The organism is Paenibacillus baimaensis (assembly GCF_025567575.1).
The window spans coordinates 57,672-173,014 of the sequence record NZ_JAOQIO010000077.1 but is presented as its reverse complement, the minus strand read 5'-3'; the positions used below and the strand labels follow the sequence as shown (position 1 = coordinate 173,014).

106 protein-coding genes and 1 riboswitch (2 of these 107 cut by a window edge) are annotated in these 115,343 nt (G+C 46.8%); of the genes, 10 read left to right on the top strand and 96 right to left on the bottom strand.

Annotated features, from left to right (window positions below):
* From OB236_RS18630 to OB236_RS18565, 14 genes are all read right to left on the bottom strand, one after another.
* On the bottom strand, positions 1 to 37 hold the start of the coding sequence (locus OB236_RS18630; protein ID WP_262685353.1) for a hypothetical protein. Its footprint begins 605 nt before the window's first position; the window shows 37 of its 642 coding nt (coding positions 1–37); its start codon is at positions 35 to 37; the stop codon falls past the left edge of the window.
* Positions 30 to 1,205: a baseplate J/gp47 family protein gene (locus OB236_RS18625; protein ID WP_262685352.1), complete on the bottom strand. Its 1,176-nt coding sequence runs from the start codon at positions 1,203 to 1,205 to the stop codon at positions 30 to 32. The genes OB236_RS18630 and OB236_RS18625 overlap by 8 nt, the downstream gene beginning before the upstream one ends.
* Positions 1,195 to 1,554 carry a contractile injection system sheath initiator gene (locus OB236_RS18620; protein WP_262685351.1) on the bottom strand — a complete coding sequence of 120 codons (360 nt, stop codon included), beginning with the start codon at positions 1,552 to 1,554 and terminating at the stop codon, positions 1,195 to 1,197. The genes OB236_RS18625 and OB236_RS18620 overlap by 11 nt, the downstream gene beginning before the upstream one ends.
* Positions 1,536 to 1,985 (bottom strand): Gp138 family membrane-puncturing spike protein, encoded by a 450-nt coding sequence (locus tag OB236_RS18615; RefSeq protein ID WP_262685350.1) that lies wholly within the window; start codon positions 1,983 to 1,985, stop codon positions 1,536 to 1,538. Before OB236_RS18615 ends, OB236_RS18620 begins: the two co-directional genes overlap by 19 nt.
* Positions 1,982 to 2,779: a phage protein gene (locus OB236_RS18610; protein ID WP_262685349.1), complete on the bottom strand. Its 798-nt coding sequence runs from the start codon at positions 2,777 to 2,779 to the stop codon at positions 1,982 to 1,984. The genes OB236_RS18615 and OB236_RS18610 overlap by 4 nt, the downstream gene beginning before the upstream one ends.
* A complete protein-coding gene (locus OB236_RS18605) occupies positions 2,772 to 3,149 on the bottom strand; it encodes a phage baseplate plug family protein (protein ID WP_262685348.1) in 378 nt (125 codons plus the stop codon). The genes OB236_RS18610 and OB236_RS18605 overlap by 8 nt, the downstream gene beginning before the upstream one ends.
* Complete coding sequence (locus OB236_RS18600) at positions 3,139 to 3,564, bottom strand: phage baseplate protein (protein WP_262685347.1); 426 nt, start codon at positions 3,562 to 3,564, stop codon at positions 3,139 to 3,141. The genes OB236_RS18605 and OB236_RS18600 overlap by 11 nt, the downstream gene beginning before the upstream one ends.
* 2 nt (positions 3,565 to 3,566) lie before the next feature.
* Positions 3,567 to 5,126, bottom strand: a complete 1,560-nt coding sequence (locus OB236_RS18595; RefSeq protein WP_262685346.1) for a phage tail tape measure protein — start codon at positions 5,124 to 5,126, stop codon at positions 3,567 to 3,569.
* A 43-nt stretch (positions 5,127 to 5,169) separates the two neighbouring features.
* Positions 5,170 to 5,370: a hypothetical protein gene (locus tag OB236_RS18590; RefSeq protein ID WP_076233247.1), complete on the bottom strand. Its 201-nt coding sequence runs from the start codon at positions 5,368 to 5,370 to the stop codon at positions 5,170 to 5,172.
* The gene (locus OB236_RS18585; RefSeq protein ID WP_076233246.1) at positions 5,351 to 5,644 is read right to left on the bottom strand and encodes a hypothetical protein; all 294 of its coding nucleotides are present in this window, start codon (positions 5,642 to 5,644) and stop codon (positions 5,351 to 5,353) included. Before OB236_RS18585 ends, OB236_RS18590 begins: the two co-directional genes overlap by 20 nt.
* Before the next feature lie 49 nt (positions 5,645 to 5,693).
* A complete protein-coding gene (locus tag OB236_RS18580; protein ID WP_262685345.1) occupies positions 5,694 to 6,089 on the bottom strand; it encodes a DUF3277 family protein in 396 nt (131 codons plus the stop codon).
* Between the two features lie 30 nt (positions 6,090 to 6,119).
* Positions 6,120 to 7,139: a DUF3383 domain-containing protein gene (locus OB236_RS18575; protein WP_262685344.1), complete on the bottom strand. Its 1,020-nt coding sequence runs from the start codon at positions 7,137 to 7,139 to the stop codon at positions 6,120 to 6,122.
* A gap of 12 nt (positions 7,140 to 7,151) precedes the next feature.
* Positions 7,152 to 7,637, bottom strand: a complete 486-nt coding sequence (locus OB236_RS18570; RefSeq protein ID WP_262685343.1) for a phage neck terminator protein — start codon at positions 7,635 to 7,637, stop codon at positions 7,152 to 7,154.
* A gap of 283 nt (positions 7,638 to 7,920) precedes the next feature.
* Positions 7,921 to 8,442: a sigma-70 family RNA polymerase sigma factor gene (locus OB236_RS18565; protein ID WP_262685342.1), complete on the bottom strand. Its 522-nt coding sequence runs from the start codon at positions 8,440 to 8,442 to the stop codon at positions 7,921 to 7,923.
* A 341-nt stretch (positions 8,443 to 8,783) separates the two neighbouring features.
* Here OB236_RS18565 and OB236_RS18560 point away from each other — a divergent pair, with 341 nt between their 5' ends.
* Positions 8,784 to 9,224, top strand: coding sequence for a helix-turn-helix domain-containing protein (locus OB236_RS18560; protein WP_076233951.1), 441 nt, complete (start codon positions 8,784 to 8,786; stop codon positions 9,222 to 9,224).
* Between the two features lie 50 nt (positions 9,225 to 9,274).
* Entirely contained in the window at positions 9,275 to 9,682 is a 408-nt protein-coding gene (locus tag OB236_RS18555) for an ImmA/IrrE family metallo-endopeptidase (protein WP_262685341.1), read from the top strand.
* On the opposite strand, the gene OB236_RS18550 is transcribed toward OB236_RS18555, so the two are convergent.
* The 28 genes from OB236_RS18550 to OB236_RS18415 all read right to left on the bottom strand — a co-directional run bounded on the left by OB236_RS18550 (position 9,679) and on the right by OB236_RS18415 (position 43,464).
* On the bottom strand, positions 9,679 to 10,251 hold the full coding sequence (locus OB236_RS18550; protein WP_262685340.1) for a hypothetical protein: 573 nt from the start codon (positions 10,249 to 10,251) through the stop codon (positions 9,679 to 9,681). The genes OB236_RS18555 and OB236_RS18550 overlap by 4 nt on opposite strands.
* Positions 10,252 to 10,705: 454 nt before the next feature.
* Positions 10,706 to 11,815 carry a toxic anion resistance protein gene (locus tag OB236_RS18545; RefSeq protein WP_262685339.1) on the bottom strand — a complete coding sequence of 370 codons (1,110 nt, stop codon included), beginning with the start codon at positions 11,813 to 11,815 and terminating at the stop codon, positions 10,706 to 10,708.
* Positions 11,816 to 11,836: 21 nt separating this feature from the next.
* Positions 11,837 to 12,475 (bottom strand): hypothetical protein, encoded by a 639-nt coding sequence (locus tag OB236_RS18540; protein WP_262685338.1) that lies wholly within the window; start codon positions 12,473 to 12,475, stop codon positions 11,837 to 11,839.
* A gap of 285 nt (positions 12,476 to 12,760) precedes the next feature.
* Positions 12,761 to 13,813 carry an ATP-grasp domain-containing protein gene (locus OB236_RS18535; RefSeq protein ID WP_262685337.1) on the bottom strand — a complete coding sequence of 351 codons (1,053 nt, stop codon included), beginning with the start codon at positions 13,811 to 13,813 and terminating at the stop codon, positions 12,761 to 12,763.
* The gene (locus OB236_RS18530; protein WP_262685336.1) at positions 13,810 to 14,646 is read right to left on the bottom strand and encodes an HAD family hydrolase; all 837 of its coding nucleotides are present in this window, start codon (positions 14,644 to 14,646) and stop codon (positions 13,810 to 13,812) included. The genes OB236_RS18535 and OB236_RS18530 overlap by 4 nt, the downstream gene beginning before the upstream one ends.
* Positions 14,643 to 15,791 carry a cysteine protease StiP family protein gene (locus OB236_RS18525; protein ID WP_262685335.1) on the bottom strand — a complete coding sequence of 383 codons (1,149 nt, stop codon included), beginning with the start codon at positions 15,789 to 15,791 and terminating at the stop codon, positions 14,643 to 14,645. Before OB236_RS18525 ends, OB236_RS18530 begins: the two co-directional genes overlap by 4 nt.
* On the bottom strand, positions 15,788 to 17,215 hold the full coding sequence (locus tag OB236_RS18520; RefSeq protein WP_262685334.1) for a phosphoribosyltransferase family protein: 1,428 nt from the start codon (positions 17,213 to 17,215) through the stop codon (positions 15,788 to 15,790). The genes OB236_RS18525 and OB236_RS18520 overlap by 4 nt, the downstream gene beginning before the upstream one ends.
* On the bottom strand, positions 17,148 to 18,362 hold the full coding sequence (locus tag OB236_RS18515) for an HpcH/HpaI aldolase/citrate lyase family protein (RefSeq protein WP_262685333.1): 1,215 nt from the start codon (positions 18,360 to 18,362) through the stop codon (positions 17,148 to 17,150). Before OB236_RS18515 ends, OB236_RS18520 begins: the two co-directional genes overlap by 68 nt.
* 94 nt (positions 18,363 to 18,456) lie before the next feature.
* Positions 18,457 to 19,239, bottom strand: a complete 783-nt coding sequence (locus OB236_RS18510; protein ID WP_076233960.1) for a TerC family protein — start codon at positions 19,237 to 19,239, stop codon at positions 18,457 to 18,459.
* A gap of 25 nt (positions 19,240 to 19,264) precedes the next feature.
* Positions 19,265 to 20,647 carry a TerD family protein gene (locus OB236_RS18505; protein ID WP_262685332.1) on the bottom strand — a complete coding sequence of 461 codons (1,383 nt, stop codon included), beginning with the start codon at positions 20,645 to 20,647 and terminating at the stop codon, positions 19,265 to 19,267.
* 36 nt (positions 20,648 to 20,683) lie between these two features.
* Positions 20,684 to 21,265: a TerD family protein gene (locus OB236_RS18500; RefSeq protein WP_262685331.1), complete on the bottom strand. Its 582-nt coding sequence runs from the start codon at positions 21,263 to 21,265 to the stop codon at positions 20,684 to 20,686.
* Between the two features lie 105 nt (positions 21,266 to 21,370).
* Positions 21,371 to 21,946 carry a TerD family protein gene (locus tag OB236_RS18495; protein ID WP_262685330.1) on the bottom strand — a complete coding sequence of 192 codons (576 nt, stop codon included), beginning with the start codon at positions 21,944 to 21,946 and terminating at the stop codon, positions 21,371 to 21,373.
* Between the two features lie 56 nt (positions 21,947 to 22,002).
* The gene (locus OB236_RS18490; RefSeq protein WP_262685329.1) at positions 22,003 to 22,593 is read right to left on the bottom strand and encodes a TerD family protein; all 591 of its coding nucleotides are present in this window, start codon (positions 22,591 to 22,593) and stop codon (positions 22,003 to 22,005) included.
* A gap of 76 nt (positions 22,594 to 22,669) precedes the next feature.
* Positions 22,670 to 23,116, bottom strand: coding sequence for a tellurite resistance TerB family protein (locus tag OB236_RS18485; protein WP_076234052.1), 447 nt, complete (start codon positions 23,114 to 23,116; stop codon positions 22,670 to 22,672).
* Between the two features lie 227 nt (positions 23,117 to 23,343).
* Positions 23,344 to 24,237 carry a nucleoside hydrolase gene (locus OB236_RS18480; RefSeq protein ID WP_262685328.1) on the bottom strand — a complete coding sequence of 298 codons (894 nt, stop codon included), beginning with the start codon at positions 24,235 to 24,237 and terminating at the stop codon, positions 23,344 to 23,346.
* A 59-nt stretch (positions 24,238 to 24,296) separates the two neighbouring features.
* On the bottom strand, positions 24,297 to 26,660 hold the full coding sequence (locus OB236_RS18475) for a helix-turn-helix domain-containing protein (RefSeq protein ID WP_262685327.1): 2,364 nt from the start codon (positions 26,658 to 26,660) through the stop codon (positions 24,297 to 24,299).
* Positions 26,661 to 26,778: 118 nt separating this feature from the next.
* Positions 26,779 to 29,901, bottom strand: coding sequence for a glycosyl hydrolase (locus tag OB236_RS18470; protein WP_262685326.1), 3,123 nt, complete (start codon positions 29,899 to 29,901; stop codon positions 26,779 to 26,781).
* A gap of 32 nt (positions 29,902 to 29,933) precedes the next feature.
* Positions 29,934 to 30,965: a sialidase family protein gene (locus OB236_RS18465; RefSeq protein ID WP_262685325.1), complete on the bottom strand. Its 1,032-nt coding sequence runs from the start codon at positions 30,963 to 30,965 to the stop codon at positions 29,934 to 29,936.
* Positions 30,966 to 30,989: 24 nt separating this feature from the next.
* Complete coding sequence (locus OB236_RS18460) at positions 30,990 to 32,639, bottom strand: extracellular solute-binding protein (RefSeq protein WP_262685324.1); 1,650 nt, start codon at positions 32,637 to 32,639, stop codon at positions 30,990 to 30,992.
* 135 nt (positions 32,640 to 32,774) lie between these two features.
* Complete coding sequence (locus tag OB236_RS18455) at positions 32,775 to 33,659, bottom strand: carbohydrate ABC transporter permease (RefSeq protein ID WP_076233970.1); 885 nt, start codon at positions 33,657 to 33,659, stop codon at positions 32,775 to 32,777.
* A gap of 16 nt (positions 33,660 to 33,675) precedes the next feature.
* Positions 33,676 to 34,557 (bottom strand): ABC transporter permease, encoded by an 882-nt coding sequence (locus OB236_RS18450; protein WP_144026542.1) that lies wholly within the window; start codon positions 34,555 to 34,557, stop codon positions 33,676 to 33,678.
* Between the two features lie 476 nt (positions 34,558 to 35,033).
* Positions 35,034 to 36,314, bottom strand: coding sequence for an MFS transporter (locus OB236_RS18445; RefSeq protein ID WP_262685323.1), 1,281 nt, complete (start codon positions 36,312 to 36,314; stop codon positions 35,034 to 35,036).
* A complete protein-coding gene (locus OB236_RS18440) occupies positions 36,301 to 38,319 on the bottom strand; it encodes an ABC transporter ATP-binding protein (protein ID WP_262685322.1) in 2,019 nt (672 codons plus the stop codon). The genes OB236_RS18445 and OB236_RS18440 overlap by 14 nt, the downstream gene beginning before the upstream one ends.
* A 23-nt stretch (positions 38,320 to 38,342) precedes the next feature.
* Positions 38,343 to 39,239: an ABC transporter permease gene (locus OB236_RS18435; protein ID WP_083689514.1), complete on the bottom strand. Its 897-nt coding sequence runs from the start codon at positions 39,237 to 39,239 to the stop codon at positions 38,343 to 38,345.
* Between the two features lie 100 nt (positions 39,240 to 39,339).
* Positions 39,340 to 40,287: an ABC transporter permease gene (locus OB236_RS18430; protein ID WP_083689515.1), complete on the bottom strand. Its 948-nt coding sequence runs from the start codon at positions 40,285 to 40,287 to the stop codon at positions 39,340 to 39,342.
* Positions 40,288 to 40,342: 55 nt separating this feature from the next.
* Complete coding sequence (locus tag OB236_RS18425; RefSeq protein ID WP_262685321.1) at positions 40,343 to 41,920, bottom strand: ABC transporter substrate-binding protein; 1,578 nt, start codon at positions 41,918 to 41,920, stop codon at positions 40,343 to 40,345.
* A gap of 105 nt (positions 41,921 to 42,025) precedes the next feature.
* Entirely contained in the window at positions 42,026 to 42,733 is a 708-nt protein-coding gene (locus OB236_RS18420) for an isochorismatase family protein (RefSeq protein ID WP_262685320.1), read from the bottom strand.
* Positions 42,734 to 42,738: 5 nt separating this feature from the next.
* Positions 42,739 to 43,464, bottom strand: a complete 726-nt coding sequence (locus OB236_RS18415) for an isochorismatase family protein (RefSeq protein WP_076233975.1) — start codon at positions 43,462 to 43,464, stop codon at positions 42,739 to 42,741.
* Between the two features lie 251 nt (positions 43,465 to 43,715).
* Between OB236_RS18415 and OB236_RS18410 the strand changes: the two genes are divergently transcribed.
* Entirely contained in the window at positions 43,716 to 44,645 is a 930-nt protein-coding gene (locus OB236_RS18410) for a LysR family transcriptional regulator (protein ID WP_076233976.1), read from the top strand.
* 286 nt (positions 44,646 to 44,931) lie between these two features.
* On the opposite strand, the gene OB236_RS18405 is transcribed toward OB236_RS18410, so the two are convergent.
* The 13 genes from OB236_RS18405 to OB236_RS18345 form a co-directional block, all read right to left on the bottom strand.
* Complete coding sequence (locus OB236_RS18405) at positions 44,932 to 45,636, bottom strand: isochorismatase family protein (protein ID WP_262685319.1); 705 nt, start codon at positions 45,634 to 45,636, stop codon at positions 44,932 to 44,934.
* A 32-nt stretch (positions 45,637 to 45,668) separates the two neighbouring features.
* Positions 45,669 to 46,391: an isochorismatase family protein gene (locus OB236_RS18400; protein ID WP_076233978.1), complete on the bottom strand. Its 723-nt coding sequence runs from the start codon at positions 46,389 to 46,391 to the stop codon at positions 45,669 to 45,671.
* A gap of 277 nt (positions 46,392 to 46,668) precedes the next feature.
* Positions 46,669 to 47,880: a glucuronate isomerase gene (locus tag OB236_RS18395; RefSeq protein ID WP_262685318.1), complete on the bottom strand. Its 1,212-nt coding sequence runs from the start codon at positions 47,878 to 47,880 to the stop codon at positions 46,669 to 46,671.
* A 32-nt stretch (positions 47,881 to 47,912) separates the two neighbouring features.
* The gene (locus OB236_RS18390) at positions 47,913 to 49,478 is read right to left on the bottom strand and encodes a type 2 periplasmic-binding domain-containing protein (RefSeq protein WP_076234055.1); all 1,566 of its coding nucleotides are present in this window, start codon (positions 49,476 to 49,478) and stop codon (positions 47,913 to 47,915) included.
* 60 nt (positions 49,479 to 49,538) lie between these two features.
* Positions 49,539 to 50,375: a carbohydrate ABC transporter permease gene (locus tag OB236_RS18385; protein WP_076234056.1), complete on the bottom strand. Its 837-nt coding sequence runs from the start codon at positions 50,373 to 50,375 to the stop codon at positions 49,539 to 49,541.
* 77 nt (positions 50,376 to 50,452) lie between these two features.
* The gene (locus OB236_RS18380; RefSeq protein ID WP_262685317.1) at positions 50,453 to 51,409 is read right to left on the bottom strand and encodes an ABC transporter permease; all 957 of its coding nucleotides are present in this window, start codon (positions 51,407 to 51,409) and stop codon (positions 50,453 to 50,455) included.
* Between the two features lie 185 nt (positions 51,410 to 51,594).
* On the bottom strand, positions 51,595 to 53,400 hold the full coding sequence (locus OB236_RS18375) for an alpha-L-fucosidase (protein ID WP_262685316.1): 1,806 nt from the start codon (positions 53,398 to 53,400) through the stop codon (positions 51,595 to 51,597).
* Between the two features lie 22 nt (positions 53,401 to 53,422).
* Positions 53,423 to 55,237, bottom strand: a complete 1,815-nt coding sequence (locus tag OB236_RS18370) for a cache domain-containing sensor histidine kinase (protein WP_262685315.1) — start codon at positions 55,235 to 55,237, stop codon at positions 53,423 to 53,425.
* The gene (locus OB236_RS18365) at positions 55,234 to 56,250 is read right to left on the bottom strand and encodes a response regulator (RefSeq protein WP_262685314.1); all 1,017 of its coding nucleotides are present in this window, start codon (positions 56,248 to 56,250) and stop codon (positions 55,234 to 55,236) included. The genes OB236_RS18370 and OB236_RS18365 overlap by 4 nt, the downstream gene beginning before the upstream one ends.
* A gap of 302 nt (positions 56,251 to 56,552) precedes the next feature.
* Positions 56,553 to 58,877, bottom strand: a complete 2,325-nt coding sequence (locus OB236_RS18360; RefSeq protein ID WP_262685313.1) for a glycoside hydrolase family 95 protein — start codon at positions 58,875 to 58,877, stop codon at positions 56,553 to 56,555.
* Positions 58,878 to 58,939: 62 nt separating this feature from the next.
* Complete coding sequence (locus tag OB236_RS18355; protein WP_262685312.1) at positions 58,940 to 60,502, bottom strand: type 2 periplasmic-binding domain-containing protein; 1,563 nt, start codon at positions 60,500 to 60,502, stop codon at positions 58,940 to 58,942.
* Between the two features lie 212 nt (positions 60,503 to 60,714).
* Complete coding sequence (locus OB236_RS18350; RefSeq protein ID WP_262685311.1) at positions 60,715 to 62,382, bottom strand: PAS domain S-box protein; 1,668 nt, start codon at positions 62,380 to 62,382, stop codon at positions 60,715 to 60,717.
* Positions 62,383 to 62,501: 119 nt separating this feature from the next.
* On the bottom strand, positions 62,502 to 64,070 hold the full coding sequence (locus OB236_RS18345; RefSeq protein ID WP_262685310.1) for a glycoside hydrolase family 43 protein: 1,569 nt from the start codon (positions 64,068 to 64,070) through the stop codon (positions 62,502 to 62,504).
* Between the two features lie 221 nt (positions 64,071 to 64,291).
* Positions 64,292 to 64,383: riboswitch (cyclic di-GMP riboswitch) on the top strand.
* A 76-nt stretch (positions 64,384 to 64,459) separates the two neighbouring features.
* Between OB236_RS18345 and OB236_RS18340 the strand changes: the two genes are divergently transcribed.
* From OB236_RS18340 to OB236_RS18330, 3 genes are all read left to right on the top strand, one after another.
* Positions 64,460 to 64,654 carry a hypothetical protein gene (locus tag OB236_RS18340; protein WP_076233986.1) on the top strand — a complete coding sequence of 65 codons (195 nt, stop codon included), beginning with the start codon at positions 64,460 to 64,462 and terminating at the stop codon, positions 64,652 to 64,654.
* A 173-nt stretch (positions 64,655 to 64,827) separates the two neighbouring features.
* Positions 64,828 to 65,442, top strand: a complete 615-nt coding sequence (locus OB236_RS18335) for a nitroreductase family protein (protein WP_076233991.1) — start codon at positions 64,828 to 64,830, stop codon at positions 65,440 to 65,442.
* Positions 65,443 to 65,560: 118 nt separating this feature from the next.
* Positions 65,561 to 65,899, top strand: a complete 339-nt coding sequence (locus OB236_RS18330; RefSeq protein WP_262685309.1) for a 2Fe-2S iron-sulfur cluster-binding protein — start codon at positions 65,561 to 65,563, stop codon at positions 65,897 to 65,899.
* A 69-nt stretch (positions 65,900 to 65,968) separates the two neighbouring features.
* Here the strand turns inward: OB236_RS18330 and OB236_RS18325 are convergent, their stop codons facing one another.
* The 9 genes from OB236_RS18325 to OB236_RS18285 form a co-directional block, all read right to left on the bottom strand.
* A complete protein-coding gene (locus OB236_RS18325; RefSeq protein WP_076233993.1) occupies positions 65,969 to 66,646 on the bottom strand; it encodes a GntR family transcriptional regulator in 678 nt (225 codons plus the stop codon).
* Positions 66,647 to 66,793: 147 nt separating this feature from the next.
* Positions 66,794 to 67,090: a hypothetical protein gene (locus OB236_RS18320; RefSeq protein WP_240418280.1), complete on the bottom strand. Its 297-nt coding sequence runs from the start codon at positions 67,088 to 67,090 to the stop codon at positions 66,794 to 66,796.
* Positions 67,091 to 67,111: 21 nt separating this feature from the next.
* A complete protein-coding gene (locus tag OB236_RS18315) occupies positions 67,112 to 67,585 on the bottom strand; it encodes a RidA family protein (protein WP_262685308.1) in 474 nt (157 codons plus the stop codon).
* 58 nt (positions 67,586 to 67,643) lie between these two features.
* The gene (locus OB236_RS18310; RefSeq protein ID WP_262685307.1) at positions 67,644 to 67,928 is read right to left on the bottom strand and encodes a 2Fe-2S iron-sulfur cluster-binding protein; all 285 of its coding nucleotides are present in this window, start codon (positions 67,926 to 67,928) and stop codon (positions 67,644 to 67,646) included.
* Positions 67,929 to 68,014: 86 nt separating this feature from the next.
* Positions 68,015 to 68,488 carry a GlcG/HbpS family heme-binding protein gene (locus tag OB236_RS18305; protein ID WP_262685306.1) on the bottom strand — a complete coding sequence of 158 codons (474 nt, stop codon included), beginning with the start codon at positions 68,486 to 68,488 and terminating at the stop codon, positions 68,015 to 68,017.
* Positions 68,489 to 68,531: 43 nt separating this feature from the next.
* Positions 68,532 to 70,010 carry an aldehyde dehydrogenase family protein gene (locus OB236_RS18300; RefSeq protein ID WP_262685305.1) on the bottom strand — a complete coding sequence of 493 codons (1,479 nt, stop codon included), beginning with the start codon at positions 70,008 to 70,010 and terminating at the stop codon, positions 68,532 to 68,534.
* Positions 70,011 to 70,040: 30 nt separating this feature from the next.
* Positions 70,041 to 70,751, bottom strand: a complete 711-nt coding sequence (locus tag OB236_RS18295; protein WP_076233998.1) for a TenA family transcriptional regulator — start codon at positions 70,749 to 70,751, stop codon at positions 70,041 to 70,043.
* A gap of 103 nt (positions 70,752 to 70,854) precedes the next feature.
* On the bottom strand, positions 70,855 to 72,258 hold the full coding sequence (locus OB236_RS18290) for a hypothetical protein (RefSeq protein WP_262685304.1): 1,404 nt from the start codon (positions 72,256 to 72,258) through the stop codon (positions 70,855 to 70,857).
* A 2-nt stretch (positions 72,259 to 72,260) separates the two neighbouring features.
* The gene (locus OB236_RS18285; RefSeq protein WP_262685303.1) at positions 72,261 to 73,007 is read right to left on the bottom strand and encodes a creatininase family protein; all 747 of its coding nucleotides are present in this window, start codon (positions 73,005 to 73,007) and stop codon (positions 72,261 to 72,263) included.
* Positions 73,008 to 73,146: 139 nt separating this feature from the next.
* Between OB236_RS18285 and yyaC the strand changes: the two genes are divergently transcribed.
* The gene (gene yyaC / locus OB236_RS18280; protein ID WP_262685302.1) at positions 73,147 to 73,734 is read left to right on the top strand and encodes a spore protease YyaC; all 588 of its coding nucleotides are present in this window, start codon (positions 73,147 to 73,149) and stop codon (positions 73,732 to 73,734) included.
* A gap of 31 nt (positions 73,735 to 73,765) precedes the next feature.
* Here yyaC and OB236_RS18275 read toward each other — a convergent pair whose 3' ends face one another.
* From OB236_RS18275 to OB236_RS18150, 26 genes are all read right to left on the bottom strand, one after another.
* Positions 73,766 to 75,160: a hypothetical protein gene (locus tag OB236_RS18275; protein WP_408638492.1), complete on the bottom strand. Its 1,395-nt coding sequence runs from the start codon at positions 75,158 to 75,160 to the stop codon at positions 73,766 to 73,768.
* 559 nt (positions 75,161 to 75,719) lie between these two features.
* Complete coding sequence (locus OB236_RS18270) at positions 75,720 to 76,709, bottom strand: aldo/keto reductase (protein WP_262685300.1); 990 nt, start codon at positions 76,707 to 76,709, stop codon at positions 75,720 to 75,722.
* A gap of 92 nt (positions 76,710 to 76,801) precedes the next feature.
* Positions 76,802 to 77,635, bottom strand: a complete 834-nt coding sequence (locus OB236_RS18265) for an AraC family transcriptional regulator (RefSeq protein ID WP_262685299.1) — start codon at positions 77,633 to 77,635, stop codon at positions 76,802 to 76,804.
* Positions 77,636 to 78,104: 469 nt separating this feature from the next.
* The gene (locus OB236_RS18260) at positions 78,105 to 78,992 is read right to left on the bottom strand and encodes an ABC transporter permease (RefSeq protein WP_262685298.1); all 888 of its coding nucleotides are present in this window, start codon (positions 78,990 to 78,992) and stop codon (positions 78,105 to 78,107) included.
* Complete coding sequence (locus OB236_RS18255; protein WP_262685297.1) at positions 78,973 to 79,752, bottom strand: ABC transporter ATP-binding protein; 780 nt, start codon at positions 79,750 to 79,752, stop codon at positions 78,973 to 78,975. Before OB236_RS18255 ends, OB236_RS18260 begins: the two co-directional genes overlap by 20 nt.
* Before the next feature lie 4 nt (positions 79,753 to 79,756).
* Positions 79,757 to 80,830: an ABC transporter substrate-binding protein gene (locus tag OB236_RS18250; protein ID WP_256711418.1), complete on the bottom strand. Its 1,074-nt coding sequence runs from the start codon at positions 80,828 to 80,830 to the stop codon at positions 79,757 to 79,759.
* 28 nt (positions 80,831 to 80,858) lie between these two features.
* The gene (locus tag OB236_RS18245; protein WP_262685296.1) at positions 80,859 to 81,905 is read right to left on the bottom strand and encodes a Nif3-like dinuclear metal center hexameric protein; all 1,047 of its coding nucleotides are present in this window, start codon (positions 81,903 to 81,905) and stop codon (positions 80,859 to 80,861) included.
* A 483-nt stretch (positions 81,906 to 82,388) separates the two neighbouring features.
* Positions 82,389 to 82,742 carry a Na-translocating system protein MpsC family protein gene (locus tag OB236_RS18240; protein WP_076234005.1) on the bottom strand — a complete coding sequence of 118 codons (354 nt, stop codon included), beginning with the start codon at positions 82,740 to 82,742 and terminating at the stop codon, positions 82,389 to 82,391.
* A gap of 91 nt (positions 82,743 to 82,833) precedes the next feature.
* Positions 82,834 to 83,859 carry a hypothetical protein gene (locus tag OB236_RS18235; RefSeq protein WP_262685295.1) on the bottom strand — a complete coding sequence of 342 codons (1,026 nt, stop codon included), beginning with the start codon at positions 83,857 to 83,859 and terminating at the stop codon, positions 82,834 to 82,836.
* Between the two features lie 467 nt (positions 83,860 to 84,326).
* Entirely contained in the window at positions 84,327 to 84,971 is a 645-nt protein-coding gene (locus tag OB236_RS18230; protein ID WP_262685436.1) for a formylglycine-generating enzyme family protein, read from the bottom strand.
* Positions 84,972 to 85,030: 59 nt separating this feature from the next.
* The gene (locus OB236_RS18225) at positions 85,031 to 85,399 is read right to left on the bottom strand and encodes a DUF4180 domain-containing protein (RefSeq protein WP_262685294.1); all 369 of its coding nucleotides are present in this window, start codon (positions 85,397 to 85,399) and stop codon (positions 85,031 to 85,033) included.
* Between the two features lie 130 nt (positions 85,400 to 85,529).
* Positions 85,530 to 86,411, bottom strand: a complete 882-nt coding sequence (locus OB236_RS18220; RefSeq protein WP_262685293.1) for an ADP-ribosylglycohydrolase family protein — start codon at positions 86,409 to 86,411, stop codon at positions 85,530 to 85,532.
* A gap of 149 nt (positions 86,412 to 86,560) precedes the next feature.
* Complete coding sequence (locus OB236_RS18215) at positions 86,561 to 89,293, bottom strand: glycoside hydrolase family 38 C-terminal domain-containing protein (RefSeq protein ID WP_262685292.1); 2,733 nt, start codon at positions 89,291 to 89,293, stop codon at positions 86,561 to 86,563.
* Positions 89,294 to 89,347: 54 nt separating this feature from the next.
* On the bottom strand, positions 89,348 to 90,172 hold the full coding sequence (locus OB236_RS18210; RefSeq protein ID WP_262685291.1) for an endonuclease/exonuclease/phosphatase family protein: 825 nt from the start codon (positions 90,170 to 90,172) through the stop codon (positions 89,348 to 89,350).
* 27 nt (positions 90,173 to 90,199) lie between these two features.
* The gene (locus OB236_RS18205) at positions 90,200 to 91,480 is read right to left on the bottom strand and encodes a CehA/McbA family metallohydrolase (RefSeq protein WP_262685290.1); all 1,281 of its coding nucleotides are present in this window, start codon (positions 91,478 to 91,480) and stop codon (positions 90,200 to 90,202) included.
* A 57-nt stretch (positions 91,481 to 91,537) separates the two neighbouring features.
* A complete protein-coding gene (locus tag OB236_RS18200) occupies positions 91,538 to 92,401 on the bottom strand; it encodes a carbohydrate ABC transporter permease (RefSeq protein ID WP_076234011.1) in 864 nt (287 codons plus the stop codon).
* A 1-nt stretch (position 92,402) separates the two neighbouring features.
* The gene (locus OB236_RS18195; protein ID WP_262685289.1) at positions 92,403 to 93,287 is read right to left on the bottom strand and encodes an ABC transporter permease subunit; all 885 of its coding nucleotides are present in this window, start codon (positions 93,285 to 93,287) and stop codon (positions 92,403 to 92,405) included.
* Positions 93,288 to 93,385: 98 nt separating this feature from the next.
* The gene (locus OB236_RS18190; protein WP_262685288.1) at positions 93,386 to 94,819 is read right to left on the bottom strand and encodes an extracellular solute-binding protein; all 1,434 of its coding nucleotides are present in this window, start codon (positions 94,817 to 94,819) and stop codon (positions 93,386 to 93,388) included.
* 78 nt (positions 94,820 to 94,897) lie between these two features.
* Positions 94,898 to 95,911: a LacI family DNA-binding transcriptional regulator gene (locus OB236_RS18185; protein WP_262685287.1), complete on the bottom strand. Its 1,014-nt coding sequence runs from the start codon at positions 95,909 to 95,911 to the stop codon at positions 94,898 to 94,900.
* Positions 95,912 to 96,154: 243 nt separating this feature from the next.
* The gene (locus OB236_RS18180; RefSeq protein WP_262685286.1) at positions 96,155 to 97,369 is read right to left on the bottom strand and encodes a VWA domain-containing protein; all 1,215 of its coding nucleotides are present in this window, start codon (positions 97,367 to 97,369) and stop codon (positions 96,155 to 96,157) included.
* Positions 97,370 to 97,372: 3 nt separating this feature from the next.
* On the bottom strand, positions 97,373 to 99,850 hold the full coding sequence (locus tag OB236_RS18175; RefSeq protein WP_262685285.1) for a DUF5682 family protein: 2,478 nt from the start codon (positions 99,848 to 99,850) through the stop codon (positions 97,373 to 97,375).
* Positions 99,808 to 100,899: an ATP-binding protein gene (locus OB236_RS18170; RefSeq protein WP_076234067.1), complete on the bottom strand. Its 1,092-nt coding sequence runs from the start codon at positions 100,897 to 100,899 to the stop codon at positions 99,808 to 99,810. Before OB236_RS18170 ends, OB236_RS18175 begins: the two co-directional genes overlap by 43 nt.
* Positions 100,875 to 102,770 carry a HEAT repeat domain-containing protein gene (locus OB236_RS18165; protein WP_262685284.1) on the bottom strand — a complete coding sequence of 632 codons (1,896 nt, stop codon included), beginning with the start codon at positions 102,768 to 102,770 and terminating at the stop codon, positions 100,875 to 100,877. Before OB236_RS18165 ends, OB236_RS18170 begins: the two co-directional genes overlap by 25 nt.
* Positions 102,771 to 102,820: 50 nt before the next feature.
* Positions 102,821 to 104,275 carry an SWIM zinc finger family protein gene (locus tag OB236_RS18160; protein ID WP_262685283.1) on the bottom strand — a complete coding sequence of 485 codons (1,455 nt, stop codon included), beginning with the start codon at positions 104,273 to 104,275 and terminating at the stop codon, positions 102,821 to 102,823.
* Between the two features lie 150 nt (positions 104,276 to 104,425).
* Positions 104,426 to 104,692, bottom strand: coding sequence for a hypothetical protein (locus tag OB236_RS18155; protein ID WP_076234018.1), 267 nt, complete (start codon positions 104,690 to 104,692; stop codon positions 104,426 to 104,428).
* A 95-nt stretch (positions 104,693 to 104,787) separates the two neighbouring features.
* A complete protein-coding gene (locus OB236_RS18150; RefSeq protein WP_262685282.1) occupies positions 104,788 to 106,128 on the bottom strand; it encodes a hypothetical protein in 1,341 nt (446 codons plus the stop codon).
* 83 nt (positions 106,129 to 106,211) lie between these two features.
* Here OB236_RS18150 and OB236_RS18145 point away from each other — a divergent pair, with 83 nt between their 5' ends.
* Both OB236_RS18145 and OB236_RS18140 read left to right on the top strand, forming a co-directional pair.
* Positions 106,212 to 106,448 carry a DUF6953 family protein gene (locus tag OB236_RS18145; RefSeq protein WP_262685281.1) on the top strand — a complete coding sequence of 79 codons (237 nt, stop codon included), beginning with the start codon at positions 106,212 to 106,214 and terminating at the stop codon, positions 106,446 to 106,448.
* Positions 106,449 to 106,570: 122 nt separating this feature from the next.
* Complete coding sequence (locus OB236_RS18140; protein WP_262685280.1) at positions 106,571 to 107,182, top strand: TVP38/TMEM64 family protein; 612 nt, start codon at positions 106,571 to 106,573, stop codon at positions 107,180 to 107,182.
* A gap of 9 nt (positions 107,183 to 107,191) precedes the next feature.
* Here OB236_RS18140 and OB236_RS18135 read toward each other — a convergent pair whose 3' ends face one another.
* The 4 genes from OB236_RS18135 to OB236_RS18120 form a co-directional block, all read right to left on the bottom strand.
* Positions 107,192 to 108,625, bottom strand: coding sequence for a tetratricopeptide repeat-containing glycosyltransferase family 2 protein (locus tag OB236_RS18135; protein ID WP_262685279.1), 1,434 nt, complete (start codon positions 108,623 to 108,625; stop codon positions 107,192 to 107,194).
* A gap of 43 nt (positions 108,626 to 108,668) precedes the next feature.
* Positions 108,669 to 110,924, bottom strand: a complete 2,256-nt coding sequence (locus OB236_RS18130; RefSeq protein WP_262685278.1) for an Ig-like domain-containing protein — start codon at positions 110,922 to 110,924, stop codon at positions 108,669 to 108,671.
* 152 nt (positions 110,925 to 111,076) lie between these two features.
* Entirely contained in the window at positions 111,077 to 111,286 is a 210-nt protein-coding gene (locus tag OB236_RS18125) for a hypothetical protein (RefSeq protein ID WP_262685277.1), read from the bottom strand.
* A gap of 125 nt (positions 111,287 to 111,411) precedes the next feature.
* Positions 111,412 to 112,455, bottom strand: coding sequence for an AI-2E family transporter (locus tag OB236_RS18120; protein WP_262685276.1), 1,044 nt, complete (start codon positions 112,453 to 112,455; stop codon positions 111,412 to 111,414).
* 454 nt (positions 112,456 to 112,909) lie between these two features.
* Here OB236_RS18120 and OB236_RS18115 point away from each other — a divergent pair, with 454 nt between their 5' ends.
* On the top strand, positions 112,910 to 113,641 hold the full coding sequence (locus OB236_RS18115) for a hypothetical protein (protein WP_262685275.1): 732 nt from the start codon (positions 112,910 to 112,912) through the stop codon (positions 113,639 to 113,641).
* 8 nt (positions 113,642 to 113,649) lie between these two features.
* Here OB236_RS18115 and OB236_RS18110 read toward each other — a convergent pair whose 3' ends face one another.
* Both OB236_RS18110 and OB236_RS18105 read right to left on the bottom strand, forming a co-directional pair.
* On the bottom strand, positions 113,650 to 114,576 hold the full coding sequence (locus tag OB236_RS18110; protein ID WP_262685274.1) for a hypothetical protein: 927 nt from the start codon (positions 114,574 to 114,576) through the stop codon (positions 113,650 to 113,652).
* Positions 114,577 to 114,600: 24 nt separating this feature from the next.
* Positions 114,601 to 115,343, bottom strand: partial view of an ATP-binding protein gene (locus tag OB236_RS18105; RefSeq protein ID WP_262685273.1) — the 3' end only. It continues 1,075 nt past the right edge of the window; 743 of the gene's 1,818 nt are visible here — the last part of the coding sequence; its start codon lies off the right edge, out of view — the gene reads right to left on this strand; it ends in the stop codon at positions 114,601 to 114,603.

Here is a 115,343-nt window from a genome sequence, read left to right as displayed (position 1 = left end):
CCGTTAATAGCCTCAGCATATCGCGGACATTAAGCATGACTGACCACCTCAATATCGCTGTGTATCACCTGAGCTACCTGATTGCTGGAAATCGCAATATTGTCCGATGTATAGCCACCAGCTGCTGCCATTTGCAGACTCACGTCTTCAACACCCTCAACTTTGTAGATCGCGCTAATCAGCTTCGTATAAATGACGTCATTTCCCATTGCCAAGCCGCTGTACACCGATCCATCGCTGTCCTCTCCACCGATGTACCGAATGACAGCCGAGCGTATTTGTGCGTTTCCATCTGCAGGAAATTGCGCATTGGTTCTGATGTTCGCACGCACATGAATGGCAACCTCCTCGGCATAGCTGAATTTGATCGTATGAGGAGCTCCAGACAAATCGGTCACAGTCCGTGACACGCCACCGTAGGACTCAATGCCAACAGCCTTCGTATCCAAAATACTTTGTGCAATCGCATCCGCATCGCCTCCCAGCACATAAGCCTCAAAGCTTTTGCCTGGTCGCCCGTCCGCATCTGTGAGCAGCGAAGTATTTTCGATGATCGTCGCAGCACGAACACCAGGCACACGCAGCAATGCACCTCTAATCGAATCTAGTGTACCTGCCCCGCCTCCAGATACAGAAAGTGTGAACCGTTCGCGGAATTCGGGATCGGTCTCTTTTTCCCTGCCGCCAGCAGCAGCCACAGCATTCGTTACGGAGGTCACATTCGGATTCGGATTCACAATTTCAATGATCGTTCCTGCTGCTACATTACCACGAGCCCCAGCGACAGAAGCACGAATAGCTCCAGTTCCCAAGCCCGTCCCATCGAGAGTCACACTGTTTACTGTTGTGAAATAAATCCCAGTTTGGGTACGGACAGAAAACCCGGCGGGAATCGTATACCCTGCTGTCCCGACAAAATTCACGGTGCCCGAAGCATGTTGCTCAGCAATTCTTGTGATCCCGACATGAGGTCCGAGACGATCCTGCTGGACACCCTGTGCCGTGTTAATATATGCGGAAAAATACACATCCTCCGCCTTCTCCCAAGGTTTACTCAGAAACCAGGCAAAGATGCACAGCAAAATGCCCAAAGGTGATCTCTCCGAGGTATTGACGGTTTCCCCATAGGCTACCCGCGCTTTTGCTTCCATTTCTACGATCAGATCGGCATACCTTTTTCGTTTAAAGCCCTGACTATCCAACATCCCGAATCACCTCGCCCTCTACTTTTTGACCATCAACAGCTGTTGCGCTAAACCGCACATCCATCGTCCGGTTTTTGGTATCATAATCAAAAGCGATTTTATCGACCGTCTTAATACGAGGCTCCTGAAACAAGCCCTGCCGGATTTGCTCACGCATTTCCTCTTCATTCAAATTCTTCTCCAGAAAGGCATTGAACTTGATCCCCATATTCAGATTCAAAAACCATTCGGCTTTGTTCGTACCAAGCACATTTTTTATACATTGGGCAATCTCTTCCTGTCCATTAACAACCACAAGCTCTCCCAGCTCCATAACCAGGTCTCCATTGATTAGTTTAAAAGACTCCATGGCAGCACCCCCACAATAACAGCATCATTTTTACTATGCCTGCGCTTGCTGTCCGGCGAAGCGATCTGGCCTGACAGCGTATTTTTGATTTCCACATCAGCACAAACTACAACAACCGTATCGCCTGCACTCACATTAGGAATACAAATCACATCATGCTCCTTCATCGTGATTGTGCGTTCGACGCCTTCTTCAATTATGGTCTGTTCGTATTCCTTGATCTTGAATTTTTGTCCAAGCACTGATACATTCTGAATGACCGCTGGGCTTGAGCTGCCCGCTTTTACTAAAGGTTGTACTACGGCTTTACAGTCACCAGGGTGAAAGGAAATGACTGTGCATGGAAAACAGACATACAAATCATCAAATGCTTTTTCCAACATCCCCACCACGAACGCATTCACAGCACTTCCCGGGTCAACGATACTCATGGATAGATTCCCTCCATTTCAGTAACAAAATCTGATCCCGTGCATCTGTGCACCCCTTTTCGGATATGCAACGTTGCATCTTGGTGGCGTTTTGAATTTAGCTTAATGACCGTAGCCGTTGTAATTCGGTGCTGCAGCTGCGATTTAAGCCTTAATCCTGTAAATCCATATTCTCCCTCATCAAAAGACTCCGGCTGCCCAATCAAGCCCGTTTCGGCTGACAGCGCTATGGCTGCATCGTTACCGATACGCAAATTTCGAATGTACATCTGTCCTTTGTTCACATATGCACTGGTGCCACAGTCAGCTGCAATTTTTTTGATAATGTCCGTTATCTTGCCTGTCGCCGTGTAACCTTCCTCATAAACGAAATCCTCGTTCAAAAAGAATTGGGCTACCTGAATACCAAGCTCTGACGTCATTTGATCAAGAATTTTGCTTGCGGGCGTACCCTTGGCAAAGGCAATATCTTTTACTTCACTCTTGTCTCTATTTTCAGCGTCCAATACATGAATCGTGGTTGTTTTGTCTACTCCACTGTACTGTGTGACCTTATTGGAAATAATACCCTGCAAAATCATACCCACGTTATCCGTATAACCTGCGTTTATAACCAGCTTATTCCCAACATCGAAAGCTTTTATTGTATCATCGGTAAGATTATATATTTTAATCTCGCTTTCGTTAGGGAGAAGATCATTATCGAAGGGAACAGTAAACTCTATTGTAAAATCCTTATTAGATAAGGATTTGGAACCAGATTGAATTTCCACTATCCTGCCGAAATTAACCATTGGCTACCTCCCATTCAACGACAGTAAGAAATACCGTTTCCCCTAAAGTCTGAGCATTGACTTCAAATGCCTGGCCAGATGTATCAAGCGGAATCAAGCCTACAGCAGGAAGTCTCGAATCGACAATATCATGGAATAATGGCAGCCCATACACAAGCTTTTCACCATATACGAGAAGCTCTTTATTTTTAAAAAGATCAACTGTAAAATAATTGAATCCAGGGTTATAATGAAACTCCATTTCATAAAGCGAGCCTGCAAGCAATATTTCAAAGCGATAAGGAATCTTTTTCTTGTCAATATCAATAATGAGTGCCAGTTCAAACACCTCCCTGGACTTTAAGCCCACAATAATGTCCTTATTTATCAACCGAATCCTGTCTTCCCAGATCACTTACCGGATTGATTTCTGAACCATCTTCTAGCGACTTTTCACGAATTACTGATGCCGTAGCTGTACGCACTTCCTTCAAACTTGCTGAAAACGACATGCCATTTCCAATCTGATGCGTATGCGAACTGCGAAAGCTGGTCAAAATGCCCACAAATGTATTCCGTCCTTGATAATTTACGATAGAACCATACTTCATCAGGCTCAAAAGACCTTCTCTGGTTTGGGCTGCTTCCTCACCAAGGATGAAACCGCTGATGTTCATCGTTCTTGCCTTCGTACGCACATGATCCATCAGATCCAGTCCATCCTCAATAGGCTGCTCGGTGACCTCAATGTCATAAGAAGGATCTTCGGATTCGACCATTATTTTATAATCGTTTATAGTAGCCATGGTTATACCCCCGCAATTCCTTGCCTGCGTGATGCACTCTCGAATACTTCCTGAATGACTTCTTTGATCCGTTCGGCAATATCTTTAGCCGTTGATTCATAGCTGTCTCCATTGACCGTAACGTTGATTACGGGATTGACTTCTATATTTGCGGGATTACTTATTGCGCCAGGATAGTTATTGTAACCCGCTGGAGGCATAGGATAACCTGGTGGACCGTACGCTGGATTTTCCATTGGAGCTTGCATGTAGTTCAAGGTATTATTGGTAAACAGTGTAACTTCCTCTGTTCCGTCCTTTTGATCTGGTAGCCCTCTAATTTCTTGGTCGCGATTCCATCTATCAGTATTATAACTAAATATAGACGACAATCTTTCTTGTTGAGCTTTAATATCAGCTTCTATTTTCAACTTTTTCGATAAAGAAGCCTTAGTAAATTCTTCACTGCTAAATACGTCAGAAAGTATTCCAGTTAGCTGATTAGCTACCGGACTAACGCTGTTTAAAATTTCGTTTCCAAAGATACCGCTTTTATCGCCAAATGTCATAGTTTCCTTAAAGTTCTTACCCACAAGTCCTCGGGAGCTTTGCAGATAAGCGCTCTTGCTTACATCTTTTCCGTCCACCTTCTGTTTGGTATCAAACAAGCCATCACGAATAGCTAAAACCCAATCCGTTACAACTTGGTCTTTAGTAATATTGTGAACGTTTCCGATTTGTGTGCTAAGGCCTTTCCTAGCCAACTGAGAGGCCTCTTCCATTGTAGGGGCTTCTTTAACTTTTTTTATAAAATCTTGAAACGCTACACCATAATTTGTGACGTGAGCATTGTCCATGTTTGCAAGAAGTATACTAATACCTGATTCTAATGTTTCAAAATTCTTCCCATTATTATGCCATGTACCCACTAAATCTGCTGATTCATCGAAACTCATGTTTAGTAATTGTAATTTGGGCCCTACCTGTTTCATCTGGTCGCCCACTAATTCTACATCCAAGTTTGCGTTTTGAGATACAGCCATTACTTTATCTACTACACCTATGCCTTCACTTTTGTAAATTTTATTACTTGCCATCATACTAGTCAGGGAAGATGACACTCTAAGATCGTCTTTATTATTGAGCCTAGAGGTAAGTAAGAGCTGTTTTGTTAATTCTTTCATTGTTTTGCCTTCGGCATGCGTATACGACATTACATCGATCATAACTTTAGCAATATCTTTACTCTCATTGGGAAGCTCATCCATTAAGGAGCTATGAATTTGTATAAGTTCATCTAGTTCATTTCCAGTTTTACCAGATCCCGCTGCAAGAATTCGATAAGATTGCTCATACTTATCATTTGCATTTAATAATAATTCAGTTAGTGTAGAAATTAGCTTCCCACCTACGTTAGCCAATGGTTGAAGATCATTAAACAATCCAACACTTTTACTTGCTGCTGATGATGAATGAGTCGTCGCTCTTGATAATCCCGCTGATGATCCATCTATTACTGCTCCTGCAAAGCGAGCCGTTGCTCCCGTTACTGCTCCCGTTACTGCTCCCACTGCTTGCGTCATTCCCTCCACCACCCTTCCCTTCAAAAGAACAAAGAAGCGTCCATCAGGAACGCTTCTTCGACTTCTCCATATTTTTCTCCATCATCTCGATGTACATATCGAGCGCTGCATTGGCCTCGGCCAGATCGTCCTGGTCCATCTGGTTCAGCTCGCTGTAAGTGATATTCATATCACTCAACAGCAAACGCCACATGCCCCAGTTGCGTTCCGCCCGCTGACGTGCTTCACTCCTGGTTATGGTCATCCGAGGCTTCCTCGTCTTCGCCTTCAAGGAAACGGAAGGAGGCCGCAATCACATCGTTGAATTCCTTTTTATCGCTGCCAAAATAATCCCACGAGATTTTCGGCTCGACGATGACGTTCTTCATCATCTCCTCAGCCAGCTTCTCTTCCTGCGGAACTCCAAATTTATTTTTTACACGGTCGCTGATTTGTGCCGCCGCACGTACGCCCGGGAATTGGAACGTATAGGCTTTACCGCTGCGGGATGTATAGTTTTTTTGCTTAAAGTTGCTCATGTATCCATCACTCCTGCTCGTATTGTTATTGATATGCGATTGGCCAATCTTAAGCTAAATTAAGATCCATGGCCTGAAATTCGTATTCGCGGTCCTCGGAATCCTTGCCGTACTTGCGGTCAGCCTGCTTTTTTAGAAAAGCCTGCGTTACCGTGGTCGTCTGCTTCGGCTCGTTGTACGAAATGATGCTGATTGGAACCAATTTACCGGTATTGGCCAAGCTGTCAAGAAAAGTAGTCTGCGGACTTGTTTGCTGCAGCGTGATTTTGATTGTGCCCAAGCTGTTATTAATCTTGGTGCGCACCGCATCACCCATAGCACCAACCTTGGTATCGTAATTATTTTCATCCTTGGAGATTTCCACCATGCTTTCGCCAAGTCCAGTCATAAACACACCGTCTACGGTAATTGATACATACTTCGGATCATAAGTTGTTGTAGCCATTTTTATTCCTCCTCATAATGATATTGCATCTTAAAATTGGATAACTCCATGGATCGTTGCATCATGTACAGCACCAGCAAGCTCGAAGTAAAAAGAGCCATCATTATAGCTGCGGGCCGCACGGTCGGCAGGATCTACTTCATCACGGGATTTGAATGTCGTTCCATACAGGCCCAAACCATCCTCGTCACTGGCAATAATGCCCTGATTGTGCGCACGCTGAAGCACGGTTTTGACTACACCTTCGATTTGGGCAATACCCGCTGTGGTGTATGGAACCTTTGGTGTGCTGTTCAATAGCTTTTGAACTCCATATTCGATCGAAAACTTTACATAATCTCTGGCGTGGATAATATCGATATATTCGGCATCGACCACCCGGCCTTCTGTCGTTACCGCATCACCGGCTTTGGAAATATAAGCGTTCGCGCCCAAATTATGAATCGCCAACAACTCACTGCTGGACAGCTCCAACGGCTGGATACCGTTCAACTTTTTGAATTTCCAGGTGATGCTGCCTACAGGTGCAGAGCCAGCTGCTCCAACCCATGCCGCTTCCGGATAATTGTTGATCGTTGTATGATAGAGAACGGTCGTACGGGTATAATTTTTGGCCTTGATTGCCGCCAAATCCGTCAAGCTTGACGAGCGAGTGAAGAACTGATGAGTTCCATCGGCTTCAATCTCATCGGCAACAGCCAGCACATCCACCTTGGCAGCTGAGGTGCTGATCAGGAAATACCAATCTTTATCCAGAACAGCCTGCAAGCGTTGAACCAGTGTTTCCTCGGACTCGCCTGTTGTCGAATTGTGGCAAGTAATAGCAATCACGGAAGGTGCTTGATCACCTTGGGCAAAAATCGCCTGTGCCGCTTTATATTCCTCTGTGGTTTCGATAAAATCCGCTTTGACACCCGCCAAATCGGTGTATTCTTTATATTCGGAACCACCTGCTTTTGCTCCGAGAATAAGTACCTTACCAAATCCTAAACGCCCTACGGGCTTTTGAATATCAATGACAACCGTTACGTCTTTTTTTGAGTTGACCATGTTAATTCCTCCCTATTTCCAATTTACTGTTTGAATAGTTCCTTGATTCATATCCACTACACTTGCGGTGCGGAAGGTCACATACAATTGACTTTTTCGCTCCCAGACCCCTTCAATAACCGTATCGCGGTTTTTAATCTTTCCAGCCTGCACCACGACCAGATCGGCCCCCTGCTTTAAAGCATCGTGACCGAGGATACGGAACCAGTCGTGCATCCGAATCGCATTCGTCCAGCTCTCCAGCTGTTGGTTCGAGCAGGAATTCAAGCTGATGCGACAAGTAGGCTGCTCCGTGTACCGCTCCATCACTTCTTCAGTGCCAGCTTCAACAAGCGTCATGACCGGTGTACCACTTGGATATTTGATGGGCCCGGAATAGCTGTACGTGATATACGGATATTGTGTCGGTCTTACTGCATCAATCTGCACAACCGGAATACCAAGATGAGCACTCAAGCCATCGGCGATTACCGTTTGAATCAGCTCCAGGTTAATCATGGACACACCTGCCTTCAACTTGATGAAGACGACTTGTGAGCCATCTGTTGTTGAAAGCGGGTGAACGCGACTGCTGTCGGCAACTCTTCTTCTTACTCGTCAACTTGGGTTGCTCCTTTCTTGCTTCGGCTCTTGCTGCGTCCTGCATGATCATGCTTTTGGTCTAAAACAAGAACACTTGTTCGTATTTTGTTCTCATTATTAGGTGGCAGTCGTAAGGGGCAGCTTACTAAAACTCTCGTGCTAGCCGATGATGATTGCTTTTTACATGACATCAAACATGCTAGTCGCTCGTACTTACGCATTGCTTCGCCCGCACGACCTTTTTATTCGCTGTCTGCACATAGCCCTGCACAGTGCCTTTCTTCACGCCCAGCAATTCTGCGATCTCACTCAAGGAATAGCTCATCCCATGATGAAGCTCATAGCATTCCCGCTCGCGGACGCTCAAACTGGCTAATACTTGTTCGATTTGCAATCTTTGTGACTCTGTAACCGCGGCAGGCTCGTCCATTACCGGATTGTGCTGCTGCATGTAGATTTGCATTTGGAACGGATCTACAAGCTTTTCCCGCTGGTAAGCGGCTCTGCGTTCAATCCCTCTGCGGTTACCCGGGCATTTGCCGGTATGCATCCATTCAATGGCATAATTGACATCTGCGATCATTTCCGCAATTAACTGCTGCTCCTCGGGCGGATGGGCGACTTTTTTAGCCTTAAGCAAAATATGATGAGTGCTGCGGTAAGCTTGTTTCAGCTCGTCTATATCTGTAAGCCATGGTTGATCAGAACTTCCTCGGTTCATTTGCATAACCTCCTGTTTTTTGTTTTATCAAATAAATACCTTTTGGTAACACTTGCTCAGCAAAAATTTATTCTTTTCTTCTTCCTTACGCTTTTACGATGATAACCCCTTGTTATCGTTTACTCAAAATGTAATTATTCACCTCTTCTCGAACACTTGTGCTATAATACTATTAAAATTACTCACTTTGGTAAAGCTGGAAAAACAGGCAAATAACCCCTATAACAATCAATTATCTGTCTTTTCAACCTTTTGGTAACAGTTTTTCGTTATTTCTCTTTACCTTTTGGAATATTTTCGGTATATTATTACCAAGAGGTAATGAAGGGTAGGTTCTTACTATGAGCGAAACGCAGTTTGGCAGCTATCTGAAATCCGTCCGTGAACGCAAAAAAATCAGCATTAATCAGCTGGCACTGGATTCTGGAATTAGTAATGCTCAGATCTCGCGCATTGAAAATGGTCTGAGAGGCATCCCCAAACCGGAAACGATTCGCAAGCTCGCCGATGCCTTAAAAGTACCTTATGAGGAAATGATGAGTCAGGCCGGTCATATGCCGGAGGAACGGTTGAACGAAATCCCTGAATGGGCTACATCGAGAGACAAGCGGGATTTCAAAAAAATGCTGGAGGAAGATGGCGAGGTCATGTTTGACGGTATGCCGATCAATGATGCGGACAGGCAGCGGATTATGGACGTTTTGACCGGCTTTTTCTGGGAAGCCAAGCAGATGAACAAACGCACCAAACCAAAGAACTCCGATACCACACCCAAGCCGTGAACATCACAGGTCGTAACTGCCTTACTAATTGAATTAGCCGGGTGATGATAATGGAAAATACCGTATCCAAGCTTATACAACGACATAAAACGAACTGCCCCTTTACGATTGCCCGTGCGATGGGGATCCAAGTGAGATTCCATGACCTAGGGACGAATACAAGAGGCATCTATTATCGCAAGCTCAAACGACGGTTTATCGTCATTCATAATCAGCTTTCTTCAGAATGGCAGCGATTCGTCTGTGCCCACGAGCTTGGACATGATCGACTTCATCAGGGGATCAGCCGTTTTTTTCTGGAGGAACATTCATTTTTTAATCCGGGTAAATTTGAAATGCAGGCTAACCGCTTCGCCGTTAAATTACTTGTATTCAACAGCGAAATTCATCAGGAAGAAACGATTGAACAGTTTTGTACGCGCCATGGCATTCCCGAGGAGATGCACAGATTTTTCTAAAACCGTTTGTGATTGAACAGATCATCCTGGTTCCCCAATTTCTGTGCAGCCTCCTCATACACTTTCACAATTCCGCGAACTTTATCAAACTCCTCATCATTGGGACCAAGGCCGTCCATGAACATACGTTTTAGGATTTCACGAAAATAAGTGACGCGACTTACTACGAGTTTCTTCTCCTGGTCAATAACCTCTTCAATCGAATTCCCTTGAATAAAAGCATCCATGTCGTCCATATTGTCCTTATGATCTGCAGGCTCGGGTTGATCCTCGATTCTGCCGCGGAGCGGAATTTGCTGTTCAGACTGCTGCCCCAGATCCATCGAGGCATGAATATTCGACAACAAAATTCTTTCCTTGGCCAGCATAACCAAAAAGGTTTTATTCGTGAACATATCGGCTATGACCAGTCGGCTCATTTCCTTGTTACCGAGCAGTATCCCTTCAAAAGGATGTAGAATCCAGACCTCATCACTTAAGTAAAGATTAAAAGTGAACCATTCGCCACCAAATAAATACCGTAGATTAATGGAAGATTCGTTAATAATTTCGAATTCAAACTCTAGCATATACAGCCTCCGATCTTTAGATACTATTTACATAGTACCAGATTCATAGGCATTGGCAAACATCACCTTCACTGACAATAATCGTCCGTAATCCTCATATCTCATCGTTCAATGACGCTATATACCGTGCCCTCTCCATGCTGGCTAACACAATCAGCGTAATAATCGTCCCAAGTGCCGTCAACATATCAAGCATAGGAACACCCCAATTTCCTTTTAATGTGATTCCTGATCATACCTAACCTTATGCTCAACCGACTTGCCCATATTCCATTCATTGTATGCGGCTGCAGCCCGTTTGTTACACATGCAGGTCGAACGAACCATGCAAACGGCTCGCTGCCATAACGGTAAGAATAGCTTTGGCTTTCAAGCTACGCGCAACGACAAAAACCGGGAGCTGAGCGCTCCCGGTTACTATATGAATTCTATGCTTTTATAGCCCTGCCTCTGCCTATTCCAAAAAACTCGACAAAGACTGGTTCTGCTGCTGATTTTGGATCGAAGCTTGTCCACCAGGGGTAATACCGAGACGTTGATTCAATGTTTTGTTGATCTCCGTCATTTTGGTCGTATGCTCGGTCGCGGTTTGAATGATGCTGCGGTTGGATTGCTCATACAAATCCATTGCGGTGAACAAATCGCCAATCGCCTGATTAATCACATCGATTTGCAGCGCTGGTTTGCCCAGTAGATCATTCGTTTTCTGCGTCGTTTCCTTCAGCTGCCTTGAATTTTCGGCGAACATCGTCTCCAGCGTCCGGTTCGCGGAATTGACCGCATCGATCGTATCAAGCTGATCCTGAAGTGCCATGGAGATCATCGCAGATACGGTAATCAAATGCTGGGTCTTGTGAATCGTACTGTCTACCGCATCAATCAGCTTATCATTATTGTCATTAATAATATCCGTGCCTGCAATGGCCTGCTGGTACAGCAAAATCATTTCGGTAAACGATTGAATACGGGTTACGACCTTGCGCAGACCACGTTCCAGATGGGTTTTTCGATTCGCATTTTCCGACTTGCTAATCTCCTGCTCAAACAATTCCTTCAGTTTATTGCCCATAGCAATTCGCGCCTGAACATTGTAAACCTCTTGAATCGCGGTACGCTTCAAATTTTTCATATACACAATGTTTTCCTGCAAAGTATCCTTGCCATTGCGCAGTGATTGGACAATCGCCGCTACATTCGTATTCACGGATTGATATTTATAGACAAAATTTTTCATTGGTGTTTTTTTCAGCAGCTTATCAAAAAATCCTACCTGCTTACTTTTATTCAGCGCATCGATCTCACCGCGGAGCTTAAGTATGTTATTGGAAACCTCAGCCCGCTTGCCGGACATCAGCTCATTCACCGGACGTTCAAGCATCGCGAGCGACTGTCCTGCCTTTTCCATCGTTCTTTGACCCATATTACCGATTTCATCCATCAGGCTGTCCAAATCTAACGTATCGGTAGTGGATACTTTTTGAATCAGCTGCTTTGCTTCCTGCTCTACCTTGTTCACATCCTCCTGTTTAAGAAGAACAAGCTCCGTCAATGGTTGTGTTGACAAACATCTCAGCTCCTTTAAAGGTTAGTTTTGTACGTTGTAGCGTTCATGAATGAGATCAATTTTGGTCTGCAGATCAATTAAATCCCTATGTTCAATAGATTCCACATAAAAGGAAATTTTAGAATTAATATCTTTGAGTCCTGTCAGCAGCAGCCGACGGTTTTGTCGTTTGGCTTCCCCACTCAGCTTCAAAAAGGGATTAACCGCACCATTCAAATCCTTGAACACCAGCCGATGAATATTATGATTGATGTTCCCATCATTCAGCTCCTGAAGCTGCGGAATGACCCGCTGAAGCCGTGTTAAGAGAGAAAGTGTTTTCTCCACAATTTCATTATCGAGATTATCCTTCTGCCCTTCGGATATCAGCATATCTTCAAGCACACCAATATACTCAAGAACGGGCCCCCATACCGGATCCTTAGCTACTGTATCCTTAAGATCGGACGGCAAAGGTGTTGAAGCTTGTGATGGTGCTATAGGCTCGGCAAAAGGCTTTGCACCCTGCATCGGATGCTTCGGTTTGTAGAAAATAAGTGCCAATGACGATAAACCTGCCGGAATCAGAAGCGCGACATAAACGGGGACAAATAAGGTAGCCAGCAAACCAATCAAGTAACCTGCAACAATGACCACAGTAAACAGCTTGAGACGTGACATACGCTTCTTTCACCTCCTGAGAGTTTTGCTTAAGCAAAACTGACTTCGTAAGCATTCGCTGCGTTTTGCTTTAGCAAAACTGACTTCGTAAGCATTTGCTTTTCTATATAACCATCATATCACAAAATCGCCGCAGGCTAAATTAGTGAACCGTGATATCCTCTTTTTACAAGCAGTCCAAATATCTCCACACAACAAAAAGCTTCTTGTCGAAGCCTGTTCGATAAAGTTAGACTTTCCTTACATTGTAAAAACAGCCCCCTTCACAGGGAGCTGTTCCAATAATTATATAGACTTTTCCAGCTCCGGCTGTGCAGCTTCGCTTGTCATTAGCACGATCGGCTGCTCAACATAACTCGCTGTAATTCCCAGCTGCGGGACTGGAATGGCAACAGCCTCGCCCAGCACCGCTTTAACGGCCAAATAAGGAATATTGACTCCAGACAAGCACGTAATGTAAAGTCCGCCGGACATTCTTGGGTTAATCTCGAGCAATTTGGGAATACCATTATTGTATTTCACCTGAATGTTATATACATAAGGTATCCGATATTCCGCGGCGAATCGTCTTGAGATTTCAAGCAGCTCCGGCACATCCTCCAATAAGTAGAGACGCCCAGCCTCCTTGCGGCGTGGTATGGCAGCTTGCAGTTCACCGTCTGCTGAAGCCAGACAATCAATGCTGTATTCGTTGCCCTCCAGCAGCTCCATCACCATAATATCCTCAAAGGTCTCCTGGGAGGAAAAGGCTTCATAAGCCTGCTCGAAGGTGATATTTAAATTCACCCATCCATACAGCTCCTCCAGCCGATTCTGCTCCTCTACGATGATCCGAAAGCCCATACCGCCTTCTGCATTTGTTGGTTTGAAGCATACCTTCAGCCCTTTGGAAGTTAAGCTTTCATAAGCTTCTTTAAAGGCCACAGCCGTATTAACGACATAATACTCGGGAATCTCCACGATCTGTTTACCACGTACGGATTCATAAAATAAATCCTTTTCCATCAGATTCTCCATTAACTCGGTATCGCGGCAAAGCATGACCTTGGTGCCAATTTGATCAAACAGATCCACATACTTGGCGATTTCCAGCATCTTCAACCGAGGTATGAATACATCGATTCGATGGCGCTTGCAGAAGGACAGGCAAAACTCCACATATTCAAACCCTTCCAGTACTGGCTCCGTTTCTGCATGATCGCAAGCCTGTAAGGACATATGCTGAATATTGGGATGCGTCCCATACAATTCGAATCGTTCACCATAAGGGTTGTTACGGATCATATTCATATAATGATAAGCTACTGAAAACCAGCGATTAAACCAAATCCGCTTCATACTACGCCTTCTTTCTTCTCATAGATGGTTCCGTTCCTGTATGAGTGCCGTTCCAATACTTGCTCTAAAAGCTCTTCAGAGGCATAGATTCCTGGAAGCTGAGTGTACGTGATATGCGGATGCTTCGGATAATGCTTGAATAATTCTCCATGTCTAGGTGCTATGGCTTCATCTGCCGCTAGCAGCAGACTTTCATCCAATAAAGAATCGCCCGCGGCTATAACATGTGAGGCTCCCAGCCTCTCCTTGAGATGAAGCATCGCAGCGCCTTTGCTTAATGCAGCGGGCACCAGATATATTTTTCTGCCCTGGATCGACAGATTCCAGCCCAGCTCTGCAATGACCGCCCGAAAATCATCAAGCTCTGGCTGCGGAATCTTGTCCCGCACGATGACTAGCGAATAAAACAGATCATCGGCGTATTTTTCTGTCAGCACCCACTCCGGGGTTGCGATCCGATCCCAATGTTGTTTAATATCTGCAGCCGGTGCACTGGAACGGGCAACTGCCGCGGTTACCGTTTGCTTCCAATGCTCATCAGCTTGCCCATTGACCAGAATCGTTCCACCATTGCTCGTAATTGCATAGTTCGGCCTTACCGTGTCCTTGAATACAAAAATACGTTCATACTGCACCACAGTCCGTGTCGTAACCGGAATAAACTGCATGCTCGCTGTTACTTGGGTTAGCAATTGTATGGCACGCTTTGTCATGAAGGAAATATATCTTTCCTCATACAGCTCAATAGGAACGGTCTGCTCCTGCGGCTTCAACGGCCCCATCGAGGCTTCCGAATAAATCAGGGTTTGATCCAAATCACTGGCAAATATCACGCTTCAACCTCCCCTTTGCGTAATGGCTTAATAATCCCGCAGCACGAATAAGTAAGATTCGGATACACTTCAACTGACACATCTCGATCCTCAGCCAACAGCAAAATGTGCCGGAGATTCGGATTGTCCAATCGGTCTACGAGAATTTTCCAAGGCACTCTACGCAGTAAGACACGGGTCGTCTCGCCTACTCCAGGTTTAACCAGATTCACATCATCAATGCCATAATCCTGTTGAATTCGCTTAATATCCTGGATTCCTTTCCACGTCGCTTCCGTTTGCTCTGGATGAAGCTCGAAGAACGAGGCTGTTTCCTTGGCAGTGGCTTCAATACGATTGAAGTAGCTGGATACCTTATCAATGAACAGATTGGATAAATCCTTGGACAGCCACTCCTTATAAAATTTCGCTCCGTGGAAATCATTCGGACCAATCAGATCATCCCGTAGTACCGTTCTGCTCATTAATCCGGATACGGTCGAGTTCAGACAAGCACTCGGTATCAAGAAATCCTCACGGGTACCAAAGGTTTCCGAGCAATAACCCGGGTCCGCGAGCACAGCGAGATCATCATTCAAGCTGACACCATACTTATCCTTCATATGTGCGCAGGCATCGACCAGTACCTTGCGAATTGCGCCCTTCCCTGTCCACCCATCAACAAACTGGATCTCATGGTCAGGATGCTTGTACAGCATATATCGAATCGCATTTTCATCAATACCTTTACCACGAATAATCGAAATACTGTAATGAGGCATATCGATATGATGCACCTCTTGTATATACCGCTTGATTAAGATTCCGATTGGAGTGCCAGCACGCGCCAAAGAAGCCAACACCGTATGCTTGCCGCGCTTTCTAAGGATCAATTCAGCCACGACACCTGCCGCGGTCGCTACCTTCTCAGCAGACTCTTCAAGCGTATCGTGGAACAGCTGGATGTAATCATCTGTAGGCTGGTACTCCACTGGAAGCATTTCAGAGTAATGCACACCAGACTGAATCGCCTCTTCACGATCCTCGGTCCCTCTTTCAAGCGTAATGTCGCTTAAATCCTTTAACAGAAACTGCACATCTGTTGGGCTGTAGCTGCCAACTGCCGACGGAGCTTGAATCTCCTTGGCAAATAACTCTGTTTTCATGAGGTTAGCTCCTTATCTACTTCGTTCACAGGTGGGCTAAAATAAACAAGATGAATATGCGGTGTATGCGTACGTCGTAAAGCCTCAACAAAAGGTCTCTCTGCTTCAGAGGAAGCTTCCCTTTCCATAAAAACAAATAGCTCATCATAATGACCAGGAGGAATATTATACAGGAAATTCATCACAGCCGGATCTTCAGGAGAGGTATAGGCATCCCGATATCGAATCGCATAACCGACTTCTTGGCTGGGGTGGATTGGACTGCGTGTGGTAGATTGATAGAGGATTCCATCGCCCATAGCAGCAGCAATTCGCATCGGCACATACATAAATTCGCCAGTGCCGATACATAAGGTATTTGCACCTGTTCTAAGTGATCCCAGGAAGGCTGCGGACTGTTGAACCTGCTTATCCAGCAATGAATTGTCCCCATATTGAAGCCCAAATCTGCCTGTCAGGCTCACATAAGGATTCAAGTTCACATCACCTAACGAATTACCCGAGCTTACCTCCATATGGTCAAAGTCATTGTACACATAGTGCTTCGTAATTGTTGAAGGCTCGGCTGCTGCATTCATAGAAGGTGCGGCCTCATCCATGTATTCAATAGAGCTGCCATGAACCTCGATCTGCCCCTCAATTAACGACAGGCACACAATTTCAATATCCAGCTCGGCCTCGAGCATCGTAAATTGTTCCCGATCTGCATCCGATCTCCAATCGAGAAGACTGGCCACGATGTATTTGGAACGCGGAAATTTCATATGTAAATCGCGAATCATATTCAGTGCGGTTTTACCCGTCGTGATCTCATCGTCTACCAGGACGACCGGCTGCGTTCCTTGAAAAAAGCGTTCATCACGCGCATAGCAGCGGTGAGCTGTTGCGTGTGAATGCTCCTCTTCAAAGCTAAGAATGGAATCCAGCTCTCTGATTGATTCTCGTGTTGTGTGCAAATATCGGGTAGGTCCACTAAATACTTCATACATGCTATGGCCCAAAGCTGTAGCCGTCTCCGCAAAGCCTATGAAGAGGTGCGGCTGGTCAATAAGCAATGGACTTCTTTTTAAGCTGGCATACACATCTGCTGCATAGACCGCAGGATTGCGAATCGCTTGAACAATTTCCGGTAGATCCACGGACACCGGACCTCCACTTTCTTGCTGCAGCAGTACGGCCAGGGCAGCTCCCCCAAGTAAAGATACGTGCGGATTAACAGGAATGTGCTTGCCCAATACTTTGCTGACGAACAAAAAGCTTCTTTTTTTATTAATTCTGGCTGCCATCAAAAATAGCTCGTCCATCGGTAGATTCAGAGGATTGCTCGTGACATGAACAATAACCTCTAATTGATCTTTAATTTTGTACGTATGCTTGCTCTTGACCGATTCGGACGAGCAAGGAATTGAAGTTTTGATTTTCATGAAACACCCCATATACTTTTGATCTGTTCATAATCCGCTGCGCCCAATTCAGATGGGGTTTCATTTCGTTCATTTTATTTGCGTACTGGCTCTTCATTACACCGAGATAACCATTATTATTGGCGATGATGGAGGTGGCGTCCATATATTCTTCGTGACTGACGACAAGAAGTGCTTGAACAAGTGTAATATGCGTGGGGTGAATGATTGTTTTACCTATAAGTCCATTTTCTTTATCCAATGCGATTTCACGAAGCAAACCATCAGTCTGGCGATTGACGACTTGTACTTTGACCCTGCGACCCTTCCGCCCCATTGCATCCTCAAACAGGTTTTGCTGGACACTCTGCTTCAGAGATCGATCACTTTTGAAATACTCCCACACAGGGCCGGAAATCACATATCCATCCTCAATGCGTCCAAAAACATTAATAATATCCATAATGCAATCCCTGATGACTCCCAAATCGTAGATCGTCATATCCGAGCTTCTCCGAATGCCGAACAAACTTGAGAAATCCGTCGCGCCAATCCGGATATTGAGAATGTATGCCTTGAATGGCTCCAGCAGCTTTTTGATCGTCAGTAACGTCTCCAGCCTGCTCTCCCGATAAATCACAGCAGCTGTTTCAAGTATAGGCATTCCGTATAACACGGCTGCAGACGGTGCTTTGTACCGATTGTAATCCATAAGAAGTTGGAGATAATGATGAGCATTATCAACCGTAAACTTAGGAAATACAAACCCGGTAAGCAAAGCGGCATCTTCCTGGAGCATTGTCAATATTTTGCTCATTTGCTCTGGAGAGCGTACACGTATGAACAGCAGCGGCAGGCTGTGTGTCAGCAGAGTGCCAAGTCGAATCCAGGCAGATAACCGATGTAATTGCTGGATCAGGCATTCCTCGGCAAGCTCTACCTGATGATCTCCTACGGCATCCTCCAGGTCTAACACAAGAGAGGTCAATCCTTCATGTTTACCGGAAACAATATCATCCGCAATCGTAAGCCTTGTGGCTGGTGTATATAGAGCGGCTCCGACAGCAATAGATAACAATTCTTTATCTGATGTATTGTCAAAAGAGACCGGTGGTTCATAGAAGAGGAGCTGTTCCTCTTCTTCAGAGAGGTAATTAAAATAACGCATGCAATCGCTCCTCCATTTCTATTACACCTAATTTAAAACCTAATCTAAAATATCCTCCCGAAATTGGAAGGATATTCGCTTACTATAGCATCCATTAACTGGATTTAACCTCTTTGTTTCTTTTGTTCTTAATGGAGCTATAAATCATCGTTCCGCCAAAAATTGCGATGATCAACGAGAAGAAGTACACATGGGATACTTCGAATCCGAATGCGGCTGCAATCATCTTGGCTCCAATCACGATAATCAAGACAAACGCTGCTTTTTCAAGCTCTGGATACTTTTCAATGAGCTTGAGGAATAATTGTGCGACACCACGCATCATGAGCACTCCAAGAATACCGCCAAGGAACAATACCCATACCTGTTCACTAACTCCAAATGCAGCCAGAACGCTGTCAACACTAAAGGCAATATCCATCAATTCAACAGCAAAAACCGTTTTCCAGAAGCCTTGACCCTTGTTCTCCACTTCGCCTTCTTCCTGCTCGGCTTTTTTACCGATATAAGGAAGAATCCCATACATTTTAAATTCAAGATGAAATAAATTACTAAACGCGATCCAGAGCAGATAAATACCGCCTGCAACCTTAACCCAAGTAATTTTGACCAGGAACGTACCAATTCCAATAGCGAGAAAACGAAATATATAGGCTCCAATGATCCCATAGAACAAAGCTTTCTTTTGCTGTTCTTTCGGTAAATGTTTTACCATTACAGCAAGTACTAATGCATTATCGGCAGACAGTAATCCTTCTAAAATGATCAGTGTCCCAATAATTCCCCAGTTAACCGGATCTGAAAGTGTTGCAACAATACCAGCCCAACTAAAAAAGGAACTGAAATTCGCAATAAAGCTACTTATAAAATCTGACAAACTCTACCCCCCCTTTAACTAACAACTATTTGGAACCAGCAACCCATCTCAAGCCCCATTTATAAGCTTCATCCATCTTAGCATGACCCGCATAATAGGAGACCAGTTTTTCAATGCTCAAGGTTTGGTCATTCACATTTTGAATCAATGCAATGGCACACATACCTTTATTTTTCTCATGCTCATCCATCCGGACCTCGATATCGGGACCGCCGCTTTGCTTGATCGTGACGACGCCGTTGGCTTCCGCCCAGTTGGCTGCTCCTTCATAGATAAAGGCAAATACGAGAATCCGTTTGAATTCCTTCAGCATATTTCCATTAATCCGCAAATTTTCGCCGGATTTCACCGTACCCGTCCGATCATCTCCATCGAGGGAAATATAGGGCGCACGCGTAAGCGAACCAAAGGAATTACCCAATGCCTGTACAACACCCTTGCTTCCATTCTTTAATTCATACAAGCAGGCCAAATCCAGATCCAGATTGCTGCTGCCACCGAACCAACCGGATTTTTTCTTCTGGTCCCAGTTCAGATTGACGAGAATCTCACCAAGTGAGCCGGAATTTTTTTGAAGATTAATCGTATCTCCGCGTTTTTTCAGCTCGATTTTGTTCAAGTTGATCGGATTGGCTGCTGGTGGTACGGTTGGTGCTGGCGGTATCTGTGCAGGCTCCCTAGAAGGCCGATTCAAATTAAGCGGCTGCTGCTGTGGCGGGTTATTGGGCTGCTGGCTGGGCCTGTTCAGATTCAGCGGCGGGTTATTAGCGGGCGGCTTATCTGCTTGAACAATTGGCGGCGGTTGAGGTGTCGGCGGTGTTGGTGCTTTGATCTCTTCTTCCTTCACCTCAATACCAAAGCTATTGCACAACGCTCCCAGGCCACCAGAATAACCGGAACCGATCGCATTGAACTTCCAATCGCTGTTGTATCTATATAATTCTCCTACGACAACGGCCGTTTCGACGGAGAAATCTTTCCCCAGGTTGTAGCGAAGCAACTCGCTGCCAGACGCAGGATCCATGATACGAATGTAAGCATCGTCTACTTGAGCGAAATTTTGTTTTCTTTTCTCTCCCTCATAGACAGTCAAGGTAAAAGCAATCTTGGAATATTGTGCAGGTACATTTCCCAATTGAATCGTGACCTGCTCCCGGTCAGTTAGTCCCGCCATATTCCGCTTATCACCTGTTGTCAGGGAAACCGCATGATTAGCTCCTACAGGATTTCCATAGAAAATAAGGTCTTCATCACGTGAAACCTTCCCATTAGCCCCCAGCACAAATGCGGAAAAATCAAGATCCACACCATTCGCATTACGCCAACCCATACCAATTATAACTTGAGTTAACGAAGGGTTGTTTTTAGTCAGATCGGCTTTCTGACCCTTAACTACTGAGATCGCCATGACTACACACCTTTCTTACGTTTTAAGTTACGAAGCTTAGTTGGCGTCAAGGCCGTAGTTTTTGCAAAGGGCAGCTAGGCCACCAGAGAAACCGGAACCGATTGCCTGGAACTTCCAATCCGATCCCTGGCGATATAATTCACAGATGACTACTGCGGTTTCAACGGAGAAATCTTCTCCCAGATCATAACGCAGCACTTCTCTGCCATTGGATTCATCTACGATGCGAACAAACGCATTGGAAACCTGTCCAAAGTTTTGTGAGCGGGCTTGTGCATCATGAATCGTTACGGTAATCCCGACTCTTTCAACATTAGCAGGCACTAATGAGAAATCCATAATGATTTGCTCATCATCGCCGTCACCTTCACCTGTACGGTTATCGCCTGTATGCACAACAGAGCCATTAGGTGTTTTCGGATTGTTATAGAATACGAAGTCATCTACGCCTTTGGCTTTACCATCCTGATAGAGCATAAATGCTGAAGCATCAAGGTCAAAGTCACTACCGCCGTTATATTTATTCGTATCCCAGCCTAAACCAACAATAACTTTGGTCAGTCCTGGATTCGTTTTGGTAAGATCAATTCGTTGTCCTTTGGATAAGCTGATTGTCATGTGGATATCTCCCTCCGAATTTAGGTATCACCGTTATTTACAATAAGCCGCCTTTACAAGGCGGCTTATTGTCCATGTCATGGCATACATGAGCAGGATTATTGTTTATGCAAGCCCAAAGTCACGTACCAAGCCGTTTAAGCCGTCTTTGTAGCCACTGCCGATAGCACTGAATTTCCATTCACCGTTATTACGGTACAATTCAGCAACGACGATTGCCGTTTCGACGGAGAAATCTTCTCCCAGATCGTAACGAATCAATTCTTCATTGCTTTCTTCGTTCACAATACGCGCATAAGCGTTGGAGACTTGTCCAAAGTTTTGGTTGCGCTCTTGAGCTTCATGAATCGTAATGCAAATTGAAATTTTCTCGACGTTTGCAGGAACTGAAGCCAAATCAACTTTGATTTGCTCATCGTCTCCGTCGCCTTCGCCAGTTTTATTATCTCCTGTATGTACAACGGAACCATTCTCGTTTTTCGGGTTGTTGTAGAAAATAAAATCTTTCTCGGACCCGGCTTTACCGGAAGCATTCAAAGTAAACACGGAAGCGTCCAAGTCAAAAGCGGTACCGCCATCGTATTTGTTCGTATCCCATCCTAAACCGATAAGCACCTTAGTCATGCCTGGATTGGTTTTTGTCAGATCAATCTTTTGTCCCTTAGTTAAGCTGATTGCCATAATAAAATTCGCCTCACTTTTCTATAATTTTAGGTTTGGTGTTGCTTGTACAAAGATTATGTGTAGCGTCTGGCCAACAAGTCGATATGTGCGGCTAGCTCGCCTTCGCCAATTGCATTAAATTTCCATTCGCCGTTATTACGGTAAATTTCACCAACAATCAATGCTGTTTTGCCAGCATAGCTCTCGGTCAAATTAAAACGTACCAGCTCCTGATCATTCGTATGGTTAAATACACGAATATAGGCGGACTTAATCATGCCAAAGTCCTGTTTACGGGCTTCGCAGTCATAAATATTAACGACCATCAAAATTTTCTGTACGTGAGCAGGTACTCTGGCCAGATCAACAACGATTTGCTCATCGTCGCCATCACCTTCACCTGTCGTATTATCTCCGGAGTGAACAACAGAACCGCATGCACTTGTTTTGTTATAAAAGCACACCAAATCCTCTTTCTTCTCCAGCTTGTTGTTTGCATTCAACAGTAGGGCTGAAGCATCACAATCAATAGCAGGCTTTTTGCCGCCAAAGAAGCTTTTCTTCTGTTCGATCGCATCCCATCCAAGCCCAACAACAACTTTGGATAAGCCTGCATGTCCTTTTGTTAAATCAATTTTCTGACCTTTAACTAATGAAATGGACATTCATCAGTACCTCCATTCGCTTGATCTCAATCTTTCACCAGTAATACGGCATTCGCCTATAGTTGGTTTCAAGATTTTACAAACCAAATTCTCCGGAGCTCAGTCCCAGTACCTTACAAATGTCGCGAACTGCATTTTTTTCTGTTTCGTCAAAATCACCATCGGCTGCACCGATCGCGCAGCATACCCCTACAATAACACGGCCGATCTCCGGCTTGGAATTGAACGGAGCAATCGCTCTCAGAGCTTCCTGCTTACCAATGGTTACATCAAAATCCATATTGCCGGCATAATGATTAAACCGATTGATAACATCCGTCATGTTGTATACTTTCAACTCTTCACTATGACTTAAGTAACCGGCCATCTTTTGCTTCTCGGCTGCAGAGATGTTTCCATCAGCTGAAGCTACTACAGCGCATCCGGCAACTATGGCTTCGAGAAGATCCTTGTTTTTATACTTCTTGACAGAATCCTGTAAACTGGTTTTACCCTTGGATAACCAATTTTGAAACGAGTTCATTGCACTCATGTTTGTTTCCTCCATTTTTAATAAGGTTATGTTACCCATTTTCCAATATCTAATAACAAACAGATGGTGCGATCATAGCTTTCCACCTTTTCCCTACTATTAACTTTATACATATCCCTAAAATTTTGCAAGTTTCGATAGGATTCCTTAATCACACAAAAAAGATGACACCAAAAGCATTGTCATCTTTCATTATCGTACGATAATATGAAATTTAATCAATCTTCATTTGAGCTGCGGGCAAAACGGGCAATTTTAGCGAAAAAATCCTCCAAAATAAACCGCGGATCTACCGTCTCGTATACTTTAATCGCCCGATGCCGGCCATTATGGATGTAATGCATCTGCGGATCAATCTCCGGTGCCGGCCGCCATTCCGATCTGCCGCCCTCAGGATACATGATCAGCCCGATCACAGGCGAATCTCCCAATGAGCGGTATTCGATAGCTTCTTTTTTCCTGCTGTTGTATTCCAGCAGCTGTTCGACCAGATAGGCACCGATCCTGCCGTGTGGATATACCTTTTCAATCAGCTCCGAATGACTGACAGGCATCATCCGATACGCATTATAGGGAACCTGCCATACCTCAAGCCTTGATTTAAAAACAACACTGGCCGCATGGATATCATTGGCCAGATTATACTCTCTGCCACCTGCGGGCCACGTATAACCACCAATCCAGATGACGCGAATATTACGACCCTCGATAGCCGGCTCCAGCAGTAAAGCTGACGCCATATCGGTCAAGGGTCCGCAGAAAGCGATGTTCAGCGTCCGGTCGTCGTCCTTGAGCGCTTCTTCTATAATAAGGCGTGCTCCCGCTGAATCGACCGGCGTAAGCTCGTCCGGCATCGGATGCGGTGCTCCGTTCTCGGCTCTTATGCTGCCTTCCAGTCCCATCAGCCGCAGCAGCAAATCGATTTCTCCCCTGCTGTCCAGCATGCTTGTTTGCGAAATTTTGTCCCCAAAATGGGCTGCTATAATTCCATGAAGCTCAAAGGATGGAGTCAAAATGCCATGAACGATGGCGTACTGATCATCTGCCTCTGCCTTTGTGTCCGTGTTGATAATCACGCGCAGCTTTTTATGTTGTGGGTAATCAAATTCCATCAGAATACCTCCATGTCGGACAGGCCGCCCGTCACACTCGACTGAACACTGCAGCCAGCCTAATCGGTTTTTTTATACAAAGTGCGATATTCGTTCGGTGAGATGCCTTCTACTTTTTTGAACACTCGCAAAAACGTGGTCCGGCTGTGAATACCAATACTTTCAGCAATATCATTGACCTTCATCTCGGTCCGGGTCAGCAGCTCTTTGGCTTTTTCAATACGCACCTGATTGATATAATCGGTCAAATATACGCCGGTTTTATCTTTAAATACTCGAGACACGTATTTCACGGAAACGCCCATTTCATCGGCTATTTGCTCCAAGCCCAGATCCTGTGTGTAATGCTCCTGAATATATTTTTCGATAAGCGAGACGAGGTTGCCCGATCTTTGACCTTTTTGCGCTTTGGTCACTTCAATAATTCGGGCGTAAAATGCCTGAATGATCTGCTGCAGCTCCTCCTTCGTTCCGGTCAGCGTATCCCCAATTGCGGGACTTGTGAACTGCTGAAGCTGTTGATCCATCTCCAGAAACGTAACATTACGGCCTTTTTCCGCTAAAAAGCGGACACCAGTTACATACATTTCTTTAAACAGTTGCCCCATATGCTCATAGGACATGCTGCGTCGCATATTATTTTCGACAATTTCCTCAAGCACAGTACTTACGGCTGATTCGTCGCCCAGCTTCAAATAATTTAATAGCTTCTGCTCGTCGTACAACGAATATTGGTAGCTGTTGCGGATTGACATGTGGCTGGAATCGACAATCTGAAACCTTTTTTCTTTATTACGTTTGCCAAGCGCCGTCATCGCCTCATTGTAAGAAGTGCCGATATCATTGACGTTTGTGTAAAAGGTACCGATTCCTATCGTGATATCGTAATACATCCGTATGTCATATTCGAAAATTCCGAGCATCCGGTTAAAAGCCTCGTACAGCAATTCCGTTTCCTGTGCTTCATCCACATTCACAAGCCCGACGAACAGATGCATCCGGTGCTCCAGTACGTAAGCAGGCAGGTCACGACCGAGCAGGGACCAGATGATTTTTTTAATTCCATTGATTACATAGATCCGTTCGGTATCCTGAATATCCTCGTAAAAGGCCTCTTTAAAATCAAAATGGACCGAGCAGCATATAAATCCCGCACGCGTGAAGCCGAAGTCTGCCTTCAAGGTTTCTCGTAATATTTCCTCCTGATTCAAGGTGTGACCTTTAAGCAGAAACAGCAGCGAATACTCGACATACTCGCTTGTATGCTTGTCGTATTTAACCTTGTACTGCTGGTTGCTGTCGGAAAGACGGTCAATCCCTTGGCGGATCAGATCGAACTCATTGGAATGGATATTATCTGCATGATCTCCGCTTCCCAAATCGCTTTTCAAGGCAATCACATCACGAATGTTGCGAATCGGATTGTATATGCGAATGCTGAATACGAACGAAAAGATAATGCCCATCACAATCAACACGATAGATAACAGCACCGTCATTTGCAAAATATTAACCGTATGATGGTTGAATTCACTGAGTGGGGTGAACGAATAATATTCCCAACCATATAAATTGGACTTGATATGGGCAATCATATAGCGCTTTCCCTGTATCTCGATATCCTGCGCTCCGCCTTGTTCATGATAAGCAGGCAGCCAGGCCGATCTTTCCGGTGAGCCATCCATCAGTCCCTGCTCATCGTAAATAATCTGCTGATTCCCATCCAGCACCACAAAGTTAGTGGAATCAAAAACGGCATTACCCTTCAATGCATTGACGATCGCATTAACGGAAATATTGACGACCATCACTGCATTCTGATTCTGAATCCGGTTGGTCATGACGATAGGTACAACCTGTTTGATCGCCATCTGCTCCTGAATCACACTGGAAACCGGCAGCAGCTCTATGCTTTTGGTCGAGCTCCGTTTATTTATCCAAAATGCCGTGTCGTACTTCTCATACTTATAAATGTTATTGAAGTAGGAGTTAAACGTGTTAACGCCCGCACCGACGTAAACCTCCTGATTATCAATGTAAACAAAGGTTGAATCCGTAAAATTGCTAATAATGTTCTCGCTTCTTTGCAGAATACGCGGCAAGCGCCACAGCTCTGATTTGATGGTCAGGCTTTGTTGGTCCTTGGGAATAAGCAGATTCATGACGGTATAATCAAATAAAAAATTGATCCCCGTCTCCTGCGTCGTATTAATATACAAATCTATCGTATTCGCGGCAGATTCCAGATTGGTGGTAATCCGCTCGTTAAACTGATTTTTCATAATGCTGATCGAGTACGCATATTCGGACACGCCAATAATAATAATCGGAATCAAAAGAGACAGGAAATACGATAAAATTTTGAGAAATAATCGGTTCTGCTTGCTCTGGAATTGTTTGAATCGCATGATCCCGTTGTTCATCGTTGTTTCCTCTCTTTTGCTTCCGATGGCTGAATTGAAGTTGAAGTTCTCGGTGAACAAGCTGCCCTGCGCGGCCGAAACGTACCTCCAGGCTTGTGCTTACGAGGCCAGCTTGCAATTAATGGATTTGAACAATCTTGATTTGTTCAAACAAACCATAAGGCTGCACAATATAGCCGGGCGTGAATTCATTGCCCTCCCTGCGAAAGGAATCCCAGCCGATCATAGCTTGCCGTGATCCCCTCGCTTCATGAAAAGGTCCGAACATATTGCGCGGGCTGCCCATGACCTCGATCTCCAGCGCATTACTGCCAGCGTTCAGATAAGGGGTCAAATCGACTCCATCGGCGGCTTTCCAAGGCACGTGTCCGGCAGTAACTCCGTTCACTCGGATTTCCACAGTGACCGCAGAATGGTCACCCAGCAGCAGGACGGCTTTTCCCGTTTCATCGTCCGGTTGAATATAATCGACATGGTAAATCATGCTTCCATTATAATGATAATAGCCCTGCAAGCACCAATCTCCTGTACGGAGCGTGTCCAGTTCTTCTACGATGCTCCGCGACAAATTGACCGCAAAATCGCCGATCAGGTAGCAGTCCTCGATTTCCATCGCTTGCGTGTAGTCAGCATACAACTCCAGCTCGTTGCTGCCCTGCCTGATGCCAGGAAGTGTTATACAATCCATCGATCTATCAACGAACCAGCCCACAGCCTTATTGGAGATCTCGTGACCATTGAGCAGGATACGGAACTGCTGCGAGCCTTCCAGCACAAGCCGAATTTCTTGGGCAGGTAGATCCGTCACATCGAACCGCAGCCTGAACCCGACAGGTGTACCATTATGGGGGTGCTCTTCATGAATCCACTTGTATCTCTGCGTGATGCCATTATAATACACCTGTCGCATGCTTAATGTATCGCGGATTTCCCTTTGAGCAGACCACACCTGCATTTCCTCCGACCAATCACCGTCACCCATGCGGTACTCACATGTATCCAGAGTGAGCACATTAGGCATCGTCCTCGAAAAACGGAATTCAGGACCTGCCGCCGCGTAGAGAATTGGTTCAGACTGAGATTGTGATAACGCCTTTGGAGATGAAGCTGATGCATTCAAGGTGCTTGCGTCGACTGGGTGGATCATGTACAGCCTGGAAGCAGCAGCACCGAATTGGGCGTTAAAGCACATACGATCTTGTTCGATCCATGAATCGATCTCCGTAATCTGCCCGGTCAATGCGTCCCATTCTTCAACACGGCCTATCAGCTGAATATCGATACGCACCTCATAACCTTGATCACGATCATTATTGACGACGAACAGCGTATGTCCATCCTCAACCTCCTTGAACAAAATGAACAGCTCGGAAGCTTCAGCCGCATACCGATTATGAATTCGTACAGGCCGTGGTTGGATATCCTCCAGCTTCGCAATAACCTCCTCCGGTCTCGAAGCGATTGTGATGCCCGGATGGGCGTATAGGCCGATCAGCTCCTCGGATGGCTTGCCTTCGATCATAGTGGCGAATGGCGTCATCGCAACCACTTTGCCCCCCTGCTCCAGAAACTGGAGAAGCAGCTCATACGTGCTGTGCAGCATCGTGTGTACCGGCGGAATGACGGCAATCTCATAACCTGCCAGATTCACAAAAAGCTTGTTATCGCGAACCGCTCCTGTCTCAGCCATAATCGTCTCATCACCAAGATCAAAATCATAATGAGCTCCCAGCAAAATACGTAAAAAATCATTAAATTCAAACCCATACTGGTCAATAGCCGGAATGTCACGGTCCAGGCCGCGTTTTTTGCTTCCATAAGGATTGGTACCGAGCATCGACCAGGCGGTTGAAGCCGGATGCAGCACCAGAATATCCCTGACCGGCCGCCCTTCGCTCATAACCGAACCGATCCGGGCAAAATAATCTTCCATGATATAATTATATTTCCACCAGCTGTTCTGGTAATTAAAGACGGGAGGGTAATCTCTTTTGCGGCAGCCCTTTAATGAATACAAGGAAAGATGCTGGGATCTCAGGTTGATGCCCAGTACGTACTGCCAATCCCCAACCCATTTCTGGCCTTCGAAGGTGAATTCCCAGCCCGTGCAACCATACGTTTCAGAAATCGTAAACTTACGGCCGTATTGATTGGCAACGCTAGTACACTGCTTGACGGTTAAGTGCTCGTTGGTCTGCTCACAGAGCAGGTCGATTCCCGGAACATGCTGGTACCGATAATGCGGCATAATAGCTCCGCCGACCCGTGTCGCCACTCCGAGAGAGCCCTCCCACAAAAAGTGACCGGTAAAGGCAAGTCCGTTATCCTCGCACCAATCGCCTAACTGTTTGGAATACGACTCGCAAAATTTATCCGATACGGTCCGCCAGTAATCATGCCGTGCATGCGGGGACTGCTCTCCGTTAAAGAAAATGTAAGGCAGCAGCTCAAGAATATCATACCCGCGCTTGTCTGCGAAGTAGGCAGGAAACGTGGATGTCCATGGAATCCAGCCGCGCCCCGCCGTATAAGTGCTGTGCCGGTCATGCACACTGGGCTCGTCGGTAAAAATACCGGCAATCGTGCGGCCGAACTGCTCGCCAATTTCAGCTTTATAAACCTCATAGGTCGAATCAATAAAAGCACGGACCGTGTCAGGATTCATGCTGTCCGGCGGCGCCTGATCATTAAACCATTCACTTGGAGCTGATACCTCGACCCTGAATACGAGCAGCACTTCATCCTCGGCCAGTACTGCGGCTGTTTGGGGGGCTGGACCGGCTATCTCCGGCAGTTGAAGCTGCTCGCAGCGGAGCAGCTTCATATCATCGATTGCCGCCTTGAATACGGCGACAATGGCACCGTCAGGCTGGAAGGAGCCCCGTGCTACTTCGATTGTCAACCCTTTGGAACGGTGCTCATCCCCTATAGCCGGAACCTGTCCTCCCGCAGAGCCTGAAGGCCAGCGATCCTCATCATACAGCCACGCCTTCATCCCCTGTTGTTCCGCTTGAGCCACCGACTCACGAATGGCTTCCATCCATTCGGGTCCCATATAAGGCGTTTCCAGCCCGTCACGCGAATGCATGAAAAAGCCACCCATGCCCTGAGCCTTCATATCCTTAATTTGCCGCGTCAGCTCTTCCTGCTGCAATTCATCATTCCAGGCCCAAAAAGGCAATGAACGGTATTCCGCAGGCGGCTGATTAAACCGTTCTCTCAATTCAGGCAAAGTTGCCATATGGGTAGACCTCCTAAATGTTCAGGGATTTCTTACGACTCCAGCTCCAGGCTCCAGCACACAACCCGCTCCCGTTTCCATGTGTAGGTCACGTATATACGTCTGCCTTCGGCAATCACAGCCGGGTACGAGTACTCCCCCGGTTCGATTGGCTTCGTATAGGTACGGTAGTCGCCTTCCAGCACAATCAGCTGCTCCCAGTTCTCGCCATTGTCTGTGGATACGCTCAGCAGGAGCGGCATCCGCGGGCCATTGTACATACCGACCGGATTGTAAGCGAGTACAAGCGTTCCGTCATCCATGCGCGCCAAATCGATGCCACTGTTGTTATTCGGCAAATACGTTCGATAAGCAGGCGACCAGGTGCGGCCCGAGTCCGAAGAATCACTGCGGTAAATAAAACCGGCGGTACTGCGGTGCAGCATGTGTACGTGACCAGGCTCCGATTCCCAAATGGTCGGCTGAATGAGACCTTTGCCGCGGACAAAATACTTTCCTTCCTGCCCCTCGCCGCCCTCGGCAGAAGGACGAAGCACAGGCACCATCGCGCTTTGCGTCCAGGTCTGCCCCTGGTCTAGTGAGATGTCGGCGAATGCATCCCAGGTTTCTCCTTCAATAGAGGCGGGAGCTAGCCAGGTTCCATCCTGCAGTTCGATCAGCTTGTTCTTAACCGGACCTCTCCCGCCTGAATCTCCCTGCACCAATTCAACCGGCTCGCTCCAGGTTTCACCGTTATCATCGGACACGATCATTCTTGTATACCACTGCGGAATCGGGCTGCCCACCTTGTAATGCAGCACGATTTGTCCATCAGTCTTTCGGAATAATACCGGATTCCAATGTACGACGCCTTCTTCGTCCGCCACCATTCGCGGCTTGGACCATACACCGTCTGTTCTCGTCGAGCACCAGATCGCCACATCCGGCGCACCCTCCTTGCTCCCGGCAAAATAGGCAACCAGCAGATCGCCGTTCGGCAGCGTGACGATCGTCGAGGCGTGGCAGGCGGCGAACGGGCGATCCTCCTCAAATACAAATTGTCGGCTCTGTTCCTTCAGCTTCATGGTTTCACTCCACTCTCTCTTGTCTTATTTCTTCTGGTTCAATCTGGCTAACGCGCCGTTATAAATTTTTTCCAGCTCGGCGCCTCCGGAATCACGGGCTTTTTTCATGACAGCATCATATTCATCCAGCTTTTTGACACCCATAATAAATTTGTCATATTCCTGCTCCAGCATCGTGTTCAGGTTGACCAGTATTTCCTTGACACGAGCAGCCTCTTCCTTTGTAAGCGGCGGTTCCAGATAAGGATCATGGTAAGCCTTGTCATTGGCAATCGTTTTCCAGAACTGCTCATGCATGTCGCTCCAGTTGCCCGTCAGCTTCTCTACCTGCACCTGCGGCTCGGAGTTGGAGAACCATGGCGTAAAGCTCAGCTTGCCGGAGCCCAGATCGGAATACATCGCATAGAAAGCGGTAGGCTGGCCGTCTTTAAATTTCATGACATAATCGCTGTTCAGCTTGGGCTGGCCCTTCTCGTCCAATGTATGGTGGACACCCTCAACACCGTAGTTCATCAGGTTGGATGCTTTCTCGGTGTACATCCAGTCGATCAGCTTGACAAGTGTTTCCGGGTCCTTGGCCTTGGAGCTGATCGCAAAAATTCTGTCGTTCGTTATCGTTGTTGCGTAAAATTCGGCTCTGGCTTTGCCAGGCTTATATTCCGGGATCGGAATGAGCTCAAGCTTGCCGTCCGGAACTGCCTTTTGCAGCTGCTTCGTATAATCAAGCGCAAAGCCGCTGTTGTCCATAAAAAAGAACGATTTACCGCTGGTCAGCTTCTCGGTCCACTGCTGCTGTGTCGCGACTGCATAATCCTTGTCGAGCACCCCCATCGTGAAGGCTTTGTTCAGGTAAGCCAGTACGTTTTTGAATTCGGACGTGCCTTGTCCGTACACATATTGGCCGCCGTTCACATCTTTATCAAAATAAATCCCGTTGCCGCTGCCCACTCCCGAGCCCAGCATATAAGACATCGTTTTGAACAATTGGTGGATAGGTCCGCTTCCCTTACGTGCGGAGAACGGCGTCGAATCGGGATAAATCTTCTTGAGCTCAGCTAGCACAGTCAGCAGCTCGTCAAAGTTTTTAGGTGTCGGCAGGTTATGTTTTTTCAGCAAATCGGTACGGATGACCGGCCCGAAGCCATTCTTCAACTCATTGCGGCCTATCGCCGGGAAGCCATACAAGTCTCCGTCCGCGGTCAGCTTCGCCATGTCCGGGTATTGATCCCATACTTTTTTGAAATTGGGCATCAGTCCCTTATTCATATATTGCATCAGCGGCACGAACACGCCCGTCGATGCAAAGCTGTTAATATCGGCCATATCTACCTGGATAATGTCCGGCAAGTTATTGGTGGCGATCAGTATTTTTTTCTTATCGTTATAATTGCTGTTTGGCACCGTTTCGAATTTCAGCTTGATGTTCGTCTGCTTGAGAATTTCCTGCTGGATCGGAGCCATATTTTTGACCGGCTGGTTCGGATGCTCCGGGAAAGCTATCGTGATCTCCCGTTCCTTGGCAGAAATTTTACCTGCATCTGCTCCAGCTGCGTTACTTCCCGGTGCAGCGGGTGCTGCCTCTTTACCGCCAGTCCCCGTGCATCCGGCAATAGCCGTGGCCACAATGATTGTGGACAGTGATACGGAAACCCCTTTTACCCATGCTTTAGTCATCTTGGATAAACCTCCCTTTGTGTAGATCAAGCGTTAATTTTGAAGCATGCTGAGCACGCAACAGTCAATGAAGCCGGGTGCCCGGTGATCCCGGAGCATTCCCCCTCTCATTAAGGATGTGAAATGTAAAGGTGCTTAACCCTTTAAAGCGCCAATCATCGCGCCTTTGACAAAATACTTTTGCAAATACGGGTACGCTACGAGGATCGGCAGCACGGTAATAATAATGACCGCAAACTTGTAGTTGGTCGCAACAACACGGAAATTGGATGATGCACTGCCCACATCCGCGGTTTGATCAGCGAATTCGCCCGCTATGACGATGTTCCTCAGCAGCACCTGCACGGGAAACTTGTCGCTGTCGTTCAAATAAATCAAAGCCGGGAAAAAGCTGTTCCAATGATGTACGGCGTAGAACAGCACCATCGTAGCCATAACGGGAAGCGAGAGTGGCAAAATAATTTTCCACAGCACCTGTAGCTCGTTGGCTCCGTCCAGATAAGCCGATTCCTGCAGAGCGACCGGAATCCCTTCGAAATAGGTTTTCATAATGATCATATTGAAGGTGCTGATTGCCGTAGGCAGCATTAATGCCCACATCGTATCGATAAGCCCGAGCTTCTGGACGACCAGATACACCGGAATCAAACCACCGCTGATGAACATCGTGACCGCAACCATAAAGATGAAGATGTTGCGCCCGTAAAAATCCTTTCGGGAGAGCGGATACGCACATAGCGCTGTCAGGATCACGTTGATTGTCGTCCCGACAGTCGTATACAGCAGCGTATTGCCGTAAGCCTGCCAAATCTTCGGATTTTTAAATACGACCAGATACGCATCAAACGTAATGTCCATCGGAAGCAGCTTGATCAGACCGCGCGTAACCAGATTGCCGTCACTGATCGACACGATAAAGATGTAATAAATCGGGTATACCGTTATGAAGATCAGGAGCAGCAGCACCGCGATGTTGCACACGTCGAAAATTTTGGACCCTAATGAAGTATGTTTGTTCATGACAACCTCCTGTTATCTACCACAATCCGGTTTGACTGATTCTTTTGGAAATACGATTCGCCGAGACGAGCAGTACAAGCCCGATCACCGCCTGGAACAGCTCTACCGCAGTCGCATAGCTGAAATCGCTGCCAAGCAGCCCTCTCCGGTACACATAGGTCGAGATCACATCTGCCGTTTCATAGGTCGAACCGTTATAAAGCAAAATAATTTTGTCATAGCCGATCGACATTAGCCTGCCGATATTGAGGATGAGCATAATCGATATCGTTGGCGAAATTTCGGGAAGTGTGATGTGAATCAACTGCTTCCAGCGGTTGGCTCCATCGATTTTGGCGGCATCATACAGCTCCTCATCTACAGCAGTCAGCGCGGCCAGATAAATAATCGAGCCCCAGCCGATGCTTTGCCAAATCCCCGAGGAAATGAAAATCGTCCGGAACCATTCCGGCTTCATCAGAAATTGAATCGGTGCCAAGCCAAACCACGTAATGAGTTGATTGACCAGACCGTCCAGTGTAAGAAAATTGACGATCATCCCGCAGACGACAACGGTAGAGATGAAATGCGGCAGGTAGCTGACGCTTTGGGCGAATTTTTTCAAAGCCTTGCTTTTTAATTCATTGAGAAGCAGAGCCAAAATAATCGGCGCCGGAAACGCCCAGAACAGCTCGTAAATATTGATGAGCAGCGTGTTTCGAACCAGCTTCCAAAAATATTCCTCATTCAGAAACTTTTTGAAATGTGACAGTCCGACCCAAGGACTTTCCGTGATGCCCTTGACGATATTGTAATCCTTGAAAGCAATGATAATGCCATACATCGGCCAATAATGAAAGCATACATAATAGCAAAAAGGCAGGAAAAAAATCAAATATAAATACCGGCTTCGTTTCATATTTCGCAGGATCGGATGGCTTTTACTTCTGGGCGCGCCGACTGCTGGCTGTACGTGTGATGTTTGAATAGAAATCCCTCCTGGCTGACGATCTTGTAAGGTTCACGCCGATCAAGCTGATGCCTAACCGGCGGCCGCTTCCGTAATCCCTATTATGAGAGCGGCTGAACGCCTTGAAAAGCACCGATAACGGCATTCCACGAACCACTTTTCGCACAAATACGCTCATGATTCAAATTTCTAAGGGTGTCCAAATATCGCACACCTTGGCTGCGAGCCCAGTCTGGGCAAGGGTCTAGGACATTCTCATGCAGAAACCAAGATTTTCTTCTCGCATCCAGCCGGCTGGGTGAGACAGCAAAAAAACCATTGTCGCTCCATAATGAGCATACAATGGTTTTGAGCTGCCCGGCGGTACCGCAAGGCGTTTTTCGGTTTTTGTCCTCGGGGCACTGCTGACGGAGACTGCTGCTGGGCTATGAGGCCTGGTTGCCTGGCGCCGCCTCCGGCTTACTGCCGCCTGCCTCGCGACCTGTTGTTTTTAAATTCCATTTGGCGCTCGTGTACACCGAGAATCCGAACATCATCGCAACCAGGAAAATCCCGCCAGTCAGAAACGCGAATGACAAACCGAGCGTTTGACCGAGAATACCAAACATCGCCGGGCTGATGATTTGCGAGAAACGGTTCGTCAGCAGCCTTAACCCCATAAGCTTCCCGCGGTCGGCATCTCTTGTGTCATTGACGACAATCATAATGCTTACAGGCAGGTTAATCCCCACGGCAGCGCCCATGATCAGCATCAGAGCCACAATGCCGGCAATATGAAGACCGGCGAGCGGCGTCAATAACACACATACAGACGCAATCATACCGGCGATTAACAAAATCCGCTCCAGATGGGTCCGCTTCATGATCCAGTTCAGTGCATAGCGGGAAAGCATGCCGGCCAAGCCACGAATCGCCAGCACTATCGAGATCAGGAAGGTCGAGTAACCGAGTTCTTTTAAATACAAAGGCATAAAGCTCATATACAGAGCTTGGATATACATAATCAGAAAGGTGCCGATTAACCCGAACTGCACCGCACGAATTTTGGTCAAATGCCAGCCGCTCGTATAGCTGTCCACAATTCCTTGAACTCTGATAATATCCCTCGGCTTAATCTCTGCCAGATTCGGATCGGGATGCGGATAACCCCGCGAAATGATCAGGATAAACGCAAGAAACAGAATGGATGCAAAGCCCGCTATCAGAAAGGATATCTTGTAGCCAATCAATTCCGTGGCAAACAGTGAAACTATACCCCCGCCTATAAGCGGACCGAGCATCCCGCCTCCTGACATCCACATCGAATATTTATTAATATTTTCGTTGCGCTGGTTTTTGTCTCCATCCGATACAAGCACCTGTAGAGCCGAAGCCATAATAACAATACAGGCCCCCATAAAAAATTGCGAAATCGACAGCATCCAGAGTCCATTGCCATAATACGTCGTAAACAAGGAAAGAATCAGCAGTATGCTTCCCCACTTCAGCATTTTCATTGAGCCGATCGAATCGATTAATTGCCCGACCGGCATGGCGATAAAAATCGGCAGCAGGGAACGCAGCGTAACCATGAAGCCAATGGCAGAGGTAGAAGCACCGACCTCTTGGGCATACAGGGTAAAGAATGGCTGCGCCATTCCCGTGATTGCAAAAAACAACCCCCCGCCATATATGCCAACCTTGCGGTACAGGTCAAGAGACGGCATGACAAGCTACCTGTCGAGTCGTCTGATAATCCTCTAGTACCGGCTTGTGGCTGACGCAGTGCTCTGTGACCAGCGGACAACGGGAATGAAAGGCACAGCCGAGGGGCGGATTGGCTGGGCTGGGCAGCTCTCCGGACACCAGCTGGATATCTCGCTGGGATTCAATCACGGGATCAGGGACGGGAACGGCTGCAAGCAGAGCTTTCGTATAGGGATGCATCGGATTGGTAAATACCCTCTCGGCAGGTCCATACTCAACGATTTCACCTAGATACATCACAGCAATCTTATCCGAAATGTAGCGTACGGTGGATAGATCATGGGAGATGAACACAAAGCTCAGACCCATCTCCTCCTTTAAATCGCAGAGCAGATTAATAATCTGCGCTCTTACGGATACATCCAGTGCAGAGGTGGGCTCGTCAGCAACAACGACGCTCGGATTCAACGCCAAGGCCCGCGCCACACCGATCCGCTGCCGCTGACCGCCGCTTAGCTGGCTTGGATAACGGTCCAGATAAGAAGCCTCCAGGCCGACCTTCGCGATAAGCTCACGGACTTTGAAGCGCCTTTCTTCCTTCGTGCCTATTCCTTGCACATTTAGCGGCTCGGCGATAATATCGCCTATTTTCATTTTGGGATTAAATGAGGAATATGGGTCCTGAAACACAATCTGAATATTGCCGCTCACCTCAATGCTTCCCGATGTCGGTTCATCAAGACCGAGCAGCATGCGAGCCGTCGTGCTTTTGCCGCAGCCGCTTTCACCAACAATACCTATGGTTTCACCGCGCTGAAGCGTAATATTAATGCCATTAACAGCTTTGATCTCGGGAGCCTTGCGCCAGGGTAGCAGCGAATCACGCTTGAAATGCTTATGAAGATCTTTAATAACAAGCACATGGCCATCCGCTTCACCTGCAGCTGTCTTTGTATAATTCATTGAAACAGCAGCCGTTTGCGGTTTATTGTGTTTATCCAATGATACGATCTTATCCAGACCCTCGGTTTGCAGTCCATGCTCCAGCCAGCAGGCAGAGGCTTGTGTGCCCCCGCGCTCCTGTAGCGGAGGAGCCTCCATATGGCACCGGCTCGCAGCCGCCGAACAGCGCTCCTTGTACGAGCAGCCGATGATCTGATTTTTCATATCATGCGGGAACCCGCCAATATGAAGCAGACGACCGCTTTTTTCACCGCTTATCTTGGGAATGGTCATCAGCAGGCTTTGCGTATAGGGATGCTTCGGATGCGCGAACAGCTCATGAACCGTACCGTATTCAACGATTTTCCCGGCGTACATGACTGCAACCTTTTGGGCAAAGCGGGCGACCAGCCCCAGATCATGGGTGATGAACATCATGGCTGTTCCTGTCGTTTCCGTCAGCTCCTTCAGCAGTTGTACGATCTGCGCCTGTATCGTTACATCAAGGGCAGTCGTCGGCTCGTCGGCAACAATCAGCTTCGCGTTGCACGATAACGCCATGGCAATCATAATCCGCTGCCTCATCCCGCCGCTCATTTCAAACGGATAGGCATCGATTCGTTTCTCGGCATCGGGAATACCAACGCGGCTCAGCCAATCAATGGCCAAGAGGCGTGCTTCCTTGGGACCCAGCTTCAAGTGCATACGAATCGGCGTGATCATCTGGTCAGATATGCGCATCACGGGGTCAAGCGAGGACATCGGGTCCTGAAAAACCGTTCCCACCTCTTTGCCGCGAAGCCGGTTGAGCTCCTTTTCTGGCATACCCACCAATTCCTTATTTTCAAGCTGTACGCTTCCTGACACGATACGACCGGGATAAGCAATCAATTGAATCAGTGACATCGCCATCGCGCTTTTCCCTGACCCGCTCTCGCCTACTATAGCCAGACGTTCACCACGCTGAATATCAAAGGATACGCCATTGACCGCCCGGACAGTGGCACTCTCCGTCTCAAAATGGGTGTGTAAATCCCGAACCCGCAGCAGCGGATCGGAATCTAAAAGATAGTCGGTTTCCATATGAATTTCCTCCTGTCTGCAGCTTATTTTCTCGAACGAGGGTCAAGCACTTCACGAATACCGTCCGACATAAAATGCAGGCTGATCGCAATCAGCAAAATAACGACGCCTGGCAGGGTTGAAATCCACCAGCCGATTTGCAGATAGGTTTGCCCCTCTTTAATAATATTGCCCAGTGACGGCTCCGGCGGCATAATCCCCAGGCCAAGAAAGCTGAGACTGGCCTCAACGAGAATGGCATTGGCAGCAGCTATACTGGCAGCAACAAGCAGCGAGGAAATCGTATTAGGAATAATATGCTTGGTCATCAGCCACAGTTGGGAGGCTTTCACGGTTCGGGCCGCATCGATATACGTTCTCGATTTCAGCGTCAGCACCAGAGAGCGCTGCAGTCTGATAAAACGCGGCACATCAGCAAGTGAAATGGCAATGACAACCGGGATGAAGCCCGCTCCCATAATGGAGACAAGACCAATCGCCAGCAGCAATGAAGGAAAGGCAAGAAAAATATCAACGATGGACATCATCGTACGATCGACCATTTTTCCGTAAAACCCGGCAATCGTGCCCAACACAACTCCAAATACAAGTGCAATTACAGCTACACTGAGTCCAACCGACAGGGAAACCTTAATGCCCGACAGCGTCCGGCTGAATACATCACGGCCTAATTTGTCCGTTCCGAATGGATGATCCCAGGAAGGCGACTGCATACTCGACTTCACATCGGTAACCAATGGATTGGGGAAGGGCAGTACAGGTGCCAGCAGGGTCAGCAGTAAAATAGGAATCAAAATCAGCAGCGCCCAACGGGCCTTCTGGTTGGCTATCAAAAAATGCAACCCAGGAATCCGAATAGTCCCCCAAGAAAACGGGCCTAGCTTCCCTCTGCCGGTACCAAGTGCTTCTTGATTGTTCATATTCTTCACCTCTTCAAAGTTTTGTGGAACAAAACTAACTTCGTAAGCATCAGCTCGGTTTTGTGGAACAAAACTGACTTCGTAAGTGTCAGCTGAGTTTTTAGAATTGAACGCGCGGATCGATCTTTTTGTAAACCAGATCCGTCAGGAAATTGATCGCCACAAACAGGAATGCATAGAACAGAATCAAGGTCTGCACCAGCGGATAGTCCCGGCTGTTGATTCCGTTAACCAGCAGTGTGCCGATACCCGGAATTGTAAAAATAAATTCGACGATGACTGTGCCGTTCAGCAAATTACCGAAGCTGAGTCCAATGACCGTGACAATGGGCAGCGCTGCATTGCGGAGTGCATGACGGAATACAACGACAATCTCGGATATGCCTAATGAGCGGGCTGTACGCACATAATCTTCATTCAAGACTTCAAGCACGGCAGTTCGCGTAATACGCGCAAGCGTAGCGACCTGTGTAATCGATAGCACAATAATCGGAATCGCAATGCGCTTCATCAGCATCTCCGGATTATCCAGCGTCACTCTGCCGCTTGCCGGGAATAAGCCCAAGCCCAGGGACAGAATCAACAGCAGCAGCAGTGCCGTCCAGAACGCCGGCATCAGATCGACAATCATCGCTGCCCATGTAATCATGTTATCCAGCGCCTTCTTTCCCTTGTGGGCCATATAGGCAGCAAGCGTACCGAGCGGGATGGAAATACACACCGCCATCAAAATCGTAATCGACGCTATCAGCATCGTAATCGGCAGCGCCGTCATGATCATGCCCGTAATCGGCAGATTGGTCGTCACCGTATTTCCAAAATCGAGCATCAGCAGGTTTTTCATGTAACTGAAATACTGCAGCCAGAGGGGCTGATTCAGCCCCATCTCTTCTCTTAGTCGCTCCAGAGCGGCTGCCGACACATTTTCTCCTGCCATTGCCGATGCCGCATCACCCGGTATAAGCCGTAAAGCGAAGAATACCAGTGTCACCACTCCGAGCATCGTAACGATCAGTTGCACGACTCGTTTAAAGGAATATACCAGCACTGGCGGTCACCTCCCGGATTCACTTTTTCACTGACCTTACTACAGCCTTGTGTACCTATTTGATATCGACACCATAGAAGTCAACCTGTGCCAGCTTATTGATGACAACACCATCCACATTCGTCTTGCTTGGCCAAAATACATTGCTTCCGAAGGTCGGCATATAAGGCAGATCCGTCATCGCAATAACCTGCACCTCTTCATACAGCTTCTTCCGTTTGTCCTTATCAACCTCGGCACGCGCCGCTTCCAGCTTCTCGGTCAGCACCGGATTATCATAACGTGCGCCATTCAAGCCGCCGGGCGATTTATTGTTCGGATGCAGGTAGCTGAACAGGATCATATCCGGATTGACGGCGGGCAGCAAACGTCCTGCAGTCATAAAGTCTCCATCATTTCTCACTTTGTTATAAGTCGGCGTATCCACCAGGACGAATTCCAGGGTAACACCCACTTTTTTCAAATATTCCTGCTCTAGCTGCAGCGTATCTGTAATCCCGGTTGCCGACGTATTCGTCTGTGTCATCTTGAAGCCGTTCGGATAACCCGCTTCCACCAGCAGCTTTTTCGCTTTCTCCGGATTGTATTCATACTTCGGCGCTTTGTCCGTGTAGCCATCCATCCAGTCCATCAAAATACTGCTCGTTCCTGCTTGCAGTTGGGGATTGACCGCTTTGGCAATCGCATTGAAATCAACAGCATAGGCAAGCGCCTGTCGGACTCTTACATCGGCCAGAATCGGATTGGTCATATTAAAAATCCGCAGACTGTTGGCATAGTTTTTGACATTGTTCATTTTGAAGCCGGCTTTGCTCAGCGTATCGAGATTTTCTTCCTTATTGGCTCGCATAATAAGGTCGATTTCACCATTTTGCAGTGCTATCGTTGAGGTCGCCTCATCTTTAATAATCGAAAAGATGAGCTTCTCAATCGGGGCAGGGCCCTTATAGTATTGCGGATGCCGCACAAGCACGATCTCAGAGTTGACATCCACACTTTCCAACGCATACGGTCCTGTGCCTACAGGCTTGAATTTCACCTGAGCTCCTGCAGCCTCAATCGCTTCCTTCTTCACGATTTGGCCTTGATGGTAGTTTGCAACGACATGCAGAAAGTTGCCATCCGGCTGCTTGAGTACGACCTTCACTGAATAATCATCAGGCGCTTCCATCGATTCGATGTTGGCCAAATCGGTAGCGTATGGAGAAGCGGTTTTTTTATCGATATTGCGGTTATAGGTGTACAGCACATCCTTGGAGGTGAATTCACCGTAACCACCCTGCCATTGAACGCCTTTGCGCAATTTAAATGTCCATGTTTTGTTATCCGACGTTTGCCAGGACTCCGCCAAATCGGGAATGATCGCACCAGTTGCCGAATCATAGGTTGTCAGACCGCTAAAGATATTAAAGACGATATTCTCATTTTCGATTCGAAATACGGTAGCGGGATCAAAGCCCGCGGGATCATCATAGAATCTGATCTTCAGCGTCTTATGGTCATTCTTTGCAGCTGCAGCCCCGGTTGCATTCCCTGTTGAAGGGGCCGTCGAGCTCTCATTAGTAGAACAGGCAGCACTCACAAGCAAGAACAACATGACGATTATAAGCAGATGCCATTTTTTACTGTGCATTCCCCTCGTCCCCCTCATCGCTATTTGACGATCTCCGGAAGTGCAGCGCACCCGCAACCTGCTACGGATTCACCACACCTCCAGCCGTACCTGCGCTCTGCTGTTTTAAGCCCTGACGCCTATTTTGCTGATCGCTCCAATTTCCTGAAAATATTGTTTGGCAGCTGCCAAATCGACGACATCCGCATATTTTTGATGCAGATCATACAGGTTCATATAATGAGAGGCTTCCGTGCGGTCAAACACACAATCCGCTACAACTCCCATATGAAAACGATGGGTAGCCCCATCCACAGTAGTCGCCCGTACACAGCCGCTTGTCGTTTCACCGCAGCATATCAAAGTATCGATACCCAGACTGTTCAGATGGAACAAGAGCGGCGTTCCAGGGAAAGCGCTCGGTGAGGCTTTTTCAATAACCAGCTCGCCATAAACCGGCTTGACCTCATCCACGATTTCCGAGCCCTTTTGGCGCAGTTCATCACTAAGCGGAACCCGCATGCGGGTATTCCGACTCCAGCTGTTGATTCCGGATTGCAGTCCCTTTACATGGATAACGGGAATTTGGTTGCTTCTTGCTACCTCCAGCAGCTCAGCAGTTTTGTCGACGGCGGCCCAGCCCTCAAGTCCGGTACTCGACGACCATGTCTCCATGGATTCAAAAATCGGCTCGCGCTTCAAGCCAAGCACGCTGTAGTAAATGTCGATCAACAGCAGTGCGGGCCTTTTGCCAAAGCCGTACAGCTCCTTTTTGCCCCATAACAGATCATGCTGCTTGTCGCGCTCACTCATAAATTTCTCCCAACCGTACATGTTCATTACCTCCCTGAAATTGTTATAGATAGGACAGGCTTCGCTGCGCCGATCTTTTGGAAGTATTGCTTGGCATATTCCACACCAACCACATCGGCATATTTCTGATGCATATCGTACAGGTTCATCCAGTGAGAAGCTTCCGTACGGTCAAATACGCCTTCTTCGACGACCCCCATCTTGAATCTTTGTGTAGCTCCATCCACAACCGAAGCACGAATGCAGCCGCTCGTTGTTTCACCGCAGACGATAACCGTATCAATACCCAGACTGACTAATTGAAAGCTCAGGGGTGTTCCCTGAAAACAGCTTGGCGCTGATTTCTCTATAACAACCTCTCCAGGAATGGGCTTGACTTCATCCACGATTTCCATGCCTTTCTTTTTCATTTCAGAGGACATGGCCGACGGCTGGCGCTTGCGATGAATCCACGGCTTGATCAGATTATCCATGCCTTTTACATGAAAGACGGGAATTTGATTGTCCCGGGCAACGGCTAACAGCTCGGCAGTACGATCAACGGCTTCCCAGCCTTCCAGCCCGGTACTGCCAGGCCAGGTTTTCATGGATTCGAAGATTTCCTGGCGTTCCAGACCAAGCACACTATAATACATATCAATTAATACCAAAGCCGGTTTCTCGCCAAATCCTGCAAGCTCCTGTTTACCACGCCGTTGATCATGCTCTTTGTCCCGTTCTGATAAAAACCGTTCCCAGCCTCTCGAAGTCATCTTCCATTCCTCCTTGAAATTTTAAATTAATTTATGTTAGATTTACTAACATTTATTTAACATGTAAATCTTCATTTATTACATACACTTATCATAAAACCAATTAATACAATCGTAAATTAGCATTGTTGAATGAAAATATTAGTTAAATGAATGCAAACGAATTCATTTATTGCATTTATGTTAGTAAATCTTATATAATAAGTTATGAAACCTTACATTTTATTAATTTGATGGATGGGGGATTTTATATGAATCTGGAGCAAATCACAACGTTTTTACAGGTTTACCAGATCGGCAGCTTTCAGGAGACTGCTAATCAGATGTATTTGCCGCAGCCCACCATATCTCATCGCATCACCCAATTAGAGAAAGAGCTGGGTAAATCTTTACTCATTCGCGGTAAAGGCAGGGTTCGATTGACCGAGGAGGGCAAAGCCTTTCTGCCTTATGCCAGGCACATTCTGGGCTCCTTGCAGGAAGGCCGGAATGCAGTAGCCAGTGTAGAGCAAGGCTCGGCAGGCAAATTGACCATAGGCTGCAACAATTCGTTCGCCAGCTGCGTGATGCCTGAAGTACTCGACACGTTCATGGCGGAGTATCCGAAGGTTGCCCTGAAGGTGCAGTGCTACGCCTCACCTACGTTGGTTCGATTTCTGAAGCAGCGTGAAATTCAATTAGCTATTACCCGTTACACCAGCAATGACCGCGGGATTGTATATCGATCCGTGTACAGCGAACCCACGGATTTAATCGTTTCTCCAGCGCACCCTTTCGCCAAACGGAAGAAAGTGGATATCGAGGAGATATTAAGGGAAACCTTCATCACCTATCAAAAGGATACGCAATACAGAGATCTGCTCGATACGACACTCAACCAGATCCAGCTGAATTACATTACCAAGATTGAGACGAATAATCTGGGGCTGATCAAACACTTTATTAAACAAAATGCAGGCGTCCACTTGTCCGGCAGCTTGTACATGCGAAATGAGCTCGCAAAAAAAGAGCTGGTTCAAGTAAAAATTGAACGCAACCCTTTTTCACCAAGTCAAGTATTCATTGCTCATCTGAAGGATGAAACCCATAGTTTGGATCAGCTGTTTACCCGCCACTTCGAGTCACAAATCAATTCCCATTTAAACAAGGAACAACCCATCTTGAATGGCATGTCGATGTAAGAACAACACGGAATAACCTGACCCACTCGGCGATGTGTAATCCTGTATATCCACCGACTACCCGCTCCCTGCCGTATTCACTCTCAATCACTCCCCGACCTCACATGCATGTTTAGAATTATGCTGCAGCTAACATCGCCGAGGCACTATCCGTACGCACAGTCAGCCATGCCGCTGTAACCCACATCTGTCCCTGCCTAACCAGACTCCATACCCATACAAAACTTGTATTATTTTACTGATCTTTAACTTGAATCCCAGTTCTTAACCGTATCTTCAACTCGGCTTATATCGTCTGGGCTATCAGCCGCTTGGCCAAATGTTCCAGCACTTCATCGATATGCATGACATCGGCATATTTGTGATGGAGATCAAACAGGCTGATTTTATGTGACAGAGGGCTGCGGTCATACACACACTCTTCAACCACCACCGTATGGTAGCCATGCGAATACGCATCGACCACACTGGCCCGGACACAACCGCTTGTTGACTCACCCACGACAATCAGGCTGTCCACACCCATCATCGTCAGATACGAGGTCAAGGGCGTACCCTGAAATGCGCTGGCACGGGTTTTGTAAATCAGCAGATCTTCCGGCTGCGGGGCAAATTCATGGAAAATCTCGAACGCATCCGAGGTTTTGGCGCCCCCCTTGCGGTTGGTAGCAGCTACCTTCACACCTCTGCGCCGCGTCAATTCATCCGAGGTTAAATAGATCACCGGCATACCCATGGCACGAACCGCCGTAAACAAACTTACAGTAGGCTCGATCGCTTCCCAGGCATAGATACCGCAGGAGCTCGGAAACTCAGCCTGCAGCTCAATTGGTGGCTTGGCGCCTCCTTGATAGGCGCTGTTGTATAGATCAATGGCGAGCAGCGCCGGTTTGCGACCAACAAAGGTTTCACGCTCGTATGCCTTATAAATCTCGAGTATGTCCGGATCAACAGCATCCTTCCAGCAATGATCCTCAAAAGCGTAAGCCATATGCGATTCCCCTTTCGTGTAACCGTGCAGGTTTAAGCTTCTACCTTGACTTTTTTGGCGGCACCAATGGCATCGAAATACTCGATGGCATAGTTCATTTCCACCACGTCGGCGTATTTTTGATGCATATCATACAGATTCATGTAATGCGAGGACTGCGTGCGGTCATAGACGCATTCTTCAACAACACCCATCTGGAAGCGATAGGTCGCTCCATCCACAACCGATGCCCGCACACAGCCGCTTGTCGTTTCCCCTGCGCATATAACCGTATCTGCGTTCAGGCTGATCAATTGGAACAACAGCGGGGTTCCGTGAAATGCGCTGGCAGCGGCTTTTTCAATCACGATCTCACCTGCGATCGGCTTGACCTCCTCCACAATTTGCCGGCCCTTCTCCATCATTTCCTCCGACATGGTCACCTGAAGCTTGCGTTTTTTACTGCTTTTGGTCCAATGATTGATGCCGCTGTTCATCCCTTTAATATGAATGACAGGAATTCCATTCTTACGGGCAGCCGCCAGCAGAATCGCCGTCTTGTCAATCGCAGCCCAGCCTTCAAGGCCTGTACTCATCGGCCATGTTTTCATCGATTCAAAGATTTCCTCGCGCTCCAGACCAACGACACTATAGTACATGTCAATCAATAGTAAAACCGGCTTTTCCCCGAAACCGTTCAACGTCTGCTTGCCCCAAAGCTCATCATGCCGTTTGTCTTGCTCTGTAAAAAAATGACTCCACTTCATTTCTCCCATTGCAATCCCTCCATTTCGTATTTGCTACTTCAGTGTAAGTTAGCTTATCTAACATGTAAATATTGGTTTATGCATGTAAACTCTCATTATTTGAATGTATGCGGATACAGCCTTTCAATCATCGTCCTGACAAAAGTGAAATTACTCTTCACTTACACAAAACAAAAATCCCTGTTTCGCTGCAATCAAGCAGCAAAACAAGGACTTTGGCAAAGCCTTCCTTTACAGGAACGCGCTTATTCGATTGGGTCGTACCCATAAGGTCACACAAGGAGTTTTAACCTTTACTATTCAGCGATTGCACACGGTATCTGCGCGCTGCACTCTCATACAGCCAGTCGCGGGCGACTTCAATCGCCTGAGCATGGTCCAGCCAACCAGAGGCCACACGTTCAGCCAAAAATTCACTGAGTACACGCTTGACCAGCCAAATTTTCCCGTACGTCCATTCAATGCACCTTGAATCAGATGCGATCAGTGAAGATTTCAGTGCCGGCAGTGCCTCCAGCCTGTACTGCATGGACTGCTTGTAGGTGGATGCCCGGAAGTTATACCACCAATGTCCGCCGACATGAACATTAGGGAAATTCCATGCCGCCTGCACCACATCGAGATTGTTGATTTCCGAGGCGACCACTAACTCGAACGGACAGCTGTACCGCTCAAACAAACCACTAAGCTTCAAGATGCGCTCCGGGTCGTTCGCAGGCAGCGGTTCCCCGCACCAGGAGCGTTCGACACCGAGAAAGAACTGTACGAACAGCTCATGACGCTGTGCAGCCTCGCAGATCAGATGAAGCACATTCATCAAAACCTGATCACGCACCAATCCCGATGCAGATAAGTCATACAACTGGTTAGCCGCAGCCTCATATCGCGGAAGTGTGGTCATAATGCCCGGACAGCCCTGCTTGCTGTAGCCGCCCAACAAGGCGTCAACGGTTTCACGCAGCTTCTCGAACGCCTGAAGCGGATTTGAGCTTTCTATGATCTCAGTAACCCATCCGAAAATCTTCCCATCGATTCGCGGAATCAGAATTGCATTCCGCCTCATCCCCTCAAAAGGAGCATGCTCAGGTACATTGACTACATACTCACGAACGCTCAGGCGGTCCGCTACCTTCTGTGCCCAGTCTGCCTGTACTGCAGATTGCTTGACAGCTTCATCTGCTGCCAGAACGGACGCTTCATCCTTCAGCTCGATTCCATATAAATCCTGGAAAATCCGCGACAGCGCCACGTTCATCATCGTATGTCTGGAAGCATGGTGAGCGCTAAGAAATGCCTGGATTCGCTCACGAACCGGCAGCTGCTCGGCATGCGCCGGATAACCGGCTGCCTGCAGCTCACGGAATAACCAGAAGTAATGGGCGATCTGCCAGAAATCCACAGCATTCAGCCGATCTCCAACCAGATGGGTATGAGTGTCCACAACGTCAACCGTCTCAAGCTCTTGCATGATTCGCTCCCGGATCGTTTCCTGCTGCATCCTGTTATCCTCCTGTGGCGTGCTACACCCGTTTACTTTTTAATATCCAGCACACCGATCTTTTTCGTATAACGTTCGTTGGCTTCTTTAAGAATGTCATTGCCACCCTTGGTTTTGTACTCTTCTATAACTTTAGGCCAGTCACTAATCGGTTCTTTGCCATAGATCATTTTGATCATATGGTCGATGATCAGCTTCGGTCCAACATCAGGCTGTGGCGAAGCAAGATCCGGATATTTGCTGAAAGTTGCTAGATCCGGATAAAATCCGATACCGGGCAAGCCTTCCTTATCCAGTACATTATCGAAGACAGCTAGCTGATCCTTACCGTTTTGATCCAATTCCAGACGCTTACGCGGCGGGTTCAATGTCGCATCCTGCCCCATCCACAACGTACCTGCACGGAAGCTCTCTTCTTCCTGCTCCTCTTTGCTGGTTGGAATTTTATAGTTGATTTTACCGTTATCGACTGTGTAATTTTGTCCCTCTATACCGAAAGTGAAAAACTTCTCAGCTTCAGCTGATGCCATCCAGTCATAAAATTTAATAATTTTCGCTGCTTTATCTTTATCCACCTTGGCATTCACATAGAAGGAACGGACAACCGGGGTATAGTAGAAATAGCCGGATTTACCTTCTGGTCCTTTTGGAGAGGAGATAATATCCACTTTGGCAGCCGGATTGGCCTGGGCAATAGCGGTTCGGAACGAGATCAAGCCTGCTCCATTGGAGGACCAAGAGCCGGATTTACCGCTGTTAATATTTTTGGAATAATCAGAGGACGAAATGGTTGCAAAATCCTTCGGGATCAAGCCCTCATCAAACATCGTTTTGTAGGTTTGCAGCGCTTTCTGCATATTCTCGACGTCAAAGAACTTCGGCTGTACCTGTCCATTTACAACTTCAAATTGATCCTTGTATGGTAGTACATCAAACGCGCCCAGGAACGTATCGGCGTATTTGAAATTTTCACGCATTTGATAAGGATTTTCTACACCTGCCTTTTTAAAGGCACGCAGAACATCCAGAAATTCATCAACAGTTTGTGGAGCTTTCATACCTGTTTTCTCTAAAAGATCCGTACGGATATAAGTCCCACGTCTGGACGGATTGCTCAAATAATCGGGGATCGCATAAATCTTGCCATCGTAGGAAACTGCATCCCATGCCGCCTTGGGCACCTTTTTCATCAAGTTGGGAGCATACTGCTTCAATAAATCGTCAAGCGGCATAAAGACGCCGGCTTCCACCGAGCCTGACATGGATTTACCGGTTGGTGTGCCGATACTGCCTACCACGTCGGGAATATCATTACCAGCGAACATAATACCCATTTTGGAATCTTCGAGAATACGCACGGAGAGGTCTGTGTTAGTCAGTTCCTCCAGCTTTTTCACCAGCTTGTTATTTTCCCAGTCTGTCACTGTTCCTTGATATCCAGCATTGGTTGTAACCGGCAGTGATAGCGAAAATTTGACCGGCTTCGTATCAGCACTGGCTTGTCCGCCTTGCTTATTGTCTTTAGACGCATCCCCACAGCCAGCCAAAGAACCTGCAGCAAGCGCGGAAACCAGAATAACACCCCATGTTTTTTTCATATCGCATCAACCCTCTCTTTTTTTAAAGCCTTGAACTTGCCTTGGTCTTTCCTCAGGCATTTACGACTTAATCGATCCTACCATCATTCCTTTAATAAAATGCTTTTGCAGGAACGGATACACCAGCATAATCGGGATTGTCGCAATGACGATAACCGCCATTTTCAATCCTTCTGGTGACACAAATTGCATCATTTCCGAAGTAACATCCGACGCACCCATGTTGTCTGTGATCACGATCTCCCGCAGCCGTACTTGCAGAAGGATTAGTGAACGTTTGTCGATATAGTAAATTGCCTGCGAGTACATATTCCAGTTGGCGACCGCGTACATAATCCCCATCGTTGCCATAACCGGCTTGGACAAAGGAAGCACGATGCTCCAGATCATTCGGAATTCCCCACAGCCGTCCATCTTTGCCGATTCCAGCAGCTCTGTCGGTAAATTAACGAAAAAGGATCGCATAACGAACAGATTGTATGCACTAATCGCCCCAGGGATCATTAATACCCACAGCGTATTCAGCATGTTCAAATTTTTGAGCAGCAAGTAATTAGGAATTAGTGGTGCATGAAAAATCATCGTGATGAGCACGATAACAAGTGCCATTTTTCTATAAATGTACTCTGGACGAGACAACGGGTAAGCCAGGCTTGCTGTTGCTGCCAGATTGATTAATGTACCGAATACGGTAACAATGACGCTGTTGCGGAAAGCTAACCAGATTGAAGGATCCTTTACAATCATATGGTAGTTCTCCAATGTGAAGCCTATTGGCCATAGTCCAACGTCCCCGCTGTTGATCGCTACGGCATTACTGAACGACTGCGCAATCACATGTAGAATCGGTAGTACCATGGCGAGCCCGATCACAAACAGCATGATGTTGTTGAACATCTGGAACGCACGCTGCCCTTTTGTCAGAATCACGCCTCTCACCCCTTTGACCGAAGATATGTTAGTTAAATAATTAGTTAGTACAGGCCGTCTCCGGTCGCTTTTTTACTTAGTGTGTTACCCAGTACGATGAGCACGAGACCAATTACGGATTTGAATAAACCAATCGCCGTTGTGTAGCTGTACTGACGATCTATCAAGCCTGCTCGATACACATACGTGTCCAGAATCTCTCCATTCTCGCTGTTAAGCGAGTTAATAAAGACGAACACACGCTCAAAGCCAAAATCCATAAATCTGCCCATATGCAGCAGGAACAAAATCATGATCGTAGGCAGAATGGATGGAATTGTTATTGACATCACCTGGCGGAACCTGCCTGCGCCGTCGAGCTCAGCCGCTTCATACAAGTCAGGATTAATACCGGCAATCGCTGCCAAATAAATAATCGTTCCCCAGCCGCTATCCTTCCAAACACCCGATCCTATCAAAATACTGCGAATGTAGCTATTTTCACCCAGGAAGTAAATCGGTTCAATGTTGAATATCCCCAGAATATGATTCACGATTCCTGTTGTCGGGGATAGAAGACCAATCAGAATGCCTCCAACGATAACCCAGGAAAGAAAATGCGGCATGTAAATAACCGTTTGCAGCACCCGCTTATAACCATTAATGCGAATTTCGTTCAGCAGGACGGCCAGTATAATCGGGATCGGAAACGCAAAGACAAGATCGTACAAGCCAATTAACAGCGTGTTTTTTAAGATGATCAGAAATTCGTCATAAGCAAACATCCGCTCAAAATGGGCCAGTCCGACCCATGGACTGTTGGTGATTCCTTTGAAAATGTTGTAGTCTTGAAAAGCGATCGTCGAGCCCAACAGCGGTACATACTTAAAGAGGATAAAATACACAAGTCCTGGTATCGAAATTACATACAAGGGCCAATGCTTAACAACAAACGCGCGCTTCGCCTTTTTCGAAGCGAACGTGTATAGGGTTTGTCCGGAAGTATCCGTTTTTGAAGCCATATGATCTCTCCTTTCTCTTGAAGCGGGGGTAATGTTGTTTGATGCATTTATCATACTATGGCTATGAATACCCAACCATGGAGTAACTTAAAGCGCACATGTGTTTTTTTACGATCGACTTCAGTAGATACACGAAAAAAGCCAGATTATCCCAACTTGCGGATGCTCTGACTTATCCTGTTTGTTTATCCACGTTCCAAAACGATCTTTTTCAAGCATATGAATGCTCCGTTTGGCAAACTCAAGGCCTTAAGCCTTAGCACATAATCACCCGCCTCGGGAAGGCTTAGATGGCCTACAGGGAAGGCTGCGAATTCGTACCCGTCTCCGGTAGCCTTCACCGTCTGAGTTATTCGTGATACCGTTTCACCTGAACGCTTCGAGATCACTGAAAGCTCATAGGAACCCCCGTCCACGTCTGCTGCTGCCCCGTATTCCAGAACAGCTTGCAGGCGATCAGGTCCGTTAGCACGGAAGGTCCAGGATGCCTCGTCCTCCAGACTGGTCCAGTTGATCAGATTATCGTGGTCCTTCTTCCCTGTATCATAGCGTACTGTGGGTCCCTCAATATCGGCATCAAACGCGCCGAAGTTGTTCGGATAATCGGCCGTATACAGCAAACGTACCGGATTGGTATCACACTCGCCCGTGAATTCTATTGCCAATACCGGAATCGTCGATGCTGTCGCGCTGATCGGCACCTCGATCACGATATCCTCTTCACTTATGCGAGTGACAGGCAGAGCTGAACGGTCTTTGTCAGCGAGCGCGTAAGCTTTGAGCACTGGATTACGCAGACCCGGAACCAGCAGCTTCCCATTGGTTGGCCATTCGAAGATATGAAGGTAGAGAATGCCATCCTTTATCGTGCATCTGCCCCAAGGCGGCTTACCGATCGGGCTTTGACGAGTGCCATGCACAGCTTCGCCGTTCGTTTGCATCCAATGACCGATCTGCTCCAGCAGCTCGACAGACTTGGGATCAAACGCTCCATTCCCCATCGGTCCAACATTGATCACAAAATTGCCGTTTAAGCTGAGCACATCTATCATTTGCCGCAATACGACATCTGCCGTTTTCCAATTATGATCGGCAACTTTATACCCCCAGGAATCGTTCAGCGTAGCAATCGATTCCCAATCCTTGCGTGGAACTCTCACATGCGGTTGGTTATCCGACGTATTGCCGTAGTCTCCATAGGGGTCCATCCAAACCCGCCGATTGATAAGGCAATCCGGTTGTACCTCGCGCACCTGCTTGACGAAAGCGGCTCCCTGCTCAGCCGTTAGCTTATGGCCACAATCGAACCAGAGCAGTCCGACAGGACCATACTTCTCCAGCAGTTCCTTAACCTGAGGCAGCGCCGAAGTGTGCAAATAATGCTCGTAGCGAGTTCGCTTATCCTCATCGTTGATCCAGGAGGCTACATCATCATAAGCGCCAATATTATGAGGGTAATCCCATGTATTCCCCTGTGAATCCGGATGATGCCAATCCATGGAGTGTGAATAGTAGATGCACAGCTTAATCCCCTCTTCGCGGCAGGCATCCGCCAGCTCACGGAGCGGGTCACGGGCAAAAGGCGTTTTCTTCACAATATTGTAATCCGATACGTCCGAGTCATACATCGCAAAGCCTTCATGATGCTTGGCTGTAAAAATCAAATACTCCAACCCGGCCAGCTTGGCTGCTCGGACCCATTCCTTCGCATCAAAGTGTTCGGCGTGAAACTCCGTCGCGATTTGCTCATATTCACTTACCGGAATACGTGCCCTGAGCATCAAATGCTCGGCATAAGAAGCGGGAACTTCCTTACCTTTCCAGACTCCTGCCGGAAGTGAGTACAAGCCCCAATGAATAAACAGCCCGACTCTTGCCTCCCGCCACCAGGCCATTCTGGCGTCATGGTCTGCATCTATGGCTTCCAATTGCTCGATATTCAGTTGCTCAGACCCTTCGGCATTATCCATTAAATCCTCTTGTTTCGCCATTGCATGTTCTCCTCTTTTCCACTTATTTACCAGGTTTGCTTGCAGGCATAATCATGAGCAGCTTCGTCCCCTGATCAACCTCACTCTCGATTTTCAAGCCATATTGTTCACCGAACACCATTTGAATTCGGCGATGAACATTCACTATGCCAATCCCGCCAATACCTTGGGATGAGCCCTCTTCATTATCAGCAAGCCGATTGGCACCCAGCTTCTCCCGCACCTCGGCAAGGCGCTCTTCCTTAATACCAGCCCCATTGTCCTCCACACTGAGCCAGAATATATCATCATCTTCTCCGGCATCGATCCGAATATAATGATAATCCTCCACACCATCGGGGAACGCGTGCTGAAACGCATTTTCCACAAGAGGCTGCAGTGTGAGCCGCACCATACTGCGTAGTAAATAGTCCGGATGAATCGCCACATCCACCTCAAATTCACGACCGATTCGATGCCTGAGCACCATTAGAAAATACAGCACATGCTTTAATTCATTAGCAACCGTAATTTCCTCCAGATTGGTTTGCACCGAATAACGCAGCATATAGGCGAGCGCCTTAACAATTTCGGATATTTCCTTGGAGTCTCTGATCACCGCATAACAAACAATCGTTTCCAGCGTATTGTACAAAAAGTGCGGATTGATCTGCAGCTGCAAAGACTGCAGCTCGGCTTTCTGCCGCTCCATCCGACTCTCCCGGTCGCTAAGCTCGGCTTGATATACCTTGTCCACCAGCTCCGAGAGCCGGTTGACCATCAAATTGTAGCGACTCATCAGCTCCACAATTTCGTCACGGTGCTCAGGGAGCGGGATGGTCACCCAGTTCCCTTTCTCCGTCTGGCGCATGGCTGCCTTCAGAGTGCGTATAGGCCCCGTGATCGATTTTCCGAAGCGAAAAGCCAACCACAAAGCAATCCCCAGCGTAAAGCAGCCAACGACTATAGTTGTGGTGCGAATCGTATCTGTCGGCTTACGCAGCTCTTCTACGGACATGGAAACGACCAGCCGCCAATTCCCATAATTGGAACGGCGGCTCATGAACATTTGTGCTTGATTATCAATAACAGCCGTAAATGCCTTATCACCCGCATGGAAAACCTCGTCCCTTATTTCAACGGGCAGCTCCGTACCAATTCGGTTTTTATCGGGGTGGTAGACGTACTTCCCTTTATCATCGGCAATGAAAAAATACCCATGGCTTCCCAGATCAATCCCCTTCCACAGCTCGGAAAGCTCAGCCGCGCGCAATTCGATCGCAAGAATACCTTTGGGCTCCGTAGCGGTAAGGCCGCGTATACGCCGAACAAGCGTGAGCATCAGATTTTTCTGATCCGACAAAATACTGTGATTCAGCACACTCAAGCTGCCTTCCTCGGTATTTTGTTTAAAAAACTCAAGCTGCTGCTTGACTTGCTCACTGTCAAACGATTCACCACTCGAATCGTTATAAAAATACATCGCATTATCATGAAAGCTGATCATAAAAATATTGGCAATTTCCGGGTTGCGAATAAACACCGGCTCGATCAACAGCTCTTTGATCAGCTTGCGAATTTCATAGTAAGGAAAGCCCTTTTCTCCTGTAGGAAGATCGATAAAGCGCTTCACGTCATTGCTGTTGAGCAGCGACACCATCGAACGCTCGTAAGTGCGAATATACAAATCGGTATGATGTACCGCATTGCCGACCACCTGGGATAATTGATTCTCCACCAGTTGATCCAGCTCATTGGAGGAGGTCCGGTAAGTAAAGACCCCTACACTGGTTAAGGAGATGAGAATGACGATCAGGTACGATAGAAACAGCTTCTGGTACAAGTTGAAATTTTTCATTTGATTCCCAACAGACTGCGGTATTCCGAAGGCGAAACACCGGAAATTTTCTTGAACGTTTTCGTAAAATGAGGATAATCCTCATATCCGACCTCCGCGGCGACATCGACCGTACGCATATGGGGGATCGATAGCAGCTCGCGTGCCTTTTCCATTCTTTTATGAATCCGGTAGCTGACGAACGTTTCACCGCTTACTTTTTTGAACAGCGAGCTAAAATAGGTTGGCGTAATGCCCACCATGTCGGCCACTTCTTTTAAGGAGATTTCCACAGACAAATGATTATCGATATAAGCCTTCGCTTCCTCCATCGGATCCTTGTAATTGCCGCGACGCGCAGTCAGCAGATCGTTCATAACCACTTGCAGGCGTCCTTCGAATTCAAGAAATAAATCTGCTTTGGACGTTGCCGCATAATCAGACAATAAATTGGAGCCCAACGGGCGGTTTTTCTCTTGAAAATATTTGTGCAGCAACACAGCCACATCATGCAGTTGTTCCTTCAGCTGTTGCGCAGACAAATGCGAGCAGTGCTCTCTCCACTCTACCATCAGTCTTGCGATTTCATCCTCCTGCAGAGACCAGATGCTTTGCTCGACCCGTTCGATCCAATCCACATAGCGGGAAACGACCATATAGCCCTGTGTGCGGCTTTTCATAATCACATCGAATACTTCATGTAAATCAGGAGGTGTAACCGGTTTTAACAAATAATGCTTAACACCGTAGGACAAACATTTTTGTGCATAATCAAAATCACTGTACCCCGATACGACTACTTTCAGGATATGCGGGTATGCTTCGTTCACCTGCCGGCACAGCTCCAAGCCGTCCATTTTGGGCATGCGGATATCGGTAAGCAGCAGATCTGGCTCTGAGCAAGCGATGCGTTGCAGCGCATGTTGACCATTGTCCGCTGTTTCTATTTGGGCGAACTTGTGTGTGTAAATCTGAGCCATTTTCACCAGTCCGCTGCGAATGATAGGTTCATCGTCCACAATTAGCAATCTCATCCTGTAAGCCTCCACCTTTCATGCTTATGAATTCGTAAAAACTCCATTCGAGTTTACTACGTATAGACGACAGGTACAATAGAGCCCCAGCTGACATGACCTCAGCATACTGCAACCCAAAGACACAAGCTATGGAGAAACTTGCATCTGTTTTGTGTTTTTTTACGATGCCAATCCGACTAACCTACAATAACTTCCATTATTTACTTCCCTTAAAAGCTTGCTTCGCAAAACTAGCGTGGTAAGCATCTGCTACGTTTTGCGAAGCAAAACTGACTTTCATCCGACAGCTGTCAGCTGCCTTACATCGGCAGCACGCAATATACAGCCCCAGCTTCACAAGCAAATTCGGCAATCCCATCTTCCAGCACGTAAGGGACATCCGTGCCGTCCTCACGACAGATCAAGCTGGGCTGTTTCATTCGAATGCGACATGAGCCGGATCGACCCGCTCGGATGACCGCATGCTGGACTCGTCCTTCCTGCCAGCGAATATCGATGCCGAAGACTCCTCTTGCCCGCAGGCCTGTTATTTCGCCCTCCGGCCAAGCCGCAGGTAGTGCAGGCAGCAACTCAAGAACATTGCCATGCGATTGAAGCAGCAGCTCCGCAATCCCGGCAGTTCCGCCAAAATTTCCGTCGATTTGAAATGGCGGGTGACAATCAAACAAGTTCGGGTACGTAGAAGTCGCCAGCAGCTTGGAAATGTGATCATAAGCACTGTCACCGTCACCTAACCGCGCCCAGAAGTTGATGATCCAGGCACGGCTCCAGCCTGTATGCCCACCACCGCTTGCCAAGCGTCTTTCAAGCGTCCTTCTAGCTCCCTCAGCAAGCTGCGGTGTTCGATGCTTGTCGATCATTTCACCCGGATGCAAAGCAAACAGTTGTGAAATATGCCGATGCCCGGGTTCGGCCTCGTCGTAATCCTCAAGCCATTCCATAATTTGGCCGTGTTTGCCGATTTGCGGACGGGGCAGCCTGGCGATTGCCTCTTCCAGTTGAAGACGGAACACTGCGTCACTATCGCTAGTTACCTTCCCTGCTTCCATACATGCGGTAAACAAGGTATACACCAGTTGCATGTCCATCGCTGGACCCATACATAGATTCCCCTGCACACCGCTCGGTAAAATAAATTTATTTTCCGGCGAAATGGACGGTCCTGTAATCAACCGCCCCTGTGCATCCTCAACCATATAGTCAAGCAGGAATTCTGCCGCTTCCTTCATGACAGGATAAGCCTGTTCAGCAAGGAATACCTCATCCAGCCCATAACGGTAATGTTCCCACAGGTGCAGCGAAAGCCAGGCGGCTCCAAGCGGCCATATAGAGGAAGAGACGAGAATACCCTCAAGCCGTGTTTCCCCCCACAGGTTGGTGTTATGATGAGCGACGAATCCGCGGCAGCCATAAAGCTCCTTGGCAGTCTTTCTCCCGTTTGGTCGCATTCGCTCGATCAGATCGAAGAGCGGCTGATGACATTCAGGCAAACCACAAACCTCAGCAGGCCAATAATTCATTTCCGTATTAATATTAATCGTGTATTTCGATTCCCACGGCGGGCTGTAGCTGTCGTTCCAAATTCCTTGCAAATTGGCAGCCAGACTGTCCGGGCGCGAGCAGGATATGAGCAAATAACGGCCATATTGGAAAAAGATCTCGATAAGTCCTTGATCGGCACCACCTTGCTTGACTCGTTCAAGCCTGCTATCCGTTGGCAGCAGCAGCGTCTGCTCTTGCTCCGCATCCAGCTCTTCGCCAGTCAATCGGATCGATACACGGTTAAACTTGTCAGCGTATTCGGTAATATGCCCGCGTTTTAATTCTTCATAACCTTTGGCAGCCGCGGCATCCAGCCGCTGCAAACAAATATCCTCCGGATTCGCTGATCGAAAGGTTGATTCGACCGCAATGAGCAGCGTCACAGCGTCAGCCTGCTCAATCGATACGAAATCACCGATGGTTTTTACGCTTCCTCCCTCCGGTATCGCCTTAACCACACAAGAGAAAGCAATACCATCCTTCCCGCATTCGCCCTGCATCACAACTGTATCATCACCAAACGCATGGCTCCCTGCATCATAAGGACGCCTCATCAGATTAGCGCTGAAAGTGAGCCCCCGCGGGAGCTCACTTTCCAGTCGCACAACGATAACCTGATCAACTGCACTGCTGAAATATTCCCGCCTGTAATGAGCACCGTCCATGCTGTAGCTCACCTGTACAATAGCTGTTTCCAAATCCAGCTCACGGATATATCCTTCTGTAGGCCGATTATGATCCAGAAACCACAGACACAAATCTCCAGCAGGTACATACGGATGATAATACTTGGGCCCCGACATTAGCGCCATTCGGCTCAAATGCTCCGCATCCTGCTGCCTGCCATCCATGAGCATCTCGCGAATTTCCGGAAGGTAGGCTTGGGCATCGGAATTATCCGCATCCTTCGGTCCGCCGTACCAGATCGTATCCTCATTAAGCTGGATTTTTTCGTTAGCCGTTGTCCCGAAAATCATGCCACCCAATCGTCCATTACCGATTGGCAGCGCCTCTGTCCAGGTTTTTGCCGCTTTATCGTACCATAGCTTTAACTGGCTTCCTGTATGGCCGCTTACTTCCATTGCTTATCCCTCCTTCGTTTCTCCGAATCGTCTCCATGACCAAAGCCATCCCCTTGCCTGTATTAGCCTCTATTCTCCGCAGTGATCACACCATTTTTCTTTTTATAGCGCTCTGTAGCTTCTTTCAAAATCTCATTGCCGCCCTTGCTCTTATATTCTTCAACAACTTTTGGCCAATCCGAGATCGGCTCCTTGCCATAAATCATCTTAACCATATGATCAATAATTAATTTCGGACCTGTATCGTCACCCAGAGGAGCGACATCCGGATAACGCGAGTACGTTTCAAGCGATGGAACAAACCGCAGGGAACCTAAACCTTCCTTGGAAATCACGGTATCCATGTACTTCATCATGTCACGACCGTCCTGCGTCAGCTCTTCTCTGGCTTTATTATAGATCGTATCATGCACGAACCAGAACATGCTGCGGAATCCATCCTCATCAATGGCCTCAGGTGTGGTCGGCTGCTTGAAATTAATTTTGCCGTTATCCATCGTATACGTTTCGCCTTCGATCCCAAATGAAAAATACTTTTCTGCTTCAGGCGTCGTCATCCATTCAAAGAATTTAACGATTTCAATCGCCTTCTCCTTGGAAACCTTATTGTTGATATAGTAGGAGGTATTGATGCTCGAATAGAGCACATGCCCACCACGATTTTCCGGTCCACGAGGTGAAGGGATAATTTCGATCTTCGCTTCCGGCACTGCAGATGCTGCCTTGTTGCGATAGTTGGTTAAACCTTGGGCATTGGCCGACCACATACCAACTTTGCCTGCTTCGATATTTTTACCGTATTCAGTCGAGCTGATTGAAGCAAAGTCTTTAGGAATGAGACCTTCATCAAACATCGTTTTGTAAGCTTGCAGCGCTTTCGTCATATTCTCCACATCAAAAAACTTGGGTACTACCTGCTCGCCCTGCACTTCGAATTGTGACGGAAGCACGTCATAGGCTCCTAGAATAGTATCTGCATACTTGAAGTTTTCCCGCAATTGATAAGGGTTTTCCACGCCTGCCTTTTTCATCGCCCTCATGACATTCAAAAAGTCATCGACCGTTTTCGGTGCTGGCAGCCCGGTTTTGGCTAGCAGATCAGCCCGTATGAACAGCCCTCTTCGCGAAGGATTGGATAACCAGGATGGAATACCATAAATTTTTCCATTGAAGCTTGTTTCCTGCCACGCTTCCTTTGGTACCGCTTTCATTATAGTTGGAGCATACTGCTTTAACAAATCGTCAAGAGGCATGAAAATACCAGCTTCAATCGAACCGGACATTCCCTTTGTTGTAGCGCCCCCAACATTTTGCACCACATCAGGAATATCGTTGGAAGCAAACATCAGCGACATCTTTTGATCAAAATCCTTCAGGGGAATCATTCGAATATCGATATCGACTTTGGCAAGCTCTTCAAGCTTGTTGACCCATTTTTCCTTATTAATATCACCTGATTTTTCAGCATATTTATTACCGCTTGTCGCCATCGACATCGAAAATTTCGGCTTCTCATTAGTTTTTGCAGCATTTCCAGACTTCGGATTTGCCTGATCTGTACTACAGCCTGCAACTGCACTGACTGCCATGATGCCAACCAATGTTGTACCAAGCATTTTTTTCATTCTATCCATCCCATTCCTTATGTTATTAACCAATGTGTTTGGCTTCCCCATCTTACCCTTCCTGCACGGGTTACGATATGTGTTTTTTTACAGTCGTGTTGTGTTTTGTTTTTAAAGTTTGCCCTTACCCACAGTTGAATAACCTAAAAAAAATAAAAGAGGCATCCGCTTTTAGGCGAATACCTGCACAATCACATTCTTACATACTCGGCTTATTCATAGGCTACCACTCTGTTTCTTCCACCCTGCTTGGCCATATAGAGCGATTTATCGGTGTACTCAATCAACATGCTGCTCGAGAGCTGTGCCGAAGGAATCAAGGTTGCTGTGCCAATACTGATCGTAACCAAATCACTTACCTTGGATGTAAGATGAGGAATCTGTAATTCCTCAACCCATTGCTTGATTCTCTCCGCTACCTTGTGAGCCCCGAACTTATCTGTATTTGTTAAAATCACAGAAAACTCCTCGCCGCCATAACGCGCCGCGAAATCATTAGGCCGTTTCAACGCTCTTTTTATGGTATGAGCAACCTGCTGCAGACAAGCGTCGCCTCCTTGATGCCCATACGTATCGTTGTACGATTTAAAAAAATCAATATCACACAGCAGCAGCGATATCGGCTGACCATACCGGGCCGCGACTCCCCATTCTCGCTCCAGCGTCTCATCAAAGCAGCGTCGGTTGGCGATACCGGTTAATCCGTCTGTCATCGAGAGCCTCATCAGTAATTCGTTCACCTCTTGCATCTTGAGCTCAGATGACTTGCGTTCCGTAATATCTCTGGAAACGGCTATAATTTCACTGACCTTTCCTCTTTTATCGAGGATCGTTTGGCAGGTGGATTCAAACCAAATATAGGCCCCGTCTTTTCTGCGGATGCGAAAGCTAAAGGTATTGATCTGCTGGGTGTTCATAATAGCATTATAGATGGAGATGATTTGCGGATAGTCGTCCGGATGAAGCAGCGAGTCCCCCCAGGCTCCAATCAGCTCTTCAGGCTGGAAACCTAGCAGGGTGCTGCAAACGGGAGAGACGTACGTGCATTTGCCTTTCGGAGTATGGCGGGTGATCATGTCTGTCGAGTAATCCGCAAGCATTCGGAACCATTCTTCACTGCCCTTTAATTTCTCCTCGGTTAATTTGCGCTTCGTCACATCCTGAAAATAAATGGACAACCCTTCCTTAGTCGGATAAATATGAGTTTCGAGCCACTTTTCATCCGTTTCCTCAGTGGCTGGTATATATTCCTCAAACTGAACCTTGATTTTCTGTTCGAAGGATTTCCGATAATAGCTGCCGTATTCCGTCATCTCCAGCTTCGGAACTTCATCCCACAGAACTTTCCCCTTCAACTCTTCGTTTTTTTTGCCCAGATGCTTCTCGGCCTCTTGATTCATATAAACAAAACGCCAATCCGCATCCAACGAATAAAAAGCGTCCGAGATATGGTCCAGAATACTTCTATTCGTATCGTTCAAATCACTGATTTCTTTTTCGGCGAGCTTCATCTTGGAAATATCAACAATTTGCGAAATAAAATATTTGGGTGTCCCATCCTGATTATGAACAAGCGATACGCTCAGCAGTGCCCACACCGTATGACCTTGTTTATGAATATATCTTTTTTCAATCTGGTAGCTAGTAATCTTGCCATCCAGCGTCGCTTGAAGGTAATTCAGATCAATTTGCAAATCGTCAGGGTACGTAATATTCTGAAAGCTGGTAGCTTCAAATTCTTGTTCCGTATAGCCAAGCAGCTTGCATAGTGAAGGATTCACGTTAAGCCATTTTCCATCCAGATCAACCAACGCAATACCTATAGGGGCATACTTGAAAGCATTAAGGAACAAATCATTCTCATGATGTATATTCTGCAATGGGTATCGCCCCGCGATTCGTTGGATTTAAGAAAAAAGGTTATCAATCGAACTAAAACTATTAACTATAACATAACAGATTTTCGCCAAATAATCTAAGTAAAATCCTATACATTTTCTTAAAGTGATTCCATCACAAACGAGTTGAAATCGGCATAACCCCGACTGGATGCAGTTTTCTTATTGATTGCAAATATTCCCACCTTTGCACCTACCCAACGTCCCTCTGTTGCTTGGAAGGATGATCCTATTGGTTGAAAATGTTGAAAATGATGTCCGTCTCCACTATAGCTAAAACGGCATTCTGCATCATGAATAACATCAACTTTCATATAAATCACTTCACCAGGAAACTCTATGACCGCTTGCTCCTGTTCTGTGCCTGTATCTCCTCTACCCTCGCCCTGGATAAGGACAAGCTGATTGGTTCCATTCATGGATCGGGTCAGAGACAAATAACAATAGCTGAAGCCGAATACGATCAAACCTGCCATATCGCCTGCTTGCTGTGGGTGAAAGCTCAATGTCGTAGTTGCACTGAAGGTTGGAGCCGGAAGCTTTTGCATCAGTAGCTGTGGTGCATCGTACAAGGTCTCCATAGTGTCAGGAAGTGGCATACACTTCAATCGAAGGCTTCCCGGTGCATCGGTTAAGGAATACCAGGCTGTTATCGGGTTGGCCTGCCATTGCCATTGCAATCCCAGCTGGCCCTCCTTGAAATCATCCGAGGTTTGTGGCACAGCTATCGGGTATTCACCACCAACATCAGGCTTCCGGTAGCGCAGCACAGGTTCGCCAATGCCATCACCATTGGTATCGACCCCCATCTGCGGCCAGTCCTCAACCCACTTCATCGGTTGTAGATGAACGATCCGTCCATATGCGGCACGGTCCTGAAAATGGAAGAACCAGGATTCTCCCGACTCCAACTCTACCCACGCCCCCTGATGCGGACCGTTAACCGTTGAGTCTCCTTGGTGCAGCACTATTTGATCCTCATAAGGTCCCCAAATGTGCTTCGATCTGAGCACCGTTTGCCAGCCAGTCGATACGCCCCCTGCAGGAGCAAATATATAATAGTAGCCATTGCGCTTGTGCATCTTGGGGCCTTCCATCACAGGGTGATGCTCGGTTCCGTCAAACACGATCACGCCGTCATCCAGCAGCTGTTTACCGTCCGTGGACATGCGGCATATATTAAGCTTGCTTTTGATGCCACAGCGGCTGTGTGCAAAAGCATGCACCAGATAGGCCTGGCCGTCCTCATCCCAGAATGGGCATGGATCAATCCAGCCCTTAACCTCTTTAATCATATGTAAAGGCGACCAGCTGCCAAATGGATCCTCTGCTGTACTCATAAATATACCTTCATCCGGGGTACTGACGAATACCCAAAACTTATTGTCGTGGAAGCGGATGCTGGGTGCCCAAATACCTTTGCCATGCTGCGGAATCTCGTATCCCGGAAGATCGACCTTCGCAATTACATGATTGACTATCGTCCAATTCACCATATCCTTGGAATGCAATATAGGAAGTCCCGGTGTGTGAGCAAAGCTGGAAGCGACCATAAAAAAATCATCTTGAACCCGAATCACATCCAGGTCGGAATAATCCGCGTACAGCACCGGGTTTTGATATGTGCCATCGCCCATGTCAGCTGCCCAAACATCACTTTGCCTTAACATATTTATTAATCCCCCTAATTAATTTGTAGCTTACAGTATAGTATAATTCCGTCCTAATTTCTAATTTTTGTTTGTTCTTATTTGTCATTATTACCATTAAAATCATCTTTGCTGTTCATAGTTATATATACCTAATCGAATCGATAATAGGTCTATAATACTATGTGTTGACTGTTCCACGATTACCTGATATTCTGAATATAACATCATAATTCGACAAGCACTGATAATGGCAAACTTATTGAAAAATAAGGACGCAAAGTTATGGGTCTAAGGCTCCACATGAAGGAGCTATGATTGCCAGACCGCCAAAGGGTCAACCAAACCCTCATTATATGGCTATATGGTTGGGTTTTTTTGTTGTCCTACAAACTACAAGAGGTGATCCTATGTTCGTGTTAAAAAACGACAGCAATTCCTTCCAAGAGATGACAATGGATTTAAGAGAATATGTCGGCTACGCAACCTCCAAAGATATCATCAATGAGATGAAACAGATGGAATTTGATAAAATCCTCCTTTTTAAGCAGTCCTTAGAGGAAATTCTGAATATAATCGGTTCGCAGCAAGAGATTGTTCATTAGTCAGCCCTAACAGCCAAATCCCCCTCTGAGCAAGAGAGGATTTGGCTGTTTTTGTGCATATCGCTAACGGACAATGAACCTTTTTCTTGTCATACATTTGTTTGCATTGCGGACTTTTTGTAAGTATGATATATTTAATAAGCTAATTCCGACGAAAAAGGTGGTAATTATTCATGAGTGATCAGCGTACTGTATTCGAACAAGCAACAGAGGAAGTTCAAGCACACCGCAAGCCCGAATATCCCGTCACACCTTTATTTTTAAACCGCTGGTCTCCACGTGCATACTCAGATCAACCCGTTTCTGAACAAGATTTAAATACCGTATTGGAAGCAGCTCATTGGGCACCTTCTTCTTTCAATGACCAGCCTTGGCGTTTCTTTGTTGCCAAAACTGATGAGCAGCTCGCTGTGTTCCATGACTTTCTAGTTGAGTTCAATCGTTCATGGGCATCCAAGGCCCCTGTTCTTATCCTGGTAGCCTCCGATACAAAAAGAGGGAATGGCGATCCTAACGGCGCTCACGCCTTCGATAGCGGTGCAGCCTGGGGCTCACTCGCTTTGCAAGCCAAGCTGCTTGGATTAGTCACTCATGCTATCGGCGGCTTTGTTAGAGATCAAGCACGCACGGCATTGAATATTCCAGACACATGGGAACTTCATGCTGTTGTCGCACTTGGCTATCAAGGTGATAAGCTTACACTTGCTGAAGGTTTGCGGGAGCGCGAATTGCCAAATACACGTCGTCCTCTGAACGAAGTTGTTATTGAAGGAAAGCTCAACGTTTAATATATCTAATTCAACAAAAGGAGACCACACTGTCTCCTTTTTCTTTTTGCACATTTGGTATACCATAAACCAAAATTGTGTGATAAAATATAATCATACTTAGAAGGAGGGATACCTTATGCCATCTATTCATTTCCTAACATCAGGTAAAACCATTGAAGTACAACCGGATGCCAATTTGTTAAGAACCTCCATTCGATACGAGGGCTCAGTCCCCTTTAAATGCGGTGGCGGCTTATGCGGAACCTGTCGTGTGCGAATTGTAGATGGACAGGAGAATCTCAGTAAAGTCATGAAAAAAGAGCTCGATCGTTTAGGCAATGAATCCATTGATCAAGGATACCGCCTCGCTTGCCAAACATTTATCGCGGGGGATGTTACAATAGCCTGGGATGTAGCAGATCTCGAACGCAGAAACAAAATAGCGCAAAGACGAATCGCCAACTCCACTCAATAAGAAAAACCAAACAAACCTAAGAGCAGCAAGGTCATTTGGACCCTGCTGCTCTTGTTTGTCTTGCTCTATTTACTCTCTTTCCAGTGCTTCCATATACGCTTTTTTGGAATTTTCCAGATGGATTTTGGTCAAGCTTTCGGCAAGCTCTCCCTCACCGTTATACACGGCCTTAGCTAAATCCCTATGCTCATCCATAGCTTTACGCAGCCGACCCGGAAGCTCATAGCCCAAATGAACAAAGGCCCGGATATAATCGGACAACCCGTCGAGCATTTGCGTTAATCTCGGACTTTGCGCTGCACGACAGATGACATCATTGATTTTAAAATGGAACTTCCAATCCACTTGATCAAAATTCGATTTCGTCAGTGCTTGATCAATCTCTTCAATAATAACTCTCAATTCTTCACGATGGGAAGGCTCCGCCTTTTGCGCTGCCATCTTCATGGCCAGGCTTTCCAGCGCCGCCAATATCGTGAAAATTTCAATAATTTCTTCCGGGGAAAGCTTGGACACGACGACCCCCTTACGCGGCAGCGTTTTGACAAAGCCTTGAGATTCGAGTCGAAATAAAGCTTCACGAATCGGCGTACGGCTTACGTTCAATTGATCCGCCAGCTCACGTTCAATAATGCGTTCCCCTGATTTATATATGCCCTGGACTATGGCTTGTTTGACATATTGGTAAACCTTATCCCGTATGGGGCTTAACTCTTCATCTTTCCATATGACTGGCGTGTCTGGCATCTGGTATACCTCCATGTGGTTATTTCCTTAAGTTTAATCGATATACGGTTATAATTCCAACATTCAATTTACATCGCAAAAAAAAGCAACAAAGGGCAGGCTCATCATCTCCTGCACACCTTCATTGCTTTTACCGTATCGTCATGCTTATACCTTGAGAATTTTGCTTTCCTCATCCTGATCCAGCTCATAAATTTCCTTTTCGATCTCGGCGGTCGTTTCGAACTTAGGAAATACCTTTAACGGAATGCTGTTATCGGCAAACACCTCGGACACACCTTGAATGACAATTCTCGCATCCTGACTTTTGATCCGGCATATCGAGAAGGTCGTCTTCTTTTTTCCAAAAAAATAGTATTCGTAGTCGGCGACCTTCTCCAGATTCGGATTGTCAGTTACCGTACGGTAACGTTCTGTGGTGGACACCAAAATAAATTCACTCATTGTCATTACCTCCGCTTATCATCATTCATAACGAACAATCAGTTCCACTTCAACAGCAGCACCACCAGGTAACGAGGCGACCCCTATTGCCGAGCGTGCATGAACACCTGCGCTGCCGAACACCTCGACCAATAAGTCAGAAGCGCCATTCAACACGTAAGGAAGCTCGTGGAAATCTGAACCTACATTCAGGAAGCCTTCCAGCTTCACAATACTGACGATTCGGTCCAAATCTCCGAGTGCCGAACGCAGCGTGCCCAGTTGGTTAATGATACATTGACGGGCTGCCTGATAGCCTTCTTCCTTCGTTAAATCCTGACCGATTTTACCTTTATATTTCAGCACGCCATTTGCTTTGGGGGTGACACCGCTCAAGTAGATCAATGGAGACACCATCGTATACGGTACATAATTGCCACTTGGCTTGGGAGCGGCTTCCAATACAATGTTCAGTTCTACCAGCTTCGCTTCGATTCGTCCGTTAGGCTGCAGCAAGCACTAGACCTCCTCAGGCTGTTGTTAATGTTGCAACGCAAGCCAGCTTATAATGAGCTCATTCCTGAGTAATTTCCACATCTTCGTGAATATACAACTGACAGCAAAGTCGAAAGCCTTCCTCCAGCTTGCCGTTCAGCATTTTCTTTTCCTTCCAGTTCGGTTCAGGAAGGCCTTCTCCCCCAGCTAGAACCTTGACCGTGCATTTGGTGCACTTCCCCATTCCGCAGCCATATTTCAGATAAGGAAATTTTTTGATTCCGGCTAAAACAACCAGATTGCTGTTCACACTGACTTCCTGTTGATACACTTGATCGTTGTGATGTAATTTCACAATGGGCATAGAAGCACCTCCATCTGCAGCTGAATCCAGGCCAAAGCTGTTGTCACTTCTTGCCAGCTCAAGGGCGCTTCTGGCCTCACTGCCGTTTATTTCTTGATATCTGCTACGGTAATCACATCATATTCATTGCCCAAATAGCTCTGCAGCGCCTTCAGTGCCGCCACACCCACAGCCGTATCCTGCTCTCCATTGCCACCACTAATACCCACGCCGCCCACTACCTCGCCATTCACTACAATCGGGAAGCCCCCAACAAAAATAGCGAATTTGCCAGGAAGCATCGCATGAATGCCGAATGCTTCCCCTGTAGTCGTTGCCGGTCCACCAGGTTGATTAAATAAATGGGTTGAACGCTTATGTCCACTTGCAGTAAAAGCTTTGGCAATTGCGATTTCCGGACCGGTAATTCTGCCGCCGTTCATCCGCTCTAACGCAACGACGTACCCGCCATCATCAACAATACAGATCGTTTCCAGAGCTTTGGCATCGACCGCAGCCTGCTTGGCCGCTTCCATCATCACTTTCGCTTCTTCGAGTTCCAGCTTCAACACGGATTTCATCCAATTCCTCCATACGCGTCTGTCTTTGAATGCGTTCTACGTTTTACTCGATACTATGAGTGCCATTATAGATCGTTTTTTCCTGCAGGTAGAAATCTACCGCGGAACGTCCTGCCTCCCGGTAGGTGGCCGTACTGGACATTTTCATCCCGCCAAATGGCGCGTTATAGGCTACGCCTGTTGTCGGTCGGTTAATCTTCACAACGCCAGCCTCGATATGCTGAGTAAAGTATTGAGCACGGTTCGGATCGGTTGTGCAGATTGCCGCAGATAACCCAAATTCGATGTCATTGGCAACCTCAATGGCTTCTTTGAAGCTTTGTACACGAATAACTGATATAACGGGTCCGAATATTTCCTCCTGAGCAATTCTCATCTTCGGTGTCACATTAGTGAATATCGCCGGTTTTACAAAATAGCCGTTTGCATATTCGCCATCGCTCAGATGCTCACCACCATACACCAGCTCGGCTCCTTCTGACTTACCGATATTTACGTAATCCAATACATTGTCCAATTGACTTTTATTGGCCAGAGGTCCGATTTCAATCCCTTTGTTCATTCCATTTCCTATGGTCAGCGATGCCGTCTTGGCAATCAATTTGTCTACAAACAGTTCATGCACAGCATCCATCACAATAACCCTGCTGGTACCCGTACAAGCCTGACCAGTCAATTCGAAGCCGCCTTTGATAGCCAATTCAACCGCTTGATCAAGGTCAGCATCCTCGAGGACGACAAGCGGGTTTTTCCCACCCAGCTCCAGCTGTACACGCGTCGATAAACGAACCGATTGATTGATTTTCTCACCGGCACCCGTGGAGCCTGTAAAGGTTACCGCTTTGACTGCTGGATGTGTAACCAATGGTTTCCCCGTTTGCGAAGCCGAACCGGTTATGAAATTAAGTACGCCTGCCGGCAAGCCTGCATCATGAAGCACCTCAACGAGACGAAAAGCAATGAGCGGCGTGTCGGAGGCTGGTTTGAACACTACGGTGTTGCCAGTGACCAGGGCCGGGGCGATCTTGCGTACGGGAATCGAAATGGGAAAGTTCCACGGCGTGATCACAGTGACAACACCCAAAGGTTCTTTTCTTGTATACACAAAAGTTGTTGGATCATCTGAAGGCAGCGTACTTCCGGCTACATTCAAACCCTCTGAAGCGTAATAGCGCAAGGTCTGGGCGGAGCGTTTCACTTCCATCCGACTGCTGGCCAACGTCTTGCCTTCCTCACGAGTCAGCTCCTCCGCGTACAGCTCCAGATTCTTTTCCAGCAAATCCGCTGCTTGATACAAAATTTCCGCCCGTTTGCTTGGAGCCGTGTAACGCCAGGTCTGGAAAGCGCGTGCTGCAGCTTCCATCGCTTGCAGTACATCCTCCTCACCAGAGGCTTGAAACCGTCCAACAATATCTGTGACCTGAGCCGGATTCGTACTGATGAAGGTGTCTCCGCTTATCGAGTCCACCCATTGTCCATCAATTAAGTTTTTGAAGGTTTGTACTGCCGTTTCAATCGCCATAACAATCTCCTTCCTTACTTATACTCATGCTTATCCTAATCCGAATTCACGGGATATCGCTGCAATGTACATTCTGCGCATCTTCGTTGCTTCTTCCACTATGGCGATGCAGCGCTGTTGATCTTCCGGTGTTTTGGCATATTCCAACACAATTTGATAACCGCGTTCGCCGTGAATTTCATCAGACACGATATGCAGATCGAAGAATTCCACTTCTTCATCAGTAAATCCGTACTCTTCACGAAGCGTCGGCGTTTGTCGGCGGTAAATGGCAGGCACCTGAGATTCCAGGCCGACAACCAATGCCGCAGTAGCGAATAAAAAGTTTTCCTTGAAAGCCATCCGATAGCACCAGGATTGCAGGCCGATCGTTTCTGGAAGCAAGTGCTCCATCGACTCCACACGTTCCCTTGTTGTACCGCACGCTTCACCGAAGCGGATCAGCAAATCAGTATGACGATCACCACCCAACTCCTCTTCCCACATGTTTTGCAGTAAAAAATCTCTCGCATCCTGATGCGGGCAGTTCGCAAATATATAAGCCAGGTATTCAGCAAATGGACCGACGTATGCATAATGCTGTTCAACCCATCTGGCAAAATGTTCTTTCTTCAACTCACCATTCGCCCACATGATTGTAAAAGGAGCCTTAGCAACAGCGTTACCTTCAATTGCTTGTTCCAAAGCAGTGCGGAATTCCTCTTTGTTCATTAAGCGGGACTTCGTTGCGGTTTGTGTCATGGGTAATTCTCCTCTCAAATTGTAAGATGGTAGTTTTTCTATTTTTGGTATATTGTATACCAAATTTGTTATAGGTTTATTATTGACTGTCTGGGCTTATCTGTCAACCCATATTTTTCAGCACCATCAGCAGCACCATTGCCAGCAGTATATAAGCCGTTGTAAACGGCACATTCCAATTCGATATTTGGTACGGACTCTCACTTGTCAGACTGGACATCATCCCTGCGGTTGCATTATAGGGACCCATGAGAAAGGCAGTCGCCGCCCCGGTCAACATTGCAATAGCGGTTAGCTCGACAGAAATCCCCAAGGACTGCGGATTCAGCGACTCCGCCGTTAATGCCAAGCCTACAGCAGGATGCAGGCCAATAAAGGCGAGAGCAAGCGGAATCAAGGGAATACACAATAGAAACATATCGGCTCCAATGAAATCTTTTATTGCTATAATCGATAGGTTAATCCCATGTCCTGCACCCGTAGCTTGAATAGAAGCAATCAGGAAACCAGCACTCAAAAAGACAAAAAACTGTTCCCTCATCTTCAGCAAATGCCCGGACAGCATCGCTTTACCTTCTACTATAAAAGCTCTTCCTTTACCCAGCAGCAAAGACCATAGGAAGGCAAAAGGAATCACTAACATAGACACCAGAAGTAGAAAGCTGAACGACGTAAAGGTTTCCAGCACAAAAAGCAGACCATTAAATACGATAATCGCAACAATAATGTGCATGGGATGATTCTTCTTGTTCCGCTCCAGCTGCTGCAAGCCAGACTCGACCGCACTTTCACGGACAGCAGAGGTTTCGTCCAGAGCCAGTTGACCAATCAGTCTGGCTCGGCGATTAGCAACCCGTTGTCCCATAAACCAATCCAGGACAAGGCCGAGTAAGCTGAACGGGATCATGATCGGTAAAATCGAGCTCCAACGAACGCCCGTCATTTCCACGATTACCCCGACAATCGGCGCCACCGGCGTCCACACAATCGGCATACTGTAGCCATGTGTGATCGCACGGCTAATAAATCTTTCTTTCTTCTCGATCGGATACAAACCAAGAGCAGGACGAATCGTATGGTATACCATGGGCAAGGTAGCCACATTCATAAAGGAGCTTAATATATAAGACATAAGCGATGTAATCGCGTAAAGCACCCCGGAATGCTTGATTTTGCTTTGAATCATATGCTGCACCCGGAATGCATATTGCCCTAATTCAATCGGAAGAGCAATTAACGGGATGAGGGCGAACAAGCTTAATATATTAAGCATATTGCCAAAGCCAATGATATAGCTGCTCCAAGGCGCCCTATGTACCCATAACAAACTCATTCCCGTCACCAGAAATACAATGCCTAATCCTTGGACAAACCGCTTGACAGAGCCAAACACCATAAGTACTATACATAAGCTTACTATAGAGATGGTCCATTTCAGGAGGTCGCTCGGATATACAACCGAGACCAGATAAGCAGCGATAGCTCCAATGAAAATAGCTTGTTTCATATTTACAGCATGTCTTGAACAGCCTTGGTTAAGCGTTCCAGAGCCGTCTCGACAATTTCCTCTCCAATCTCCCGGGTGGCTTTGGTCGCATCACCAAGGCATCCGTTGCGCGTCATTTCCTCATAATAGTAAAAGCCTTGCAGCACCTGGCCAGGACGCAGCTTTTTCCATTTGCCCTCCGTCAAATCGCCTTTTTCCAGCTTATCCGGCCGTACCAGCTGCGGAGCCAAATACATGGCCTCAGAAACCTCGCGGTCGCAGCTATGCCCATACAGCTTGGACTCCAGCCTTCTATCCATCACATCTTTGGCTGATGCCGTCGTTTTGGCATAATAAATCTGAGTATCGAGCTCCCTTGTAAGCATCTCAACGGCTACCCCTAACGTAGCCTGATTACCTCCATGAGCATTTAAAATAAGAAACCTCTGAATGCCGTGATGCTGTAACGATTTGATCATATCTCTCAGAATGGCAATTAATGTAGTCGGCTCCAGAGAGATCGTACCGGGAAAATGCATATGGTGCGGCGATATTCCCATATTAATAGTAGGTGTCAGAATAGCTTCCGGATATAACCGCTCGGTTAATCGTTTACCCATTTCTTCAGCAAGAACGGCATCGCAGCTTTCGATCATATGCGGCCCGTGCTGCTCATGAGCTCCGAGTGGTATTATCGCTATTTTCACTGTTGTAAGAGCCTGCTCAACCTCCGGCCAAGTCATCTGAGTTAAACAGTAAGATGTTGCCATTGCTTTAACCTCCTTTCAATATATGATATATTGTTCATTGTATACCAAAAATAACAAACACTCACACGTATTTTTGTTATTTGTAGTGAATTGGTTTATGATTTATAGAGATCATTTACAAGAAAGCGGGTGCGTGCACATGCTGCATCATATCCACTATCTGGATAAGAAATCAGCAGCCTTTTTATCCGAGGCATTGATCAAGCATTTTTCCAAAAAAACCGACTATACGGAAATCGTCGTCGTCTGCATCGGGACAAACCGTTACTCTGGAGACTCATTAGGCCCCATTGTCGGGAGCCGATTGTTCGAACGACTCGAAGGCAATCGTCATGTCCATATTTACGGTACACTGGATAAGCCAGTTCATGCGCTGAATTTACAGAGAACCTTATCCTATATCGCAAACAGGCACAGCCAGGCTTACATCATCGCCGTTGACGCATGTCTGGGCCAATTTTACAAAATCGGCACGCTTCAATTGGTAGAAGAACCGCTTCAGCCCGGAGCCGGACTTGGCAAACAGCTGCATGCCATCGGACATATCCATATTAAAGGCATCATTAATAATCACGGCCCTCTCAATCATAAGGTTATGGAGCATACAAGCTTAACCTTTGTTAACGAAATGGCCGCCGTCATCAGCCGGATCTTGGTCAAGGCCAGTCAGGAAATCATTCCCCATCTGTTATCCGTCAATCCCAAGGACAATCAGGCTTCAAGCTAAGCCTTAACTGGAAGATCCCAACCGCTGCTTATCACCAAACCAGAATAGCAATGATCGTTGATACGGAGAGTCCTATAATGACAGGCAGGAAATTTTTACGGGCCAGATCAATCGCAGAAACACCTGCAAAGCCCGCAACCGCAACGAGTGATGACCAAGCAATTAACGTTCCTCCGCCTGACCATACGGAGCCCATCTGTCCGATTGCAGCCAAAACCGAAGGATCCATACCCACCGTCGGTGCTAGTGCACCAGATAATGATCCAGTTAGCGGCAAACCGGAAAATCCCGATCCTTCCAGTCCGGCAATGATCCCAATCACCAGAATACCAAATGCAGTTATGAAGCTATTAGAAGGAATTGCATATTGAATGGACATGACCAGATCATAGAGAAAAGCGGGTGCCGCCACACCTTCGCCCAGCGACAGGATGCTTTTGGAGAAATCGGCGTTTCCAAGAAAGAAAAATCCCGCAATCGGAATAACAGGCCCCATCGCTTTAAAAGCAAACACAAAACCTTCGATCAGATGCTCACTAATATTATCCAAAGCCTTGAATTTGGAAAACACCGTACAGGAAAGAATGAGCAGGATGACCGCCACACCGCCAATAAAAGCAGCCCCATCTCCTCCCTCGAAGCCTCCCATGCTTGTGCCCCCGAATTTACTTGCTGCCATGACCACGATCACACCGAGCATCGACAACGGAACCAATATGGAAAAAAACTTCGACCACCGATGGACGGTTGGATCAACCGTTTCGATAGCTGCTGCAGCTTCCAAATATTCATTGCTCATCTGAGTTTTAATCACAGCTGCCTGTTTATCCTGAAGCTCGGTCGTAACAGGCTTACGAATCGCTTTACGATTTAGCAAATAAGCTCCACCCAGTGACACTGCACCGGTTATCAACGATAATATCATCGCTTTATCGGCAACCAGGGCTGTTGGTAAACCTGCCCCCTTGGCGCTCAACATCGGTGCGACCTGCATAACATAGTCCGATGACAATGCCATCCCTTGTCCGGCAAGAGCAATCGCCATCGCCGCTCCCATTGCCGGAAGACCAACACGAATCGCCGCAGGGATCAAAAGCGCTCCGATTAGCGGAACTGCAGGGGTAGGCCAAAAGAACAACGAGATTACATAGGTGACTAATGCCAGTACGAAAAATGCAATGTGACCGTTCACCATCAGCTTTTGGATCGGCTGTACCATTCGCCTGTCCGCACCGATATCGCGAAGTGATGCCAATAGAGCAACCATAAAAGTGATGATCAGAAAAATTGTGAAAAGTTCCTTGGCTGCCGTCAAATTGGCATTGTATACCGCTTGAAATCCGCTGACTATACTCCCCTTGTAGATCCATCCAATCAGGAAGGTTCCAACCAACGTCGGAATGATTACACCTCGTCGAAATAACATTACCAATATTACTCCTACTGTCACTAAAGCATACATCAAATGCGAGATTGTAATCATTGACATCCCTCGTTTCAGCGATTATTTGCCTTTCAAACGAATTGTATCACAGATTATTAGATCTTAATAGGGTTTTATGGCATTTGGTATACAATTATTTTCTGATTTATTAGATTTTACGGATTTTCGATGGTTTAATGGGGATGTATATGTTATGTTTTATAACTTAAACAAGACATATTTAACAAGATACCTTCAGTTATCCATCTCTTCCTTTGCTTTCACCCCTTCTTTACGATTTTTAAAGTCCATTCTACTTTTACAAACAATTTGAAAGCGCATCCATTAGTATATTAACATACTTTCAAGTAAATTATAAGGTTTATTGTATATGGTATACAAAATTATTTTAGTTCAGTATATCCGCAAAAATCGTTGGAACAACACCAGGTAAATATCATGAAGTGTATGCCGTTAACTCCAAATTACCTTTATATGGCTACAACAAAAAACGAAACGTCACCTTCAGGGCAGCCGTTTCGTTTTGTAATTATCTTGATATTTATTTCAAAATAGCATCGATGCGTGACAGCTCATCCTCTGTGAAATCAAGCACACGCAAAGCATCAACAGCATCTTCGATCTGGCTTACTTTACTTGCGCCGATCAAAGCAGAAGTTACCCGACCTCCGCGCAATACCCAAGCCAATGCCATCTGGGAAAGCTTTTGCCCACGATTTGTTGCCAGCAGGGTTAACTCTTTTACTTTTAATACTCGCTCTTCATTAATATCCTCCGGCGTCAGGAACACACTGGGTCCTGCAGCACGTGAATCAGGCGAGATCCCGTTAATGTAGCGATCTGTTAGAATACCTTTTTCTAATGGTGAGTAGGCAATGCTGCCAATGCCTTCCTCTTCCAGCACATCCTGCAATCCGTTCTCTATAGATCTGGACATCATGGAATATTTAGGCTGATGAATCAGGCACGGCGTACCCAATCTCTTCAATATGCGTGACGCCTCACGCGCTTCCTTGGCCTGGTAATTGGAGATTCCCACATACAGCGCTTTTCCTTGTCTCACGATGAGATCAAGCGCCGCCATCGTTTCCTCCAGCGGTGTATTGGGGTCCGGACGATGGTGGTAATAAATATCCACATAATCCAGCTGCATCCGTTTTAAGCTTTGGTCCAGACTGGCGACCAAGCTCTTCTTGGAGCCCCATTCGCCGTACGGTCCTGGCCACATGTAATAACCAGCCTTAGTCGAAATGACCAGCTCATCGCGGTAAGCTGCCAAGTCATCCTTTAACAATTTACCGAAAGTTTCCTCTGCCGACCCCGCAGGCGGGCCATAATTGTTGGCCAAGTCCAAATGGGTAATTCCCAAATCAAACGCCCTTCTAACCAAAGTTCTTCCATTCTCTAAGGAATCAATACCTCCAAAATTATGCCAAAGCCCCAATGAAATAGCCGGAAGCTTTAACCCACTGTTACCGCAATACCTATATGTCATCTTGTCGTATCTTTGTGAATCTGCCAAATACCCCATAATATGTACCTCCTCTAAGAAATTAATAACATTGTAACGAACAACTACCACAAATCCAATGTCATCAAGGATGAACTTTATGGAATAATGTCTTAATCAATGAGAAGAAGCCGATAATGCTTTGGTGAAACACCCTTCATTTTTTTGAACATTTTTGAAAATAAAAGCGAGTCCTTGTATCCAACAGAGCTTGCCACCTCTCCTATGGAGTAGCTGCTTCTCTCGAGCAATTCAGCAGCTTTGTCAATCCGGTACCGGAGAAGGTACTGCTGCGGCGGTATGCCTACCGACTCTTTGAATAAGACGGATATATATTTTCTGTCTAATCCCAGAAAGGAAGCTAACTGGCTCACTGTAATATTTTCGTTATAATGGGCATGGAGAAACTCTATACTCTGAAGGACGTATTCATCCTGCTTTTTCGGATTCGTCTGTGCTGTATGATAAGCTGGAACCACACTCACCAGGACTGATAAAAACTCGTACATCAAAGCTTTTATTGCTAAATCCCGGGTTACCTCCTGAGAGGAGGCTTCCGTTAGTTGATCAGATAGCCCGGGCATAACTTTCCAATCCATCGGAATAATAGGCTGCTCCGGAGACAGTCGGGTACGAGACAGGATCGATTCCACTTGCGCTCCATGAAAAGCTACCCAAGAGTATGTCCAGGGATCTAAGCGATCCGCTTCATAAAAGGTGATAATTTGCGGGTATATCAGAAAGGCTTGGCCCGAAGATAGTGAGTACGTTTGATCTCCAACCTGAAGCGTACCTTTTCCTTTGTGAATAAAATGAATCTTATATACATCACGGACCCCTGGTCCTGCGGAATGCCTAGGAGCGCAATCTTCCTTCCCCCAATAGAGGAGGTGCAGGTCCGGGTCATCCCGAAACAATCGTTCCTGATTGTACTTAAATGTAACCACGTCTTATCCTGCTTCCCTTGTGAAATGAATGCCGAACCACTGCGCTCTATAAAAAAGAGAAGCCTGATTTCTCAAGCTTTCCAAGTTGATGATTTGATATTATCAGAAACCGGGCAAAATTGTAACGTAATATCTTTATATGATGCTGAAGTAGATTCATCAATATCACTTTGGGCGGCGCATCCTCTTACAATAATATCATGTGGAAAGCGGCGGTGCATAACGAAGCCGGAAACCTACGGGTCGTAAAAAAAGCCGCTTTCCTCATAAATACAAGGAACAGCAGCCTTTGTTTTTTTAACCTTTAGAAGACCGGTGAATACAGAGCGGAGTGGCCAAATGGTCCTGGAGAAGCGTTAGCGTTTGCCTTTGAAATCGTGAATAAACCGCTTATTCTCATCCAATTTCACGATTTCAACAGCGATCGTAAGGATATTTGGCCGCGCAGCGGGACTTATTCACCGAGCTTCTAACCCTCCATATGGTATTTTTTCATCGCCAACCGTCCAATCACATTGACCAACCCATACAGCACCACCGATAACGCAGCCAGCATCGCAATACTGACCATAACCATATTCATCTGAAACACTTGACCGCCATATATGATCATATAACCCAACCCCGCCTTGGACGATAAAAATTCTCCCATGATCACACCGACCAGCGTCAAGCCTACATTCACCTTTAACGTTGCGATTACATTCGGTATACTCGCGGGCAGCAGCACCATACGCAGCATTTGCCAATGGGTAGCACCAAACGATTCCATCAGCTTGAGCTTTGTTTTGCTAATTTCCTTAAAGCCGCTCTCGATCATGATGATCGTCACTATAATCGAGATCGCAATGGCCATACCGTAAACCGAATAACGATCACCCAGCCATATATAAAATATAGGACCAAGCGCAACCTTGGGCAGTGCATTCAACACGACAATGTACGGCTCCAGCACCTTGGAGGCAAAGGTCGACCACCAGAAAACAATCGCAATGCCGATCCCGAGTACCATCGAAACCACAATGCCAATCAAGGTCTCCAGGCTGGTCGTCCACGTATGCTTGAATAAATTCCCTTTAACCGCAAGCTCTTGAAAAGAGGTGATTAACTGCGATGGCCTGCTGGTCAGCATGGAGTCCACCCATTTCCACTGGGCAGCTAGCTCCCATAGGACGATAAAAGCAGTAAATACCAGCAGCTGTGCTAAACGAATCATCCACAACCTGCGCTTTTGTGTTTTCAAATATTGTTGGTACTGCGGTGATCTCGGCTTATCCTTAACATTGATCAAAGTCGGGACTTGCTCTATCCGTGCTTCCGTAACGACAGAGGGCTCACTAGCCGGTAGCGACGACATGTCCTTCCAACTCCTTCCATATGACATTGAAGTATTCCTTATAGCGAACTGCTTCCCGCTTTTTCCACGGCGTGACATCCGTTCCTTCACCTAGCTGTATCGAGTAGACGGTGGAGATTGTACTCGGTCTTTTGGACATGACCATAACCCGGTCTGCCATACTGATAGCTTCCGATATATCATGGGTAACCAGAATCGCCGTCTTGCCTTGATCCTTAATAATTCCATAAATTTCATCGGCCAGCGTCAGACGGGTCTGATAATCAAGCGCGGAGAACGGCTCATCCAGCAGCAAAATATCCGGCTCGGTCACCAATGTACGAATTAACGCCACCCGTTGGCGCATACCGCCTGAGAGCTGTGAGGGACTGTGATGGGCAAAACCACCCAAGCCATAGCGCTCCATCAAATCAAGTGCCTTATGCTCGGCCTTCTTTAAATCCATCCTGCGAATTTCGGCACCCACTAACAGGTTGCTCAATATATTGCGCCATTCGAACAAATGGTCATGCTGCAGCATATACCCGACCTTCGGGGAGGTGCCCGACACCTCCTGCCCGTCAATAAGCACCCTGCCGCTTGTTGGCTTCACCATACCAGAAACCAGGGAGAGCAGCGTGCTTTTCCCACAGCCGCTCGGTCCCACAATAGAGATAAATTCCCCCTGCTCAATGGAAACATTAACGCTTCTCAAAGCCTCTGTTTCCTGCTTGATCGTGAAATAGCTTAAGCCAATATCGTTTAATTCAATTTGTGCCATAGGCTTATTTCCCTGCCTTTCCGATATTTTTCACAAAGCTCATATCCACGACGACTCCCATATCGGTTAATTTTTGCTCCGGCTTCAGTACATCGTTCTCGATCAGCATTTTTTGCAAAGTTTCAAATTGCTCTGCAGTCAATTCAGGAACAGCCGACCAGGTATCCTGCTTCTTGTATCGGTCGATCGATTGAATGATAATATCCTTCGGTGTTCCTTCGAAAAAAGGCATCAAGGCTTCGGCAATTTCATCAGGTGAAGCTGTGTTCAACCACTTGGTTCCTTTGGCAACAGCATTAACGAATTTCTGAATCGTCTCTGGATTTTTCTTAATATAATCCGATGTTGCGACGTAAGAGGTTTCAGGGAATGGACCAAACGCTTGTCCTACAGCTGCTGCATAGAACGCTTTGCCTTCCTTTTCCAAAGTAGAGGCGATGGGCTCGAACACCTGAATAAAGTCACCTTTACCGCTTGTAAAAGCGCCCGCCATTGCCGGAGAAGCGATATTCGTGATCACCTCGGCCTTCACCTTTTCCTGCTGCAGCTTGGAGTTCAATACCATTTGCGGAGCACTGCCCGGACGCCATCCGACTACGGATTTCCCCTCCAGATCGCTCCATTTGAAACCATTCAGCTTGGTCCTGGACAGCAGGAAGGAACCGTCCTTGATCGTCAGCTGGTGGAAAATTTTGAGCGTTTTATCCCCTTTTTGATTATAAATATAAATGGCGGTTTCCGGTCCTACCAATGAAATATCGGCCACGCCGGCAATTAAGGCGGCTGCTCCCTTATCCGAGCCCTGCGCCGTGTTCATATCGACGTTCAGTCCCTCTTCCTTGAAAAAACCTTTTTGCATCGCGATATAATGGGGAGCATAAAAAATCGAACGGATGACCTCGGAAAATTTAACGGTCTTGATTTCCTCGCTTTTCTTGACCTCAGTTTTTACTTCCATCTTCGCTTCCGCAGCCGGTTTCGCACTCGTTTCCGTCACAGAAGCGGTTCCACAGCCCGCAGTAATCGTCAATAGCACAGTGGATAACAGCAGACAACCCAGTTTGTTCATCTTCATCATGGTTTGTTCATCCTCCCTTATATAGGTGCTAATTTATTTGAACAGCGAGTGGTTGTCCCGAAACCAAATGCGTTCCAGCCATCTCCCTGCCGTATTCAACCATTTTTTGAAAACCTACCTCTTTTAAGGGCACAGCTGTTATCCGTTCTCTTAGCAAGAAGATTTCGACTTCGGGAAGCAGCATTTCCAAAGCGTAAGCAAGCGGGAGACCATTCTCCAGAATTTCAACGGAATGTGGATTGCCTACGATAAAGTTAAGTCCGTTTTCCTTGGCGTATTTCACAAAAACATGATCTTCTCGCACCCTGCTGATACTGACAATAATCGTATCGGTTTCCGGATACATATGCAGCGCAAGCTCCAAATGCTCCAAGGAAAATCCGGTATGCGGGAAAAAATGAAGAATGTGCTTTACCTTACTATCCGGGGTACCACTGAGCAGCTGCGCCGGATTAGCCAGCGTCGCTTCCTCAAGCGAGGCTTCACCACGAATGGCCCGCTCTGCCTCCAACAGATCGAGATCGATATCACGTCCCATCAAGCCGTCAATTCTGGCCAATATATCACCTGTTGTTTTCACTTCCTCGAGTGCAATGCCCTTGTGAAGCACATTGCCTGGAATGCCGCCAAAGCAAATGTCTGTTTTCAGCTTATGATGTCCGTGCAGCAGCGTCAGTCCGGGATGCAGTCCATGAAAAGCCTCATGCATTTCAATAAGCGCCAATCCATACAAGGGCAAATAATCCGCAAAAGGAACCCCTCCCGAGCTCGCCGCATCAGCTACCGGATGATGGACGATGATCAAATCAAGCTTCATAGCGGAAGCCAGCTCAATGACCGATTCAGTCAAAGTCATCCCTACACCAATACGTGACACCGGCTTATGCTTGTCTCCAAAAATCAGCCCAGGGATTTCCAGCACGCTTTTACCTGGAATATTGGAGGTTTTCATCACGACATACGGATTGGCTCCAGCCGTGATCTCATTCCAATCCATAACCATTCTCCCCTTGGAAATGGTGTTCAGTGCTTCGACTACGTGTCTTGCTTCTGTGCGGGTTTTGGGTGCTTTCATAGACTTCTTCCTTTCTGATTTGGATCAAAACCATATACAAAAAAACCGCTATTATGAGCATACTAGGACACTAAAGTCCCGTATATGTCACAATAGCGGTTGTAAAGCTCTCCACGCGGAGTTCCTTATGACCTGCTATATGTATGATTGTTGCTTGAACATTACAATGGAATCCGATCTCTTTAGTGTAAAAGGATTCGATTCCTTAATAGGTTCAAACATCATATTCAACACTGATTAAGCATGATTGCTGGTGAAAATATAGAACGTTTATCTCTTGTTAGGTAATGTAACACAACAAAAACAATAAATCAATCAAAAAATGATTTCAACGACTAAATCAACAAATAAAAGCGAATTTATGTAACTAAACCTTACACGAACATCCAAATAGAAGCTATCATCTTTATGCAAACGTTTTCATATTTTATGATAACATACTTTATAAAAAAATATAAGCTTTTTTTGTATTTGGTATACCGTTTATTCCAAATTATTTTCAAAAACAATAACGGTTCCTGAATATTCCGTTACGGGATCATAATCCTTCAGTACCAATTTCACCTTCAAGCCCAACGTTTGCTCTAACTGCTCCTTAAGCATTTTTTTGTTAGCCTCCATGAGCAGCGTATCCACACTGGCTGTCAAACTCCGATTCGATTCGTCAAGAATTTTCAAAGCAGGAATTCGTTTGTGTGTAGCAAAAATCAACACTTTATCACCGGAGATTTCAATCTTTTGCGACTTGATGCCCGTTCCGAATATTTCCTGATTAATCGAGTTATAAATTTTGATAATCTCCTGCTTCAAGACCCCAATTGGATATTGCTTTTTCATAGAGGCACCATTCTCCTTTATAGCCTTCCGAGATTGTACACCTTGTAAAGTTCTACAGGCAGCCTCACAATCCTTTTTAATAAGGTGCTCTTTAATGTTCCGGTAACTGATTGTATCTAAAGCAGCGGTCAATGTTAAAAATTGATTTAATTTGAGATACTTGTTCAAGAAATAATTCATTAATAAACAATGTCTTTGAATATGAGCTGACAGGTGATTCTTCTCTTCTTCGCAATGCTATAACTCCTATTACTTCATTCTTATATTCATTATAAAAAAATCCCGATTCATCCCTATTCCACGATCTCTTTCCATTAGAGTAATGCTGAAATCGCTCTATACCAAACACTGATTCTGAAATATCAATATCATAATGGTTATCTGCTTCCATAACAATAAAATTCAATTTGGCTGCTGATGCTTTCCAAGTAAAAGATTTAGCTGCCTTTAAGAGGCTATTATAAATTTGCTTCCGATCCTCTCCAGTTACGTTAACCATGGCCATATCACTAGTTGTACCAATTTTTAAGTGCTCAAATATGGATATATTAGGGCTATGAAAACTAAAAGAGGCTTTAACAATTTTTTCTTTGGAATAGTAGTTTTTCACTTTATCTTGAAAATAGTTCCTCTGCTTAATATTTTCTATGAATGGCTGGACATCTGCTTCATTAAAATCCTCTGAAAATTGAATAGAAATGAACTTCCCCACTTTAATTTCCATTAATTCTTTCTTTATTGTTTCTACAGTTTTCTTTCGTCTATTTTGACGCTCAGAATCCGATAAATTTTTCACCTGCAAGTAGTATTCGGTTTTTCCTCTAGATAAAACGAAGTCTACGGTTCCGTCTAAATAGTCCGGCTCATATTCAATTGTCGTCATCTGATCAATTGTTTTTATAATTTCAATTGCTAGATTATGCTCAACCATAAAATCCCAGATATTCCGCGAACTACTTCTACAGTTTTCAATGAGTTTCCTATTGACTTTCTCTAATCCATGTTTATAGAGTAGAATCATATTGTTTCTAAGCATTTCTATATCCTGCTGCGAATCATTATAAATAGTACGTTCAAATACTATTTGAGCATCCTTCAAAAAAGATTCATCAGTCATTCAATATCAATACTCCTTTTTAGAAAATTGAATTATAGAGGTGTTGAACAAGGAAAATTACATTCAGGCTAAAAAAGCTAATTTGTCTAGTTCCTCCATTTATAAACAAATTTACTTATAACTCCGGATAATAGGATAGAAATAATGGGGTCAATAATCTATCCAGAAAGTGATAATCCAATTATTTCTACTTGAAGATCAGAGGTTCCGTGTAAATAGTTTGCGACTGTGTGCAGGAACAGAAACCATAAATTCACGGCTATAATTAGAAATATTGAGATTTTAACCACTTTGGCCAGCATCTTAATGTTTATATACTCTGGTAATACTATCAGTGCCGACTATGAATTATTTGAAATGTAATAATAAAACCCCTCATTTGTGTGAAGGGTTAATTCTTCTTTGTTACGGGGGAGCCTCGGGGAGGGGAGTAATAATCCTCGCCACTCTAGCCTTCTTTCGTCACCTCATAGGGATCTAGCAAGACGAAAGCCGAGATCGTCAATGTGAAACGTAGGGTGACTGCGGCGACGGCACGTCGCTCCACAGCCCCTAGCCTGTTCCGCCATGCTTCCACCGCGGAAAACTCTGTAGGAGCCGTATACCTTGACATCGTATAGATCCCAACACCATTCCCAAACATTTCCTAGCATGTCATAGAGTCCCCACGCATTCGGCAGCTTTGTACCTACCTCATGTACCATGCCGTCAGAGTTTTCATCATACCAAGCAATTTCTTCAAGCTCGCCGTATCGATACCCGGTCGTTCCTGCTTTACACGCATACTGCCATTCTGCTTCCGTGGGAAGACGATAACCATCAGCACCCCAGTTACAAACGATACTCTCACCATCATCACTTACGGAGTAACATTCCTTTAGACCTGAGTGCTGAGATAACAAATTACAAAAGAGAATCGCATCATTCCAAGAGACATCCACAGCGGGAGCCTGAGGATGTCCATGAGGTCCAACTGTCTTGTGCACTATCGAGAGATATAATGCTTCCGTGACAGGAACCGGTGCAAGCAAAAAAGAATTTACCTCTTCCGTCCATGTAGTCTTTTTTCGATCATCCCGTAATTGAATTTCACCTGCAGGAATTATCACCATTGGATACTCAGCATGAATATGCCGTGCTTGTAACACCTATCTCCCTCCCATTCCATCTTCTACTTCAACATGCTTAACTTATCAATCGCTTGTTGCTCGGTCGCCAAGAAAAAGATATCGTTTCCGTTATTGGATTCATAGATGAAATCTCGAAGACTTTGGCTTGAATACACCGAGAAATCCCCAACAATTGCCATCTTTACGCGATAATTGACGAACTTCTGAAGAATTTCGCCTGCTAGGCGAGTTTTCAAATCGAAAAAGCTGTCGCTTAGCAGAGATTTGTTTATCACGATACGATTACTATCGGTTTCATATTGTACCGTTGCCATAAGATCCAATGCCGACTGAACATCCTCTATTAATATCTCACTACTGCTCACGACGGCTATATTTTTCCCGCCTGCTTCTATTTTCGCTATATTCATAATCGCCCTCCTAATTGCTCATACTCACCATAAATAGTAACCATTATTTGTTAGTTTAACATGGGTCATACCCGATTGCATAACATGCTCATAGTCTGCTGGTAGCGAATCACGATTTAGACGAAGCCACTTAACGAGTTCTTGCTTCCCGTAAGTCAAATATTCTCCCTGCCAGCTCATTCAGCTGATCCTTGATTATTATGACACTGCTGTAGGTAACAGGAATTTGTTCAAAGCCGCAATGTACGCCAGCCAATCCACCGGCAATAGCACCTATCGTATCGGAATCACCACCGAGATTGGCAGCTTTTTGTACTGTGTCTGCATAGGAATTGGAATTTAACAAGATGTTCAGCACCCATCGAAAGGTGTGAACCACAAATCCGCTCGGTTCACAATTGGGCTCCGCAAACAAAATATCTTTATAGTCAGTATGTCGAATTTCCTGTTCGATGGCATCGGCAAGGCTCTCGTTCTGAAGCAATCTCCATACGATTCGATTATAAATCGAGCAGGCTTCGTTGCAGCGCTCATCATAGTGCGTCATTTTGGACTGCATGCGGGAATACTTATCCATCTCGGTCAGATTATCATAGACCAGACCTACAGGCAGACAGCGCATAAGAGAGCCATTACCGGCACTTTGTCCCATGTACTGATCAGTTAAAAAGGCGGCTTCAAACCAATTACCTTCAAAGGTCGCGAGCACATGTCGAATAATATTGCCGATATCCTTGGGATCTGTCCGGTACCAATTCATAAATTGCTCCCCAATATACGGCATCGGGTCCAATGGATTGGCCAATATACCTTCAGCCACGCAGAGCGTCATCATCGTATCATCGGTAACTTCACCTTTTTCCAGCTCCCAGACGCCGCCGCCTATAATCTCAGTTAAATATCCATACTTCGCCTTGACCTCTTTACTGGTCATAAATTCCGTCGTGCCACCCAACGCATCCCCGATTGCCACACCGTAAAGGCCACCTTTAATTCGATTGAATACGTCCATGTTGCATTCCCCTTTCTTATGAAAGTACTAACCGTATTTTAGCACAGGTTAAACAGTGTGTTGTTAAAAGTGTGATGGACAAGTAAAAGAGGCAGCATATCATGCTGCCTCTTTACTGAACACCGCAGGGTCGAACACAAAATTAATCGTTACTTTCTGTAGGGGGTAGATTCGTGAAACCGCAAACGCAGTGTATGAACCTCAAAGCTTTGAGTAGAAAAGTACAACTCTTGTTCATTCATATTCGGTTTCTTCAACAAGCTTAAACCTCTAAGGTCATATTCGAGCAGGTCAGTCAGACAAACCTTGTTTACTTGAGCGGGCAATTGAATCGTTACCAGCCTTGGCTTCCCGATCCAATCACGAATTCTCAGAATGTAGCCATCCCCATCTTCAGCTGGTTTAAAGCAGGTCACTGCCATTCCATCCAAGCCGCCAGGGAGTAGTTCGAGCTGATCATCAACATTGTTGTTACCCGATCGTTCAGCCGGAACCGTAAGTGCTGAGTTCATCGTTTCCTCGGCAGTTTGCCACACAGACCCTTCCACCCAATCCCCTGCGTGCGGGATTAGCCGATACCGATACTTGAAGCTGCCACCGGTCCATTGCGGGAAGTTCGTCCCCCACCAGTTATTGAAAATGTTAAAATTCATTTCAGGCTTCTCCGGCACATAATCATGCTCAAAATCCCACATGCCATTGCGACCGATAAAAAATAGCGGAGAATCAAGAGGAATGATCGCCATCCCAACCTTGCCATCCGACACATCGACAAAATTTTCACAGCAATTCAGCAAGGTGCTGGAGGAAGGTACAATCTCGGCAAGCGGATCAATGACACTGCCCATTTTATTGATACGGTAGCTTGGATTCTTTAATTGCAAAGGAAATAAGATATGACCGGATTCCGCTAAAGGCGTCTCCTCTTTGCCGCTGATCTGCCATTCCATATCGACAAAAGGAGAATCCTCCGTCAGCGTTACCGTCCACATGACTTCTCTGGCATTACCATAATCCATAATCGATTCCTGACTATTACCGGCTACACACTCCACTTTGATCGCATGCTTTTCCTGTACAAGACGTATATGCCGCAATTCAGTTTGAAAGGAAAGCCGCTTCTGCTGCTCGGGATAATCAGTTTTTCCAAAATCATGTACGCCCCAGTCATAGAAACGGTACGCATATTTTTTAATATAGCTCGTTATTTCCCGATTCGAATAAATGTTATATTCATACTGTCCAAAGCCCTGCGCGGACTCGGTATCCACCCATTCCTTATTCAGACGCTTATCAAACAGGCTGATGATCCATCCGGTTTTTCTATCTATGGTGACGACAACAAAAGAGTTCTCGATTACGGCCTGCGTCTCGCTTAAGCTTCCAAATACAAAAGGTTTCTCCGAACCTTCAGCCCCACTATGAACGTTCCCGCTGCTTGCAACGCATGCTATCGTCTTATATCCTAGTGCCGGTAGGCCCTTAACTTCCACCAACACACCATACTCATCGTTAACTACCTTCAGCTGCTCACCGCTGACAGAATCGATCCAGGTATCAAGTTCATTCGGACTATGCTCCGAATCCGCAACAATACGAACCCAGGCATCACGCTGCCAGCCAAGGTTATTGTACACACGCAGCTTTCTTTCCGAGCCATTATCGGCCGCAGATAAGCTGGTTGGATTCCACTGTGGCTGAACCTGCAGCCTTTCCTCAGCAGCTTGTATGGAGGCTTCGGCTTTATTGAGGTAATCGATCTGCTCCTGCCAGGACTGCTCCATCAACACATAACGCTCGCTGCGTTTGTCTTCGATAAACTCCGATTTTTCATACCGCCTCGGGAACTGCCTCGAGAACAAAAATGTTTTGCAATCCAGTCCCCACGTATGCTCCCCAAAATGAAGCGTATATTCATAAGCAGTATCGATAGCTTGCTTAATCTGCTGCTTATCCTCCAAGCTCAAAGCTTCGCCTGCAACAAGCGAATTCATCGATAGCGCACTCTCTACCGCTGCGATCCGTCCTCTCAGCTCGCGCACCCGCGAAACCTCTCGTGGAGCGGTTCCGACACCATGAATCCATGAATCAGCCATGTCTCCGCGAATAACAGGCAGATCTGGATTCCGCGCCAGAAAGTCTTCGGCAAAATCCGTCAGGCTCCCGATATGCAGCTCAGCCTTGGACCCGCTAGCCGCAATGGAAGCCTTCATTTCCTGTATGTAGGAAGCCTCGTGTGGACCATGATTATCGCTGGTCTGGATCATAGCCAGCCAGATTGGATGCTCCCAATCCTCAGGTGGCAGTATGCCTGTACCATAAGCCCCTTTGGAGTAAAACGTGAGCAGCCGCTCGCCGTCCGGTCCTTCCCAATAAAATACAGGCGGAACATCGGGTGGTGTCGTAGCGGGATTGCAGCCTAAGTGCAGCACCTCTACTCCTGCTTTTTTTAATAAAGAAGGCACGATCCATGTATGACCCGGAACATCGGTCATTTTGGCATCTTTGGGGTGATAGCCGTATTTCTCGCTCAGACCGCGCGAAACGTACATCCCGCGTATCCATTCCTCCAGCCCGCAAAATTCCGTATGTGTCGTATAAGGGAGCATATGCCATATTAACTGGCGGTTTTCCAGAAATTGCAAAGCTTTGCGTTGGTCCTGCTCCCCGCTGCCCTCCAAGGATTGCAATAAAGGCCAGGCCGACATAGTCCAAACATATTGTTCATGCTCCTTGTTGCCATTCGTCTCCTCGCAGATCTGGATCACTTCCTCCAGCATCTCTGTCCGGTATCTGTGGACCACCTCGGATACGAGTCCGGTGAATCCGATATCAAAATGTGTTTTGAAAACCACATAAATTTTTTCGAGATTAGTGTTCATTGCCTCTGTCTCCTCTACTCCGATATCATCCTTCGTTCCCTGGTGCGGAACAAGTTACTTCCCCTTCCCCTGCATACGAACAGGATCACTCAGCCTCAGCTGTGAAATAATCGGATAATGATCAGAAGGATATACGCCCTGTAGCTGGCGCCGATCCACCATCGTTGTCGCTATTTCTATTTCAGGAGAAACAAATATATAGTCGATAGGCTCACCTTCATCGCCACCCTGAAAGGAATGGGCAGTGAGGCCAATAGGTCCGGATAATGCTGTGTAAGCATCCTTGAGCCAAGTTTGTTTGCCCATATGCTCCACTTCCCCGCGTAAAAACCGAATCGGCCAGTCGCCAGGATGGCTGTTCATATCTCCCATTACGATTACAGGCAAACCAAACTCGATGTGCTGAGAGTGAAGGGTATCCCATATTAAAGCAGCACCCAGCTTCCGAGCCTGTTCTCCCATATGGTCCAAATGCGTGTTATATACAATAAACTGCTTGGATGATGCTTTGTGAAGAAAGCTGACCCATGTGCAAATTCGCGGAAGATGACTATCCCAGCCTATAGAAGCAGGCTCCAAGGGTGACTCCGACAGCCAAAACTGACCTTGATGCTGTACCTCAAGCTCAGCGGTTTTGTAGAATACAGCACAGTGCTCGTTCTCATGCTCACCCATACGACCGTATCCGACCCAGGCATATTCAGGTATACGCTCCTGCAGATCGGTCAGCATCGGATAATAGCCCTCCTGAGTTCCAACTATGAGCGGACTATGGTCCCGAATCATCTGTGCCACACTATTTACCCGATGGGGCCAAGCCGATTCTCCATCATCAGGTGTATGATATCTTAAATTAAAAGTCATCACAGTCATATTCATACGGGATTTACCTCGTCGTCATTTATTTTAATCAAAGTAGATCGGGTTCGACAGCGCAGCCATCCGCATGGTGGTATCTACGTTCGGAAATGTTCTCCACACCTCAGCGCGGACAAATCGTCTGCCTGCCGCATCCAGCGTAAGCTCCAGAGCACCGTCGTTGTTCACGGTTACATGTTGTTCCAGACCCTTGCTGCTAATAAGCTTCACTTCATCACCTGCCAAGAGATGCTGGGCTTGCAGCTTCACGACTCCCGCTTCCCCTGCGGGCACTGAATTCCCCATTTTGTAAGGTCCACATTCTAATTGTACAAAAGGCCCATCAGGTGCATAGCTAATGGTTACATGGCCCTCATCAATTCCAGCCAATATCCCATTCACAGTTTTGGAGGACGCATATACCCAGGTACACGGCATCGCATGCTTGACATAAGGATCAGGGCGATGAACATCACTGCCGCCTATCACATTCAACTTCCTACCACTCAACAACTGCTGCTGCCACCAAGCCAAAGTGCGTGCATTTCGTTCAGTCCAGGGACCGTTCCAAATTTCCACCCAGTCATGATCGACATCAAAATCCCATTCCCATGGACAATAATCGCAATGAGGATGGTTCAATACAATCCTGGCGCCTCGTTCGCGTGCAGTAGCCAGTCTATGGTTCACGTCAGCTTGACTGCTTACCCGAAAATCATCCAAAGGGTCCGTTACACCAAGGAAATTGCTGTGACCAAAGTTGGTTGTAAACTCCATTCCCGGTATCATCACCAGGCTGGTGGTGCGTGGATAGGCCAAATTTTGACTGATCGTATTGTGATCCGTCATTGTCATGAAATCGCAGCCCAGCTCTTCCATAATGGATGCATTCTCCTCCAACGTGTAAGTACCGTCACTGTGCAGACTGTGCATATGCAGGTCACCCTTGAGCCAACGCGGGGTCATCAGGAAAAAGGTAATGGTTACCGTAACCTTGCAGCCTTCTTGAGGAATCTTATAAGCATTATGCACAACCGCCCATTCACCAGCGTCCAGAGGTCCAGGCAAATATCCCGGTGTTGCCTTCTCCAACCCCATATTGAAAAACTTCCGAGCTCCGCCGCTCCACCCTCGAATTCGATTCAGGTCGCGAATTCCTAAATCGATAACCGCAATATCACCACCGGAAGACTCCACCTCATAGCTGACCTGAATCTCTTCCACATGCTGCGGCATCTCAAAAGGAACTTCGATATAGGAGCTCTGCTCCGAATGTTCAACGGTTCTGGTAAATGTAGCTGTGTGGCTTACTCTGTCCGTTTGGATCATATAGGGTTCCACCGTCTTTCATCATTTGTCTAAAAGTGTGGTACATCCATTGCAGCTCTATTCTTTATTAGCACCGACCATAATGCCCTTGACGAAATATTTTTGCACAAATGGATAAATAATGACCAAAGGAAGCAGCGCAATCACAATACCCGCCATCCTGACATTCGTTGTAATGATGAAATTGCTGGAGGTCGCATCCGTATCAATAATGAGTGCTTTCAAGGCAATCTGCAGTGTATATTTCGCATGATTGTTAATGTAGAGCAGTGCCGGGGTGAATTGATTCCAACGGCTGACGAACTCAAACAAGGCTACTGTGGCCAGACCTGCCTTCGCTAGCGGTAAATACATCGTCGTAAAAATACGGACATCCCCTGCCCCATCCATTCGTGCTGATTCCGACATTTCCAAAGGTACGGTTAAGAAGAAGTTACGCATCAACAATACGCCAAAGCCGGAGATCAACCCTGAAAAAATAAGCGCAGATAATGTGTTAAGCAGACCCAGCTCCTTGTTGACGACATACAGTGGGATCATGATCGATTCACTCGGTACCATCATGGTGACCAGGATCAACGATACCATCAGCTTTTTACCAGGCAAACGCGGTTGGACGAGTACATAACCCGCCATAGCACACAGAAACACATGCCCAATGGTGCCGATCACGGTGACAATAATATTGTTGCTGAATGGCTGATAAAGCTGCAGTCGATTCCACACGGTATTAAAGCCTTCAATACTGAATTCTTTGGGCCACAACACAATAGCCGGCTGCATGGAAGCAAAATTGGTGGAGAATGCCAAGGCGAACGTATTCAGAAAAGGAATAAACATGGTCGCTACAAGAAGAAGCAAAAAAGCGATATTCACTACATCGAAGAGACGTCCCGACCATCCTTTGGATTCAAGTTTCATATTATTTGTCTCCTCCGTCATCATAGCGAATGATCAATCGGGTTATAAAAGTAAGAATTAACGTAGCTAATATAACGATAAAACCCGCAGCAGTCGCAGTGCCGATATTGAATTCCAGAATACCTTTTTGGAACGTATACATCATAATCACATCGACCTTGCTGGCAATCGCTCCATTTCTCATCACAATGATTTGGTCAAACATACGCAGTGCGCTCAGCACATTGAGCATAATAACTACCTTCATTGTGGAAGCAAGCGATGGAAGTGTGACGAAACGGACCAACTGCCAACGGTTCGCGCCATCCATTCTGGCCGCTTCATAGAGAGACGGATTGATGGAAACGATGGAAGCGAGATATAAAATAACAATGAACCCCATGTCTTTCCAAACGGCGGTAAATACCATAATGGAACGTGCATAGATGGTACTCGACATAAAGCTGATCGGTTTGGCGCTTCCAAGCAGTTGGAGTATTTGATTCACGATCCCTGTATCGGGAGACAGCAGCATGATCCACATACCGCCAACAACGACCCATGAGAACAAATGAGGTAAATATACGATCATTTGGGTTAATTTCTTAAACCAGACGGACAATACCTCGTTCAATGACAAGGCAAGTATAATCGGCATAATGAATCCGATGGCGAGCGTAAATCCGCCGATAACCAACGTATTTTGAAAAGCTGTCCAGAATGTGGGATCTTTCAGAACAAACAAATAATTATCAAAGCCTACGAAAGGCCGGTTTCCGATTAATCGAAAATTTTGAAAGCTGATGATGAGGCCGCGTACTAACGGATAATACGAAAAAAGAAAAAAGTAAGTCAAAATGGGTATCATCATCACATAAAGCGTTCTATACTTCAAGACGGCTTTCAAAAGTCAGCCACCACCTTATCCGCTTGGTAATTTCAGCCGTATCGGAGGGAGCATTCAAGCGATATACTCCCTTCGAACAGCTGAAACTTCATCTTAGATTAGTCGATCAGTTTGCTTGCTTTTAGCTGCTCACGCATCTTTTTAACCGCATCAGCGGCCGACATTTCACCGAGAATGGCTTTAAATGAATTTTCATTGATGATCTTCTCGGCATCTGCCCATTTGGCTGGCGTCAGCTCAAGCGTTGCATATTTCACAACCAGCTCCTGAGCTTCCTTTACCCCTGGCAGCAGACCGAAAGGAGGTTGAACTTTTTTGTTGTACCAGAAAGGGACGCCATGGTCCATCGCATGCTCTTTACCTGCTTTAGTAAGCTCGTATTTACCGCCACTCTCCGTATAATCGTTGTCTTTAATGCCCAGGCTTCCGAGCATAATGCCGTCTTTGGAATGCCACCATTCAATAAATTCAAATGCTGTTTTCGGATGCTCCGCATTCACCGGAATGACCCATACGTCCGGATCACCGCGACGGATCATATGCTTGCCGCTTGCATCGGCTGCGCCAGGAAGTCCTTTGGCTTCAAATGTGGTTTTGGCGTCCTGCTCTTTTCTTGTATTGTTGAGCATCCCTACCCATGCGTCCCAATAAGTGATCATGCCTACACGATCCGTCAAAAACAGATTACGCATTTTACCGGTATCGTTGGTCGCAAAGTTAGGATCCAATATACCTTCTTTATAAAGCTTATTCAGCCACTCGTAAATCGGGATAGCCGCATCCGTCGAGTAAGGCACATCCAGCTTGCCGTCCTTCTCCACATAACGCTGTTTCAAGCCCGCTGCGCTGAAAATACCTTGCAGCTCATACATACCTGCTGTGCTTAAACCGTACGTGTCCTTTTTGCCATTGCCGTCCGGGTCCTGTTCGGTAAATGCTTTTAACACCTTGTAATAGTCATCCAATGTTTTGGGTTCCTGCAAATTCAGCTTTTTTAACCAGTCATTTCGTACAATCGGCATCGTTCCGCCTTGAAACTTCGTGAACACACCATAAATCTTACCGTCTTTCGTCTTGATCTGATCCCATTCACCCGCAGGCAAAACCTCCGGATCGGACAATACTTTGGAAGCTTTCACTTGATCCGTAAGTGGCGTCACAATACCTTGATCGATAAACAGGTTCATTTTTTCTTTACTGATCTGAAGTAGGTCGAACTTCTCGCCGGATGCGATGGCTGCCAGCAACTTCTGGTCATAATCGGATGCCGGTTTATCCAGCTTCGCTTTAATACCGGTCAACCGTTCAATTTCTTTTTCGAACAATGTGTTCTCTTCAGGGGTTTTACCGCCAATAACGCCTGACATGATACGAAGAGTTTTTTCTTCTTTTTTGTCATTTCCTTTTGGCGTGTTTGCAGTTGAATTGCCTGTTGACGGTGCTGCAGTATTGTTATCGGTACAACCTGCCAATAGGGTGCCCAGCAGTGCAATTGCCATCGTTAAGCTCATAACTTTCGATTTCGTAATCATCATATACCTCCCAGATTATATAAAGCCTTTACACAATCTTAATAAAGCGTTTACATTTATGACCCGCCTATTGGCGGCTTATTTCAGTAACCTGCACGATTCGCGAATAACCAATTTGGCTTCAATGATCTTTTGCTCGACGATATCCACATCTTTCATTTTCTCGACTAAAATTTTGGCTGCTTCCGTACCCAGCATTTCTGCGGATAGCTCAACCGAGGTTAATGCAGGCGTCATTTCCTGTGCCAGTGTAGCATCATTGCTTAAGGCTATAACTGATAGCTCACCGGGTATATCGATGCCAAGCTCTCTTGCGGCTCTCATGACCCCGAGTGCTACACGGTCCGTGTCTGTAATGATGGCAGTGAATCGATTAGGCTCATAGATGTTCTTAAGTGAAACATAACCATATTCAGTCGGATTGGCATGCTGCCTTCTCGAATAGTTCATAACGTGCACCTGATCATAGGATTGACCACTTTGCTGGAAAGCTTCTGCCAGACCGTTCTCCCGGTCAATAGCGACCGTCATATCAGCGCTGGAGTTAAGAAATAAAATAGCTGTGTGTCCGAGGTTAATTAAATATTGACCTACCTGCAAGCTTAAGTGTCGGTTATCATTGTCGACATAACTAATTTGCTCTTCAATTGGATCTGGACGGCCAATCAATACTAACGGGATACCCATTTGATTGTACCTTTCAATACGGGGATCCTGTTTTCTCGGGTTCAGCATAATGACACCATCCACCGGATCGATGGAAAATTGGGTCGGATCATCGTGCTCAGGAAGCGTATCTAACAAAAGTCTGTAGCCCTGCTTGGAAAACTCTCTTATAACACCATTGATCATCTGAATCTCGAAACCCGACATCACGCTATCTTTGGATATCGGCATTTTCAAGCCAGCTATCATCGTTTTCTTAATAGCCAGACTTCGCGCAACATGGCTCGGGTAATATCCTAAACCCTTGGCAACCTCCAGAACTCGTTCAGTTACAGGACGGCTGATAGGTCTTTTTTTGCTGAATACACTGGATACCGTTCCCTTGGAAACACCCGCAGCTTTGGCTACGTCATCGATGGTTGCCATTTGATCCCCCCTTTTAACGATTGTTAAGAAATCATTAAACCGGTTTAATGATTTCCCCAATAAAAACCGATTCATTAAACCGGTTTAACTTGGATCATGTCATTATTATACAAAGCGTTTTGTTAACTTTCAACCTCTTTTTGTAAAATACAAGTAAATATTTAATGAACCCGAGCTTGAAGGCCGATGAAATGACCGTAAAGATCAGCTTCATCGGCCTTCAGGCAAGGAATTTGGCAGGATTTACGGGTTCGAACCCGCCTGTACCCGATTAGCGAGCATCAGCAGATCCTGTCCCTTCAAGGCCCCTTCGATCAGCTCGGGCAGACGGTCAGGAGAGCAGCCAAAGCAGGGAATCCCAAACTGGGACAGTTTTTTGGCTACCATTTCGTCGTAGGAAGGCGTACCTTCATCGGATAAAGCCAGCAAACAAATCGTTTTTACACCAGCCTGCTGCAAATCGTCCAATCTGCGCAGCAGCTCTGAACGGTTGCCGCCCTCATATAAATCCGTTACGAGAATGAACAAAGTCTTCTTCGGCTCCGTAATGAATTGCTCGCAGTAGGCAACCGATTTGTTAATGTCCGTGCCTCCGCCAAGTTGAATACCGAACAGCATATCTACCGGGTCCTCTGCGCACTGCTCACTAAGATCGACAACCTCGGTATCAAAGGCAACCACACGTGTATCAAGTGCCGGCATACTGGCAAAGATCGAACCGATAATCGAGGCATAGATTACCGAATTGGCCATCGAGCCGCTTTGATCGATATCCAGGATAACGGTCCACTCCTTGCTTTTGCGGGCGCGATCAAAAAAGTAAACCTTCTGCGGAATGAGCAGCTGCCGTTCCTGATCGTAGTGCTTCAGGTTAGCTCTGATCGTACGATTCCAATCGAGACCTGTAAAGGATGGCAGCGGCGAATGCTGCCTCCGGTTGAGTGCCCCCGTGACTGCACGCTGCATATTCGACGAGAGCCGTTTCACAATTTCCTCAACTACGGCTCTAACCAGCTGTCTGGCTGTTTCCTTTGTTTTCTCGGGTATCTTGCCTTTGAGCGCCATTAAGGTCGCCACCATTTGAATATCCGGTTTCACCTGTGACAACAGCTCAGGCTCGAACAATAGCTGTGTTAATCCTTTGCGCTCTATCGCATCTGCTTGAATGACCGATACCACGTCCTGCGGAAAAAAAGAACGAATATCTCCCAGCCATTTGGCGAGCTTTGGCGAGGATGGGCCCAGCCCGGCCGACCTTGATTTGCCCGAAGTCCCAGCATCCATGCCCGATGCATCCGCCGTATCATCGTAGATGGCAGCCAGTGCCTCATCCATCAACACATCATCTCCGTCAAGCAGCCTGCCGGAGCCGCCGCCGCATGCCTTCAGCTTCTCCTCTGAGGCCGCGCCCAGAACCAATCTCCAACGCTTTACCTGTTCCTGATTGATGGTTGTCATAGTTTACAAATCCCCGAAATCAAAGTCATTAAGCTCATCGAGTTTCCCCTTTTCTTCCTCACTGAGCGGTTGCTGCAGCATTTCACCTGTCTGGCCTGCATCGACTCCCCAGATATCACCCATCATCTCGGCAATCGCCGCCTTTTCCCTCGGCTCAAACGATCCAAAAGCTCTCCGTAAAAAAACGAGCGAACGGTGAAATTGCTCCTCCTCCAGTGATTCCATATAAGCGTCCAGCTGCTTCCACAACGATAAACGGGAGAGCAGTGCATAGCGATTGCGCATGGACAAGCCTTCGAACCAGCCCGCTCCGAGATCCGCAGGGATGCCGGGCGAAAGCCGTCTTGATACCTCCTGAGCGCTTTGCTCCTCGGAAATCTCGTTGCGCTCCAACAGGATGGCAAAAGCAAATCCGGAGCATTTGGCATTCCGGTCATCCCGTGAGGAAAGCTCATGCAGCCTGTTCAGCCAAAGCCTGTCATCGACAATTTCATAATGCTCCTGAGCGATACCATGCAGCGTCTGAATGGCGGCCACTATGGCTTTGGCAGCATCATCATTACAATTTGCGGCATCTACGAGCTGCAGCGCCCCTCGCAAAAACAGCTGCTGGAGTAAAGGAATTAAGGAACTGGTCTCAATCCTGCGTAGTGATCCATATTGGATCAAGACCGAAAGCTCATAAGCGGCTGCGGCAATTTGATTTAAATTGCCTACATCGACAGCAAGCTGCTGCAGGGTAGCCCTGGCTTGCTCCATCAGCTTCGGCAAACCGCAGTCGCATGCAATCCGTATGAGACGTGATGCTTCGGCAATATCGTCGCATGACTCCAGTCTTTCATTGATCACAAAGGCTGACGCCAGCTCTATCGTTTCACCTTTTAAGGTAGACTCCACGGTTTGAATTTCGGCTTCTGGCGTCCATTGCAATACCCAATGCTCAGCCCATGAAGCTGCATCCTGTTGAACCCGCTGCTTGCGCGCGAAGTTGATGCCAAGCAGCTCCAGCCGATGTAGGAGGACAGACCTCGATAGATCGATAAAAGCGGCCTCCTCTGTCTTCACCCGGCGATTTTCTCTCAGGTCAAGCTGCAGCGTGCTCGCTACTGTCGATTTGTATTTCTCCAGCTTCAGCCGCTTCAGCTCACGATTCATATCATCCTGAATCGGTGTCTGGCTGACGCCTTCCGGCAAGCTGCCGATCGCTGTTCCCACATCGGTTCTGGCTAATGCCTCCGCTATCGGTGACAGCTCCCCGTATCCGAGACAAACGACTGCCGCGTCGCGTAAATCCTTCCAGGTTGGCTGACTGCCCCCCTGCAGCGATGCAAGTGCTTCCGCCAATCGTACCGCTTCAATAATCGCTGCAGTCGAGCGATACGTGCCCTGCTCGCGAAGATAGGCAACCACATGGGAAAAGTATAAGGAGGGCAGCTGACTCAAATCACCCTTTTGCAAGCATTGCCAAAATAAAGTGAAGTAGGCTGGAGCCTGATTCCCGGCTCCGTATCCGGAATGTTTGGACAGCTTATAGAAGGAATAAGGCATTAACGTCAGCTTCGTTGAAGCAATTGGCAAGCTTGCCAACTGCTTGTCATTCATGACCGGAAGTCTCAGATCAAGAGCCGAAGCATGGTGCGCGCCAGTAACGACAACTACCCGTTCCGGCGAATGTCCTGCCTCCAGCAGATCGCGGATTCGACGCCTCATATACGCTTCACGAATCTCATTGTAGGCAGTCTCTGCGGCGTCGTGCTCCCGTTCATCCTGCTCGGACAAGGCTCGCATCTGAAACGAAAACTCGTAGATGGAGCGCTGATAAGCATCCTTCTGTGTGTTGTGCTCAAAATGACGTTCCCAGTAAGCATCGTAATCGGGCTCACCCGCAAGCTCGGCTATGCGCTCATAACGCTCATGCTGCTGGCGCAAATAAGCCTGCAGCGCGTTTTCCCGGGGACTGTCTACTGCTTGCTGTCCATGCTGTTGATCATCCTGAGACTGTACTTGTGACCCACTATCCTGCTCATCCTGAACATCTGGCATAGCTTTGCGCTGGTTCCGCCGCTGCTCATATAGCGCCAGCGCCGAGTTCGACGGCAGATCGATGAATTCGGTGTGCACACCATGACGGTTGGCCCATACGAAAACCTGATATTCCGGCGAATATTCAGCCAGTGGGTAGAGCAGCGTCCGTACCGGAAGCTGGTCCGTATAAGCGAGTATGGCAATCGGCGGCACAACACCACGGGAGGTTAGCTGTTGGATAAGGCCGCTTGCATCACTCGGCCCTTCGACCAGAATGGCAGTTGGCTTAACCTTATCGAGAAAAGATAACAAATGATGGGCGCCAGCAGGGGATAAATGCCGAATCCCGAATACGTGAAAGCCATTGTCCGTTTCTTCTCCCACAGAAGAGCCGTTGTGAGCCGCACTGCTATTCAATTGTTCATCTCCGAGCAAGCGTTGTACAGACTTCTCCATGATGATCCCCGCTTCTTCATCACATTTTCCAAATATTCCTTCCAGACCAGGCTGTCCTTCTCTTCATCCTTAACAATCGCACCCTGCAGTCCTGCCGCGACATCTTCATCCGTAATCGTACCATTCCCGAAGCTGGCTGCCAGCGCCATACTTCCCGTCAGCAAGGAGATCGCCTCTGCTGTGGAAATGACACCGCTTGGCGGCTTAATCTTGCTCTTGCTGTCAAGCGTCATCCCGCTTCTTAATTCACGGAAAATTGTCACGACTTTACGTACCGCTTCATCGTCCGGAGGGGAAGCGTTCAGCTCATAATTCGCAGAGATTTCACCGACACGTTTACGGACAATGCCTACCTCGGTTTCAATATCCGACGGTGCCGGGAGCACAATAATATTAAATCGCCGTTTCAAGGCTGCCGACATTTCATTAACGCCACGATCCCTGGTGTTCGCTGTCGCAATCACCGAAAATCCGCGTGCCGCCGACAGCTCCCGATCAAGCTCGGGAATTGACAATGTTTTTTCAGATAAAATCGATATTAAAGCATCCTGAACCTCTGAGGCGCAGCGTGAAATTTCTTCAAAGCGTGTAATGCCACCGCTCTCCATCGCTCGGAAAATTGGGCTTTTAATCAACGCCTGATCTGATGGTCCCTGCGCCAACAGCATCGCATAGTTCCATGAATAGCGAATATGCTCCTCGCTTGTACCCGCCGTTCCCTGAATGACCTTGGAGGAATCCCCATGGATCGCAGCGGTCAGATTCTCGGAAAGCCATGACTTGGCTGTTCCCGGCTCGCCAATCAGCATCAGCGCCCTGTCTGTCAGCAGCGTGGCAATGGCCATTTCTACGAGACGGCGGTTCCCGATATATTTGGGCGTGATATCCACGCCGCCTGCTGTACCTCCAGTAATGAACGTCAGCACGGATTTGGGAGAAAGCTTCCAGCCTGAAGGCAAGGCATCCTTATCCGCTTGCTTCAAAGCCTCAAGCTCTTGTTCGTATAACCGCTCGGCTGGAAGCCTTAAGACATCTTGTTTTTGATCCATCCCCATAATCCCTTTCCCTTCTCGGTAACCGATTCATTTGCTAACTCTTCTGGTTTGGCTCCTACAGACTCAGTAATTGCAAGTATCTGATTTTTGACGTTCTCATACGTAAGCGCCTCAGCGAACTTCTGCAACCTGTCAGCATAGGAACGCGGTAGCAGATTCAGAAGCGCACGCTGCTCGGTGTCTAAATAATACAAATTTTTGACCGATTCCTTCTCCAAAATGCCCATTAACAGCTCCGGCGCTTCTTTGTATCCAATTCGGAATAATGCCAGCAGCAGCGAGGAGGTACGATGGGTCCGAAAGCTTGGTTTCAATTGAACCTTGCTGGACATATAAGCGGCAATTTGTGGGTTCGGACGATCTGCAAGGCACCATACCAGCTCTTCCTCATCAATTTCCACAAATACATCAATCCATCTCGGGTCAAGCTTGGATGCAGACTCGCCTGCTGCAAACGATGTGTCATTAAAGTCCTCGTCATCCCAGCCAGCTGCCAGCAGTTGCTTGGACAACGAAGGTGTGACCCGATGTATCGCGCCTAATAGCTGCTTGGCAGCCACTTTTTTAGGATTTGACAATACCGGTGCAAACCGCTTATACACTTCTTCAGGCGAAAGTGTTTTATAGGCTGCACGGAAGCTGTAGGCAATAAATGTGCCGTTATACGCAGCCTGTAGGCTGATAGCAAATTCATAGGCTTCCGGTGTATGCATCCACAAGAGCTGATTTGCGGCCTGCTGCTGGATCTCTTCTGTTTCTGGAATAATAAAGTCGGACGTGGAGAGCAGCTTCTTCAGGAATACCAGCACTTCTTCCGGCTGCTTCTCATCCAGTGCCTGCACATCGGCAAGCAGCTGCTTGATCGATTCTTCTCTTTCCTTATTCACAGCGGCATTCGCAGCTCCGACTTTTCCCTGTCCGCTAACGATTCGCTGCAAATTTTCCTCAGCATTGGCAATAATCTTGCTTGTCAGCGTTGCTGCACTGCATTGTGATACAGGCTCCGCGGCAAGCTCACGATCCTTGGACGAGGTTAAAGCCTGATACAGACGATCCACTGCCTTCTCCGTTCCAAGCTTTGCCAGGCCGGCAAATGCTGCGCTGCGAATCTCCTTTTTCTTATCATCAGCTTGCTCCAGAATATAGCTTTCCTGTTCCGAATAATTGCCGAGCAGCTCTATTGCAGCTGAACGGACGTCTAGAGAACCCTCCTGTGCAGCCTGAAGATAGAGGTCCATACCGGAAGCATCCAGCAAACGATGCAGCAGCCTGAGCCGACGCCCATCCGGTTTGCCACCCTGTGGATTGTATTGCTCCTGAAGTGCTGGAAGTGCGTCCGCACCATAAGCCGGAATGATCTTCTCATAAACGAATTCGGCAATCTCTGAGTAACCATCATCCAGTGCAGCTACCACAATCGGGATAATTCGGAAATCCTGCAGGCATCCATCCTCAAAAGACAGACGGAGCTGCTCCATTCTTCCCTGGCCCTTGGATGTTAATGCCTCGACAGCCGGATGAAGCTTGCGGTGAGGAATTGTGGTTGAACACGCGATACTCGTTCCCTCGACCTGTACGCTCTCTGCCATACCGCCTGTCGGCTCTGTTGTACCCTGTGTATACAAAATCGAATTCACCAGTATGCTGAGGTCTAGCAGCTTTACGGCGGCCTGCTCGGCTTTTTGCGGCTCTACTACCTGCGCCAGCGACTGGGCCACCCTATTGAAAACAGGCGCGGCTTCGCCAAGCTTTTGCAGCTGGGGCAATATTTTCGTCAAACGAAGGTCGCCTTCTGCCAGCCCGCTGCCGGCAATAAACAAACGTCGTATCTCTTGCTGCAAATCGGATAAAATAGCTATGCTCATCACATGATCTCCTAACCTTCTCAGTTATCCTTATGACCTAATCTGATCCATCAATACAGCAATTGAATTATTTCATCAGGTGTCACAATGCTTATCGGCTGGGCCTGCAAGCGGTTGGTTTGCCTATCGTGGCCGAAAAGGACCAGCAGGGCCTGATTATGTACAACTTGTTTATTCAGCAGAGGAATTAGCGGCGTGGTGGCACGATCTGGAAAGGCGACATCTGCCAGCATGATTGATTTCCCTTGTCCATCCACGATGACATATCCGTCATCCACTCGCCTAATTTCGGTATAAGACAGCAGCAGGGCCGGATGTTTATCGGACAACGGGTTTTTAATCTGATTTTTCACCAGCTTGATCGCTTCTGGAAACGATTTGTGAGCTGCAGTCGCAATTTGCACATAGTCCCCCTCTACCACATCACGCAGCGCGGCTTCCTCGAAGCGTACTCGCGCATTAATCTCACCCGGATACATGAACAGCTCCTGAGGCATGACCACCTGATAGACAGAGTCCTCCTCCCGCATATGCTTGGCTGCCCGAAAAGGCCGATAGGAACGCGTCACATCGATCCGTCCCGAACGCAGGTCAACCCAATAGCCTTCATCGACAAATTCACTGCGAGCCTGATCCGTATAGGACAGGAATGCCAATTGAACCAGCTCCGCGCCAGACCGCACACGTCCGTGCTCACGCAGCTCGGCAAGCTGCCAGGCATGACCGATCCGTTCCTCCAGCGTCGTTTCGATGTCGATCGGGGTGTCCGGGTTATCAAGTCGGGCAGTTAAATAATCGCGGCTTTTTTTGACTAACGTATGTAAGATTCCCAGGTGTTCAACGATGGCGGAATACATCGATTCTTTATCCTTTAAATCATTCGCAGAGCCTATTTCAAGCAGCAGCTCGCGAAAAGCAATTTGCAATCCCGGTATGTAATAATTGCCCAATTGCTTCGATTGATCCTCTAAAGTTTTCAATGTTTTTTTATCCAGGCTGCCAAGTCCCGCCTGCGTCAGCTGATGAATCAGCTTTTCCAATAGCGAGATGCCTTCGAGCTGTGCAGCTATTTTTTTAAGTAAAGCCGCTTGGTTTGTCTTTTTCTTCTTGGGAGACACTTCGCCTTGGGGTTCGTTCTTTTTTTCCTCCCGCTTCTCTTCGCGTTTCTCCGCCTTCTCTCGTTTTTCGACAATATCAGCGGGAATATCAGCAGTCACAAAAGAATCACCCTGTGCATATGCGTACATCAGTCCAAGTATATGCTTGCAAGGAAATTGCCGGCTTGGGCAGGAGCAGCGAAATACCGGTTCATCTGGCTTCACCAGATCTACCGAGCAGCGATACGGCTCCTTGCCGCTCCCCTTGCATTCGCCAAATATAAGCGATTCGTCAATCGATTTACCCAGCATCGGAAAGCTTTTCTTCTTGGCCAGATCGCGGCCATTTTTCATAGCGCTGGCGTTAATCGCCAATGAATCCACATAAGCTTCGGTTATTGAGATCATCGTATTTCCTTTCATGTACAAGAGTATGACGATAGTTTTTGAGATAAGGCACTGAATGATTTCTACATTTTCCTTAAGTTTCCTTTATTTTTACCCGTTTAACAAAAAAACGAACCCCTGAAAAGGAGGTTCGTTGGGTATAAATCAGCGTTACTGCTGCGTATCGGTGTTGTTTGTGCCCTTCTTCTCCGGTGTGATTCTCGCTGGCCTTGATACCCAATTGGCGCGATTCATCGGTTTAATCTGATCAACCCGGGTTACCTCTTTGACAACGGCTTGTTCAGACATACCAGACTCTTCTTGAGGCGGGGCGATACTGCTTTTATTAGCTGCCGCGATAGCCTTGCTGCTCTTTCCTTCCGGCGGTCCGCCTCCCCCGTTGCGTTTCCCCTTATTCCATACTCTTCCCTTGCTCATCTCACCACTCCATTATTTATCGATCTTCATCATACCTGTAGTATAAGTAATATCCGCGAGCAAATCCATTCTTATCTGACATTCCTTAGACCTCTCTAGTGAATAATCGTAATAATCCCGATCCCCAGCACAGCTACGATCAGCAGATGCCAGCCATTATAACGAAGTCCGACCTGAAGCCCGGAAAGTCCTGTAAGGCGGCTAACCATCAAATTCAGCGGGTTCACAGGGCTTAACACCGACGAAATCGACCAAGCAAGCATCAGCAGCATAGCCAATATGGGATTTGTGGTACCCAACTGTTCAGCGTTCATTTGTGTAACTAACGCAGTGACAATCACCATCGGATGGATGCCGATAAAAGTGACGGCAACTATGGTCACGACTACACAAACAGCAAATAGCATAAACGATTGATTTGCAAGCGTAGTGAGAGCCCAACCAATGCCGCTGCCAAAGTCAGTACCCTGCATCGCTCGACCCAAAAGGCCTGCACTTGTATACAGCACAATTTCATTATTCATGAGGGGTACTGATTGATCCCTGAAATCGATCCAATGCGGGATTAATCGGCTCCAGCCCTTTGTGATCACCCCCCACCCGAGAGGAAAAGCAATCGCAAGCAAGCTAACGATCACCAGCATCGACCAATGCGTCAACGATTCCAATACAAATGTGGTCGTCATCAAAACAACAATAATGATTCCCATTTGCAGCAGCTTGGTGCGGTACCCTTTTACGATGTCCTCTGTGAATTCCGTGGCTTCAGATTCCATATTCAGAGGGTGTCGGCTTTGTGAAATCGCAAACAGAATATTGCCTATAAGTAGAAACAGCAGCGCCAACCCAATCCCGTAAGCCATATAACCTGTGACTGGAATTTGTAAATAATAGAGCACCAATCCGACTGCCGCATAATAAGGCGACCACAGCATCGTCGTCGAGAAGCCAACCAGATAGCTTTTGGCTAACAAGGCCGGAGGGAGCTTCAGATCCTTAAGCAGCTCGTCCACCATACGAACCGATCCCAGATTCAGAATCGGGCCTAATATAAACAAGACGCTCGTAATTCCTGAAAACAGACTGCGCGGATGATGCCTTAAGCCCTGCAGGAACAGATGAATCGCGCTAAAATAACCACCCAGCTTTAAGGGCAAGGACAACAGCGGCACCAAAATGACTAACGTTAACAGCGGAAGATTCATCGAGATGCCATCACTGATCCCTTGAAATCCGGTGCCTTTCCCCCATTCCAGAGTTACGCCTACAATGAGCATGACGATACCATACCAACGCGCTGTAGGGTTCGCCTTCGTCGCACTTCCGGCAAAAGCGATCAGTGTCATCACAATAATAACAGGCTCCAGCCAATGCAGCCGGGCAAAATATTGAATCAGAAACAACCCACACATTCCCAAAATCAAATAACTTCGCACGTACAATTTCTCCTTTGTTAAACATCTGTCAATTAGTATGATATATTAATAGTTAATCATATCACAGCTAGGGAGCGATTCGTTTGGAAATTACAGCAGAAGAAGTAGCTGAATGGATGTTGAAGGAAGTACGATTTGCCGGAATTTTATATCAAGCACAAGCCGTTACCTATATTAGTGAAAACTTTGGTGAATCCTTTATTTATGTGAATGACAATGGCAATCCGTCCATATCCAAGGAAGTCAAAAAGATTTTCAAAAAACTGCACAAGGGTCGTGTAGCCTGGGATCGGGATGGCTTTTTTTGGGGCTGGACCTAGGACTTAGTTCGTACAATCATAAAAGGCGGCCTCTCCGACAAATTCTTTTGAAGGATGGTCGCCCTTTCCCACCTGCATTGAATGCGAATTGTATGCTTCCGTGTGGATCATAAGGAGAGCTCATGAAAAAATGGTATACCGGCCTTACCTATGCGGCCATGCTGCTGATCTTCTTCCTGTACAAGGATGAAATTCTATTTTGGATGCAAAATGGAAATGCTCCGCTCTACGTTATATTTCTCATCGCAATGGGTTTTATAGTCATCCCTGTCGTTCCTTATAAAGTGATCATCGGACTGCTTGGTTTTGTGTATGGTCCATGGATAGGCGCTCTGATTAGCTGGTCTGCAGCATCAGTTGCTTCGGTGCTTATATTTTTAATGGCACGTACAATCTTTCACAATCACGCCAGAGCTTTTTTATCCAAATTCAACCGACTGGAAAAGCTGCATGAACGGATAGAACGCAATCCTTTTATGACGATCCTGTTCGCTCGACTGATGCCGTTTATTCCTCAAGCTGTCGTCAATATTTATCCAGCGGTTCTCTCTATACGCCTGCTGCCTTTTGCTACGGCTTCTGCTATCGGGAAAATTCCAGCCATGCTGTTGTTTGCTTTTATCGGTAGCAGCTTGACATCCGATACCCGCAGCCTGCTGCTGTCGATTGGTGTGTACGTGTTATTTTTGCTCATAACGTTCCTGATTTACCGAATATGGCAACAAAAAAAGTAACCTCAGCGGTTACTTCCCATGTCCTTCTAATTGTGCCAGCCTCTTGCGAATAACATCCAGATCAGGGTACTGCTCCAAGATGCGTTTGAAAATTGAAATAGCCTCCACCTTTTTACCGGAAATGAGTGCCAGATCAGCAAGCGCCACATCGGTTCTCCACTGCGGGATCTGTGTGTCAGCGGGCGTTGATCCGCGGTATTCCTGATAATGTCCTTTCACACTGCGCAGCGAGGCCTCTGCAGTCTGAAGCAGACCTATCGCCTGACGCATCTGAATTTGTGCCATATAGTAGATGGCATCAGGGAAATTCGGAGCGATTTGAATGGCGCGCTTGCATGCCTGATCCGCCTGATCGAGCTCCTTGCGTGACAAGTGGATCTTCACCAGGTACATAAGAATATCCAGAGTTCGCCCAAAATTCGTCAGCCCCGCTGCCTTCTCCTCCGCCAAAGTCAATACCTCAACGGCCTTGTCCAGGTTGCCAGCTACCATGTTCTCCCTGCCGTAGTACAGCAGCCATCCCGGGTTGCCCGGCTCATCCTCAACCATCTGCTTAAGCAGCTTCAGATTGCGTTCAAGCTTCTTCTCCTGCTGAACAACGGTCGGCTCATATCCATCATGAAGAAGACGAATACGTACCGATTGACGATACGTATCCCCATCAAAAATCCCCTGTCCATCCAGCACAATCTGCTCATGAACACGTCCTTTATAGCTCAAGCCGCGCTTCGTCGGGAACATCCGGTGTTGGCTAAATTCATCCGAGACCGTTCCCTGCATCTCATTGACCTGCCAAATCATCAGCACAGGAGGAATCGTTACCTCATCGAATATTCCGGCCACCTGGCGGATAGCATGCTGATCCTCAGGAAACAGATATTCATCAGCATCCACCCACAACACCCAATCGCTTTCCACATGCTTAAGCCCCTGGTTACGCTTGTCAGCAAAGTCCTCATGCCAATCGACATTGACAAGCTTGACCTGAGAAAATTGGCGAACAATCTCAACCGTTCGGTCGGTCGAGTAAGAATCGATCACGACAAACTCATCGACGGCATTCGTCTCAGTCAAAGCGGTCAAACAGCGTTCCAAGGAGCGGTCACTGTTGTAAGCGAGAATAGCTGCAGCGACAGTAACCTTTTTTACGGCAAGCAGTTCCTGAATGGAAGCTCTCTCTGGCCCATCCGGCACACCACTAACCGCTTCATATACGGCACGAACCCATCCTGACTGCGGATCAAGCAGCCATGCCCGATCAAACACCATCCGCGCTGCCTTACCATACCCCTGATGCATCAAAGCCTCACCGAGGTATACCCATACCTGCGCGATCAGACGATTATGCTGTAAAATACGGACAGACTGAGTCTCTGCTTCCTTATACCGCTTCATTTTTAAAGCTTCGATGATAGGTTCAAATTCAAGTGCGTTTGTTTGCAAGGGATTCACCTGTTTCATGTAAAGCATTTTGGTACATTTATTTTTAGGCTGGAGGAGGCATTATCTTAAATTGAAACGTAGCTGTCAAAGCTTCTCCGTAGCTGTCATATGCCTTGACTGTTATCGTTGTTGTGTCTCCTATCGTGCTACCTGCCGTTAAATTATAATCCGTACCTGCCGGACCCGAAACCTGGGCTACATTCGGATCACTGGATACAACTGTGAAGGATGTAAATCCACTAAAATAACTAGATGGATTGAATTTTTTCGTCATGTTCGGATCTGTCAGTATGTTAGGGAGCGGATTATACACCGTCACAGGAAGATCTGCTTCACCATAGTTTGTAGTGATTAACTCAGCGCCAAGGGAGTCTTTCACGGTAACAAAAACCAACCCTGAATCTACACCAATTCCCGTTACATACAACGTTCCACTGGCAAAAGAAGCTGTGACCAGCCCACTTGTGCTTATACCTTGGAAAGCGGTCAGGGACATGCTATCACCATCGATATCGTTAAAAATGTCATTTGCCACTATGGCTACGGACTCACCGTCTATAACGGAAATCGGCCTCTTGACCATAGGAGCATTGTTTTTGACTTCTACCGTGAAGCTGGCTGTTCGATTGCCGCCAAATGGATCTGTAGCAGTCAGAGTTACGGTGTGCGTTCCTCTGGACAGACCATTAATATAAGCTTTTGCACTGGAGCTCGATATTGCAGTCGTAACAATTAAAGCGCCATCCAAATCAGACATCGCTGTATAGTTTAGTAAGTTCTTGGCATCGTCGGCATCATCAAACCCGGCTATACTTACGATTGCAGGCTCCATATGCTGAATACTGTATGGGAGACTCACCAGTGAACCCGTAAATGTCGGAGGTGAATTAAACAACAAATCAAAGCCATAACTGACAATCTCGCCACGATTATCGTTCGCTGTCACAGTCACTGTCGTTTTACCATGAGCTGCCGTCTGCGGAGTCACCGTTAACAGATTACCTGATATGGAAGCCGCAGCTATGGAAGCGCTACTGCTCGCGACCGAATACGTTAGATTATCATTATCCGGATCGGTAAAAGCATTCGTCAAATCAATCGTAAACGGATTGTACGCATTCGATTCAATGGATGGATCGATTGTCCTATTGACCAGCTTATTCGACGCTGAATTATATTGTGGCGGGTGGTTTACATAAGTTGCATTCGTTACTGTTACATTAAAGGAGCCTGTCGTCATTCCACCATATGCGTCCGATGCATTTGCCGTTACGGTGGCAGATCCTGTCGCAGTACCATATAGTCTAAAGGTATCGTTGGTTCTGACAAGCTGTACAGGCGTGTTGGGCGACGATGATGAAACCTGCAAAGTGCCAAATTGTAAAGGATCTCCATCCGGATCGTTGAATAAAGTATGTAGATCGATGGTTGGCGAATACGTATTTGTTGTTACCGTTACATCCGAGCCTGTGAAAACGGGAGCTCGATTGCCTACCGTTACATTGTAACGATTGCTTGCTTTCCCCCCGCGTCCATCCATTACAGCTATATCCAGAACCGTGGAGCCATGCTGAAGCGCAGTAACGGTAAGCTGGTTATTGGTTACATTTCCTGTCGCATATCCGGTTGGACTCAAACTAATGGAGTTGTTGTCAATAGTAAGCGCATCCTCATCCGAGAATAAGTCAGTGGGGCTCAATGTAGTCGGACTGTTCTTATATACCGTAATTGATGTATCTTGAGCCTTCGGAGCGGTATTAGGGGAAGTGAGCTTTTGAGGAACGATGAAGTTCAGCGTTTCATGCAAAATTTCTCGGGTCATCGGGCGACTGCCGGCATAAGCCACAATTTCACCAATATCTACCTGACCGTTGCCGTCCTTATCCAAGCTCTCCGGTACAACTGCGACATCAAAGGTATCGGATACGGTTCCCCCATTAGCAGCCGTTCCCGTGACATTGACCGTTGTCGTTCCTGTACGCGTGTTGGTCAGGATCAGCGAGCTTCCACTAATTGTAGCCGTAAAGCCCGTCAGATTGCTGGCAGATACAGAATAGCTGTTGATCCCGTCAAAATATTCGTTCAAATTAAGCGTTAGTGGAGTTCCTACTCCGGTGTGGAAGTTCGGAAGCGCTTTACTCACATAGGGAGCTTTATAACTAGCCGTGGAAACGGCCTCTACAAAAGCTTTTTCAAACGTGAGCATATACAAAGCAGGATTCAAAACGAGTGATGCCGTTAATACCTTGACCAGCCTGCTGGTCTTGGGACCCTTTCTCACTTTTTTCTTGTTTATCACATTTATTTCTCCTTTAAATGACAAATACCCCGAATATACTATATTCTCTTAATTTATCATAGCTTTGGTAAAAAATATATGTTAGTTTTCATACAATTGGTACCATGAACAGATGCTGTTAATGAACGTTGCTCTACCGTACACGCTAGTATTCAAGGGGTATATTCATTGATGCCGACAACTTTACACATATAGGTATTCTTTTCTACTTGCCTGACCACTTGCCAATAAATCTCCTTCTGACCTTCAGCCTGACCTTTTGCTTTGAAAATATCGCCACTTGCCAATTTCAATTTTGTTTTTAATTTGTGGGTCTCCACATCACCCATATCATAAGCTTGATAATCCATATCTTTGTTCACTTTTCTCTCCTCCTGTGCATACGGGCACTCCATGAAGTCATCATCATTATAAAGGAGTGTAGGGTAAATTGAACAGGGGGCGTTGTCTAACGGTACATACCGTCGCTCTACGCCCCCTGATTGCTTTATTTTATAGGTTCTTGCGCTGATTTTATTTTGCCCGCCGTCTCTTCTCGATAATTTACATCCAGTATATCCAATAGGAAGACAAACACCGGAACACCAATAATTAAACCCCATATACCAAAGAAATGCTCTGAAAATATGAGAATAACAAACGTGTAAAACATCGGAAGCTTCGTCTTGGACGACATCAATCTCGGATTAAGGAAATAACTCTCAAAAGCATGAATGACCATGATCATCACGATTAGATAGACGACCATCATGACGCCGCCAAGCTGAAGTCCAATAATGCTAAGCGGTATCAAGGAGATGATCACACCGGCAACAGGAATCAAACTTAGCACGAAAACGACAATCGATAAGGCAACCAAGTAATGAAAGCCAAGAATCCAAAGACCAATTGTAGTAAAGATCGTATTAAAAATCGCAATCAGGATTTGCGCTTCGATTACCTTACCGAAGGAAACGATGAATTTACGGCTAAAATACTCCATCTCGTTGTAGAACCACGCAATTTTACTCGTCTTAAACTTCGCTGTGAAATTTTTGATCCGGTTTTTTTCAAGCAGGAAGAACAAGCTTAGCAGCACGGATAAGAAGAAGGTTTTGCCCCAATCGCCTACTTTGAATACATAACCAAGGCCTTGCTTTGTATAGGATTGAAAGTCAAGACCGATGATCGTATTCATAATATATTCCGACAGCCAATCATTAGCCGGTGTGTTATAGCGGTGAATCAAACCGTCCGATATCGCTTTATATTGTGAGATGATTTTGGGCAGGACATTGGAAATACCTGAAACCAGCAAAACAATCAGCACGATGTAGATGGTGACCACAACAATTTTATCATTGATACGGACGTATCGATTTATTTTGGATGAAATAAAACCCTGGAGACTGTTGATGATATAAGCCAGTAAAAATGTTAGCAAAACGAGATTCAGCATGCCCCCCAGACTAATTAATAGCAACGAAATCAAGATAAGAATTGAGAATCTTTTTACGGTTACATTTGCAAAAAGTTTTTTAAGAAAATCCATTACCCGAAACACACTCCTCAAACTTTTCATGAAAATAACCGTGACTTTATTACTATAAAAAGTCTACCATGTTTACGACACTAACTCAATGTGCTTAATGGGATTCTCCGGTGTATTTTCACATAAAATATTCATTATATTAATATCTTTGGTGCTTAAATGAAGGATAGCTATCGCTGTCTTCAGACCTATATGGCTGCCACTGTGCACGTAGGCTAAATCGCAGAGCTTCAACATGCTCCGAAGGATCATGCTGCGATTGACGGGGGAAGCAATCTCTACGTGCAGAGGCACTAAAAAAAGCCCTGTGTCTACCTATACGTGAAAAACCGATATTCGTTGCTGTTATTTTGTGTATTTATGTATTTTTTTATCGAAAAAGGAAGGATTGAGCCGCTCTTCTCGATTCTGTTATAATGAGAGGATTATAAAAAATTAGGTGGAGGTTTGGCGGATGGGCTTGCCGGTTACACATGTGAATCTGTTTATGCTGGCAGGAGTGGCGACAGCTCCACTCTTCATGGAAGACTTTCGGCTGGCCATGATCGCAAGCTTAACGCAAGCAGGCTATTCCGTATCAGCCTCCAGACTGCTATATCCTTATGGCGACTGGAGTCGCAGGCTGCTGCATCAGCTGCACGAGCTTCGCCACGATATGTGGACCGCACGCTCCCGTCCATTACGATCTATTGGCGGAGGCAGAGCTGCTAAGTCGATTAAGGCTTGTGGTGAGGAAGGCTGGCCTCTGTTGATCGGTCATAGTGGTGGTGGTGTAGCAGCAGTCCAGGCTGCCAGCATTCTTGCTGAAGAGCAGGTCTATGACGCGGGCTGGCCCATTCGTGTTGTACAAATCGGCTCACCCAAATGTCCTGTACCCCCATGGCTGCAGGAATCCTGGATGTATGCGGAAGCTGTCCGTGACAACGCACGTTCTTCTGATCCTGTAACTTGGCTTGGAAGCCGGGGCATGTGGCAGCGAAACACACACGGCTTGCCGGTTTGGCGTCAATCAGCCCCCGCTGCCCACACGACACAGCTCCGCTTGCCGCTGATTGGCGGTCATCCAGATTATTTTCGAGCGAGCAGCTCCTACTTGAACAAAGAAGGTAGGACCAATCTGGACATCACGGTTCAGGCCGTAACCGATTGGTTGTATACGACACTAGAGTATAGACAGCAGCCATAAGCTGCAGCTCACAGCATTCGGTCCAGTCCTATTGCACTAATCATCATTCTTTCCTTACGATTGCCCAACAATTGCTGCGACCAATCGACCAAACCACCATCGCCAATTCGTACTTCCTGACCACGAATCATGGCAATAATAGTGAACTGCACACCCTTATAATATCGATTATCCGTCTTGTTGCTGTTCTCGCTAACAACGATGTCCGGCATCATCTCACGTAGGTAATCGCTTAATCTCGCAATAAGACCAGCTCCATCCGTATATCCATCACGTTGATTGAATTGAACTTCAATATTGACATCGAACACAGTTTTGAAAATTTGTTGGTACACGTTAATATGATCCAGCAGAGCTTTTTTTTCAAATGTATAGGAGCCTTTGTCCCGTCCCGAGGTCACCATGCAGAACAAGCTGAAATGTGTCAAAGCCCCAGGGAAGTTAAACGTCTGCGCCCGCACATGCCGGTGTGTGGTACTGAATTGTAACGGCTGCTCCTCGTTGCTAGCCTTACGGGCTTTGAGCAATGTGCACATATGAAGCGCAAGCAGATTAGTCGCATCCGCCACGACCTCTGTTCCTCGGAGAGCCGATATGATCTTATTCTGATCAGCCGTTGCCACTACCGAGCATGAGCCCAAGGGTGCGACTGGAGACAGCTGAATGGCCGGAAATGAGGCTGCCTCCGCGATTTGCAGCAGCGTGATCTCCAGTTGCTTAAGTGCAATGGGATTCACCGCGGCGGGCTGAACGAAGCTGTTCGCTGCATATTTGTTCAATAAATCGCCAGGGGATGCTGAATCCGTCTTGTTTCTGAATAGCTCCAGCAAGAACGAATTAATATCCGATAGAGAAGCCTCCTTGCTCCATATCTCTAATAAATCCTCATTGCCTGATTGCTGCAATATTCGCTGCAGTGCTTTATTGTGATTCATCACTACACCCCCGTTTTCATGCATTCACGGCTGTTCAAATTCGATGCGATTACTAATCGGCAGTCTCACGCTGAACGTTGTACCTTCCCCAAATACCGATTCAAAGGTGACAGAGCCTCCATGAGCCTCTACAATTTTTTTGACAATAGTCAAGCCCAGCCCGGAGCCGCCAATTTTACGTCGATCCGAGTTGTCCACACGATAAAACTGCTCAAATATTTTCGACTTCGCATCATCAGGGATACCCAGCCCATAATCGACAAAATCGATCTGTACATCCGACCCGATGCGTAATATCCGTACATCGACACGTTCGGCTTCGGGGGAATATTTAACAGCGTTGCTGAGCAAATTCAAATATACCTGTTTCAGCTTATCCCGATCAGCCAGTACAGACAGCTTCTCATTCGCCACCTGCAAAAACAGCTGATGCTTTTGCTTGCTCTGCTGCCATTCTCCAATCATTTCTTCGCTAAAGGAACAAAGCTCCATCAACTCAAAATGGTACTCCTCCCTGCCCGCTTCCAGACGCTGAATATCCAGAAAATCATTAATCAGATGACTCAAACGCAAGGACTCATTATAAACCGTTTGTAGATACCGCTTCTGCTTCTCTTCGGTCAGATCGCGATGCAGCAAAATTTCGAGAAAGCCTTGTACCGAAGAAAGCGGCGTTCGCAGCTCATGGGAGACGACGGAAATAAATTCATTTTTAATTTCGTCGGCCTTTTCTTCCTCACTCCTGTCACGGAATAAGAACAGGAATT

Bases quoted from the DNA above. Each gene is read 5' to 3' on its own strand.
- OB236_RS18625 (WP_262685352.1), bottom strand. From the start codon at position 1,205: ATGTTGGATAGTCAGGGCTTTAAACGAAAAAGGTATGCCGATCTGATC.
- OB236_RS18620 (WP_262685351.1), bottom strand. From the start codon at position 1,554: ATGGAGTCTTTTAAACTAATCAATGGAGACCTGGTTATGGAGCTGGGA.
- OB236_RS18615 (WP_262685350.1), bottom strand. From the start codon at position 1,985: ATGAGTATCGTTGACCCGGGAAGTGCTGTGAATGCGTTCGTGGTGGGG.
- OB236_RS18610 (WP_262685349.1), bottom strand. From the start codon at position 2,779: ATGGTTAATTTCGGCAGGATAGTGGAAATTCAATCTGGTTCCAAATCC.
- OB236_RS18600 (WP_262685347.1), bottom strand. From the start codon at position 3,564: ATGGCTACTATAAACGATTATAAAATAATGGTCGAATCCGAAGATCCT.
- OB236_RS18595 (WP_262685346.1), bottom strand. From the start codon at position 5,126: ATGACGCAAGCAGTGGGAGCAGTAACGGGAGCAGTAACGGGAGCAACG.
- OB236_RS18590 (WP_076233247.1), bottom strand. From the start codon at position 5,370: ATGACCATAACCAGGAGTGAAGCACGTCAGCGGGCGGAACGCAACTGG.
- OB236_RS18585 (WP_076233246.1), bottom strand. From the start codon at position 5,644: ATGAGCAACTTTAAGCAAAAAAACTATACATCCCGCAGCGGTAAAGCC.
- OB236_RS18580 (WP_262685345.1), bottom strand. From the start codon at position 6,089: ATGGCTACAACAACTTATGATCCGAAGTATGTATCAATTACCGTAGAC.
- OB236_RS18575 (WP_262685344.1), bottom strand. From the start codon at position 7,139: ATGGTCAACTCAAAAAAAGACGTAACGGTTGTCATTGATATTCAAAAG.
- OB236_RS18570 (WP_262685343.1), bottom strand. From the start codon at position 7,637: ATGATTAACCTGGAGCTGATTCAAACGGTAATCGCCGATGGCTTGAGT.
- OB236_RS18565 (WP_262685342.1), bottom strand. From the start codon at position 8,442: ATGAACCGAGGAAGTTCTGATCAACCATGGCTTACAGATATAGACGAG.
- OB236_RS18560 (WP_076233951.1), top strand. From the start codon at position 8,784: ATGAGCGAAACGCAGTTTGGCAGCTATCTGAAATCCGTCCGTGAACGC.
- OB236_RS18555 (WP_262685341.1), top strand. From the start codon at position 9,275: ATGGAAAATACCGTATCCAAGCTTATACAACGACATAAAACGAACTGC.
- OB236_RS18550 (WP_262685340.1), bottom strand. From the start codon at position 10,251: ATGCTAGAGTTTGAATTCGAAATTATTAACGAATCTTCCATTAATCTA.
- OB236_RS18540 (WP_262685338.1), bottom strand. From the start codon at position 12,475: ATGTCACGTCTCAAGCTGTTTACTGTGGTCATTGTTGCAGGTTACTTG.
- OB236_RS18535 (WP_262685337.1), bottom strand. From the start codon at position 13,813: ATGAAGCGGATTTGGTTTAATCGCTGGTTTTCAGTAGCTTATCATTAT.
- OB236_RS18525 (WP_262685335.1), bottom strand. From the start codon at position 15,791: ATGAAAACAGAGTTATTTGCCAAGGAGATTCAAGCTCCGTCGGCAGTT.
- OB236_RS18520 (WP_262685334.1), bottom strand. From the start codon at position 17,215: ATGAAAATCAAAACTTCAATTCCTTGCTCGTCCGAATCGGTCAAGAGC.
- OB236_RS18515 (WP_262685333.1), bottom strand. From the start codon at position 18,362: ATGCGTTATTTTAATTACCTCTCTGAAGAAGAGGAACAGCTCCTCTTC.
- OB236_RS18505 (WP_262685332.1), bottom strand. From the start codon at position 20,647: ATGGCGATCTCAGTAGTTAAGGGTCAGAAAGCCGATCTGACTAAAAAC.
- OB236_RS18500 (WP_262685331.1), bottom strand. From the start codon at position 21,265: ATGACAATCAGCTTATCCAAAGGACAACGAATTGATCTTACCAAAACG.
- OB236_RS18495 (WP_262685330.1), bottom strand. From the start codon at position 21,946: ATGGCAATCAGCTTAACTAAGGGACAAAAGATTGATCTGACAAAAACC.
- OB236_RS18490 (WP_262685329.1), bottom strand. From the start codon at position 22,593: ATGTCCATTTCATTAGTTAAAGGTCAGAAAATTGATTTAACAAAAGGA.
- OB236_RS18485 (WP_076234052.1), bottom strand. From the start codon at position 23,116: ATGAACTCGTTTCAAAATTGGTTATCCAAGGGTAAAACCAGTTTACAG.
- OB236_RS18480 (WP_262685328.1), bottom strand. From the start codon at position 24,237: ATGGAATTTGATTACCCACAACATAAAAAGCTGCGCGTGATTATCAAC.
- OB236_RS18475 (WP_262685327.1), bottom strand. From the start codon at position 26,660: ATGAACAACGGGATCATGCGATTCAAACAATTCCAGAGCAAGCAGAAC.
- OB236_RS18470 (WP_262685326.1), bottom strand. From the start codon at position 29,901: ATGGCAACTTTGCCTGAATTGAGAGAACGGTTTAATCAGCCGCCTGCG.
- OB236_RS18465 (WP_262685325.1), bottom strand. From the start codon at position 30,965: ATGAAGCTGAAGGAACAGAGCCGACAATTTGTATTTGAGGAGGATCGC.
- OB236_RS18460 (WP_262685324.1), bottom strand. From the start codon at position 32,639: ATGACTAAAGCATGGGTAAAAGGGGTTTCCGTATCACTGTCCACAATC.
- OB236_RS18455 (WP_076233970.1), bottom strand. From the start codon at position 33,659: ATGAACAAACATACTTCATTAGGGTCCAAAATTTTCGACGTGTGCAAC.
- OB236_RS18450 (WP_144026542.1), bottom strand. From the start codon at position 34,557: ATGAAACGAAGCCGGTATTTATATTTGATTTTTTTCCTGCCTTTTTGC.
- OB236_RS18445 (WP_262685323.1), bottom strand. From the start codon at position 36,314: ATGCCGTCTCTTGACCTGTACCGCAAGGTTGGCATATATGGCGGGGGG.
- OB236_RS18440 (WP_262685322.1), bottom strand. From the start codon at position 38,319: ATGGAAACCGACTATCTTTTAGATTCCGATCCGCTGCTGCGGGTTCGG.
- OB236_RS18435 (WP_083689514.1), bottom strand. From the start codon at position 39,239: ATGAACAATCAAGAAGCACTTGGTACCGGCAGAGGGAAGCTAGGCCCG.
- OB236_RS18425 (WP_262685321.1), bottom strand. From the start codon at position 41,920: ATGCACAGTAAAAAATGGCATCTGCTTATAATCGTCATGTTGTTCTTG.
- OB236_RS18420 (WP_262685320.1), bottom strand. From the start codon at position 42,733: ATGTACGGTTGGGAGAAATTTATGAGTGAGCGCGACAAGCAGCATGAT.
- OB236_RS18415 (WP_076233975.1), bottom strand. From the start codon at position 43,464: ATGACTTCGAGAGGCTGGGAACGGTTTTTATCAGAACGGGACAAAGAG.
- OB236_RS18410 (WP_076233976.1), top strand. From the start codon at position 43,716: ATGAATCTGGAGCAAATCACAACGTTTTTACAGGTTTACCAGATCGGC.
- OB236_RS18405 (WP_262685319.1), bottom strand. From the start codon at position 45,636: ATGGCTTACGCTTTTGAGGATCATTGCTGGAAGGATGCTGTTGATCCG.
- OB236_RS18400 (WP_076233978.1), bottom strand. From the start codon at position 46,391: ATGGGAGAAATGAAGTGGAGTCATTTTTTTACAGAGCAAGACAAACGG.
- OB236_RS18395 (WP_262685318.1), bottom strand. From the start codon at position 47,880: ATGCAGCAGGAAACGATCCGGGAGCGAATCATGCAAGAGCTTGAGACG.
- OB236_RS18390 (WP_076234055.1), bottom strand. From the start codon at position 49,478: ATGAAAAAAACATGGGGTGTTATTCTGGTTTCCGCGCTTGCTGCAGGT.
- OB236_RS18385 (WP_076234056.1), bottom strand. From the start codon at position 50,375: ATGTTCAACAACATCATGCTGTTTGTGATCGGGCTCGCCATGGTACTA.
- OB236_RS18380 (WP_262685317.1), bottom strand. From the start codon at position 51,409: ATGGCTTCAAAAACGGATACTTCCGGACAAACCCTATACACGTTCGCT.
- OB236_RS18375 (WP_262685316.1), bottom strand. From the start codon at position 53,400: ATGGCGAAACAAGAGGATTTAATGGATAATGCCGAAGGGTCTGAGCAA.
- OB236_RS18370 (WP_262685315.1), bottom strand. From the start codon at position 55,237: ATGAAAAATTTCAACTTGTACCAGAAGCTGTTTCTATCGTACCTGATC.
- OB236_RS18365 (WP_262685314.1), bottom strand. From the start codon at position 56,250: ATGAGATTGCTAATTGTGGACGATGAACCTATCATTCGCAGCGGACTG.
- OB236_RS18360 (WP_262685313.1), bottom strand. From the start codon at position 58,877: ATGGAAGTAAGCGGCCATACAGGAAGCCAGTTAAAGCTATGGTACGAT.
- OB236_RS18355 (WP_262685312.1), bottom strand. From the start codon at position 60,502: ATGAAAAAAATGCTTGGTACAACATTGGTTGGCATCATGGCAGTCAGT.
- OB236_RS18345 (WP_262685310.1), bottom strand. From the start codon at position 64,070: ATGTTAAGGCAAAGTGATGTTTGGGCAGCTGACATGGGCGATGGCACA.
- OB236_RS18340 (WP_076233986.1), top strand. From the start codon at position 64,460: ATGTTCGTGTTAAAAAACGACAGCAATTCCTTCCAAGAGATGACAATG.
- OB236_RS18335 (WP_076233991.1), top strand. From the start codon at position 64,828: ATGAGTGATCAGCGTACTGTATTCGAACAAGCAACAGAGGAAGTTCAA.
- OB236_RS18330 (WP_262685309.1), top strand. From the start codon at position 65,561: ATGCCATCTATTCATTTCCTAACATCAGGTAAAACCATTGAAGTACAA.
- OB236_RS18325 (WP_076233993.1), bottom strand. From the start codon at position 66,646: ATGCCAGACACGCCAGTCATATGGAAAGATGAAGAGTTAAGCCCCATA.
- OB236_RS18320 (WP_240418280.1), bottom strand. From the start codon at position 67,090: ATGAGTGAATTTATTTTGGTGTCCACCACAGAACGTTACCGTACGGTA.
- OB236_RS18310 (WP_262685307.1), bottom strand. From the start codon at position 67,928: ATGCCCATTGTGAAATTACATCACAACGATCAAGTGTATCAACAGGAA.
- OB236_RS18305 (WP_262685306.1), bottom strand. From the start codon at position 68,488: ATGAAATCCGTGTTGAAGCTGGAACTCGAAGAAGCGAAAGTGATGATG.
- OB236_RS18300 (WP_262685305.1), bottom strand. From the start codon at position 70,010: ATGGCGATTGAAACGGCAGTACAAACCTTCAAAAACTTAATTGATGGA.
- OB236_RS18295 (WP_076233998.1), bottom strand. From the start codon at position 70,751: ATGACACAAACCGCAACGAAGTCCCGCTTAATGAACAAAGAGGAATTC.
- OB236_RS18290 (WP_262685304.1), bottom strand. From the start codon at position 72,258: ATGAAACAAGCTATTTTCATTGGAGCTATCGCTGCTTATCTGGTCTCG.
- OB236_RS18285 (WP_262685303.1), bottom strand. From the start codon at position 73,007: ATGGCAACATCTTACTGTTTAACTCAGATGACTTGGCCGGAGGTTGAG.
- yyaC (WP_262685302.1), top strand. From the start codon at position 73,147: ATGCTGCATCATATCCACTATCTGGATAAGAAATCAGCAGCCTTTTTA.
- OB236_RS18275 (WP_408638492.1), bottom strand. From the start codon at position 75,160: ATGTTATTTCGACGAGGTGTAATCATTCCGACGTTGGTTGGAACCTTC.
- OB236_RS18270 (WP_262685300.1), bottom strand. From the start codon at position 76,709: ATGGGGTATTTGGCAGATTCACAAAGATACGACAAGATGACATATAGG.
- OB236_RS18260 (WP_262685298.1), bottom strand. From the start codon at position 78,992: ATGTCGTCGCTACCGGCTAGTGAGCCCTCTGTCGTTACGGAAGCACGG.
- OB236_RS18255 (WP_262685297.1), bottom strand. From the start codon at position 79,752: ATGGCACAAATTGAATTAAACGATATTGGCTTAAGCTATTTCACGATC.
- OB236_RS18250 (WP_256711418.1), bottom strand. From the start codon at position 80,830: ATGATGAAGATGAACAAACTGGGTTGTCTGCTGTTATCCACTGTGCTA.
- OB236_RS18245 (WP_262685296.1), bottom strand. From the start codon at position 81,905: ATGAAAGCACCCAAAACCCGCACAGAAGCAAGACACGTAGTCGAAGCA.
- OB236_RS18240 (WP_076234005.1), bottom strand. From the start codon at position 82,742: ATGAAAAAGCAATATCCAATTGGGGTCTTGAAGCAGGAGATTATCAAA.
- OB236_RS18235 (WP_262685295.1), bottom strand. From the start codon at position 83,859: ATGACTGATGAATCTTTTTTGAAGGATGCTCAAATAGTATTTGAACGT.
- OB236_RS18230 (WP_262685436.1), bottom strand. From the start codon at position 84,971: ATGGTGATAATTCCTGCAGGTGAAATTCAATTACGGGATGATCGAAAA.
- OB236_RS18225 (WP_262685294.1), bottom strand. From the start codon at position 85,399: ATGAATATAGCGAAAATAGAAGCAGGCGGGAAAAATATAGCCGTCGTG.
- OB236_RS18220 (WP_262685293.1), bottom strand. From the start codon at position 86,411: ATGGACGTATTCAATCGAATTAAAGGTGGCCTTTACGGTGTGGCAATC.
- OB236_RS18215 (WP_262685292.1), bottom strand. From the start codon at position 89,293: ATGAACACTAATCTCGAAAAAATTTATGTGGTTTTCAAAACACATTTT.
- OB236_RS18210 (WP_262685291.1), bottom strand. From the start codon at position 90,172: ATGAATATGACTGTGATGACTTTTAATTTAAGATATCATACACCTGAT.
- OB236_RS18205 (WP_262685290.1), bottom strand. From the start codon at position 91,480: ATGATCCAAACGGACAGAGTAAGCCACACAGCTACATTTACCAGAACC.
- OB236_RS18200 (WP_076234011.1), bottom strand. From the start codon at position 92,401: ATGAAACTTGAATCCAAAGGATGGTCGGGACGTCTCTTCGATGTAGTG.
- OB236_RS18190 (WP_262685288.1), bottom strand. From the start codon at position 94,819: ATGATTACGAAATCGAAAGTTATGAGCTTAACGATGGCAATTGCACTG.
- OB236_RS18185 (WP_262685287.1), bottom strand. From the start codon at position 95,911: ATGGCAACCATCGATGACGTAGCCAAAGCTGCGGGTGTTTCCAAGGGA.
- OB236_RS18180 (WP_262685286.1), bottom strand. From the start codon at position 97,369: ATGACAACCATCAATCAGGAACAGGTAAAGCGTTGGAGATTGGTTCTG.
- OB236_RS18175 (WP_262685285.1), bottom strand. From the start codon at position 99,850: ATGGAGAAGTCTGTACAACGCTTGCTCGGAGATGAACAATTGAATAGC.
- OB236_RS18170 (WP_076234067.1), bottom strand. From the start codon at position 100,899: ATGGATCAAAAACAAGATGTCTTAAGGCTTCCAGCCGAGCGGTTATAC.
- OB236_RS18165 (WP_262685284.1), bottom strand. From the start codon at position 102,770: ATGAGCATAGCTATTTTATCCGATTTGCAGCAAGAGATACGACGTTTG.
- OB236_RS18160 (WP_262685283.1), bottom strand. From the start codon at position 104,275: ATGATCTCAATAACCGAAGCTTATGTGGATTCATTGGCGATTAACGCC.
- OB236_RS18155 (WP_076234018.1), bottom strand. From the start codon at position 104,692: ATGAGCAAGGGAAGAGTATGGAATAAGGGGAAACGCAACGGGGGAGGC.
- OB236_RS18140 (WP_262685280.1), top strand. From the start codon at position 106,571: ATGAAAAAATGGTATACCGGCCTTACCTATGCGGCCATGCTGCTGATC.
- OB236_RS18120 (WP_262685276.1), bottom strand. From the start codon at position 112,455: ATGGATTTTCTTAAAAAACTTTTTGCAAATGTAACCGTAAAAAGATTC.
- OB236_RS18115 (WP_262685275.1), top strand. From the start codon at position 112,910: ATGGGCTTGCCGGTTACACATGTGAATCTGTTTATGCTGGCAGGAGTG.
- OB236_RS18110 (WP_262685274.1), bottom strand. From the start codon at position 114,576: ATGAATCACAATAAAGCACTGCAGCGAATATTGCAGCAATCAGGCAAT.